The sequence below is a fragment of the Pyxidicoccus xibeiensis genome (genome assembly GCF_024198175.1).
GTDB lineage: Bacteria > Myxococcota > Myxococcia > Myxococcales > Myxococcaceae > Myxococcus > Myxococcus xibeiensis.
On the sequence record NZ_JAJVKV010000006.1, the window covers coordinates 286,302 to 401,644 of the forward strand.

Genomic DNA, 115,343 nt, shown 5'->3' on the forward strand with positions numbered 1-115,343 from the left:
CGCGCTCCATCTCCGCCGCCGCGCCGCGCAAATCCTGCAAGAGGTGCGCGAGCTCCTCGGCCATGGCCGCGAAGCTGCGGGCCACGTCGGCAATCTCGTCCCCGCCCCGGGTGTCGATCTCCTGGCGCAGGTTGCCCGCGGCGATGCCCGCCGCCGCGCGCGCCAGCCGCTCCAGCGGGACGATGAGCAGCCCCGACATCAGCCAGGACGCCAGCAGGCAGCCCGCCAGGATGAGCACGCCCAGCACCGCGGTGAAGCGGGTGGTGCCGCTCAGCGCGTCGGCCAGCGCCTCCTCGTGGAGCGCCACCTGCACCGAGCCCAGCCGCTGGGGCGCGGCGCCCTGCGCGGTGGTGGTGGAGAAGATGGGCGTCGTCACCTCCACCACGCCCAGGCCATTGAGGCGGAGCCGGCGGTCGGTGATTTCGTCCCCCTCGGGCGCCACCTGGTCCTCACCGGCGAAGCGCTCCGCGGCGACCTCGGCCACCAGGTCGCCCTTCGCGTCGCGCACCAGCACGTAGGCCACGTCCGGCACGTGGCGCAGCACGCCGTGCGCCGCCGCCTGGAGCTTGCCCGGGTCTCCCCTCGCGGCCAGCATGGGCGTCAGCGTCTTCGCCAGCTCCGTGCTCACCGAGCGCGAGCGCCGCGACAGGTCCTCGCGCTGCGCGGCGCCCATCTGCAGCCAGAAGGCGAGGATGAGGATGCCGGCCACCAGCGCGCCCGTCACACCGGTGACGGCGAGGATCTTGGTCCTCAGGCTGAGCCGTCCCACGGCGCCCTGCCCCGTCGGTGTCAGCTTGGTCCCCTTGACGTCCACGTTGCCTCCCACCTACGCAAACTCACGCGCGCGGCTCAGCGCGCACCCTGCCATCCGGCCTGCGGCCTCGGCACCAGGGCCTGCCGCAGGCCACCAGCGGTCATCGCTTCCACCCCACGCAGGGGGTGTTCGTCATCCAGCCCGTCCAGCGCGCGCAGGGCGTTCTGCCGCGCCCGCTCCGCGTCCTCGCGACGGTCCATCCGGCCGTAGAGCGCCACCAGCGTGGCGTGCCCGAGCGCCAGCTGCGGCTCCAGGTACAGCGCCTTGCGCACCGCCTCCACCGCCCCGTTCAGGTCTCCCCGCCCCTCCGCCACCATGGCCAGCAGCAGGTACGCCTCCGGCACCAGCCCCTTCGCAGCCTCGCGCGCCAGCGCCTCCGCCTCCTCGAAGCGGCCCGAGCGGGCCGCCTCCAGCGCCCGCCGCAGCGACTCGGGCGTGGCCGGTGCGCGCTCCAGCAAGGACAGCGGCTCCGCGCGCGGAGGGGCCGGGGGCGCCACCACGACATTGGGCGCAGCCGGGGCCACGGGGGCGCTCCGGCGCGGCGGCGGCGCGGGGCGGGGGCGCTCCGGAGGGCGGGCGGCGGCCGGGGCCGCGGGCCGCGTCCACTCCGGATGCGGCAGGCGCAGCGCGACGCTGCCCTCGGCGTCCACCGTCTCCAGCCCCAGGCCGTTGGTGAGCGGCACCTCGGCGGGTGACACGAAGAGCAGCCCGCCCGGGGCGAGCGACGCGATGAAGCGCGCCAGCACCTCGCGCACCACCTCCTGCGGGAAGTAGATGAGGACGTTGCGGCAGAAGATGGCGGCCAGGCCCCCGGCGGGCGGCGGGTCCATCACCAGGTTGTGCCGCCGGAAGTCCACGGTGCGCCGCACCTGCGGCACCACGGAGAGCTGGTCCCCGCGCGCGGCGAGGAAGCGCTTCTCCAGCTCCGGCTCGATGCGGCGCATGGACCAGGGGCCGTAGGCGCCGTCACGCGCCCGCTGGAGCGCCCGGCCGGACACGTCCGTGGCCAGCACACGGAAGCGCCCCTCGGGCACGCCCGCCGCCAGCAGTGCCATGGAGATGCTGTAGGGCTCCTCGCCGCTGGCGCAGCCCGCGCTCCAGACGTGGAAGAAGGGCCCCTCGTGCGCCGTGGCCAGCCGCGCCAGCGTGCGCAGGTGCTCCGGGTGGCGGAAGAAGTACGTCTCGCCGATGACGGCGTGGTCGATGAAGCCCTCCACCGCCGTGGACTCGCGCAGCAGCAGCTGGCGCAGGAACACGGCCGGCTCCAGTCCCTGCTCCTCGGCGGCCCGGGCCAGCGCCGTCTCCAGCGAGCGCCGCAGGCTGTGCGCGAGCGTCAGGCCACAGGCGGCACGGAGCACTTCCTCGACGCGGACGAGCGTCGCATCGTCGAGCACCGCCTCACTCACGACCCCTCCGGCCCCACCAGCACCGCCGAGGTCCGCAGCAACGGACGCACGCCCTCGGGCGTGCGGCACAGCCCCGCCATCAGCCCCGACGCGTCCCAGGGCAGCGGCTCCGAGCCGTCGGGCGTGCCATCCACCAGCACCGGCGTCTCCACCAGGTCGCGCACGCGGTCCACCAGTACGGCCACCGTGCGGGCGCCCTTGCAGATGACCAGGTGCGCGTCCATGTCCGGCACGCGCTTGACGCCCAGCAGCACCGCCAGGTCCACCACCACCGCCGGGCTGCCCCGGTAGATGAAGGTCCCCGCCACGTGCGGCGGCGCGCCCTGCAGCGGCTCCAGCTCCACCAGCCGCACCACCTCCTGCACCGTGTCCGCCGCCAGCAGCGCGCTGGTGCCCGCCGCGTCCAGCGTGAGGTACATGCCCGGCAGGCGCAGCTCGCCCGCCAGCGACGCCAGCTCACGACGCAGGCGGACCTGCTCGGCCTCGAGCTCGCTCAGCCGCTCCTGCACGGAGACACGCCGCTGGGGAGCGTTCACGGAATTGTTGGGGGTGTCGGACATCGGCGCGGCCCCGCCTGCTTCGGTCCTGAAGCGCGGGACACCACACGCTAGTCCGGCGGGCGAAGAAGCGTCAAAGGCGGCCCGCCCCTTCATCCGCCCACACCGCCCTCCCGCGTAGCGCCGGCAACGGAAGCAACCAGACGTGCTGGATCAAACAGCCCATGGGTGCGTCGTGACGGGAATTTGTGGTTTGATGCCGAGTCGCCACACTCCGGGAGAATCCATGTTGCTTGCTGTCAGGGGCTACGAATGATCAACGGCGACCCGTCGAACCCCGAGGCATCCGCTGCTGGAACCGGCGCTGATCCACTCATCGGACGGACCCTGAACGGCCGCTTCAGCATCCTGGAGCCGCTCGGCGTCGGAGGCATGGGCAAGGTGTACCGCGCCCTGCAGGCCCCGCTGGAGCGCATGGTGGCGCTGAAGGTGCTCAACCCCACCTTCCAGAGCAGCAAGGACCCGGGCTTCCAGAAGCGCTTCCTGCGCGAGGCGTCGCTGACGTCCAAGCTGCGCCACCCGAACACCGTCACCGTCATCGACTACGGGCAGACGGACGACGGCATCTACTACATCGCCATGGAGTACCTGGAGGGCCGCACGCTGGCCCAGGTGCTCGGGCAGGTGGGGCCGCTGGCCTGGGCGCGCTCGGTCTCCATCGCCCAGCAGATCTGCCGCTCGCTGCGCGAGGCGCACAGCCTGGGCATCGTCCACCGCGACCTGAAGCCGGCCAACATCATGCTCCTCAACGAGCAGGATCAGGACCTGGTGAAGGTGCTGGACTTCGGCCTGGTGAAGTCCGTGGCCGCGCCCCAGGAGGGGCAGATCTCCCCGGAGATCACCCAGAACGGCACGTTCCTCGGCTCGCCGCAGTACATGGCGCCCGAGCAGGCGCGCAACGTCACCGACGCGCGCAGCGACGTGTACTCGCTGGGCATCGTCATGTTCCAGATGCTGATGGGGCGCCCGCCGTTCATCGCCCGGGACCACATCGAGCTCATCTTCGCCCACTACAAGGAAGCCCCGCCCACCTTCCAGCAGGTGCGTCCGGACATCGCGGTGCCGCCGGAAATCGAGGCAGTGGTGCGCCGCTGCCTGGAGAAGGACCCGGCCCGGCGCTTCCAGACGATGGACGAGGTGCTGGACGGCCTGCGCGAGGCCAGCATGTCCGCGGGCGGCAACAGCGGCATCTTCAAGCGGCCCGGCGGCGCGACGACGACGGGGCCCTACCCCTCGCCGGCGCTCTTCGCCAGCTCGGGCCACAGCAACGAGTCCGCCGGTGACACGCTGGCGGTGGACATCAGCGTGGAGGTCCCCAAGGACGTCAAGCGCGCCCGGCAGCGCACGCTGCTGACGGGTGGGCTGGGTGGCCTCGTCGTCGCGGGCCTCATCGCCGGCGGCGCGGTGGTCTTCATGATGAAGGGCAAGGGCGAGGAGGCGCCGAAGCAGGAGGCGGCGCCCCAGGCCCCCGTCGCGGCCGCGCCCGCGGCGCCCGTGGAGCCCGCGGCGGCCCCCAGCAACCAGAAGGTGCGCTTCAAGCTGATGAGCCAGCCGAGCGGCGCGCGCGTCTTCTACCGGGGCAAGGAGCGAGGCACCACGCCCTTCACCCTGGAGATTCCCCCGGGCCAGGACGGCTCCGTCACGGTGGAGCTGACCTTCGCGATGGAGGGCTACCAGATGGAGACCGTCGTCGCGGGCGGCTCCGGCGAGGTGGTGCTCTCCCAGAAGCTGCAGAAGCGCCGGGGTGGCGGCGGTGGCCGCAACATCGAAGTCGCATCGGCGGCCACGGACGAGGTGGACGCCGCCGAGCCGGTGGCCACGCCCGGCGGCATGTCCGCGCCGGTGCTGCTGGCGCCCACGCAGGCCCCGGCGCCCGAGCCGGCCACGGCGGGCGCGGTGGGCGCCGCCGCGGCGACTCCGGCCAAGGGTGTGTCCGGCGGCCTGGCGGTGCCGGTGCTGCCCACCGCGGCGCTGGCGTCCGCGCGCGGCGACGTGCTGCCCTACAACGAGGACATGCCGCGCCCGGAGATGCTCGACCAGACCAAGGACATCATCTACACGCGCGAGGCCATGGCCTCGAAGTCCGAGGGTGTGATGCTCGTCAAGTGCGTCATCACCTCCAAGGGCCGCGTGGAGCGCTGCCGCGTCATCAAGTCGGTGGCGCACATGGAGAAGGCCGTGCTGGACGCGCTGCAGTCGCGCACCTACAAGCCCATCATGTACCAGGGCCACCCGGTCAACGTGGACTACACCTTCAGCATGCGGCTGGTGGCTCCGCGGCGCTGAGGCAGGACGCAGCCTCCCGCCGGGCCCGGCGTCAGGGCCCGGTGGACGGCACCACCGGCGGCGCGGGAGGCGCCGAGGGAGCGCCGCCCCCTTCGGGCACGCCCCAGCTCACCACCGGCCAGCCCCGCCTGCGGGCCTCGCGCTTCAGCCGGTGGTCCGGGTGCACGGCCACCGGCCGCCCCACCACCTCCATCACCGGCAGGTCCGAGTACGAGTCCGTGTAGAAGGCGCACTCCGACAGCGCCACGCCGGCCTCGCGCGCGTAGGCCTCCGCATGGGTGCGCTTGCCGGCGCCGAAGCAGATGGCGCCCAGCGGCCGGCCGGTGTGCCGGCCCTCGGCGTCCACCTCGAAGCGGTTGCACAGCACCGCGTCCAGCCGCAGCTCCTCCGCCACCAGCTCCGACAGGTAGCCCGACGAGGACGTGAGCAGCACCAGCCGGTCTCCCGCGCGGCGGTGCTCCTCCAGCGCCGCCCGCGCCCCCGGCCGGTAGAGGTGGCGCACCAGCTCCTCGTAGAAGCGCGCGGTGCGCTCCTGGATGGGCCGCGCGGGCGAGCCCGCCAGCAGGGCGATGGCACGCGCCACCGCGTCCTGCATGGAGACGAAGCCCAGGTGGTAGCGCGCAATCCACAGGCTGGCGTGCAGCGCCTGCATGCGGGTGATGTGCCCCAGCTCCAGCTCGCGGCGGACCCACAGCGAGCCGGAGTTGGCGGCAATCAGCGTCTTGTCGAGGTCGAAGAAGGCGACGGCCACGCCTGGACCTCTAATCCCGCCGGCCGGGCGCCGCAGCGCGCGCCGGACGTCTGCCTGCCCGCCGACAGCTCCTCGCGAGCGCCAGCGAGGCCAGCACCGCCGCCAGCGCCAGCGGCCCCGGCGCCGCCGCGCAGCCCGTGCCGCGGCCCTCCGCCTCCACCGCCAGGCCCGCGCCCACGCGCACGGCGCACTGGTTGGGCGGCAGTCCGCGCGGGTAGATGGCGCAGAAGCCCGCGGCCGTGCCCGGGTCGATGACGCGCTTGCGCGTCTCGCCCGGCGGCGCGGTGGCCTCCATGGTGGCCCCGGCGACGCTCACGTGGTCCAGCCCCACCACGTGGCCAATCTCGTGCGTCATGGTGTTCTCCAGGTCCGTGGCCACGCAGTCGGTGGACGGCGGGCCCTCGCACACCGGCGAGTCCACGGTGGTGAAGAGGAAGCCCACGCTGCCGCCCGGCATGGAGGCATTCAGCTCGATGTCCGAGTCCAGCACGCGCCCGTCCCGGAAGCTGAACGTGGACGTGGTGAGGCCAATCGTCGCGTCGCCGTGCTCCCAGCACCGGTAGGTGTTGCCACACGTCTCCTCGTCCCAGCACGCGTCCTCGACGGGCACCACGTCCAGGCACGACTGCTCGCGGAAGGTGACGACGTTGTAGTTGTTGTAGGGCAGCTCCTGGTCGTAGCCGATGGCCACGGGCAGGCTCCAGTCCTCGCCCCGGAGGAAGCGGTAGTCGCTGCACGTGCCGGACAGGGCGCGCCAGGAATTGAACGACGCCTCGATGGCGGCCACCTCGGAGTCGCCCGGCGTGCGCGAGCTGCCCGCCGCGTCCAGGTGGTAGACGAAGTCGCGCACCGGCCACGTGAGGCACCACGGCCGCCCGGGCACCCCGGTGCGCCGGTAGGGCTGGGGCTCCTCCTCCTGGGCCCGCGCGGGGGCGGCCGCGAGCAGCGCGGCCACGAGGACCAGGGCGGGCTTCACTCGCGGCCCTCCTCACGGCGGCGGCGGCGCGCGAGCCACAGCGCCCAGGCGCCCAGCGCGGGCAGCACCGCGGCGGTGCCTCCGGCCGCGCAGCCTCCGGCCTTGGCGTGCGCCGGCAGCTCGTCCGTCATCACCGGGTGCAGGCACGCCTGGCTGGCGCGGCCCCGCGGGTACACCGCGCAGACGAAGTCGCGCGAGCCCGTGTCGATGCTGCGCTTGGACACCTCGCCGGGCGGGGCGCTGGGGTTCATGGTGGAGCCCTGCGCGCGCGTGTGGTCCAGGCCGATGAAGTGGCCAATCTCGTGCGTGGCCGTGTTCTGCACGTCGGTGGCCACGCAGTTGGTCGTCACCGGCGGGAAGCAGGTGCCGCCATCCGCCGTGGTGAAGGCGAAGCGCGCCGCGTTGAAGGAGATGTCCGAGTCGTAGATGATGCCCGAGCGCTCGTCGTACGTGGTGAGGGTGATGGCGATGGTGTTGTCGTCATCCTCCCAGCAGTCGTACTCGTTGGCGCAGGTGTCCTCGTCCCAGCACGCGTCCTCCGCGGGCACCACCACGGAGCAGTCCCGGTCGCGGAAGAGCACCAGGTTGCGGTTGTCTCCCTCGCGCCGGTAGCCCACCTCGCGCTCGTTGACGAGCGGCCCCTCCACCAGCGCGAGGTTGCCGCACCCGGCGAAGATGTCCTGCCAGCTCTGGAACGAGCGGCGCATGGCCTCGAGCTCGGAGTCGCCGGGCGTCTCCGGGTTGCCGTAGGTGCTCTGGTGCCAGGTGACGCGCTCGGTGGTCCAGTAGAGGCACTGGGTCCGCGTGTCGCCCGAGTCGACGCGGCTGCGCACGTACGGGTCCGTCGGCTGGGCCAGCGCCAGGGCCACCACGAAGGGGGCGAGCGACATCACGGCGTCTGCCCCTTGGGCGCGGCCCCGAGCGCGGCGCGCACGGCGGCCTTCAGCTCCACCAGCGACATCGGCTGCCGGGCGCTCTGGCTCGGCTTGCGGGTGACAGGGTCCAGCAGCAGCGCCTCCGAGGCCTCCGGCACCGCCAGCGCGGCCTTCCCGTCCTCGTCACGCCGCACCTGGTACTTGCCCTGGGCCATGGCGTGCACGCGGAAGGCGCGCGCGCCGCGCTTCTCCAGGAACACCACCACCTCCTCGCCCGGGGTGAAGGCCGCCAGGCCGTGCACCACCTGACCCACGTCCCCCACGCGCCCACCGGGCTGGGTGACGAGCACCGTGCCGCCCGGCTGGCCCTTGAGGGACTCGGTCACCTGGATTTCGACGTCGGTGACGATGCGCATCTTGTCGCCGCTCCAGCGGCTCTCCACCCGGCGCACGACGCCATGCACGACGGCGTCCGAGCCACGGGCCAGCCCGGACAGGTCCACCGCGAGCTGGGTGGTGGCGACCGCCGGCATTCCCCCCAGGAGGGCCGCCAGCAACAGCGTGCGAACTACCTGACGAATCGACATACGCGTTCTCCCTGGCGTCAGCTTACCCCAGCGGCCCAGTCCGTGGCCTACCGTGCCACGAATGCCCGTCCCGCGTTGACCCCCTACCCTCTCCCTGCTAATCCGCGCGCCCGTATGCCTCCTGTCCCTCGCGTCCGCTTCGCTCCCTCGCCCACCGGCTACCTCCACATCGGCGGGGCTCGCACCGCGCTGATGAACTTCCTCCAGGCCCGGCGCCAGGGAGGCACCTTCATCCTGCGGATGGAGGACACGGACCAGAAGCGCTCCACGCCCGAGTCGGTGCAGGCCATCCTGGACGCCCTCAACTGGCTGGACATCGACTGGGACGAGGGCCCCGGCAAGGAGGGCCCCCACGCGCCCTACTTCCAGACGCAGCGGCTGCATACCTACCGGGAGCACGCGGACCGGCTGCTCGCCGAGGGCCACGCCTACCGCTGCTACTGCACCCGCGAGGAGCTGGGCGAGCAGCGCACGGCCGCCAAGGCCGAGGAGGGCGGCTTCAAGTACCCGGGCACCTGCCGCGAGCTGAAGGGGCCGCCCCCGGGCAAGCGCGCCGAGGACGCCGTCATCCGCTTCAAGATGCCCTCGGGCGAGGGCACCGCCTCGTTCGACGACAAGGCGCTGGGCACCATCAGCAAGCCGTACTCGGACCTGGATGACTGGGTGATGCTGCGCGCGGACGGCATCCCCCTCTACAACTTCGGCTGCGTCATCGACGACCACCTGATGGACATCACCCTGGTCGCGCGCGGCCAGGAGCACGTCAACTCCACCTTCCCGCAGCTCATGCTCTACAAGGCGCTGGGCTGGCAGCCGCCGGACTTCGCCCACCTGCCGCTCATCCTCGCGCCGGACCGCAAGAAGCTCTCCAAGCGGCTGCACCCCGAGGCGGACGTGATGCGGCACAAGGCCGACGGCATCCTCCCGGAGGCGCTGCTCAACTACATCATCCGGCTGGGCTGGAGCCACGGCAACGACGAGGTCATCTCCCGCCAGCAGATGCTGGAGTGGTTCGACTTCACCGGCGTGGGCTCCACCTCCGGCATCTGGGACAAGACCAAGCTGCTGTGGCTCAACCAGCAGTGGATGAAGCTCTTGCCGGAGGCCACCATCGTCGAGCGGCTGCTCCCGTTCCTGGAGGCCAAGGGCGTCCAGGCCAAGGGGGACGCGCGCCTGGAGCCGCTGGTGCGCGCGCTGCGCGAGCGCTCCAACACGCTGGAGGAGATGGCCGCCACCGCGGCCAACGTCTACTTCCGCTCCGGCATCACCCTGGACGAGAAGGCCGCCGCCAAGCACCTCACCGGGGACTCCCTCAAGGTGCTGCGCCAGGCGCGCGAGGCGCTCGCCGCCCTCCCCGACTGGACGGTGGAGGTGCTGGACGGCGTGGTGAAGACGGTGAGCGAGGCCGCCAGCGTGGGCATGGGCAAGGTGGCCCAGCCCATCCGCGTGGCCGTCACCGGCAACACCACCAGCCCCGGCATCGGCGAGACGCTGCTGCTGGTGGGCCGCGACGAGGCCCTGCGCCGCATCGACGCGGCGCTCGCCCGCGGTTGAACGTCAGGCCGAGGAAGCGGTGGACGTCAGAGGATGCGGAACCTATCTTGCGGACCCATGATGCCTGCCCTTGACACCCTGAAAGCCCATTTCTATAAGGCGCGCCCGCTCGGGGCGGTGCTGGTGGCCCTCTGGGTGTCGGTGGCGGGCGCCGAGGTGGTCAGCGGCGCGCAGCTCCCGGACGGCTCGCAGAAGGTCGGCGAGAACCGCTACCGGGCGCCACGCGACTTCGAGGCGACGCTCGAGTACTACCGGGCGGTGTATTCGACGTCGAACTTCCCTCGCCGGCAGATCGTCAACCAGCCGGGCGTCAAGGCAGTCCACATCGTCAATCCCTCGGGGAAGAACTTCGCGGGCTTGAACATTTACGAGGCGAACGACGAGGTTCGTATCTACATCGTCCCGACCCAGCAGGCTGCCAAGCCCGCCAAGAAGCCGGAGACGACGAAGCCCGGTAGGAAGAAGTAGACAGGGCGCGAAGTTGTTGCAGTCCCAGAGCAGTGTTGGTAGAGAAGCGCCGCAGTTCTTGGGGAATCGTCTAACGGCAGGACAGCAGACTCTGACTCTGCTTATCTAGGTTCGAATCCTAGTTCCCCAGCTCGCAGCAACCGGCGGTCCGAAGCAACCAGCTGTTGAATAGAGGGTTGACGAGGGCGGACGGAAAATGTAGGAAGCACCGGCAGTTAGCAGCGGTTGAAACAACGACTGGCCCTGTCGTCTAGTGGTTAGGACGGAGCCCTCTCACGGCTCAAACTCGGGTTCGAATCCCGGCAGGGTCACTCTGAGACGCCCACCTTCTGAAAAGAAGGTGGGCGTTTCGCTTTGCGGGCCACGGGCGGCGAGCCACGCGCCTGCCCCTGTCTGGCCATGGCGCGCGGCCGCTCAGGCGTGGCGCGTGGGGATGCTCTGACGGAAGGCGGAGAGCGCGGCGGCGAGCCGGTCCTGCGCCCGCTCGACGCCCCGGCGGAGCAGCAGCATGCGCACCTTCTCCGGCAGCGCGCTGGCGCCCTGGGTGCTGCCGAAGCCCACCAGGTCCATGCGCAGCGTAATCGCCTCCAGCAGGTCTCCCAGGTCCGCCTGGGGGCTGGCCAGCAGCAGCACGTCCGGAGGCCGGCGCTGGAGCCGCTCGGCCAGGGTGCGCCACTGCGGGTCTCCCGTCTCGACGATGACGACGTCCACGCCCTCGAGCTCCGTGGCGTAGGGCGCCAGCTCCAGCGTCTCGAAGCCGTGCTCGCGCAGCACCGCGACGGCTTCCGCGCTGCCCACCACCGCCACCCGGCCATTGAGGCCCAGGCGCACGGCCTCCTCGTAGACGCGCAGCTCCACTTCCAGCGCCTCGTGGGCGGGCTCGGGGGCGTCCAGGCCGGAGGCCAGCAGCTCGGCCGCCTCGCGGGCCACCTCTCGGGACTGCTGGCGCGTGCGCACGCCCGACTCGCGGCGCTCCAGCGCGGCGCGCACCTTGGCGCGCAGCACGCGCAGGTCATCGAAGGGCTTGAGGATGTAGTCGCTGGCGCCGGCCGCGAAGGCCGCGACGACGGACTCGGAGCTGGCGTAGGCGGTAATCATCACCGCCTCCAGCGAGGGCTGCAGCCGCCGGGCCTCGGCGATGAGCTCCACGCCGCCGATGCCGGGCAGGTTCTTGTCCGTCACCAGGACGTCGAAGCGCTGCTCGGCCAGCAGCGGCAGCGCCTCCTCGGCGCTCTGGGCCAGCGTCACCGCCAGGTCGGGCTCGCGCTCCAGCAGGCGGGCGCAGATGTCCAGGACGACGGGCTCGTCATCCACCACCAGCACCGTCGAGGCGAGCGTTCCCCCCTCCCCACCGTCGCCATCCCCGGTCTCGAACGGGAGATCCATGCCGCCCAGATTCGCACAGCTTCTGTCCGACTTCGAGGCTCGCCTGCCGGGGCCGCTATGCTACCGGCCGTGGCGAGCTTCGAGGACGCACTCCAAGACAACCGGGTCCCCGGGCGGCTGGGCGACGTGAGGCTGCGGTACGACGGCGGCCGCCTGGTGGGCGAGTCCCTGCCGCCGCCCTGGGGCCCGCGGATGGTGCCGGGGCTGTGCGTGGGAGTAGCACTGGGCTGTGCGGCGGGCGCGGCCGTGCTGGTGGGCCTGGAGGGCGGCACGGTGCCGGCCACCGCCACGGCGCTCGTGGTGGTGGGGGCGTTCCTGGTGGGCATGGCCCTGTGGCTGGAGTCGCGGCTGGGGCGCCGGCGCTTCGTGCTGCACTTCCGCTCGGAGTCGCTGCGGCTGGAGCGGCTGGCCTGGGCGCCCGGCGCCACCCGGGCGGAGCTGGTGCCCTTCAACGCGGTGCGCGCCGTGCACATGGTGGAGCGCCCCGGCCCGCGCTACGCGCTGGTGGTGGAGTATGCGCGGGAGGAGCAGGCGCAGGCCCTGCAGCGCGCCGTGCTGGTGGAGGGCGTGCGTCCCTCCGAGACACAGACGCTGCACCGCGTGTGGCGCATGCTGAGCAACGCCTTCGGGCTCAGGGGTGCTGGGCTCGCCGGAGGGTGATTTCGATTTCGGTGCCCTCGCCCGGCGTGGAGGACAGGCGCAGGTTGCCGCCCGCCTGCGTCACCAGTTCCTTGCAGATGGACAGCCCCAGCCCCGTGCCGATGCCCACCGGCTTGGTGGTGAAGAGCGGCTGGAAGACGCGCTCCTGCAGCTCCAGGGGGATGCCGCAGCCGTTGTCCGCCACGGTGAGCACCACGTCCTCGGGACGCACGGACCAGCGCACCTCGATGCGGCCGGGCCGGCCCGTGCCACCCATGGCCTGCGACGCGTTGACGATGAGGTTGAGCACCACCTGGCACAGCTTCACCGGTCCGAAGGTGACGCGCACCGGGTCGCCGTTGCTCGTCAGCCGCGCCCTGTCGCGCACCTCGGCGCGCGCCAGCTTCACCGCGAAGGATACGACTTCCGCCACGTCCGCCGTGGCCTCGTGGTCCTCGCCACGCGCCTGCGCGCGCAGGCCCAGCGCCACCTGCCGCAGGTGCTCGGCGCCGTCTGACAGGTCCTTGATGAGCGCGGGCAGGTCCTCCACCGTCTCCGCCACCTCGGAGTTCGGGTCCGCCGGCAGGTGCCGCGACACGTACTGGATGACGCTGGCGAGGTCTCGCTGCAGCGACACCACGTTCTGCGAGAGGTAGCCCACCGGCCCCATCAGCTCGTGGGCGATGCCCGCCGTCACCTGCCCCAGCGTGGCCAGACGCTCGGACTTGAGCATCCGTCCTTCCACCTCGCGGATGCGCAGCTCCAGCCGCGCAATCTTCAGCGCGTCGTCCAGCGCCGCCTGCAGCTCCGAGCGGTCCCACGGCTTGACGAAGTACCGCGTCACCTGGCCGCGGTTGACGGCGTCGATGACCGCCTGCATGTCCGCGTACGCCGTGACGAGCATGCGCTTGGCGTCGGGAGCAATCGAGCGCGCACGCTCCAGCAGCTCCACGCCCGTCATCCCCGGCATGCGCTGGTCGGAGAGGATGACGCCAATCTCCCCCTTGCGCTGCTCCAGCAGCGCCAGCGCCTCGCTCGGAGAGGAGCTGCGGAAGATGCGGAAGCGCTGCCCGAAGTTCGCGTCGAAGACCCGCAGGTTCAGGGCGTCGTCATCGACGTAGAGCACCGCGGGGAGTTCAGACGGGTTCATGACGCTCCTCCTGGCCGGGGTGTCCCGATGGGGGCCAGGCTGGTAGGGCCTAGGATAGCGCCTCCTCCCACTTGCGTTCTGCTGGGTGCGGCGCGCACCACCAGCATACGGGCAGAGCCTGACGCGTCGCATCCCCCCCACCCTCCTCAACGAGGGGGATTCCCGAGGAAAACCTGCAGTGACAGTGAAGACAGTGGTTCTCGCTGGGATTGCGAGGCTGTCAGTGCCGCGTGTGTGAGTCGCGACGGGACAGGGTCAGCGCGGGGGCGGCTGCGCGGCGGGGAGGTCTTCGCCGGACAGGCTTCCCTCGAGCGCCACGGCCACGGCGTCCACGGAGGCGAAGTGGCCGCGCGGCAGGGAGCTCAGCAGCGAGAGCACGAGCCGGGGGGCTTCATTCTCCCGGGCCACCCACGTCAGCTCTTCCGCGGTGAGGGGAAACACCGCGCCGAGGAGGGCCTCGTGCAGCGATTGCGCAAGTGGCAGCGGCTGGCCCACGCGTGACTCCAACTCCGACACACCCAGGGCAAGCCGTTCGCGTGTCATGTCGTCGTTCATTGAGACGAAGTTAAGCAGCGAACCCGACGGGCTGCCGGCCTTTTTTGCATGGCTGCCCTGCAGGCGGGGGTACGAGCCCTCCTGCCTGCTCCTCACGGGTGTTCAACCCAGGGGAGGCGTCCCACCGTTACCGCCACGAAGTCCGCTGGAGCCATTTCGACGAGGGAGGACAGCGCCATGGCGAAGAAGGACAAGGTGGAGCAGGACAAGCGTAGCGCGAGCGATGAGAAGGGCTACGCGGAGCACATCGAGCATGTGCAGGCCACGCGGCCGGACCCGTGGCCCGGAATCGAGGGCCGCTCCCAGGACGACGAGCACGACCTGCCGACGGGGACGCCTCGCGAGAAGCAGGCCCGCGTGACGGACGCGCAGCGTCAGCTCGAGAAGGACATGAAGGGCTCCGACGAGCCGACGCGGGAGTAGGCCCCCTTCCCCGCCCCGCCTCCGCGCGCCCGAAACAGGTGGGGCACGGAGGCGGGAGGGATGCGGGGACTAGAACAGCAGCCGCGTGGGGTGCTCCAGGAGGCCGCGCAGCTCGCGCAGGAACTCCGCGCCGATGGCGCCGTCGATGACGCGGTGGTCACACGACAGCGTGGCCGTCATCATCTTGCGCACCGCGAGCTGCCCGTTGATGACCACCGCCTTGTCCGCCACCGCGCCCACCGCGAGGATGGACGCCTGCGGCGGGTTGATGACGGCGACGAACTGGTCGATGCCGTACATGCCCAGGTTGCTGACGGTGATGGAGCCGCCCGTGTACTCGTCCGGCTTGAGGGCCCGCTTGCGCGCGCGCTCGGCCAGCTCGCGCACCTCGGTGGAGATGGCCTGCAGCCCCTTCTGGTCCGCGTCGCGGAGGATGGGCGTGATGAGCCCCTCCTCCAGCGCCACGGCGATGCCCACGTCCACGCTGGCGAACTGGACGACGTGGTCGCCCTGCAGCGAGACGTTGATCTTCGGGTAGCGGCGCACCGCCATGGCCACGGCCTTCACGATGAGGTCGTTGACGGAGACCTTGAGCTCCATCGCCTTCGCCTCTTCGCGGACCTTCACCGCGGCGTCCATGTCCACCTCGATGGTGAGGTAGAAGTGCGGGACGCCGGGCTTCACCTCGGTCATCCGCTGCGCGATGACCTTGCGCATGGACGAGAGCGGCACCACCTGCGGCTCGGGCCGCACGCCCGCGGCGGGACGCGCACCGGGTGCCGGGGCCTTCTTCGCCGCCGCCGGAGCCGGAGCCGCCACGCCCTTCGCCAGCGCCTCCTCGATGTCGCGCTTCACCACGCGCCCGGAGGGACCGGAGCCACGCACCTGGGTGATGTCCAGGCCGCGCTCGCGGGCAATCTTCTTCGCCAGCGGGCTGGCCCGCAGCCGCCTCCCGCCTGCCTGGGGCGCTGCCTCCTCGCGGCGCGGCGCGGACGGAGCCGCGGTGGCGGCCGGCGCGGGAGCCGCGGCGGGCGCCTGCTGGGCGGCAGGCCTGGGCGCCGCAGCGGCAGGAGCCGCCTTCGCGCCCTTGGCGGCGAGGTACGCGATGGGCGCGCCCACGGCGGCCATCTGGTTCTCGCCGACGACGATCTCCACCAGCGTGCCGTCGTCGTAGGCCTCGATCTCCAGGTTGGACTTGTCCGTCTCCAGCTCGGCGATGGCGTCGCCGGAGGAGACCTTGTCGCCCACCTTCTTGAGCCACTTGACGATCTTCCCCTCCTTCATCGTCGGGGAGAGCGAGGGCATCGCCACTTCGATGCGAGCCCCTCCACCGCCCGCGGCAGGAGCGGGCGCCGCGGGCGCCGGAGGCGCGGCCTGGGGGGCCGGGGGCCTGGCGGCGGCGGGAGGCTCGGCGGGCTTCTGCGCGGCGGGAGCCGGCGCGGCGGCCGCCTTGCCGGCGTCCACCTTCTCGCCCTTGGCGCCGATGAAGGCGATGGGGGCGCCGACAGCGGCCGTCTGGTCTTCACCGACGACGATCTGCAGCAGGAAGCCGTCGTCGTAGGCTTCGATTTCCAGGTTGGACTTGTCCGTCTCCACCTCGGCGACGGCCTCGCCGGAGGACACCTTGTCCCCCACCTTCTTCAGCCACTTGACGATCTTCCCCTCCTTCATGGTCGGGGAAAGGCTGGGCATCTGGATGGGAATGGCCATACGCGTTCAGGCTCCCTCGCGGTACAGCACCTTCTTCACCGCGTCGATGATCTTGGGCGCGTCCGGCTGGGTCGCGTTCTCCAGGTTCGCCGCGTAGGACATGTTCACGTCGAGGCCCGTCACGCGCGCCACCGGCGCGTCCAGGTCGTCGAACGCCTTCGACTGGATGATGTCCACCACGGAGGCACCGACGCCAGCGAGGGCCCAGCCCTCCTCCACGATGACCACGCGGTTCGTCTTGCGCACGCTGGCGAGGATGGCCTCCTCGTCCAGGGGGCGCAGCGTGCGCAGGTCCAGCACCTCCGCGGAGATGCCCTCCTTCGCCAGCTCCTCGGCCGCCTGCATGCAGAAGTAGTACATGCGGCTCCAGGTGATGATGGTGACGTCCGTGCCCTCGCGCTTCACGTCCGCCTTGCCCAGCGGCACCACGTGCTCGCCCTCGGGGACCTCACCCTTGATGGCGTAGAGGCGCTCGCCCTCGAACATGATGACGGGGTTCTCGTCCCGGATGGCCGCCTTGAGCATGCCCTTGGCGTCCGCGGGCGTGGCCGGGGCAATCACCTTCAGGCCCGGGAAGTGCGCGTAGTTGGCCTCGAGCGCCTGGCTGTGCTGGCTGGACAGCCGGCCGCCCGCGCCGCCCGGGCCGCGGAAGACGATGGGGCAGCGCAGCTGGCCGCCCGACATGTGCCGCAGCTTGGCCGCGTTGTTGACGATCTGGTCCATCGCGAGAATCGCGAAGTTCCAGGTCATCATCTCCACCACGGGACGCAGGCCCACCATGGCCGCGCCCACGCTCATGCCGGTGAAGCCCAGCTCGGAGATGGGCGCGTCGATGATGCGCGCGCTCCCGAACTTGTCCAGCAGGCCCTGCGACACCTTGAAGGCGCCGTTGTAGCGGCCGACCTCCTCGCCAATCAGGAAGACGTTGGCGTCGCGCTCCATCTCCTCGGCGAGCGCCTGGTTCAGGGCCTCGCGGTACATCAACTCGGGCATCGTCAGCTCCGAAGGAATCGAAAAAAGGTTGGGTTCCAGGGTGGCGGTGAGCGGCGCGGGTCAGCGGCTCAGGCCCGCCTTCTTGTCGGCCGCCTCGGCCTGCTCGCGCGGCTCGAGGTCCCACGTCACCTTCAGCTCCTGGCCGCTCGGGTACTTCGGCCAGTTAGTCACCTTGACGCCCAGCACGCGCTCGCGCGGGCGCACGTCCTGCTCGCCCTCCTCCACGATGGTGTCCCGCCACAGCTCCTCGAGCGAGGGCTCCGGGGACTCGTCCGCGAACTTCACCGCCGCGTCCACCTGCGCCTTGACCTCTTCCTCGATGGCCTCGAAGTCGGAGTCCTGCCCGAGCTTGTTCTTGAGGGCGTGGTCGCGCAGCTTGGGGATGGGGTCGTTCTTGCGCTCCTCCTCCACCTCCGTCTTGCTGCGGTAGGTGGCGGGGTCCGCCATGGAGTGGCCGCGGAAGCGGTACGTGTTCGCCTCCAGCAGCACCGGGCCCTTGCCGGCGCGGCAGTACGCGGCGGCGTCCTTCACCGCCTCGTACATCTTCAGGCAGTCCATGCCGTCCACGGGCTCGCCGCGCATGCCGTAGGCGGCCGCGCGCTTGTGGATTTCAGGCACCGCGGACGTGCGGGCGATGGCCGTGCCCATGCCGTAGCGGTTGTTCTCGCAGATGTAGATGACGGGCAGCTTCCACTTGGCCGCCATGTTGAAGGTCTCGTGGAACGAGCCCTGGTTGGCCGCCGCGTCGCCGAAGTAGCAGACCGTGACGCGGTCCTCGTTGCGGTAGCGGCTGGCGAAGGCCATGCCCGCGGCCAGCGGAATCTGGCCACCGACGATGCCGTAGCCGCCGTAGAAGTGGTGCTCGATGTCGAAGATGTGCATCGAGCCGCCCTTGCCCTTGCTGTAGCCGGTGCCGCGGCCGAACAGCTCCGCCATCACCATGCCCGCGTCGCTTCCACGCGCCAGCGGCTGGCCGTGGTCGCGGTACGCGCTCAGCATGTAGTCATCCGGACGGATGGCCTCGATGGGGCCCACCGCGACGGCTTCCTGGCCGATGTAGAGGTGGCAGAAGCCGGCAATCTTCCCCAGCGTGTACTGCTGACCCGCGCGCTCCTCGAAGCGACGGATGAGGTACATCTTCCGGTACATCGTCAACAACTGTTCCTTCGAGTACGGGCTTGCCACCGGGGGATGCCTCCATGCTGGCCGCCCCATGTCCATACCCCGGGGGCGGCGACGCCGTGCGCCTCATAGCGCGCGGCTGTGGGACTTCAAAGCCCTTCAAACCAATCCGGGCCGCGACTGTCTTTCAGGCGCGGTGCGTCAGGACTCGAGCGCGAAGTGCGGGACGGAGATGACGCCGTCCAGCAGCTCCACCGGCCGGCCCGAGTGGTCCGTGGCCAGGTGGATGACGGTGGCCTCGGGGAACTTCCGCCGGTAGTCGTTGGCGTGGGTGGGCTCGTTGTCGAAGGCGGCCACCACGGTGCCCAGCCGGCCCAGCTGCGCATGGGCCTCGCGCTTGTAGGCGTCATCGTCCTCCTGGAGCGTGGGCTTCATCAGAAGGTGGACCCGCTGCCCGTCCGGGAGCACCAGCCCGTGGCGTCGCATGCAGGACACGGAGCCCTCGCGCATGGCCTCGTGCCGGCCCGTCACGTAGGCGAGCTGGGCGCCGGTGGCCACCACGGCGTGGGTGAAGGCGGCCGCGCCGTCAATCGCCACGTCGTCCACGCAGTAGTCGCTGGTGAAGAAGCGCTCCACCCAGAAGCGGCGGGCCTCCGGGAAGTGGGCCTCGATCTGGCCGTCCTCCAGGCCACACGCCCGCATGGCCTCCTTCATGTCCCAGCCCGTCACCCAGTGGCGGGGCTCGCAGGTGGCCAGGGCCGCCAGGGCGCGTGCGGCGCCGAACTCCCGGAGGATGCGGGCCTGGCGGGGGCGGTTGTCGAAGAGCGTGGAGTCCAGGTCGAACGCCAGCACGGCCCGGGGGCTGAGCGAGCGGGCCCTCGTCAGGATGCCGCGCAGGGTGTCCCGCCAGTCGTCACGGATGCGCTTCTTGAAGTCGTCGTAGGCCATGAGCGCGGGGGAGATTACCCGCGCCCGCGCCAGGGCGCCGCCGAAACCGTCCTGCTCAGGCGGCTGAACGCCAGGGCACGGAGCCAGGGGGCGCGCCCGGGGGCGGCTCGATGTAGCGCTGCATGCGCTGGATTCCGTTACGGTCCAGCATCAGCCGGACGAACTCGCGCGTCTCCTGGCGCCGGTCCGTCTCCTCCTCCACCACGGTGAAGCGGAACACCATGTCCACCGGGTAGCGCTTGGCGCCGCGGATGTGCCCCACCGACAGGTCCGCCAGGTCCACGTACTCCAGCGCCAGCTCCGGCTCGTCCATGTCGCGCAGGAAGCGCTCCACGTTGAGCCGGAGGATGTCGGTGACGCCCGACAGCCCCCGCTCGGTGCGCGGCAAGAGCCGCGCGTCCAGGATGATCTGCTTGCGGTAGCGGATGACCGCCTCCGACACCTCGCCCTGGGACGCGGTGAAGAAGTCGTCGCGCTGGCGCAGCGCGGACACGGCCTCGGGGACCTTCAGCGACGGCCCGTAGTCCACCCGCTCCTCGCACGTCCCGATGGAGCGCCCGGTGACGGGGTCCACCAGGTCCGTGGTGCGGTCCGCCAGGTGCGTGGCCGCCACCCGGCTGAGCATCCGGCGCAGGCCCTCCTTGATGCGGTCCTTCACCATGTAGCCCACGACGAGGATGAGGAAGAAGTTGAGGCTCGCCTGCGCGTAGCGCTCCTGCGCCCAGAAGGCCACCGCCGTGGCGAACGTCATCGCCACGCCCGCCGCCAGCGCGAAGAGCATCTCCTCCCAGCCCTGCCGCTTCTGCCTGCGCTTCGAGGACAGGAAGAGCACGTTCATGCAGAACTTCTTCAGGAAGCCCAGCCGCTGGATGTACTCCTCGTTGTCCCCGGTGGGGCTCAGCACGCTGCGCAGCCGGTGCTCCTTGCGGTACGCCTCCTCTCGCAGCACCGCCGCCATCAGCCCCTTGCGCAGCCCATGCCACGGCTCCCCGGCCGGCAGCGCCTTCATGTCCGCCACCGAGCGCCGGAAGCCGCCCTCCACCAGGAGGCTGACGTACTCGTCCACCAGCCGCAGCGACGCGCGCGAGCGCTCCTGCAGCCGCAGCTCCCCCACCGCCCGCAGCCAGAGGCGGAAGCGCTCCAGCACGCGCGTGACGCCCGCCTGCATCGCCACCACGTCCGACTCCAGCGTCTTGCACGCCTCCGACTGGGAGCTGGTGGGCCCCTCACACCGCGACTCCACCCCGATGGCGAACCGGCGCAGCGCCCCGCGCAGCACGCACGACAGGAGCTTCGCCTGGTAGACGACGTCCGCCTCCGAACCCATCCCCGTGCGCAGCCACGCCTCCAGCCGCAGCAGCGGCGAGGCGTCCGAGGACAACAGCTCCTCCACCGCCATCACCGGCGTCTTGAAGCGCACGTAGTTGTGGATGTCCGCGTAGAAGTCCGCCCGCGGGTACGTCTCCGCGTCGATGTTCAGACTGCCTGGCAGGAAGAGGTACGCCTCCACGAGGTAGCGCGTCTCATCCGCCCCGGAGGGCTGGTACTCGAGCTTTATCTCGAACTGCTTCCGGTCATGGACCTCGAAGCGGCTGTGCAGCGCGGCGGGTGACTGGGACACACCCGCACTCTACGTTACCTCCCTGTCACGCGGGAGTGACCCCCGCGTGACACGTCCTTGGGGCCACAACGACATCAGCCTCCGGTACCAGTCCGGGAGGCCGGGGCGGCCGGCGGAACCGGGAGGGTGGCCGGCACCGGCGTCGACTTCGGCTGGGGCTTCGCGTTCCACACCCGGGTGGCCAGCAGCAGCCCCAGGAAGGACAGGGGCAGCATGGCCAGCGGCCAGTTGCTCCAGTTCATCGCGTTCTTCGCCAGGTCGCCCGCGGGCAGGATGGAGCCCAGCAGGATGGACTGGAGGGCGGTGCCCGCGTACACGGCGCCGTCGATGATGCCCACGGCGAGGCCCGCGTTCTTCTTGCCGCCGAAGTCCATGCTGGCCGTGCCGGACAGCATGCCGTGCACGCCGATGACGCACAGGGACATGAAGATGACCGTCCACCCCAGCGCGGGGGTGCCCAGCAGGAACACCGTGGCCACCGCGCCCAGGGACATGCCCGCGTAGAGCACGAAGGAGACGGGGCCCCGGCGCGAGTCGAAGACGCGGTCGCTGATGAGCCCGGCGAACATGCCACCGGTGATGCCGGCCACGCACAACAGCATGCCCCAGTTGGCCGCCACGAAGGTCTCCGCGATGCCGGTGGACTTCGCGAACTTGGGGTACCACTGCATGATGGCGTTGCGCATGAAGCCGCTGCAGAACTCGATGCAGAGGATGACGATGATGGTCCGGTTGCTGATCATCCGCTTGAACACCGGCCACACGCCCAGCGGCGCCCCGGTGTCCCCGGACGAGGCATCCGCGGTGTCGAAGTCCGGGTGGCCCGTCTGGCCCGGCGTGTCGCGGATGACGAAGAAGTCCAGCACCAGGAAGGCCGCGAGGATGGCGGCGGGCACGAAGAACGCCCAGTACGTGGGCGCCGCCTTCACGATGAGCCGGCTCCAGTCGTAGGCGAAGTAGACGCCCAGCGAGATGAGGATGCCGAAGACGCCGCCCAGCTGGCCGCGCTCGCGCACGTGGAACCAGGACGCGTTCACCTTGACGATGGAGACCGCGCCGAAGCTCTGGAAGTACATGTTGACGGCGTAGAGGAACGACAGCGTCGCCACCAGGCCTCCGGGCGGCTGCCAGTCCTGCCTCAGCACCCCGTACACCACCGCGCCCATCAGCACGTTGGCCACCGACGAGCCGGCGGCCGAGATGAGGATGGTCTTCCGCCCGCCGAGCCGGTCCGTCAGCGGCCCGTTGAGGAGGAAGGAGAAGCCGTAGACCAGCGTGCCCCAGAAGAAGATGGTGCCGAAGTCCGCGTTGGAGGTGCGGTCCCCCATGGCGCTGGTGGCCACGTTGACGTTGTAGCGCCCCATGTAGAGGAACGCGTACGTCATCCCCAGCGGGAACCAGTTGAAGAAGCGCCGGCGGCGGAACGCGTCCGTGTGACCCAGCTCCACCTTGGGCAGGCGTGCGAGGACCAGGGCGATGGCCCCCAGCAGGATGAGGATGGGCAGGAACTGAGCCAGCCAGGGGGGCAGCGACGACATGCAGCGACCTCGGCAGTGGAGTGCGTGAGTGCGCGCACCCTACCCCGGCACGCGGCCTGGCGGAAACCCACGCCGCGCGTCGCCACCCTTTCGCCACGCGCCCCTTGGAATGGGACGGGACGTCGAGCGTCAGGCCTGCCGGGCGAGCAGGCGGGTGAGGGCCACCTCCGTCTTCGCATCCGGGATGTCCCCGCGCCTGCACGCCTCCAGCACCTCCGGGAGCGGCCGCCAGTGCAGCTGCGTGCCCTCCTCCAGCGGCGTGCCGTCACCCTCCGGCTCCACGGGCTCCAGCCCCGTGACGTCCACCGCCGCGGGGAACACCTTCTCCGAGAGGATGCCCGGCGCGAGGAAGAAGGAGCCGCCCAGCAGCTGGATGTCCTCCGGCTTCACCGCGTAGCCCGCCTCCTCCCGCACCTCCTCCGCCGCGCGCCGCTTGAGGCCGTCCTCGCCCTTGTCCTCCGGCTCCAGCAGCCCCGCGACGATTTCCTCCACGCGCAGGTAGCCCGCCGCCGGGTCCGGCACCGTCATGGCCCCCCGGTTGTCCTTCCGGAAGTACGCCGCCGGCCGCAGGTTCATGCGTGTCAGGACTTCCAGACTACCCGACGCGCCGCGTCGGAAGACGAGCACGGCGACGGCGTCCAGCCGGGGCCGGTCCACCACGTCCACCCGGTACGCGGGAGAGGACGTCCCGTCCGAGCGCCGGTTGCGGCAGCGCAGCCTGCGCACCCGCAGGAAGCCCTCGTCACACCGGGCCGTGGCGGAGAAATCCTCGATGATCTCGATATCAGTCACACTGGAATGGCTCTGCTTCATGTCCGCCTGCTCTCCTGGGGAGTAGGAACGCAATCTCTTCGGAGTAGGAATGCCAGGGCCGGGTTGCTTGCCGGACAGGGTCCAATCCCGTACGGTGCGCCGGCTTTACTGTTGTCCTCCCCCTGAAACACGGAATCCCTTGATGCGTCGCGTCCTGCTCGGCCTCTCCTGCGCCCTGGCTACTGCTTCGTGTATGCCGGTGATGGAAGGCCAGGATTACAACCTGGAGGGGCAGGAGGTCCGCCTCACCTTCCTCCATACCTCTGACATCCACTCGCGCCTCATCCCTTATGACTTCGCCCCGCTGCGAACGGACCAGGACCTGGGACTCATCCCCGAGGCCGGCCCCTTCGGCGGTGCGACGCGCATGGGCGCGCTGCTGAAGCGGGAGCGTGAGCGCGGCGAGCGGGTGATGCACCTGGACTCGGGCGACTGCTTCCAGGGCGCCCCCATCTTCAACCTCAACACGGGTGAGGTGGAGTTCCGCTTCCTGTCGCAGGCCCGCCTGGACGCGGCGGTGGTGGGCAACCACGAGTTCGACGCCGGCGCGCTCAACTTCACGCAGCGCGCGCGCGAGTCCGCCACCTTCCCCCTGCTGGCCGCCAACTACCAGTGGAGCGACTGGCGCCAGGTGGGCAGCAACCAGACGGCGCTGGAGACGCAGCCGTACACCATCCGCAACATCAAGGGTGTGCGGGTGGGCGTCATCGGCATGGCCAACATCTCCTCGCTCAACTCCATCGTCGAGGGCGGCAACAGCCTGCAGGCCACGCCGCTGGAGCAGAACGAGGTGGTGCGCGCCTACGTGGACCTGCTGCGCCCGGTGACGGACCTCATCGTCATCGTCAGCCACCTGGGCCTCACCGAGGACCAGGACGTCATCCAGGGCTACGAGGCCTATTACGAGTACGGCCGCGTGAAGGACTTCATCTCGCGCGCGAAGGAGCCCTGGCAGGTGCTGGAGTGGTTCGGCCCCGAGGGCGACGCGAAGTCCGTGGTGCGCCTGCTCATCCCCGGCGTGTCCGGCGTGGACGTGGTGTTCGGCGGCCACCTGCACGTGGTGCTCAACCCGCCGCAGCTGCTCACCGACCCGAGCGGCCGCAAGGTGGTGCTCACCCACTCGGGCGCCTTCGCCAAGTACGTCGGCCGGCTGGACCTGGTGGTGAAGATGCCGGACCAGCTCGGCAAGGGTGAGGGCGGCGAGGTCCTCAGCCAGGACTACCGCGTCTTCCCGCTGGACGCCCTGTGGTGCGACGACGCCATGCGCCGCTACCGCAATGACCCCAACGTCTTCTGGGAGCCGGGCCAGTTCCTCAATGCCCCGGGCGTGCGCGACATGATCAAGACCTGCCGTGACCAGGAGGACCGGCAGACCACGCAGCTGCTCCAGCCCTACATCATCGGCATGGACTTCAAGCTGCAGCTGACCAACATCTTCTCCTACGCGCCGCGCGACGTGCAGCGCCGCAACAACTCCTCCGGCGGTGACTCGCCGCTGGGCAACATCGCCGCGGACTCCATGCGCAAGCGCCGCCGCGTCGAGGCGGAGATGGCCCTCACCAACTCGCTGGGCATCCGCGACAACCTGTATGCCGGCGTCATCTCCCAGGAGTCGATGTTCAACGTGTTCCCCTTCGAGAACACCATCAACATCATGTACCTCTCCGGCAAGGAGATGCAGGAGATGTTCAACTTCGTGGCGGAGCGCTCCTCCGAGCGAGGCTGCGTCAGCCAGGCGCAGATCTCCGGCGGGCGCTTCACCATGGACTGCGCCCAGGTGCAGCTCAACGACCTGCGCATCACCTGCGAGACGGCGAAGCGCGGCGAGGACTGCCCCAAGGAGAACCGCGAGGGCCACGCCCCCTGGCAGTGCGTGGAGGACGAGTCCTCCGCCGCCGGCGAGGGCCGCTGCTACGCCAACCCGGGCACGGACATCGAAATCAACGGCAAGCCGCTGGACCCCAACGGCACGTACAAGATTGCCGTCAACGACTACATCGCCAAGGGCGGCTCGGGCTTCAGCGTGCTGAAGCGCAACACCACCCGCATCGAGACGGGCATCTCCCTGCGCGACTCGCTCATCGGCTACATGCAGAGCTTCTGCACCTGCGAGGACGTCCTCGCGGGGAAGGAGACGTCGAAGACGGGCACCCGCTGCGGCACCCTCGTCAACGGCAAGTGGACGGTGAGCGACCAGATTGTCGGCTACTGCCTCTCGGCGAAGTCCTTCAAGGCGGAGCTGACGGCGGAGATCGGCAGCTGCAAGTGCGGGGACCTCCTCAGCCGGGGCTTCGACCCCACGGGCTGCAACGCGGGAGACGACGTCACCACACCCCAAGCGGCCCAGGATGCCTGCATCGCCGCGAAGCGGGTCGACGACGAGAATTGCACCTGCCAGGACCTCAACCCGGATACGGGCACCTTCCCCGCGACGTGCAAGGTGCCGCCCGAGCTCGACACACCCGCCGCGGCGCGGGCGTACTGCGCGCCGGCATCCGGTCCCTTCACCGGCCGGTGCAGCTGCCGCGACGTCCTCGCGGGCAGCAACCCCGTGTGCGGCACGGTCACGCCGCAGCTGCGTTCGTTCTGTGAGAACCCCACTGCCACGTCCATCGCCGATGCGGTGGAGGACGGCCGTATCGGCCGGAGGGTGAAGTAATGAAGCGACTGATGCTCCTGTCGGCCCTCGCCATGGCCGGCTGCTATACCGAGGAAACCTCGCAGCCCCAGGGCATTGCCTCCTTCAAGGTGGAGGTGACGGGTCTCACCAACGCCCAGGGCGCGCCGCTGCCGGTCGTCACCGCCTGCGCCGTGCAATATGGCTCGCAGGCGGCCGTGCCCGCGGAGGTGCGGGGCACCGAGGAGTGCCGCTACATCGTCCCGCTCGTGGCGTCGGACATCGCCCTGGACATCACCGCGCTGGACCAGAAGGGCCAGCCGCTGGAGTCCTTCAACGGCCCGGTGTCCTTCCGCGTCGTGCCCGGCAATCTCAGCCGGGGTGAGTACGAGTACCGCTGGACGACGCTCACCGACGGCCGGGGCACCGGCACCGTCCGTGCCGGTCAGCTCTACGGCAAGGTGAACGTGTGGGTCCAGGACGAGGCACCCGAGGTGGACTACCAGAATGGCGTGGTGGTCCCCGGCAAGCTCCCGACGGAGCCCGCCACGCGGACGCTGGCCACCGGCCTGTCCAAGCCCCTCATGTTCGAGGAGCCCACCATCGCCCTGGTGCAGACGCCGCAGCGAGGCAATGACCCCACCCTGACGTCGAGCCAGAAGCAGCTCAGTGCCTACAACGGCACCTTCATGTCCATCGGCCGGGCCCCCGAGTCCGGGGCGGTGCTGCGGCAGAACTGCGTGGATGGCGACCCCAACGCCAATGCGCTCATGACGCTGCTGGTGACGGGCATCGACCCGGGCGGCTTCTTCGTGACGGACGTGACGGCCTGCCGGGTGAGGGAGAACGGCGTGCCTGGCGCCAACACCCAGACGGCGGAGCCGGACGGCTACTTCCCGGGCCGCTTCAACTCCATCTACATCTACAACTACTCCTTCCCGGAGGCGCTGGACCCGGGCGACCTGCTGTGGGGCGTGACGGGCTCGGTGCAGGAGTTCACCTCCACCACGCAGCTCACCTTCCCGTCGTGGATCGTCCGCGAGCACGTCCGCCTGCTTCCGCAGACCGAGTGGGACAAGTACCTGAAGCTCGTCCAGCCCGTGGAAATCAACAACCGGCTGTGCGGGTACGGCAGATCGCCTTACATCGCGGATCCGCTGTGCGGCCTCAGCTACATCAACTACAAGCTGGAGAGCCTGGAGTCGTCGCTGGTCAAGGTCCGCCGGGTGACGTTCCCCCGCGTCTTCCACAACTGCGACACCAACGGTGACGGCCAGGTGCCCATCTTCTGCCAGACGCTCGCCGGCACGTGGGGAGGCTGCGGCGACGAGGACTCGCCCAACCTGGATGTCACCGAGCGCCAGTGCAACATCGACTGCGCGGTGGGCACCGGCCCGTTCACCGGCCAGCTGTGCACCGAGCGCAACACCTTCGAGACCTTCGGCCAGTTCTCGGTGGCGATGAACCCCACCGGCGCGGCCGAGGCCAGCCTGGACGCCTCCGTGCCCGGCCGCATCTCCCGCGTCACCGCGGAGGTGACGTGGAAGGAGTCCAGCGGGTTCGAGCCCGGCCAGGAGGTGCACGTCTGGTGTGACAAGGCCGCGAACCTGCGCTTCGGTGGCATCACCCTGCCCGAGACGGACAACGTGCCGCTGGCCGCGAGGACCCTGTACGCGCACACCCTGCGCGCCTCCGAGGCCTTCGTGTGGGTGTCGCCGCAGACGCCGGCCAACGGCGCCGTCACCTGCCAGGTGGCCATGAACGCGCGCACCCGCATCAACGTGGTGACGAAGGACGCGGCACCGGACCTGGTGGTGGACTGCCGCGAGGACGACCCGGACGCGGAGCGCGCCCGGCAGTGCCGCTTCCTGCGCGGTGCCACGTTCGACATCACCGGCCACCTGCGGCAGGTCAGCGCCGCCCGGCCGCGGTGGATGGTGCTCCCCCGCGACCAGGACGACCTCTGCTGCCACCCGGGGCCGGGCCTGGAGTGCCCGCGTCCCATCAAGCCGTGCGCCAACCCGTAGTCTGAATGAAGCAGTTCGTGCCCCGGTGAGAGCCGGGGTGCGAGGAGGAGCGGCTCCCCCCGGGCCGCTTCGTGGAGAGGGACATTGAAAACGCTTCAGACGCTGGCCCTGACCGGGCTGCTTTCCATGAGTGTGCCCGCCTGGGCCGGTGATTTCGTTGACACGCGCCTGTCGTTCGTCTTCGCGGACGACAACGTGCTTGCGGGCGCGGGCGAGACGACGCCCAACAGCCCCAATGCGCGCTTTGGCGCTGGCAACCAGAACACCCAGTTCTACGACAACTTCAACACGCGCTTCTCCGGCTTCGAGTCGCTGTCGAACGTGGTGCTCTACAAGCGCGCGCCCGCGTTCTTCGAGGGGCTCACCACCGAGGCGGCGCTGACGCTGCTGGTGCTGGAGCGGCCCAACGGCGGCGTGGATATCCGCGACAACTCCAGCTACATCCGCCTCAACTACCAGCCGCCGGGCTGGAGCGAGAAGGAGGGCATCTCCCTCGTCGGCTTCCCGGTGTCCGCGGACCGCTTCCGCCTGGGCTACGCGTACCGCATCTCCTGGGGCGGCAGCGGCGTCTTCACCACCCGCTCCGCCGCCAACGGCGTGCCGGGCGTGAAGCTGCAGATTACGCGCGACAAGTGGTACGCGTACGCGGGCGCCAAGACGGCGCTGGTGCAGAACGAGCTCATCCTCGAGGAGGAGACGCTCTACGGCGCCATGGCCGGCGCCGGCTGGGACATCCTGGAGACGCTGCGCGTGGAAGGCGGCGTGGGCTACTTCCAGAAGGGCCTGGTCCCCGGCCTGGCGACGCTCGGCGTGGAGGCCCCGGTGAATGCCGCGGGCGCGTCCGCGCAGGTCGTCTACCACGTGGGTGTCCCGGTGGGCACCAGCGTGGACTTCCGGCTCTACAAGAACGACCCGGAAATCTACCAGCGCTTCTTCGCCCCCGAGTCGTACCCGGGCGGCCTGTCCTACTCCGTGTCGCTCGAGGGCAGCTACCTGTCGCAGACGCTGGAGAAGCCGGACGAGTTCGGCGCCACGGAGCCGCAGGGCGCCACCGCCTTCGCCCTCCAGGCGCGCGCGAAGTGGAACCTGCTGCGCGTCAGCCTCCTGGGCCTGGTCCGCAGCCTCTCGTACATCCAGTTCGACGTGCCGGGCTTCCCCCCGTTCCAGGACTTCCCCGAGGGCACGGAGCTGAACCCGGAGATGTTCCTGGCGGTGGGCGCGGACTACCACTTCCCCTCGCTGCACTTCACGCCGGGCTTCATCCTCGGCGTGCAGCAGCCGGCGTCGTTCCGCAGCCCCACCCCGGTGCTGGGCGGCAACAACCCGCCGGAGAGCCTCATCGGCACGCGCACCGTCGTGGTGCGTGACGTGAACCAGCTGAGCATCCTCCCGGAGCGGTGCGCAGGCGCCATCTGCGAGGCGGAGCCCATCTTCTCCGCCAAGGCGACGTTCCGCTGGGACCTGTCCGAGTCCGTCGCGGCCGTCGGCGAGGTCTACTACACGTACGACAACAACCGGACCACGTTCCGGGACGACATCACCGGCGTGGCGCAGCCCACGTTCGAGGACCCGCACGCGCTGGGCTTCAACACGCTGCTGCAGGCGCGCTTCTAGGCGCACCGCCTCCCGTAGAAACACCGCGGCCCGGTTCCCCGAGGAAGGGAGCCGGGCCGTCGTGTCTTCCGGGGGGTGGCTGCCGCCGTCGCTCAGGCGGACGTCATCCGCACCACCTCGTCGAAGGCGGTGAGGCCCTGGGCCAGCTTGCGCGCGGCGGCCTCGCGCAGGGTGCGCATGCCGGAGCGGCGGGCCGCGTCCACCAGCCTGTCGTAGGGCGCCTCGCGGGCGATGAGGTCTCGCAGCTCGCCGCCGGAGGTGACGATTTCGAAGACGCCGGTGCGGCCCACGTAGCCGGTGCCGCGGCAGCGCACGCAGCCGGCGCCCTTGAGGATGCGCACCCCTCCGGGCAGCAGCGGCAGCGGCGCCTGGAGCGCCAGCAGCTGGTCCGGGGTGAGCGTCGTCTCCTCCGCGCAGTGGCTGCACACCCGCCGCAGCAGGCGCTGGGCCATGACGCCCAGCAGGCTCTGCGCCAGGAGGAAGGACGGCACGCCCAGGTCCCGCATGCGCGCCACCGCGCCCAGCGCGTCGTTGGTGTGCAGCGTGGACAGCACGAGGTGGCCGGTGAGCGCGGCCTGGATGGCGTTCTCCGCCGTCTCCGGGTCTCGAATCTCGCCCACCATGATGACGTCCGGGTCCTGGCGGAGGATGTGGCGCAGCGCGCCCGCGAAGTCGAGCCCCGCCTTGGGCTGCACCTGCACCTGGTTGAAGGCGTCCCACACCATCTCGATGGGGTCTTCAATCGTGGTGACGTTGACGTCCGGGCCCGCCAGCGCCTTGAGGGCGGAGTAGAGCGTCGTCGTCTTGCCGCTGCCGGTGGGGCCGGTGACGAGGATGAGGCCGTGGGGCCTGTCTATCCACGACTCGAAGGCGCCCTTCTCGTCCTGCTCGAAGCCGAGCTGGGCGATGTCCTGCACCAGCGTCTCCGGGTCGAAGATGCGGATGACGACCTTCTCGCCGAAGGCCGTGGGCAGCGTGGAGACGCGCAGCTCCACCTCGCGCCCGTCGCGCTCCGTCTTGATGCGGCCGTCCTGGGGCCGGCGCTTCTCGGAGATGTCGATGCGCGCCAGCATCTTCACGCGCGAGACGATGGGCGCATGCACCTGCGCCGGCAGCGTGTACACCGGGTGCAGCACCCCGTCGATGCGCAGCCGCACCATGCTCGTGCCGCGCTTGGGCTCCAGGTGGATGTCCGAGGCGCGGTTGTCGAACGCGTAGCGCAAGAGGTAGTCCACCGCCTGCACCACCGGCTTGTCGGAGGCCTCCAGCTCCTGGGTGCCGCTGAGCGAGACGAGCTGCTCGAAGTTGGAGACCTGGGCCCCGGCGGTGGCGCCGCCGAAGTCGTCCGCCGCGCGCGCCAGCGTCTTGTTGAAGCCGTAGATGTGGGCGATGGAGCGGAGGATGTCCGCCTTGGCGCTCAGCACCGGCTCCACGGGCACCCCGGTGAGCCGGTGGAAGTTGTCGAACAGCTCCCGGTCGAACGGGTTGGCCACCGCCACCTGCAGCCGCCCCTGCTCGGTGCGCTCCAGCGGCAGCAGCACGTGCTTCTGCGCGTAGGGCCTGGACACCGTGCGCGTGGCCAGCGCCATGTCCAGCTTCAGCGGGTCTATCTTCCGGTAGGTGATGCCCGCGGCGCGCGCGGCGGCCTCGGTGACGCGGTCCTCGTCCAGCACGCCCCGGCCGTTGGGCAGGGCCACCTGGAAGGCGGCCACCACCTCCACCGGCGACACGTCATAGCGCGCCGCCTCCTTGCCACCGGTGGCCCCCTGCGCCTTGAGGACGCGGGCGCGCGCGGCGGGCTCGCGGGCGAGCACCTCCTGCGCCTGCTGTGGCGTCAGCAGGCCCTGGCCGACGAGCGCCTCCAGCACGAACAGCGTGGTGAAGTCGTCCCGGCTCCTCGAGGGGACACCGCCCGAGCCGCTCACTGCCTGTGCCACACCCGTCTCCTTCCCGCGAACAGCAGCACCACCACCAGCGCACCGAGGAACGCCGCCGCGGACACCGGGGCGCCCTGGCAACCACAGCCTCCCGGCCCGCCCACGCTGCCCTCACCCGGGCCGGCGTCCACGGGCGGAGGAGGCGGAGGCCCCGCGTCGCCGCAGAGCGTGCACGTGCCCGCGTCCGGGCGCGCCTTTGGATCGTAACAGGCGCCCCCGCCGCAGAGCATGTTGGGCGGGCAGTCCTGGGCGGACCGGCAGGCGGGCAGGCAGGCCGCGCTGTTGCTCTCCACGGCGCTGCACTGCAGGGGGGCCACGCACGAGCCCTGCGAGCAGTCGCGCATGCACGCCCGCTCGCCCGTGCCGTCCACCACGCGGCAGGTGGTGCCACCGGGGCAGGCGCAGGCCTGCAGCGCGCACGGCTGCGCGCACACGCCCTGCGAGTTGCCGTTGAGCTTCAGGCAGTACTGGTTGGTGCCGCACTGGGTGTCCGCCGAGCACGGGTCCCCCACCTGCCCGCCGGAGGCCTGGCGCGTCACGCAGACGCGGTCGCAGAGGCGGCAGGACGAGGCGCTTCCCGAGCAGTCCACGTCGCCGTAGCAGCCGGGGACACACACGTCGCCCTCGGGCCTGGGCGCGCACGCGTAGCCCGGGCGGCAGTCGCCCGTCCCGGAGCCGCAGCGCTTCAGGCACATCCGGCCCTGGCCCTCCACGTCCGAGCACTCCGAGCCGCTGGGGCAGGTGCCGGGGCCGCTGCACGACTCGGTGCAGTACCCGTCGTCCCACCGGTCGAACCCGCTGGGCGTGGTGCCACCCGAAGGCAGGGGCGTGGGAGGGATGCAGCGCCCGGCCGCGCTGGTGCCGCAGCTGCCCGAGCTCCCGTCGCAGGCCTGGCCCACCGGGGTGAGGGAGTCCGGCAGCGCCGGCAGGCACGCCCGCGTGAAGCCCGAGACGGCGCTGGACGCGCGGCAGACATACGGGGCCGGACACTCGCCTTCCGTGGTGCCCGTGCAGCCCCTCGCGCACACCTGGAGGGTGACGTCCTTGTTGGTGGTCGACGGCGCCGACACACACGTCAGCCCGCCGGAGCACGTCCCATTGTTGCCGCACGGTGAGCCCACCGCGCCCGCCTGCGGATAGAAGCGGCAGAGCGCGTCCCGGTCATACCGTGCGAGCTGGCGCTTGCTCACCCCAGCCGCGAGCTCGAAGTACATCACCGGCGACTCGTCGTAGATGTCGTAGATGTCGCCCAGGCCGAGGCAGTGGCCAATCTCCCGCATCAGGATGCTCTGCAGGTCCATGGCGCCCGCGGGCGTCACCGTCGCGGTGGACCAGCGGTGGTCCACCGCGTTGAGGTAGATGTCGCACTGGTAGACGTAGCCGCCGAAGGTCACCGGCTTCGCCGCGCCCACGCGCGTGCCCGCGTTGAGCGTGTCGTCGTAGCGGGGGTCTCCGCGGCTCGTCACCCAGTTGGGCACGACGGTGAAGCGGTCCGCCGGGTCGCTGACGTCGGGAGTCGGCGAGCCGTTGGTGGCGCGGCCGGCGAAGTCGAAGTCGGGCCAGGCGCAGCTCACGTCCTCCCAGGCCTGGAAGGCGGCTCGTGTCGCGGCCTCCACTCCGGCCACGTCGAGGCCCACGGGCAGGGGCACCCGGGCATCCACCCAGTAGCGCAGCGGGTCCTGGTTGCTATTGAGCACCCGGTAGCCCAGGTCACTGTACCCAGCCGGCTGTGCCACCGCCGTCGCGGACAGCATGCACAGCCCGAGGGCGCACACGCCCCGCAGCAGACCCCGCTTCATCACTCGACTCCTCCACGTCGGACCGCGTGCCGACGGGCGGGGAGTCTAGCCGCGAACCGCCCGGACCGCGGCATCCACCAGCGCCTCGGATGTGGGGCGCTCCGCGACGCTGGCCGCGGGCAGCCCCAACCGCTCCAGCGCCGCGGCCGTGGTGGGACCGATGGCCACCACCCGCGCGGGGCCCAGCCGCTCGCGGCCCACGGCCTCCAGGAAGGCCTCCGCCGTGCGCGGCGAGGCGAAGAGCGCCACGTGCGGCGGCGAGGACGCCAGCAGCTCCAGCGCCTCGGGCGGCAGCGGCGCGGGCGTGGAGCGGTAGGCCGTCACGCGGGTGACGAGCACGCCCTGCTCGCGCAGCGCGTCCTCCAGCTCACGGCGCCCCTCCTCGGCGGCGGGCAGCAGCACCTCATCGCCGGACTGGAGCGTGTCGCGGATGGCGTGGAAGAGCGCCAGGCCGGTGCCCTCCTCGGGCTCCGCGGAGACGGACAGGCCGAAGGACTCCGCCGTGCGCGCGGTGCGGGGGCCCACCGCGGCCACCTTCACCCTGTTCAAGAGGTGTACCGTGCCCGCCTCGCGCACCGCCTCCATCAGCGCCTCCACCGCGGAGGGGCTGGCGAACACCACCCAGCGGTAGCGGTGGATGTGCTCGGCGGCGGAGGCCAGCGGACGCGGGTCCTCCGGCGGCCGCAGCTCCAGGAGGGGGACGCTGAGCACCTCCGCGCCCTCGTCCTCCAGGAGGAAGCACAGCTCTTCGGCCCGCTCACGCGGGCGCGTCACCAAGACTCGGATGCCTTCCAGTCGCCGTTCCACGCGGGCGGCACTCTAGGACTCCCGGGCCTCCGCGCGGCGAGCGAAATCACGCAGGATGTCCGCCGCCCCACGCGACAGCAGGTCGTCCGCCAGCGCCTCGCCCAGCTCCGGGGCGCGCTCGACGGGCCCTCGCACCTCGCCGGAGATGACGCGGGTGCCGTCCGGCCGGCCCACCAGCCCGCGCAGGTGCACGGTGCCTCCGGACACGGTGGCATGGCCCGCCAGGGGCACGGTGCAGCCGCCCTCCAGCTTCGCCAGCAGCGCCCGCTCGGCCGAGACGGCGATGCGGGTCGTGGCGTCCTCCAGCGGCGCCAGCAGGCGGCGGACCTCTGTGTCGGCGGTGCGGCACTGAATCGCCAGCACGCCCTGCCCCACCGCCGGCAGGCTGACGTCCGTGGACAGCACCTGGGTGATGACGCCCTCCAGGCCCAGCCGCTTGAGGCCCGCGTACGCCAGCAGCGCGCCGGCCAGCCCCAGCTCCCGCGTCTTCTGCAGGCGCGTCTGCACGTTGCCGCGCAGGCTGACGATTTCCACGTCCGGCCGCCGCGAGCGGAGGATGCAACTGCGGCGCAGGGAGGACGTCCCGACGCGCGCGCCCTGGGGCAGCGTGTCCAGCGTCACCCCGTCCAGGCCGCAGAAGGCATCGCGCGGGTCCTCGCGCGTGGGCACCGCCGCGAGCATGAGCCCCTCCGGCAGCACGGACGTCATGTCCTTGAGGCTGTGCACGGCGAGGTCCGCGCGGCCGTCGAGCAGCGCCTGCTCGATTTCCTTCACGAACAGGCCCTTGCCCCCCACCGCGGACAGCGGCGCGGACAGGAAGCGGTCTCCCTCGGTGGACAGCTCCACCAGGGCCACCTCCAGGCCAGGGTGGGCCGCGCTCAGCAGCGCGCCCACGTGACGCGCCTGCCAGAGCGCCAGCGGGCTCTGCCGGGTGGCGATGCGCACGGCCTTCATCGCTTCGCCCCCGTGGCGACCTGCGGGGCGGCCATCACCTGCGTCACCGTGTTCGAGGAGCCATGCGAGCCCCCCGAGGCGGCGGACGGGTCCGCGGCCTCGTCCTCCAGCAGGCCGAACAGCTCCGCGGCGGCGCCGGCCAGCCGGTTGCCCTCGCCCTCCGGGCCCACGGCGCGCAGGCGCGAGGTCGGCTCGTGCAGCAGCTTGTTGACGATGGCGCGCCCCATGGCCTCGATGCTCTTGCGCTGCTTGTCGTTGAGCCCGTCGCCCAGGGTGCCCAGCGTGCGCTCCACCTCGGCGCGGGCAATGGCCTCCGCGCGCTGCCGCAGGCGGGCCAGCACCGGCGTGCCCTCGCGCAGCGCGCGCTCCTTGACGAAGCGGGCCACCTCCTGCGCCACCAGCACCCCCGCCTTCTGGGCCTCTTCGGCGCGCGCCGCGGCATTGTCCGCGACGAACTTCTGGATGTCGTCCACATCGTAGGCGTGCACCCAGTCCAGCGTGCCCACGCCCGGGTCGATGTCGCGCGGCACCGCCAGGTCCACCATGAACAGCGGCCGGCCACGGCGCGCCCGGCCCACCGCGCCGACGTTCTCCTTCGTGAAGATGGGCACCGGCGACGCGGTGCTGCACACCACCACGTCCGCGGCGGCCAGCAGCGCGAACAGCTCCTCGAAGGGCCGCGCCGTGCCGCCCACGTCGGCTGCCAGCGCCTCCGCGCGGGCCAGGGTGCGGTTGGTGACGAACAGCTTCGTGGCGCCCGCCTGCTTCAGGTGGCGCGCCGCCAGCTCGCCCATCTCCCCGGCGCCCACCACCAGCACCGTCTTGCCGCCCAGCCCGTCGAAGACCTTGCTGGCCAGCTGCACCGCCGCGGCCGCCATGGACGTGGACGCGCGGCCGATGGCCGTCTCCGTGCGCACGCGCTTGGCGCAGCTGAAGGCCGCCGCGCACGCGCGCGTCAGCTCGCCGCGCACCGCGCCCGCGCCCTGGCCCCGCTCGAAGGCGTCCTTCACCTGGCCGAGAATCTGCGCCTCGCCCAGCACCATGGAGTCCAGGCTGCCCGCCACGCGGAACAGGTGCACCAGCGCGGCCTCGCCCTGGTGCTCGTACAGGTGCTCCAGCGCCTCGGGCCCGCCCAGCCCCTGCAGCTCCGCCACCACGCGCTCGCGCGCCACGCGCAGGTCGGGCGCGGACAGGTACACCTCCACGCGGTTGCAGGTGGAGACCCAGAGCGCCTCCACCGGGGACTGCGCCAGCCGCTGGAGCACCTCCACCTGCCGCGGCTCGGACAGGGCCAGGCGCTCACGCACCGTCAGGGGCGCCGTCCGGTGGGACAGGCCAATGCAGATGAGCTCCATGCTCACGGCAACCTCATGGCCGCGGCCGTCGGCGACGCCACGTCGTAGGAGGACAGGAAGGACACCAGCATCAGGCAGAAGCCCGCCATGGTGAGGAACGCCACCCGGCGCCCCCGCCACCCGGCGAAGATGCGCGCATTCACGAGCGCGGCGAAGACGGCCCAGGCCACCAGCGTGGCCACCGTCTTCCCGTCCGGCGTCCACGGGCCCGGCGTGGTGCTGACGAAGAAGGCGCCCGTCGTCACCGTGACGGACAGCGCGATGAAGCCCCACACCACCAGCCGCCGGTTGAGCGTGTCCAGGAACTCCAGCGAGGGCAGCCGCGAGAAGAGCAGCCCGAAGCGCTTGGCCTTCACCTGCCGCTCCATGAGGACGTACATGACGCCCACCCCCGCGGCGACGGCGAACGCCGCCAGCCCCAGCAGCGCAAGGGTGATGTGCAGCGGCAGCAGCGGCTGGCGCACCCCCGGCGGCAGCGGCGACTGGCCCCCGTTCATCAGCAGGCCCGGCAGCAGCACCGTCACCGCCAGCGGCGTGAGGAACGCGCCGATGACGGGCCGGCGGTAGCGCACGTCCAGCGCGAGGAAGATGGCCAGCAGCAGGAAGGCCAGCGCGGAGAAGCCCTGGGCCAGCCCCACGGGCCGTCCGCCCTGGGCTCCGAGCAGCTCGAAGAGGGCCACGCCGTGCAGCACCAGGCCGCCGCCCACCAGCACGCGTCCGGCCGTGGCCAGCGCGTCGGACTGGCGCACGAGGTAGGTGAGGTACAGCACGGCGGCGATGCCGTAGGCGTGGCAGGCGAGCGAGACGAGCGTATGGCTCATGGGCACGGGCTCTTAACCACTCGTAACGGGCGAATCAGCCCGGCGTGTTGAGGCGACGGGCCGTGAATCAGCCCATCTTGTTGAGGATGAAAGCGGCCAGCAGATCCGCCTCGGAGTCAGGCTTCTTCTCCCCTCCCTCCGGCCGGGGCGCGGAGGCCACCTCCGTTACATACCCCGGGACGACCTCGTAGGCGTTGTCCCCCACCAGCACCGAGTCGGCCATCTGCTCGGCGCCCAGGCGGGCGAGCTGCTCCTCGGTCTTCACCCGGGCCACCAGCCCCTGGGCGTCCTCGCCCGACACGAGCTGGATGAAGTGCACCGCCGGGGTGAGGGGGAAGGTCGTACCTCCCTCCGCCATGACCACCAGCTTGCCCTCGCGCAGGTCTGCTTTGTCCGCCAGCGCCCACTCCTCGAGCTGGGTCTGGGGCAGGAAGAGCTTCGTCACGCCCGCCAGCTTACACCAGCCTCCCCCGGGAGGGGGACGCTTCGGGGAAATGGTTGAAACAGCCCCCTTCCGTCCGCATCTGTGCGGCCAGAGGGCCTGATGCCCGGCCGACCTTGCAGGGTCACCGGGCGCGTACTAGACGACGCGCCGGTTGGCCGGAAGCGGGCCTGAAGGAGACACCATGGCAGGCGAGAACGTGACGAACATCGGGGATGGAGACTTCGCGCAGCAGGTGCTGCAATCGCAGGAGCCCGTGCTGGTGGACTTCTGGGCCACGTGGTGCGCGCCCTGCCGGGCCATCGCTCCGGCGCTCGACGCCCTGGCCACCCAGTACAAGGGCCAGGTGAAGTTCACCAAGCTCAACATCGACGACAACCAGGACACGCCGCAGCAGTACGGCATCCGCTCCATCCCCACCCTGCTCATCTTCAAGGGCGGCCAGGTCGTGGAGCAGATTGTCGGCGCGGTGCCCAAGGCCCGCATCGAGGCGGCGCTCCAGAAGCTGACGCAGTAGTCCGCCGTCCCGGAAGTCCAGCGCGCGGGCGAGCCTCGAAGCCCTCCCGCGCGCCAGGCCCGTCCCACCCTGGCAGCCTCACGCCAGCAGCTCGGCGCACCGGCGAAGCACCTCGAGCCGTGAGTAGCGCTTGTCGTTTCCCGGCACCACGTGCCACGGCGCGTCCGGGCGGTGCGTGCGGTCCAGCATCTCCTGGATGGCGCCCTCGTACTTCCTCCACCTCTCGCGGTTGCGCCAGTCCTCGGGCCCCAGCTTGTATTGCTTGAGAGGATCTTTTTCCCTCGCGCGAAACCGTTGGAGCTGCGTCTTCTTGTCGATGTGGATGAAGAACTTCGCCATCCGCACGCCGTCGTCCGTGAGCATCCGCTCGAAGGCATTGATTTCATCGTAGGCGCGCCGCCACTCGGCCGGCCGGGCGAAGCCCTCCACCCGCTCCACCAGCACCCGGCCGTACCAGCTGCGGTCGAAGATGCACAGCTCCCCCGTCCCCGGCGTCTTGCGCCAGAAGCGCCAGAGGTAGTGGTGACGCCGCTCCTCCTCTGAGGGCGCGGCGATGGGCCACACCTTGTAGCCCCGGGGGTCCATCAAGGAGGTGAGCCGCCGGATGGCACCTCCCTTCCCGGACGCGTCCCAGCCCTCGAAGACGAGCACCGCCTTGCGCCCCGCCAGGTACGTGTCGATCTGCAGGCGGAAGACACGCTCCTGGAGCGCTTTTACCTCTTTCTCATACGCGTCCTGGTCCCCCACCGTGGCGCCCAGGTCCACCCCAGCCAGCGACACTGTTCCTGGCGGACTGACGGGAAACACGTATCCCTTTGCAGTCTTGTCATCAATTTTTTGAGAACGTTTACGAGTCATGACAGACCCTCCAAGGTTGTATTGACAGCGATGACTTCACCCGCCAAATAGGCACATAGCAGTGTCTGTCTTCACCAGCTGTTTTCACACGGAGTACTCATGGCACGTCCACGCAAAGAATTGTCCCCCTCCTCGCTGACGCCAGCCATGGCCAACTGGGCGGAGGCGCTGGGAGACGCCATTGGCCGCGGCATGCTGCGCGCGCTCAACACCGGCATGCCCTCACTGGGGAGCCATGGCTCGGGTAACGGGGCCGTCACGGCGGGACGCCGCCGGGGCCGTCCGCCCAAGGTGCTGGCGACCAGCTCCATGGTTCCCTCGGACCGCCGCTGCACGGTGGATGGCTGCACGCGTGAGCAGCGCTCGAAGGGTCTGTGCTCGGCGCACTACCAGGCCGAGCGCCGCCGGCAGCTCGCGGGTGGCAAGCCGGCCTGATTCACCGACGCTCTCGGCTCCGCCCACGGCCCTGGGCGAAGCGTACACCCCTCGTGGCGACTAGCCGCCCTGCCAGGGATCCGCGGCGGAGGTGGTGGCCTTGAGCAGCTCCCACGCGGCGAGCACGTCCACCACGCGCTCCAGCTCGTTGGGCAGGGAGCGGGCCCGCTGCGACTTGAGATATTCCTCCGCGAAGGCGCGCAGGCGCATGCCGACGAACAGGCGTGCCAGCGCCACCTCCGTCTGCCCGCTGAAGTCGATGAAGCGGATGCCGAACCCGCTGCGCCCTTCCGGCCCGTTGGAGCGCTCCTCGCGCACGATTTCCGCGCGCGCCTGCACGGGCGTGGCGCCGGGCTCCAGCGAGAAGCGCACCCCCAGCACCGTGCCCAGCGGCAGGTAGAAGGTGCTCTCCAGGAAGGCGCCGCTGACGCTGACGTTGACGGAGGTGAAGCTCGCCGCGAAGCGCCGCGTGCCGCCCTCCCCGTCCACCCACACCTCGAAGCGCGTGGCGAGCTGCGCCCGGGGGAACTGCCGGTGCTCGGGCTCCCCCTGGTTCATCTCGATGAGGGGCGAGAGCGACGCCCGGGGGACCGCCGGATTCCGGACCTCCACCGCCCCGGCCCGCGCCACGGGCGCCTCCAACACCCCCGCACGCACCGTCCCACTCCCCTTCTGGGCAACCTTCCTCTGCATGGCTCGACCTCCACCTGCCGGGGACGCTACCGCCTTCCCACCCGGAATGGTGGGGTGATTCATACACCACCCCTCCCGTGAATCAGGCCCCGGGCCGACCTCCTGCGTCAGGAGGTCCGGAAAGCTCGAAACAGAGGGTGAACCCGGCTCAGAACATGTGTCGTCGCATGCTGATGTTCACCAGCAGGCCAATGCTGAGCATGACGGAGAGCATGGATGAGCCGCCGTAGCTCATCAGCGGCAGGGTGATACCCGTCACGGGGAGCAGGCCGATGACCATGCCGATGTTCTCGAACACCTGCCAGAAGAGCATGGCCACGACGCCCACCGCGACGAAGGCGCCGAACCTGTCCCGGGCACTGAAGCCCACCCCCAGTCCGAAGATGAAGATGGCGCCATAGAGCACCAGCAGCACCACGCACATGATGAAGCCGTGCTCCTCGGCCCACACGGAGAAGATGAAGTCCGTGTGCTGCTCCGGGAGGAAGCGCAGGCCCGTCTGGGTGCCCTCGCGCCAGCCCTTGCCGGAGACGCCGCCGCTGCCCACGGCAATCTTCGACTGCGCGGCGTGGTAGCCGCTGCCGCGCAGGTCCGCCTCCGGGTCCAGCCAGCCGGAGATGCGCTGGCTCTGGTGCTTCTTCAGGTGGTGGCGGACGATGGTGGGCCGGGGCTCGGGCACGTCGCGCACGTAGTCGTTCCAGATGACGATGCCCGCGGCGAGCACGCCCGCCACCAGCGTGGCCACCAGGTACCAGCGCACCTTGCCGAACAGGATGACGGTGAGCGACGACAGGCCAATCATCAGCGCGGTGCCCAGGTCCGGCTGCACCAGCACCAGCGCGAAGGGCACGAACACGACGAGCACCGGCTTCCACAGCCGCGCCAGGCCATAGGACGGCTCGTTGGGCCGGAAGTCGTCGTGGTAGACCTTGGCCAGCATCAGCACGACGCCAATCTTCATGAACTCCGCGGGCTGCAGGCGGAACGGGCCAATGACGAACCAGCTCTCCGCGCCCTTGGCGGTGTGGCCGAAGACGCGCAGCGCGAGCAGCGCCACGATGTTGGCGACGTAGATGGGCAGCGCCATGCGCTGAATCCACCGGTAGTCCACCAGGCACACCACCAGCACGGCCACCATGCCCACGCCCAGGTACAGGGCCTGGCTGGTCCACACGGGCGCGAGCGGCGGACGCGAGGCCGAGGCCAAGTTCCAGATGCCCAGGCCGCAGACCCCCAGCACACAGATGATGAGGCCCCAGGGAACGTGGGGCACCATGCGCCGCTCAATCCGCAGTTGCACGCGTCTCGTCCTCTTCGTCTCCCGGCAGCTGCGCCGGAGGCAGCACGCCCCGCGTGAGCGCCGCTTCGTCCTGCGTCGGCGCGCGCGTCAGGGACGGCGTATAGGGCTGGTTGGGACGCGGCGGCGGCGCCGTGGCGTCCAGCTTCTTCAAGTCGAAGTACTTCTGGAAGACGGCCATGGCGGTGGGCGCCGCGTCGGCGCCGCCGTGGCCACCGTGCTCGTTGAGCACGACGATGGCGAGCTCCGGCTTGTCCGCCGGGGCGAAGCCCGCGAACCACGCGTGGTCGCGCTCGAAGAAGCTCATCTGGTGCGTCTTCAGGCGCACCGTGCCCAGGCGGGCCACCTGCGCGGTGCCCGTCTTGCCCGCGACCAGGACGTCCTTGTTGCTCATGCCATTCATGCGCGCGCGGTAGGCGGTGCCGCCCGGCTCCTCGGCCACCTTCACCAGGCCGTCAATCACCGCCTTGAGGTGCGCGGGGGGAATCTCCACCTTGCGCACCACCTCGGGCTTGAACTCCTCGACGACGTGGCCGTCCAGGTTCTCCAGCCGCTGCACCATCTGGGGCTTGTACAGGGTACCGCCGTTGGCGATGGCCGCGTACACCAGCGCCAGCTGCAGCGGCGTCACGTTGTTGTCGCCCTGGCCGATGGCGCTGTTGAGCGCCATGCCCTTGGTGTAGCCGCCCGGCGAGGCTTTGTCGTGGTACGTGCTGGTCGGCATGATGCCGGGCACCTCGGCCACCACGTTGATGCCGGTGGGGCTGCCCAGGCCCAGCGCCTTGCCCATCTCGCCAATCGGGTCCAGGCCGATGGTGTCCGCCACCTTGTAGAACCAGGTGTCGCACGAGCTCTTCATGGCGGTGTAGCCGTCCACGTGCCCGTGGCCGGAGTCCTTGTGGCAGCGCCAGGTGCGCGCGCCCAGCCGGTAGCCGCCGGGGCAGTTGACGCCCGTCTCCGGACGGAAGGCGCCCGACTTGAAGGCGGCCAGCGCGGTGACGACCTTGAACGTGGAGCCCGGGCTGTAGTGCTCCGCGGCCACGCGGTTGATCATCGGCTCGAGAGGGTCTCTCGAGAGCAGCGCCATCTGCGCGGGCGTCACGCGGCCGGTGAGCAGGTTGGGGTCGAACCCCGGCCGGGACACCAGCGCCCGGATGAAGCCCGTCCGCACGTCGATGGCCACCACCGCGCCCGTCACGCCCGGGAAGGCGCGCTCCGCCTCCTCCTGCAGCCGCATGTCGATGGAGAGCACCAGGTTGCTGCCCGCCTTGGGCTGCACCACGGCGTTGTCGCCCAGCTTGACGTTGAGCTCGTCAATCGTCTGGCCGCGCGCGTTCACCACTTCCTTGCGCACGCCGTCCTGGCCGCGCAGCCGCTGCTCGAAGTAGCGCTCCAGGCCGCGCCGGCCGATGTAGTCGCCCAGGGCGTACTTCGAGCCGTCGGCGGTGAGCCGCTCCAGCTCCTCCTGGGTGATTTCGTTCATGTAGCCCAGCACGTGCGACAGCACGGTGTTGGTGCGGTAGTGGCGGTGCGGCACCGGCGCCACCTCGACACCGTCCAGGATGTCGCGCCGGGCGGCGAGCCGGTCGTACTCGTCACGCGTGAGGTCCACGCGCACCGGCACCGGCTGGAAGGGCGCGTTGCGCCGCCCCATGCGCACCATGTCCTCCACCTTCTTGCGCTGGTCGGCGTCCCACTGGAGCAGCTCCGCCAGCCGGGGGATGACCTGCTCGAAGCAGTTGGTGCAGAAGGCCGGGGTGACGACGGCGTCGAAGGAGGGCCGGCTGTCCACCAGGATGGTGCCGCGCGCGTCCTTGATGACGCCGCGGTCGGCGCGCAGGCGCACCTCCTTCACGAAGTTCGCCACGCTCTTGGCGGCGTACTCCTCGTGCCGGATGATCTGCAGCCGGTAGAGCTGGATGGCAATCATGCCCAGGCCCAGCGACATGGCGAGGCCCAGCCACAGGAAGCGCCGCTTCAGCTCGCGGCCCGGCGTCGTGTTGCCCAGCGTGGGAGGCGTCACCGCAGCAACCCCGCCTGGCGTTCCTGGCTCGCCTCGAAGCGCCGCAGCAGCGGGAAGAGCGCCAGCGCGGCGGCGCCCGTGAGGACCACCTGCAGCGGCATGCCCGCCAGCTGCGAGCCCATGCTGCCGTCCTTCACCGTCAGCCAGGTGAAGAAGGACGCCAGGAGCCCGTGCCCCAGGTCCGCGCCCATGGCGAACAGGGCGAAGGACAGCGCGCCGCGCACGTCCACGAAGGTGGCGACCAGCCGCCCCACCAGGAAGGTGAAGACGGCCAGGAAGGTGAACAGCCCCGTGGGCTGGCCACTCATGAGGTCCAGCAGGTAGCCCACCGCGAAGGCGGAGAAGGCACCTTCCAGCAGCGTGGCGCGCAGGGCCAGGAACGCCACCAGGACCACGGTGACGTCAATGCGGCCGAGCACCAGGCCGGCCTGCTTCACGACGACGGACTCCAGCGTGAGCAGCGCCAGCGCGAGGCCCACGGTCACCAGGAACTTCATTTAGACGCGCCCTCCGCGGTGCTGCCCGGCGCCATGGCGCTGTAGGGATTGCCCACCACCAACACCTCTTCCAGCTTGCTCGTATCCACCGCCGGCACGATGTCCGCACCCTGGAACATGCCGTGCTCCTTCTTCTCTAGATTCGTCACCCGGCCCACCACCATGCCGGGCGGGTAGATGCCGTCCGTGCCCGCGGTGATGATGAGGTCTCCGTCCTCGATGTCCTCGGTGCGCAGCATGTTCTCCAGCTTGAGCGGCCCGGCCCCCGTCCCCGCCGCGGTGCCGCGCGCCCGCGAGCGCTGCACCCGCACCGCCACCCGGCTCTGCTGGTCCGTCACCAGCGCCACGTCCGCGTAGCCGCCCGTCGCGCGGATGACCTGCCCCACGATTCCGTCCGGCGTCACCACGGACATGCCGCGGAACACGCCGTCCTTCTCACCACTGCTGATGCGCACCGACAGGAGCTTCGCCACCGGATTGACTCCCACCACCCGCGCCGGAATCTCCGGCCCCGCCGCCGTCTCCGCGTAGCCCAAGAGCTTGCGCAGCCGCTCGTTCTCCGTGCGCGACTCGCCCAGCGACTGCACCGCCGCGCGCAGCTGGAGGTTCTCCAAGCGCAGCGCGTCATTCTCCTGCCTCACCCCGCGCAGGTCCATATAGCCGCGCACGGCGGCCACCGAGCCCTCAATCGTCGTGGTGAGCGCCTGCTGGACGGGCGAGGACACGGCGATGACGGCCCGGTCCAAGGGGTTGGGGTCTCTGCCCTTGCGGCCGCTGAGCAGGAAGGCGAGCAGCGGGTAGAGCAGCAGGACGCCCACGATGAGGGGGCGGCGGTACCGCTTGAGGAGCGACAGCAAGGGGCGTGGGTCCCGGGGTGGAAGGGGGGAGGAGCGGGCGGGGAGGGAGCGGCTAAGGTCTCTGAATCGCTTGCATTTTCCGGTGCGTTGTCCTAGGCAGTCAAGGCCCTGCGTCGGTGGTGGACGAAGCTCCACCACCCACCGGCCGGGCTACCAACAACACCGCGTCGCGAGTCCTTCCGCACGGCTTTCTCGGCGCGTTTGCCCTCGAAGTGACGACAATGGACGGTCTGAATCCCCGGAAGGTCTTCTCCCTGCTGTTCATCATCGCCATCGCGGTGGTGTTCACGCTGTCGTTCGGGCCGGGCAGCAGCGGCTTCAGCGGCACGGGCACGGCGGTGACGGCACCTGGCTCGGTGGCCACGGTCAACGGCAAGGAAATCCCGCTGCGTGACTTCGCCACCGCATGGGCCCGGCAGATGAACTTCCTGCGCTCGCAGGGAAGCCCCATCCCCGAGTCCATCGCCCGGCAGTTCGGCATGCACAACCAGGTGCTCGACCGCCTGGTCAACACCGAGCTGCTCGCCCAGGCGGCCGAGCGCCACGGCATCACCGCCTCGGACGAGGAGCTGCGCAAGCTCATCCACCAGAACCCGGACTTCCACAACAAGGAAGGCCAGTTCGACCTGGAGCGCTACAAGCAGGTGCTGCGCGACTTCTACCGGAAGACGCCGCCGGACTTCGAGCAGGAGCTGCGCCGCCAGCTGGCCGCCCAGAAGATGCTGGACGTGGTGCGCGCCAATGCCGTGGTGTCGGATGACGAGGTGAAGGCCCGGTACGAGAAGCAGGGCAACCAGGCCAAGGTCGTCTTCGCGCGCTTTCTGCCCACCATGTACGCGGACAAGGTGCCGGCGCCCACCGCCGCCCAGCTCGCGGAGTGGAAGAAGGCGCACGAGAAGGAGATCAAGGACTACTTCGAGGCCAACCGCTTCGTGTACCAGCAGCCCGAGCGCATCCGCGCGAAGCAGGTGCTGGTGAAGCTGGCCCCGGACGCCACCGCCGAGCAGAAGGCCGAGGCGAAGAAGAAGGCCGAGGCGCTGCGCAAGGAGATTGAAGGCGGCAAGGACTTCGCCGCCGTGGCGCGCGAGAGCAGCGAGGACCCGGGCAGCAAGGCGCGCGGTGGCGACCTGGGCTGGGTGGAGCGCGGCAGCTGGGAGCCGGTGCTGGCGGACGCGGCCTTCGCCCTCAAGGCGGGCGAGCTGACGCAGCCGGTGGAGACGAAGTTCGGCGTGCACCTGGTGAAGGTGGAGGAGAAGCAGGCCGCCCAGGACAAGAAGCTGGAGGACGTCTCGGACGAGATTGCCACCACGCTCTACAAGCAGGAGCGCGCCAAGGAGCTGGCGAAGGCCGAGGCCGACAAGGCGCTGGCGTCCGTGAAGGGCGGCAAGGGCCTGAAGGAGCTGTTCCCCGCGGAGAAGGAGCAGCCGGCGCTGCTGCGCTTCGAGACGGAGACGCGGCCGGAGGCGGTGGAGACGGACAGCTTCACGGCCGAGGGTGAGGCGGTGCCGCACCTGGGCCCCGCGCCCGCGGTGGTGAAGGCGGCCTTCGCGGCCAACGGCCCGCAGGTGCTGGACCAGGCCTTCCCGGTGGGCGAGGGCTTCGTGGTGGCGCAGGTGGTGGAGCGCCAGAAGCCGGACGACGCGGGCTTCGAGAAGCGCAAGGACGAGCTGCGCGGCCAGGCCAGCCAGGCCAAGCAGATTGAGCTGACGGAGTCCTTCCTCAAGGCGCTCAAGGAGCAGGGCAGCGTGGTGACCAACACCGAGGCCATCGACTCCGTGGTGGGCACCGGGTGATTCCGCGCTGACACGCGGGTTGCCCCACGAGGGCCGGGCCGAGGGTGCTCCCCTCCCCGGCCCTTCGCTTTTTTCAGCCTCAGCGCGCGGGGAAGTCGGAGGAGCCGGTGTCCGGCGTGGTGGGCACGGCGATGCTGACGCCGTCCCGGCCGCGGGCCTTGGCCGCGTACATGGCGAAGTCCGCGGCGCGGATGAGGTCCAGCGCGGACATGGCGTGATCCGGGAAGGTGGCCACGCCGACGCTGGCGGTGAGGCGCGCGTCCAGGCCGTGCTCCTGCAGGAAGCTGCGCCCGCGGAAGGACTCACAGATGCGCTGGCCGATGACGGTGGCCCCCTCCAGGTCCGTCTCCACCAGCAGCATGGCGAACTCGTCACCGCCATAGCGGAAGACGGCGTCCAGGTTCTGCCGCCCCAGGGCGATGAGGACGTCCCCCACCTCCTTCAGGGCGGCGCTGCCCATCAGGTGCCCGTGGGTGTCGTTGATGCTCTTGAAGTGGTCCAGGTCCAGGAAGACGAGCGACAGCGGGTGGCTGAAGCGCGCCGCGCGCTTCACCTCGTGGTCCAGCAGCGCGCGCAGGTGCCGGGCGTTGTAGCAGCCGGTGTGCTCGTCGGTAATCGTGAGCTCCTGCACCCGGCGGAAGTTGCGCGCGTTCTCAATCGCAATGGCCGCGTAGTCCGCGATGGCGGTGAGGGTGGTGAGGTCCTCGTTGGTGAAGGGCGGGTCCGCGGGGCCGTTGACCAGCTCGATGATGCCCAGCACCCGGCCCCGGGCCAGCAGGGGCACCGCGAGGATGGAGCGGGTGTGGAAGGCGGAGGCCTCGTCGAAGCGCGGGGAGAAGCTGGGGTCTCCCCCCACGTCATGGACGAGCCGGGCGACGCCGGAGGTGAAGACGGCGCCGGCGATGCCCTCGCCGGGGTTGAGCTGGAGCCCCTTGAGGACCTCCGCCCCGTCGCCCACCGCGATTTCGAAGTAGAGCTTCCCGGTGCGCTCGTCCTGGAGGATGAGCGACCAGTTGCGGGGCAGCAGCAGGCTGCTGACCTTCTGCATCACCAGCGCCAGCACCTCGCGCAGCTCCAGCGTCGAGGTCAGCGCCTTGGCCATCTCGTTGTAAGCGGCCAGCTGCTGCACCGTCCGCTTCATGGCCGACAGGAGGTCTGCGGGCTTCATCCGTAGAGTCCACTCCGAGGCGCAAGTCTGCTAAGGCCGCACCGAGCCGTCACATGCACACCCTATCGGAAGAAACGCCGCTCGTCCTGGCTTCCGCGTCGCCCCGGCGCAGGGAGTTGCTCTCACAGCTGGGTCTCACTTTCACAGTCTCCGCGGCGGACATCGACGAGACGCCCCACCCGGGGGAGCTCCCGGAGGCGTACGTCCTGAGGCTCGCCCGCCAGAAGGCCCGTGCGGTGGCGGCCCGCCATCCGGCCGCCTGGGTGCTCGCCGCGGACACCACCGTGGTGCTGGGCCCGGAGCTGCTCGGCAAGCCCCGGGACGCCGAGGAGGCCAGGGCCATGCTCTCCCGCCTGTCCGGCCGCACGCACGAGGTCCACACCGGCGTGGCACTGGCCGGCCGCCATGACGAGGCGCTGGTGGTGCGCACCCGCGTGACTTTCAGGAACCTGAGCCCGGGCGAGATTGCCTGGTACGCGGGCACCGGCGAGCCCCTCGACAAGGCCGGCGCCTACGCAGTCCAGGGCCGCGGTGGTTTTCTCGTGGCGGCGGTGGACGGCAGCCCCACCAATGTCATCGGCCTGCCGCTGGGCGAGACGCTGGCGTTGCTCGAGCGCGCCGGGGTGCCGCTGCCGTGGAGGGCGTCATGAGCGTGGCGGAGCGGCTGGCGGCGGTGCGGGAGCGGGTGGCGGCGGCGTGCGCGCGCGCCGGGCGGCCGGTGGAGTCGGTGACGCTGGTGGCGGTGTCGAAGCTGAAGCCGGCGGCGCTGATCCGCGAGGCGTACGCCGCGGGCCAGCGCGACTTCGGGGAGAACTACGCGCAGGAGCTGCGGGACAAGGCCGCGGAGCTGGCGGACCTGGAGGGCCTGCGCTGGCATGCCATCGGCGCGCTGCAGACGAACAAGGTGAAGTACGTGGCGCGCGTGGCCGGCGCCTTCCATGCGCTGGACAGGCTGGAGGTGGCCCGCGAGCTGTCGAAGCGGCGCGAGGGCGCGGCCCCCCTGCCCTGCTACGTCGAGGTCAACGTGGGCGGCGAGGCCACCAAGAGCGGCCTGGAGCCCTCGGCGCTCGGGGCCTTCCTGGAGGCGGCGCGCGCCCTGCCCAACCTCCAGCTGGTGGGGCTCATGTCGCTGCCGCCCCCCACGGAGGACGAGGCGCGCGCGCGCGGCGACTTCCAGACGCTGCGCGAGCTGGCGCGGGCGCACGGCCTGCCCGCGCTGTCCATGGGCACCACGCACGACTTCGAGCTGGCCATCCAGGAAGGGGCCACCGTCATCCGCGTGGGCACCGCCATCTTCGGCGAGCGCACGTGAGCCCGGGCGCGGGGCGCTACACCTCCTTGAACTTCACCCGGCCCTCCATGCTGATGGAGACCTTGAACTCCGTGCCGCAGTAGTGGCAGCGAATCTCCTCGCCGTGGGCAGGGGACTCGTGCAGCGGGTTGTTGGCGTTGCAGGACGGACAGTCGAAGTCCTTGAGGGCCTTGCCGCCCCCGCCCTTGGACTCCTTCTCCGAGTCATCGTCGAAATCGTAGCTGCTGCCGGACATGGGAACCTCCGGGCGCGAAGGCTACCAGCCATGTCGGCGGCTGGACACCTCGGGGCGCATGGAGGGCAGCCGGGCGTGGCGGGGGGAGGCGCGCGCTGTCGGCCGGGCGTGCGAAAGTGTGTCCCCCGCGACACCCACGAGGCCCCTCGTGGAGGGAGCAGGTAGGCTTTGAATGCCTGCTGTCCAGGCGCGTCCATGGAAATGCAGGACGGCGGGAATGGTTCGGGGCGGGGCCTGGCGAGAAGCGTCCAGGCTCCTTAACTTCCAAGCGAGGGAGCTCACTCGATGCATGCGCAGTCCAAGTGGCGGTTCGCGGCGGTGCTGGCGGGCCTGGTGTGGTCGGCAACGGCCATGGCCCAGGCACCTTCGGCCAATGCGGCGTTCGGCCCCGGTGAGCAGACCCAGTATCGCGTGAAGTACCTCGGCGTGACGGCGGGCACCGCGCAGGTGACGGTGGGCGCGCCCATGAAGCAGTGGGGCCAGGACGTGTGGCCCATCGTCGCGCTGGCGCGCTCGCAGGACACCCTGGGCGTGTGGCCCATCAAGAGCAAGTTCGTGTCCTACTGGCAGACCGACGGCCAGCGGGTGATGGGAAGTGACTTGCACTCGGACGAGAACGGCAAGCGCCGCCGCCAGCGCATCAAGCTGCAGCCGGATGGCAAGAGCGTCCTGGTGGTGAAGCAGAAGGAGAACGAGGCGCCGCGCGAGTCCACGCGCGAGCTGCCCGAGGGGACGCTGGACGTGACGGGCGCGACGTTCGCCCTGCGCAACCGCGACCTCGCGGTGGGCGGCGAGTACTCCTATCCGGTCTTCACCGGCAGCAAGCAGTTCATGATGAACGCGAAGGTGGAAGCGCGCGAGCTGATGAACACGGAGCTGGGGCCCAAGGAGGTCTACAAGCTGCGGGTGAAGGCGGAGTTCGGCGGCAGCCTGGCGTCGAAGCGGGACATGTTCGTGTACCTCACCACGGACCCCAACCACGTGCTGGTGCGCGTGGAGGCGGAGTTCGCGATGGGGACCATCGTGGCGGAAATCACCGACTACAAGCCGGGCCGCATCATGGAGCTGGCCCGCGCGGACAGCGGCGGGTAGCACCGCGACCGAGAGCGGCGGGGAGGACCCGCCAGGGAGTGCAGGGGGCGGATGGGCGTGGGATGGGCGTGGGCAGTGGTGGCGGCGATGGCCGCCACTCCAGGGCCGAAGGTCGTGTCGCCCCTGGTGAAGGTGCGTCCGGGTGAAGCGGTGGAAGGTCGCCGCGACGCCCGGCTCAGCGTGGCGCGCGGAGAGTGTGAAGCCACGCAGGTGGTGCTGCCCGGGCGCGTGGAGCGCGTGCGGGTGGAGCCCCTGGCACTGAAGGGCCCGGGCGCCGCGCTGCGGGCCTCGGTGTGGCGGCAGGCCTTCATCGACGTGAAGACGCCGTCCAACGGGGAAGGCCGCAAGGGCCCCTGGCCGGACGCGCTGGTGCCCGTGGAGGCGCCCGTCGCCGACGCGAAGCTGCCCGCCGTCCTCTACGTGGAGGTGTGCGCGCCGGAGAAGCAGGCGCCGGGCACGTACAAGGGCGCGCTGCAGGTGAAGGCCGGTGACGCGGCGGCCCTGCCAGTGCCCTTCACGGTGGAGGTGCAGCCCTTCGCGCTGCCGGCCACGGCCTCCCTGCCCACCAGCTTCGGCGTGTCGCTGTACAGCATCGCCAAGGGGCACGGGCTGTCCCCGGAGTCCCCCGAGGCGCAGGAGCTCTTGCGCGCGTACGGGCGCACCCTGCTGGAGCACCGGGTGAGCGCCCACGGCATGAGCATGTCGCCGCCGCCGGTGCGCTTCGAGGGCGGCCGCGCGGTGGTGGACTGGCGCGCGTACGACGCGGAGATGGGCCCCTTCCTCGACGGGAGCCTGCTGCCTTCGGGCGCGCGCTTCACCTCGGCGGAGGTGCGCGACAGCCGCCAGGCGAGCACGGACGCGGAGAAGACGGCGTACTACCGCGCCTTCGCCGAGCACTTCCGGAAGAAGGGCTGGCCGGCGCAGCTGTTCTTCTATGCCAAGGACGAGCCCAAGCCGGAGGACGTGCCCCTCGTGAAGGCGCAGTCCAAGCGGGTGCGCGCCGCCGGGGGCATCCCCGTGCTCGTCACCAGCCCGCTGGATGACGCGCTGCGCGGCTCGGCGGACATCCTCACGCCCACCCTCAACTGCTTCTACCCGCGCCCCGGGCCCCAGACGTGCCGCAACGTGGTGACGACGGGGACGCTGCGCGGCCAGCTGCCGCGCGGGGCGAAGGTGTGGTGGTACCAGAGCTGCAACTCGCACGGCTGCAACGGCGGGCCCCCGGAGGACGCGGCGGTGGACGCGGCCTACAGCGGGTGGGCGTCATACATGGTGGACCACCCCGCCCCGCTCAACCGGGCCATGGGCGTGCTGGCCTTCACCGCCGGAGTGGACGGCGAGCTCTATTTCGACACCGTCTTCGCCTACAACACGAAGAAGGACCCCTGGGCCGACGTCTTCGAGTTCGGCGGCAACGGCGACGGCACCCTCTTCTACCCGGGCACCCCGGCCCGCCTGGGCGCCGCGCGTCACGCACCGGTGGTCAGTTTGCGCCTCAAGCACCTGCGTGACGGCCTGGAGGACTACGAGTACCTGCGGCTGCTGGCGGAGCTGGGGGATGTGTCCTTTGCCCAGGCGGCCGCGCGACGGCTGGCCCGGTCGGGTTGGGACATCACCCGGGATGCGGGAGAATGGGAAGCGGTCCGCCAGGAAGTCACCGCGCGGCTCCGCCAGCGATGGGAAGCCTCCGAATATGCGAAGCGTCCGGGCCGTCAGACGCCCAACAGCACCCCGTAGTCTCATGTGTGGAAGGAACAGGATGAGCTCCATGCGCACCCTCCTCGCGGCCTGGTTGACGCTGTCCACCGGCGCCGCCTGGGCCCAGCTGCCGGACACCGACGCGGACAAGCCCGAGACGGCGGAGGCGGAGAAGGCGGAAGCGGCGAAGAAGGCGCCCCTCACCGTGGCGCCGTGCGCGCAGGCGCTGCCGTCCTTACGCACGCCCATGGCCTTCATGCCCGGCGAGGTGCTCGAGTTCGACCTGGACGCCATGGGCGCGCAGGCGGGCAAGATGACCATGCGCGTGCAGAAGCAGAAGGACGGGCACCTGCCGGTGGAGGTGGAGGCGCAGACCAACACCTTCTTCTCCAAGGTCCGCCGGGTGAAGGGCAGCGCCACCACGTACCTGCACCCGCGCACGCTGCGCCCCAAGCGCTACATCGAAGACACCATGGAGAACGAGCAGCGCCGCAAGGTGGAGGTCGCCTTCGGCCCCAAGGACCGCTCCGTCAAGGTGGACTACCAGATTGGCCAGCGCCCCAAGGGCCAGCTCAACTACACCTACGACAAGGACGGCCTGGACGTGGCCGGCTCCATCTACCTGCTGCGCCAGCTGCCGCTGCAGGAGAACATGCAGGTGTGCTTCGACGTGTACGGCGTGCGCCGGCTGTGGCGCATGCAGGGCGCGGTGGTGAAGCGCGAGCAGGTCACCACCCCGCTGGGCCAGTTCCACGCCTGGCACATGCAGGGCACCGCCATCCGCCTGGACCGGCCCACGCAGAAGCGCGAGGTCCACGTCTGGATTTCCGACGACGCCCGCCGCCTGCCCCTGGCCGCCGTGGGCACCCTGGACCTCGGCGCCGTGCGCGCCACCCTCACCTCCGTCTCCCGCCCCGGCGAGAAGCGCCAGGAGGCCGGTGGCGAGGAGGACATGAAGTGGTGAGGCGCTGACGGCCTCCCTGCCCTGACGTCGCACCCGAGGCCCGCGGCCCCCACGCCGCGGGCCTCTCGTTTGTCCAGATGCTGAGAACGGTTTGCAATTTCAAAATCGGCCGCGTAGCTTGCGCGCGCTCCGATGACTCTCTTCGCGTTCCGCCCGCTGTCCCTGCTGCCGTGCCTTCCCCTGCTGTTCGCCGCCGTCCCCGCGTGGGCCTCCGAGGAGGCCGATGTGGCGAAGGAAGCAGCGAAGGACGAAGCGAAGGAGGAGGCGAAGCGGCCGAAGCTGGAGGTGGAGCTGGGCGGCTACGCGGACCTGCAGTTCGCGTACCTCAACCACGGGGAGAACCAGAACCGGGCGCGCGGCGCGCAGCGCGACTCGCGGCTGGTGTTCGACACCACGCGGCTTGTGCTGGAGCTGGAGGCGGGCCTGCCCGAGTACGGGCTGGAGACCGAGGTGGAGGTCGAGTTCGAGCACGGCGGCACCGGCTCGGCGGTGGAGCTCGAGTACGAGGAGTTCGGCGAGTACGAGCAGGAGGTGGAGAAGGGCGGCGAGGTGCTGGTGGAGGAGCTGTACCTGGCCAAGAAGCTGGGGCGGCACGTGTCCGTCTCCGTGGGCCGCTTCTACGTCGCGGTGGGCACGCTGAGCGAGTTCTACCGGCCCACGGACTACCTGGGCACGGTGCGCGCCGAATCGGAGACGCTCGTCATCCCCAACACCTGGGACGAGATGGGCGCGCAGGTGAAGTGGCAGGTGCCGTGGGGCCTGCGCCTCACCGGGCAGGTGGTCAACGGGCTGGACTCCACGGGCTTCAGCTCGCAGGGCTGGGTGGTGGGCGGACACCAGCGGCGCTTCGAGGTGGTGCGCGCCACGGACCTGGCGCTGGTGCTGCGCGCGGACGTCACCCGCTTCGACGGGCTGTCGTTCGGCGCGTCCGGCTACTACGGCGACACCACGCGCAACCGCCCCAAGCCGGACCTCGTCCAGCAGTGCGAGGCGGCGAACGAGAATGAAGTGGCGCCGTGCGGCTACGTGTCCGCGCCGCTGCTCATCCTCGATGCGCACCTGTCGGTGAAGAAGGGCCCCTGGCGCGCGAAGGCGCTGGTGCTGTGGGGCCACCTGGACAACGCGGAGCAGGTGTCCCAGCGCAACGCGCGCCTGTCCAACCTGCTGGGCGTGCTGCGCACCCCGGTGTCCGACAACGCGCTGGCCGTCTGGGGCGAGGTCGGCTTCGACGTGGCGCCGGCCCTGGGGCTGGGTGACGCGCACGAGGTCATTCCCTACGTCCGCGTGGACTACGCGGACACGCAGTTCAACCCGCGCTCCGCGCTCTTCGACAACCCCCGGTTCCGCCGCACCGTCTACACGGTGGGCGCGGCGTACACGCTTTCGGAGGTGGCCTTCGCGAAGCTCGACTTCAGCCACCGCCGTCTCGGTTCCGCAACGTTCCGGCCGGAGAACACGCTGCGGCTCTCAACGGGCTTCTCCTACTGAAGCCCGTCGCAAGGAAGGTGCATCATGGCTCGTTTCTCCCTGTCCGTTCGTCTCGCACTGGCGCCAGTGCTCGTCTCCGGCGCGCTGCTCGTCGGGGGTTGTTCCAACGAAGACTGCTGTGACATGCCCGAGGTCACCCTGAAGCAGGACCTGGTGACCAACTTCGCGGACCGCGTGGTGGTGCCCACGTACCGGGACCTGGCCCATGAGCTGACGGCGCTGGACACGGCGGTGCTGCTGCTGCGGACCGAGCCGACGGCGGCGCGGCTGACGGCGGCGCGCGAGGCCTGGTTCGCCGCGCGCGTGCCGTGGGAGCAGAGCGAGGGGTTCCTGTTCGGCCCGGTGGACAGCTTCGGGTATGACCCGGCGCTGGACAGCTGGCCGGTGAACCGGACGGACCTGGACGCGGTGCTCTCCAGCAGCGACCCCCTCACGGCCGAGTACGTGCGCAACCTGCAGGAGACGCAGAAGGGCTTCCACACGGTGGAGTACCTGCTCTTCGGCGAGGGTGGCACGAAGAAGGTGGAGGACTTCACCCCGCGCCAGTTCGAGTACCTCACCGCCATTACCACCGAGCTGCAGACCGTGGGCAACGCGCTGCTGGCGGCGTGGACGGAGACCACCGACGGCCGGCCGCCCTACCGCGACACGCTGGCCACCGCGGGGCAGTCCGGCAACACCGCGTACCCGTCCGTGCAGGCCGCGGCGCAGGAGATGGTGGGCGGCATCATCAACATCCTCGACGAGGTCGCCAACGGGAAGATTGCCGACCCGTACGACGCGAAGGACCCGGACCTGGTGGAGAGCCAGTTCGCCTACAACTCGCTGAGCGACTTCACCAACAACATCCGCAGCGTGGAGAACGTCTACCTGGGCCGGGCCACGGACATGACGGCGCAGGGGCAGACGCTGCGTGACGTGGTGGGCGTCAACACGGACCTGGACGCGCGCATCCGCGGCGAGATTTCCCAGGCCATCACCGCGCTCGGCAACATCCCGGAGCCGTTCCGCGACGCCATCCGCGACCCGGCCTCCAAGGATGAAATCGAGGCCGCGCAGGAAGCCATCCGCAAGCTCCAGGACACGTTCGAGAAGAACGTGCTGCCGTTCGTCACCCAGTAGGCACAGCCGGTATCGGGGGGGAAGGCCATGCGACGTCCGTTGATGATGGGAGCCGTGCTGCTGCTGGCCACCGCCTGCGGTGAGGACACGCCGGGAGCTCCGGCGGCCCCGCCGCGCGCGGGTGGCGCGACGACCATCGACGACCGGACCTCGCTGGCCTTCGCCCAGCCCGCGCCCAACCTGTCCCTCGAGGCGCAGGAGCGACACCGGGTGGGCGACGCGGCCTTCGCGGCGGTGTTCGTCCCGGCCCCGGCGCCCGTCAATCCGGGGCTGGGACCCGTGTACAACAACACCTCCTGCAACGGCTGCCACCTGCGCAACGGGCGCGGCATGCCGGTGATGGGCTCGGGCCCGCAGCGGACGCAGCTGCTGGTCCGGGTCAGCATGACGGGCGGCTCGCCGGAGCACCCGAATGGCGCGGTCCCCGTGCCGGGCTTCGGCCTCCAGGTGCAGGACCAGGCCAACTATGGCGTGAAGCCCGAGGCCGCCGTCGCGCTCGAGTGGGTGGAGACGCAGGGGCAGTACGCAGATGGCTCGCCGTATTCGCTGCGCTCGCCACGGGTGCGCATCACCCCGAAGGATGGCTCGGTGCCGCCCGCGGGCATGTTGACGTCGCTGCGCCTGCCGCCGCCCGTCTTCGGACTGGGGCTGCTGGAGGCGGTGGAGCTGTCCACGCTCCAGGCGCTGGCGGACCCGGATGACCGGGATGGCGACGGCGTCTCCGGACGACTGAACGAGGTCTGGGACGTGGCGGCCCGCGCGCTGGCGCCGGGGCGCTTCGGCTGGAAGGCGAACAGCCCGCACCTCGCGCAGCAGTCCGCCGAGGCGTACGTCAACGACATGGGGGTGACCAATCCCCTCTTCCCCGAAGTGGACGGCACGCACGAGCTGTCCCGCGACACGCTGGAGGCGGCGGTCTTCTACGCGCAGTCCCTCGGCGTGCCGGCGCGCACGGCGCTGGACGGCGCGGAGGTGCGGCGCGGCGAGGGCCTGTTCCGGGCACGGGGCTGCGAGCACTGCCACCGCGAGGTGCTGGAGACGGGCCCGTACCCGGTGGCGGAGCTGGCGCACCAGCGCATCCACCCATACACGGACCTGCTGCTGCATGACCTGGGGCCCGGGCTCGCGGACGGGCGGCCGGATGGCGCCGCCACGGGGGCGGAGTGGCGCACGCCCGCGCTGTGGGGCCTGGGGCTGACACAGACGGTGCTGCCGTACGCGGCGTACCTCCATGATGGACGGGCCCGCACGCTGGAGGAGGCCATCCTCTGGCACGGCGGCGAGGCCGAGGCGGCGAAGGAAGGCTTCCGCCAGTCATCGACCGAAGATCGCGCGGCGCTGGTGGCGTTCCTGCGCTCGCTCTGAGTCCGGGCCGGAAAATTGACGGGGTGCTACCGGCCTGTAGCGTCATGGGCATGCCCCCTCCGGCCCTCGCACTCGCCGCCCCCGCGCACCTGCGCCGCGCCGACCCGGTCCGCGTGGCCATGGAGCGCCTGGCCCACTCGCTGCCGGCGCGCACCGACGCGGCCGTGCTGATGGACCTGCTCGAGGATGACCTGCGCGAGGGGCTCGATGCGCTCGGAGACGTGGAGGCCCACTTCACGGACCTGCTGGACACACTCCGGACCGAGGACCTGTCTCCGGTGGAGCTGCTCGACGCCGGCGAGGACACGCGCGTCCTCCAGCGGCTGGACTACCTCCACCACGTCATCGTCCAGCTGCGCAGGCGACTGGCCCAGGCCGCGGCGATGAAGCGCCAGGGGCACCCCACCCCGCGCGGTCGCTGAGCCAGCGCCCGGGGAGCGCCTGCCGCGCCCCGGCGTCGAAGCCCGACACGGCCAGGGAGAGTCCTCCCGTCACCCCTCCGTCGAACCCCGGCACTGGCCAGGTCGCCTCCTCCCGTCACCCCTCCGTCGGAGTCCGGCCCGGGCCAGGGAGATTCCTCCCGTCACCCCTCCGTCGGAGTCCGGCCCGGGCCAGGGAGACTCCTCCCGTCACCCCTCCGTCGGAGTCCGGCCCGGGCCAGGGAGATTCCTCCCGTCACCCCTCCGTCAGATGGACGGCGCCACCCCCGTGCCCCCGGGTGAGGTCACCGGCGCTGCGGGCGCCGTCGTTGCCGGTGTCCCCGTCGCGGACGGTGCCGGTGCGGCAGTGCCCGTTCCCGGCGACACGTTGGCCGGAGAGGGCGTGGCCGGAAGCGCGAGGGCCGGGCCTGCAGTGAGTGGCGCCGGAGTGCCCAGCAGCGGCGGGGCCTGACCGGCGTTGAGCGGCCCGGGCGAGCCCAGCAGCGCGGGTGGCGGAGTCGCAGGATCCGAGTTCAGCGGCGGCGCCGTCGCGATGATGCCCGGGCTCACCTGCGCCGTCCCCAGGAAGGCGTCGAAGCCACCGGGCGCCACCGACGGCACGGAGAAGCCGCCCGAGGTGGCCAGGCTGGGCGGCGTGGCGAAGGGCCGCGTCGCCGGCCCGAAGCCCGAGGGACTGCCCGGAGGCGCCGCACCCGGTGTCACCGCCCCGTCCGCGGCTGCTTCAGAGCCCGGCGCGGGCGTGCCCGGCAGGGAGCCGGAGATGTTCACCGGTGGATTGGGCGCCCCCGTGACGGGGAACGTCCCGCTCGTCACGTCCGGCGTCACCGGCAGGCCCGGCACCACGGAGCCCGGCTGCGCCGGCCCCACCGCCGAGCCCGGCGGCACCACGAGCGCACCACCCGCCACGCCCGCGACCGACGGCAGCCCCGTCCCCCCCAGCGCCCCCGAGCCATCCGCGGGCACCGGTGTCGTCGCCGTCACCGGCCCTCCCACCACACCCAGGTCCGAGGCCGGCAGGGGCGCCCCGGTGGTCGTCTGGCCGCCCGAAGTCGAGCCCGCCACGGCTCCGGCGCCCAACCCCGTCCCGAACGAACCGCCCGTCCCGGTGCCAGCCCCCGCTCCCGTCCCGAACGAACCTCCCGTCCCAGTGCCAACTCCTGTCCCGGTATCAGCCCCCGTCCCTGCCCCGAACGAGGTGCCCGTCCCGGTGGCCGCACCCGTCCCGGTGCCGGACCCGCCCACCGAAACGATGCCGCCCCCTTCCGTCGCGACGATGTCCCGGCCTCCGCCGACCACGCCGAACTCGTTCGTGCTCCCGGGCGTCGTCTCCGGCGTGCCGCCCGGCGCGGTGGCCAGGCCGAGAGTGGTGCCCGTACCGGCGGTGCCGCTGCCTCCGGTGCCAGTGCCCGCGCCGAGCGGCTCCTGCGAGCCGGTGGGCGGTGTCCCGAGAATCGCCGTCGGGGGCACGGGCGTCAGCGTGCTCCAGCTCACCGGCGGGTTCCCCGCGTTCTCCACCACGGCCACGGAGCGCACGGGCACGTCATCCACGCTGATGGCCACGTCTTCGAAAGCGAACTGGAGGAAGCCCCGCGGCTCCACATTCGCGGGCAGGTTCCACACCAGCACCACCAGCTCCGTGTCGCCGTAGCGGGCCTGCCGCAGCAGCCGGTGCGTGTCGTCATCCGCGAACGCCCCCGCCGCCAGCGCCGCCGCATGGACGAAGGCCGTGTCGGTGATGAGCTGTCCGTTGCGCCACACGCTGCCCACGCCCCAGACGGCCGCCGCCGCATGGGTGCGCGTCATGGCCGACCAGCCCAGGCCACTGTCGCCGTAGAGCGGCACGTCCAGCCACACCCCGCCCTGGATGGCATGAGGCGGCGGCCGGGGAAGCGGGCCCGAGGCGGCCTGCCCGCGCACCTGCGCGGGCGGAAAGCCAGCCTGGGTCAGTTCGACCCGGTACTCCACCACGCCCAGCCGGAAGGAGGCAGTGAGGCGTCCCCGGTCGCCGTACGTGGCGCCAGGCAGGGACACCCTGTCCTCCACGTCGAGCGAGGCGCTGCCCAGGCCTCTCTCCGAGAGGTCGCTGAAGGGCAGTGGGCCGTGGGTGAAGAAGCCGTCCGGTTGCTCGGTCCTCGCGCTGGCCTCTCGGCCCTCGAACGTGAACCCGCCTGGCGCCTGGGCCAGAAGACCGGTGAGTAGGAGCGAGGTGAAGGGTCCCGCCATCGACGCTGCCTCCTTGTCTCACAAGGTAGGCAGCGGAGCGGGGAACGGCAGTCCCCTCTCCTCGAAGACTAGATGAGACCCCGGGCGCGACGAATCTGCTCGACCGTCTTGTTGTACTCGATGTCGAAGGCGCTGGTGCCCTCCTGCAGGTGCTTCAGGCGGGAGCGGGCCTCCTTGTCGATTTCGTCGTCCACGTCGAGGTGCCGCTTCATCACGGCGAAGATCTTCTGACGCAGCACGTTGTCGGCGGCGTACACCTCTTCGACGTTCCGGCTGATGAGGAGGAACTCGATCATCTGGTTGATGACGTACTCGATGCCCTCGTCCCCCATCTTGAAGCCGCGAACGTCCGCCATCTCGCGCTTCACCTGGTTGAACTTGGAGTAGTCATATCCGCGACGCTCCAGGGCCTCGCGCGTCGCCTGGTTCACACGCTCCTCGTTCGCGAGGTACTCGCGCATGATGGCCGACAGGTCCATCTCGGCGTCGGCCACGCGCATCGGCTCCACCTCGATGTCCCCGTCCTGCATGAGCTGCTGAATTCCCTCGCGCGAGATGATCGGGATCACCTTCGGATACAGCCTCATGTCGGTCCCTCGCCCTCTGTAAAACATGCTCGGAATCGTCAACCGCTATAAATCAGCGCCGAGCAAAGTCGCAATGAAAAACCCCGGGAACTTCGCGGTTCCAGCGCGCTTTCCCCCACGGTCTGAGGCGGAAATTAATCACGCTGCTCCGGGTGGCGACCCTCCCTGCGTTTTTTCGTTCATCGGTTCGCTCGCATCGTCCAGTGACGCCTGACGTACGGGGTCCTCCGCATCCTCCTCGGGGTGGCCATGGAGGCCGGCGTGGACCCGCTCGGCCACCGCCGGCCCCACCACCTCCGCCAATTCCTCGATGGAGGCCTCTCCCACCCGCTTGAGAGAGCCGAAGTGGCGCAGCAGCAGCTTCCGCCGCGCCTCGCCGATTCCGGGAATGTCCTCCAGGGCCGAGTGAATCCGACTCTTGCGCAGCACCTGCTTCTGGAAGGTGATGGCAAAGCGGTGCGCCTCGTCCCGCATCCGCGTGAGCATGAACAGCTCCGCGGAGTTCTGCTGCAGGACAATGGGGTCTTTCCGCCCCACCACGAAGACGCGCTCGGGGCTCCTGGCGCTCTCGGCATCCCGGTCGAACACCTCCAGGTCGCGGCTCTTGGCCAGACCCACCACGTCCACCGAGTCCACGCCCGCGTCCTTCAGGGCGGCGTGGGCGCTGGCGAGCTGGCCCTTGCCTCCGTCGATGACGAGCAGGTCCGGCAGGTCGTTGTCCTCCAGCCCGCGCTTGAGCCGGCGCGTGACGACTTCGTACATGCTGGCGAAGTCGTCCTGTTTCTCCAGTGTCTTGATTTTGTACTTCCGGTAGCGCGACTTGTCGGTGTCGCCGTCCGTGACGGCCACCTGCGAGGCGACGATGGCCGAGCCCTGGAAGTGGGAGATGTCGAAGCACTCCATGCGGCGCGGGAAGTTGCGCAGGCCCAGCCGCTGCTGGAGGCGGGACAGCACCGCGTCCGTCTCGTCCTTGGTGCGGCGGCGCTCCAGGAAGGCCTGCTCCGCGTTCTTCACGGCCATCTGCACCAGGTCGTGCTTCTCGCCGCGCTTGGGGACGAGCACCCGCACGCGCTCGCCCTTGCGCTCGCTGAACAGGGCCTCCAGGCCCTCGGTGCCGTCGTCGGGCTCCACCGGCAGCAGCACCTCCTCCGGCACGAAGCTGCCCTGGTCGTAGTAGAGGTTCACGAAGGACGAGAGCAGCTCCCCGTCGGGGAACTCCTGGCTGCCGAAGGGGAAGGCCTGCCCGCCGTTGAGGCGGCCCTGACGCACCCAGAGGACGTAGAACAGGATGCGGTCGCCCTCGCGGTGGAAGGCGAAGACGTCCTGGTCCTTGAAGTCCGTGGTGGCGACCTTCTGGCGCTCCAGGCTGCGCTCAATTGCGTTGAGCTGATCTCTCAGGCGCGCGGCCTCCTCGAACTTCAGCTCCCGCGCGGCGCTCTTCATGCGCAGGCGCAGCCCCTCCACCAGCTCGCTGGCCTTGCCCTCCAGGAACATCGTCACTTCATCCACGCTGCGGCGGTAGTCCTGCTCCGGCACGGGGTGGACGCACGGCGCGGGGCAGCGGCCGATTTGAAAGAGCAGACAGGGCCGCTTGCGGTTGGCCAGCACGTGGTCCGTGCAGGTGCGCAGGTGGAAGTAGCGGTTGATGATGCGCAGCGTCTCGCGGATGGCGCCCGCGCTGGAGTACGGCCCGAAGTAGCGCGCGCCGTCCTTCTCGTACTTCCGGACGACCTCCAGGCGCGGGTACGTCTGCGTCCTGTCCAGCCTCAAGGAGATGAACTGCTTGTCATCCTTGAGCATGACGTTGAAGCGCGGCTTGTGCTTCTTGATGAGCTCGTTCTCGAGGAGCAGGGCCTCCTTCTCGTTGTTGACGAGCACCGTCTCCAGGTCGCCCAGCATCTGGTCCAGCAGCGACACGAAGACGCGGGTGTCACCCGTGCGGGTGAAGTACGAGCGCACCCGGTTGCGCAGGTTGATGGCCTTGCCGACGTAGATGACCTGGCCCCGGCGGTCCTTCATCAGGTACACGCCGGGCTCGGTGGGCAGCGCGTCCAGCTTCTCCTGGAGCTTCACGTCCATGGCTGGAGCCTCCGGCTACCTGCGACCCCGCGCGCCGCCCCGTGCTCCCGCGCCGCGCCCCCGGCCCTTGCCGCGCCCCTTCTGGGAGTCGGCGTCCTCCGCCTTCGCCGGCGCCTTGAGCAGCGCGCGCGACGGCGGCTTGAGGCCCAGGTCCATGTCCTTGAGCAGCTGCACCCTGTCCCTGCACTCGGCGGCCTTCTCGAACTGCATCTCGTCGGCCGCGGCGAGCATGTCCTTGGTGAACTCCGCGATGAGGCGTTTGATCTCCTTGGGCTGGAGCAGGTCGTCCTCGCCCTCGGCGGCCATGGGAAGGGCGCCGGCCTCCGCGTCATAGACGTGCTCGGACAGGTCGGTGATGTTGCTCTTCACCGAGCGCGGGGTGATGCCATGCGCCTCGTTGTGCTTCTTCTGGATTTCGCGGCGGCGGGCCGTCTCGTCCAGGGCCTTCTTCATGGAGTCGGTGATGCTGTCCGAGTACATGATGACGCGGCCACTCAGGTTTCGCGCCGCGCGGCCGATGGTCTGGATGAGGGACACGTGGCTGCGCAGGAAGCCCTCCTTGTCCGCGTCGAGGATGGCCACCAGCGACACCTCGGGGATGTCCAGGCCCTCGCGCAGCAGGTTGATGCCCACCAGCACGTCGAACTCACCCTTGCGCAAGTCCCGGATGATGGCGGTGCGCTCGATGGCGTCGATGTCCGAGTGCAGGTAGCGCACGCGCACGCCCACGTCGGAGTAGTACTCGGTGAGGTCCTCCGCCATGCGCTTGGTGAGCGTCGTCACCAGGACGCGCTCCTTGCGCGCGACGCGCAGGCGCACCTCCTCGAGCAGGTCGTCCACCTGGTTGCCCACGGGGCGCGTCTCCACCTCCGGGTCCGTCAGGCCGGTGGGGCGGATGATCTGCTCCACCACCACGCCCTTGGACTTCTGCAGCTCGTACTCGGACGGGGTGGCGGAGACGAAGACGAGCTGGGGCACCAGCTCCTCGAACTCGCCGAACTTCAGCGGCCGGTTGTCCAGGGCGCTGGGCATGCGGAAGCCGAAGTTGACCAGCGTCTCCTTGCGCGCGCGGTCTCCCCGGTACATGGCGCCAATCTGCGGAATCGTCTGGTGGCTCTCGTCGACGAGGACCAGCAGGTTGCGCGGGAAGTAGTCGATGAGGCACGGAGGCGGCTCCCCCGGCGCGCGGCCGGAGAAGTGGCGCGAGTAGTTCTCGATGCCGCTGCAGTAGCCGACCTGTTCAATCATCTCGAGGTCGAACATGGTGCGCTGCTCCAGCCGCTGTGCCTCCAGCAGCTTGCCCTCCTTCTTGAAGAGCTGGAGCTGCTCGGTCAGCTCGTCGCGGATGGTCCGCAGGGCGGACTTGCGCGTGTCCTCGCCGGCCACGTAGTGGCTCGCGGGGAAGATGACGATCTTGTCCAGCGAGCCCAGGGTGACGCCGCGCAGCGGGTCGAACTCGGTGATCTTCTCCACCTCGTCGCCGAAGAAGGACACGCGCACGGCGCGCTCCTCCTCGTACGCGGGGAAGACCTCGACGGTGTCACCGCGCGCGCGGAAGGTGCCGCGGCTGAAGTCCAGGTCGTTGCGCTCGTACTGGGCTTCCACCAGCCGCCGCATGAAGCCGTCGCGGCCCAGGCCCATCTCCATGCCTACGTCCACGCGCACGGCCAGGTCCACATAGCTGCGGGCCGCGCCGAGGCCGTAGATGCAGGACACGCTGGCGACGATGATGACGTCGTCCCGGGTGCGCAGCGAGTGGGTGGCCGAGTGGCGCATCCGCTCGATGTTGTCGTTGATGGACGAGTCCTTCTCGATGAAGGTGTCCGTCGACGGGACGTAGGCCTCGGGCTGGTAGTAGTCGTAGTACGAGACGAAGTACTCGACGGCGTTGTTCGGGAAGAGCGCCTTGAACTCGCCGTAGAGCTGGGCGGCCAGCGTCTTGTTGTGGGCGATGACCAGCGTGGGCCGCTGCACGTTGGCGATGACGTTCGCCATGGTGAACGTCTTGCCCGAACCCGTGACGCCCAGGAGGGTCTGGTAGCGGTCGCCCCGCTGCACGCCCTCCGTGAGCTCGCCAATGGCCCTCGGCTGGTCGCCCTCGGGCTGGTGGTCGCTGACGATCTGGAAGTCCGGCATATCCGTGAGGTTTAACACCTCAAGGCCGGGAAGACCGTCGGTTCGTGCATGCCCGTCGAGCGGCGGACGGAGCGTGTGACTACTTCGAAGCGCCCTCCGAAGAGCGCGGCGGACGGGGCGATTTCAGGGCCCGCAGGGACTCCAGGCGGGCGGCCTCGAACTCGTCGCCCTTGTTCCAGCGCGGCAGCTCCGGCGTGCGGGCCACGTGGGCGCCCAGCAGGAAGAACAGCCGGACGTCCTCCACCGCGCCGGACAGCTCCCACTCCGGCCGCAGCTCGTCGGACGGCTGGTGGTAGTGCTTCGCCTCCCACGCCTCGCGCTGCTGCTTGCCCCAGCCTTCCGGGCGGCCCACGAAGTCCATGCCGCTGCCGAAGTAGGCGGCGGGGATGCCCTGCTTGGCGAAGTTGAACTGGTCCGAGCGGTAGAAGAAGCCCCGGTCGGACAGCTGGTCCGCCTTCACCACCCGGCCCTGCGTCTTCGCCAGGGCGACGATGATGGCGTCCAGGCTGGACTTGCCCAGGCCGATGACGGTGAGGTCCTTCGTGCGGCCGTGGATGTTGGCGCCGTCGATGTTGATGTTGGCGGCGACGCGGCCGGCGGGAACCGGCGGGTGCTCGGCGAGGTACTGCGAGCCCAGCAGGCCCTGCTCCTCCGCGGCCACGGCGGCGAACAGGATGGAGCGGCGCGGGGGCTGGGGCATGGCCCGGAAGGCCTTCGCCGTCGCGAGCATCGCCGCCACGCCCGCGGCGTTGTCCAGCGCGCCGTTGTAGATGGTGTCCTCGTCCGGCCTGCCGCCTTCCTTCTTGCCCAGGTGGTCATGGTGCGCGCTGTAGAGCACCACCTCCTGGGACAGCCTCGCGTCACTGCCCGGCAGCAGGGCGAGCACGTTGGCGGTGGGCCGGCGGCGCACCTCGCTGGCGAAGCGCGTGGACACCTTCACCCCGAGCGGCACCGGCTGGAAGTCGCGCTTCTGCGCGGAGGCCCGGAGCGACTCCAAATCCCGGCCCGCGAGCTCGAGCACGCGGCGCGTGGCGGCCTCGGTGGTCCACGCCTTCACCTGCACGCGGGGGACCTCCTCGCTGGCGGGCAGCTCGAACTGCTCCCCCGTCCACGACGTCTGCACCACCTGCCACGGGTAGCCCGCGCTGGGGGTGGTGTGGATGATGATGGCGCCGGCCGCGCCCACCTTCGCCGCCTGCTCGTACTTGTAATCCCAGCGGCCGTACCACAGCCGCGTGCGGCCCCCGAAGAGGCGCGGGTCGTCCTCCGGGTCGCTGTTGAGGATGAGCAGCGTCTTGCCGCGCAGGTCCATCCCCTTGAAGTCGTCCCACTCGTACTCGGGCGCCTGGATGCCGTAGCCCACGAAGACGAGCTCCGACGCGTCCAGCTTCGCCTCGGGCGCCTGCACTCCGGACACGGCGATGAAGTCCTCGTGGAACTTCAGCTCCTCGGTGCCCAGGGGCGCGCGGAACGTCATGCCCTTCGGCTGGCTGGTGATGCCCACCAGGTCGAACGGCTGGAGGAACGAGCCGTCCGTCCCCGCGGGCTTCAGCCCGAGCGCCTCGAACTGCGAGGCGATGTACGCCTGGGCCAGTGCATCCCCGCGCGTGCCGGGGCCGCGGCCCTCCAGCAAGTCACTGGCGAGGAAGCGCACGTGGGCGCGCAGCACCTCCGGGACGATGGCCCCGGCGGCGGACTTCTCCACGGGGGTGACGAGCGGGGCGCGCTGCGCGAGCGCGGGGACGGCACAGAGGGCGACGAGCAGGGACACCAGGTGCTTCATGGTGCCCGGAGCCCTAACACGAAGCTCCGGGCCCATGCAGCCCCCGCGTCACCCGTGCGCCGGGGCCACCTTCCACGTCGTGCCAGCAGGCGTGTCCATGATTTCCACGCCCTGGTCCTTCAGCGCGCCGCGCACCCGGTCCGCCGCGGCGAAGTCCTTCGCGGCCCGAGCGGCGGCCCGCTCACCGAGCAGCCGCTCCACCTCCGCCACGTCGATGCCGCGCTCGCGCACGGCCCGCTCGCGGCGGCGCAGCAGCCAGGGGCCCGCTTCGTCCTCGAAGATGCCCAGGATGCCGGAGGCGCGGCGCACGTCCTCACGCAGCGCCTGGAGCGTGCGGCCGACCAGGGCCTTGTCCTTCACCGGCGGCTTGTCCACCAGCTCGTTCATCAGGACGAAGAGGCCGGACAGCGCGCCCAGGGCGCCGGCGGTGTTGAAGTCGTCGTCCATGGCGGCTTCGAACTCGGTGAAGTAGCGGTGCGGCTCGCCGTGGAGCGGGCCCTTGCCGAAGTCCTTGCCCGCCACGCGCTCGTCCACCTTGCGCAGCGTCTCGTAGAAGTACTCCAGGCGCGCCTCCGCGTCCGCCAGCGCCTTGTCGGCGAAGTGGAGCGGGTGGCGGTAGTGCGTGGACAGGAAGAAGAAGCGCAGGGCCTCCGGGTCCACCTTGGCCAGCGCGTCGCGCAGGCGCACCACGTTGCCCAGCGACTTGGACATCTTCGCGCCTTCCAGGTCCAGGAAGCCGCAGTGCATCCAGTACTTGGCGAACGGCTTGCCGCTGGCGGACTCGCTCTGGGCAATCTCGTTCTCGTGGTGGGGGAAGATGAGGTCCAGCGCGCCGCCGTGGATGTCGAACGTCTCACCCAGGTACTTCGCGCTCATGGCCGAGCACTCGATGTGCCAGCCCGGCCGGCCCGGCCCCCAGGGGCTCTCCCAGGCGGGCTCGCCCGGCTTGGCGCCCTTCCACAGCGCGAAGTCGAGCGGCTCGCGCTTCTGCTCTCCCGGCTGCACGCGCTCACCGACGCACAGGTCGTCCAGGTTGCGCTTGGACAGCTTCGCGTAGTCCGGGTCGCTGCTGACGGAGAAGTACACGTCGCCCTGCGACGCGTAGGCGTGCCCGTTGTCCACCAGCTTCTGGATGATGCCGATGATTTCGGGGATGTGGTCGCTCACCTTGGGCGAGTGGTCCGGCTCCAGCAGGTGCAGCGCCCGCGCGTCCTCGCGGAAGATCTCCACGTAGCGCGCCGACAGCGCCACCGGGGCCTCGCCCGTCTCGGCGGCGGCCTTGATGATCTTGTCGTCCACGTCCGTGTAGTTGCGCACGTACCGGACCTTCATGCCGCGGTGCCGGAGGTAGCGGACCACCACGTCGAAGGAGGTGAAGGTGCGCGCGTTGCCGATGTGGATGTAGCTATAGGTCGTAGGTCCACAGACATAGACACCCACCTCGCCGGGGACGGCGGTCTCCAGCAGCTCCTTCTGCATGGTCATCGTGTTGAAGAGCCGGATGGATGGCGGGGTCACGTGCGACAATCCTCCTGTGTCCGTGGAGTTGGGTGTGGCCGTCACTCTAGGATCCCGGTCCCCACACAGGCCAGCACTAGCCTGGGAATCTCGGCGTCTGGTGGCACTTGAGCACTACCGTTCACTGGCGCCGGGGAACTTCGGACGCCAGTGACGGACGACCTGCCGGACGTCCGTCAATCAGGGAGAATGGCCGCATGGCTCCACCGAACCCCAAGCGCCCGCCCCGCCCTCCCCGCCCGCCGGGTACGCAGGCGCCGAAGGACTCCGATGTGGAGCTGCCCTTCGATGATGACGAGGTGGACCCCCTCCGGGCTGACGACCCGCGCCCGCAGCGGGTGCCCCAGTTCCCGGCCGGCTCGCGGCGGAGCAAGCGCCAGGGCGGCGAGCGCGGCACCCGGGACCACGAGCTGTCCCCCCGGTTCGACTGGAGCCACGAGTACTCGGACCCGGGGTTCGCGCCTGCCTTCCTGTACGTCGAGCGGGGGCCCGGCGTCGGCCAGCTGGTCCCGGTGAAGCAGGGGCCGCTGGTGATGGGGCGCTCGTCGTCGTCCGACCTGCGGCTGCAGCACCCGTCCATCAGCCGCCGCCACGCGCAGCTGGTCCGGCGCGGGGACCGCTTCGTCCTGAAGGACCTGAGCAGCCAGAACGGCACCTTCCTCAACCGGGCCCGGGTCACCTCGGAGGTGGAGGTGATGCCGGGTGACGAGATTTCCCTGGGCAACGCGCTGCTGCGCCTGCGCGGCCCCGGGAGCACGCCCGCGGTGGGAGAAGCCGTCGCCGTCGCCACCGTCAAGCAGGGCCGGCGCCGCAAGGGCGTGGGCACCCTGGGCGTGGCGCTCATCGCCGCGGCCGTGGGCTCCGCCGTGGCGGCGCTGCTCACGGTCATCGCGGTGAGTGTGGGCGGTGACGAAGCAGGGGCGTCCGTGCCTCCGCCGCCCGCAACCGAGCAGGGCCCCGCGGCGCCCCTGAAGCGGCTGTCGTCCGGGGAGACCGGCCCCTCGGAGGTGGAACCCCAGGCTCCCACTGGCAGCGCGCCGGAAGCTCCGGCTTCGGGCGCCTCCGCTGGCGAGGCCAAGGGCATGGCCACCGCTCCTGGCGAGGCTGGAACGGAGCCCTCGGCGCCAGGGACCAGCAGCGCTCAGGAGGACGGAGCGGCAGGGAGCCCTCCCCGGCTGGCCGCCGGTCCCAGCGCACTGGAGGTGGCACGAGGCGCACTGGGGGCTCCGACGCGGCGGCAGGAGCCGTCGCGCGAGCCTTCGTCCGGCATGGCGCGGCCGGAGCGCTCCGGCCCCCCCTCCCCCACGGCGCGCGACATCGCCGAGCCCTCATCGCCCGGCGCCCGTGACGTGGCGGCCGGAGGCACGCGCCAGGCGCGCTCCGAGACGGGTGACGCAGTGGCCGCGGACGCGCGGCCCCGGAGCGGGAAGGACGGAGCGACGGAGGCGGACGTGCTGCGGCACTACGAGGCGGGAGACGTCGCCGGGGCGCGGGAGCAGGCCAAGGCCGCGAAGCTCACCTCGCTCCACGCACAGCTCGCCCGCTACGAGTCCGCCGAGGCCGAGGCTCACAAGGCGCAGGAGCGGGGCGACCTGCCGCGCGCCATCTCCCAGCTCACCGTCGCCGTGTCCGAGGACCAGGCGCTGGCCCAGGGCTGGAGCAAGCACGGCGTCTCACTCCGCAAGCGGCTGGCGGCGCTGCACCTGCAGCAGGGCATCGCGCACGCCCAGGCCGGCGAGGTGGCCGCGGCCCGAGGCGCCTTCGAGAAGGCCTTGGAGCACGACGCCGGCAATCGCGAAGCCCGCGAGCGGCTCGGCCGCCTCAGCGCCGCCGCAGCCCCTTGACCAGCAGCACCGCGTTGAACGCGATGAAGGCGAGCAGCGCCAGGGCCACCAGCACCAGGCCCCGGTCCGCGCCCGGCTGCTCTCCCTCGATGAGCAGCCACAGCTTCCCTGCGTGGGGCTGGACCTCGCCCAGGCTCCTCAGCAGGGCCAGCCCGTCGCGGTAGCGCGGCGCATCCTCCTCCGCCAGCAGCCGCCCGCGCACGGCGAAGGGACGCTGGTCCGGCTGGGGCGGCGGTCGCCCCGGCGTCCACTCCTCCCCGGACAGCGCGCCCCGGCGCACCACGAAGGGTGACTCGCGCAGCCCCACCAGCACGTACAGGGTGCCATCGCTGCGCTCATAGCCTCCCCGCGCCGTGGGGACACCGTGCACCTGCGCGTAGCGGTTGGAGACGAGCGCGTCGTACCGGTACGCCCCCTCCGCGCCCAGCGTCAGCGGCGTCCGCGAGGAGAAGAAGTACGCCAGCTCCCGGCGCTGCATGCCCAGCAGCGCCAGGGCCACGGCGATGGCCATCAGGGCCGCCAGGGGCTTCACGCCCACGCGGCGGCGCGCGGCCCGCGCCTCCAGCTCGGCGATGCGGCGGTCGCGCTCCTCCTGCGCGGATGTCGTCGGCAGCGGCTCGCTCATGAGCGGGGCACGGCGTGGCGTGGAAAGACGAAGCCCCGAGCTCCCTGCAAGGGAACCCGGGGCGGGGAGTCTCGGGCCAAAGGCCCGTCGACTCAGGCGAGGTTGAAGATCTTCTTCAGGTCCGACTCGATCTCTTCCTCGGAGCAGTCCTTCGCCAGCGACAGCTCCTTGATCAGCAGCGAGCGCGCGGTATCGAGCATCTTGCGCTCACCGAAAGACAGGTCCTTGTCACCCTTGAGGAGGTAGAGGTCGCGCAGCACTTCGGCGATCTCGAAGACGGAGCCCGTCTTGATCTTCTCCATGTACTCCCGGTAGCGACGGTTCCACGTCGTGGAGTCGACCGAGATGTCCTTCTCCTTGAGGATGGAGTAGACCTGCTTGACGTCCTCCTCGCTGATGATCTCGCGGAGGCCGACCGACCCGACCTTGTTGATCGGGATCATGATCCGCATCCCGTTCTCGAGGATGCGCAGCACGTAGAAGGACTGGCGCTGCCCGGCCACCTCGGTGTGCTCGATACCCATCACCTCACCGACGCCCTGGCCCGGATAAACCGCCTTGTCACCAGTCTTTAAGCTGGTCTGCACTAACTGCCTCCTTTAAAGACTCGATCCCGGCCTTTCAGCCGAGCACTACTACCACAAACCACATCCACGGTCAACGATATCGACTTGACCACCCGGGACGCGCCCGACTACGTTGTCGGTTTTCGTACGCGGTGTCGCCAAGGGTGCGAGCCGGCGTGACGTGAGGCGGCGGGTGGGGGTGGGGCGGTGGATCGTCATGCGTGGCGCGACCTGGGCTCGCGTCCCCTGTTCTTTCCCGCGCTGAGCGTCACGCTCGGCGCACTCTGCGCACCAGCAACAACCCTGGAAGCAGAGCCATTTCTCCTTTGTGCGGCGCTCCTTGGAGCACTCGGGCTGGCGCTTGCTCGCCTGCCTCGGACTCCGGTGCCGGGAGCCCACCTGGTGGTGCTCCTGGCGCTCGGAATGATGGGGGCGGGGCTGGCGTGCTGGGAGGCCCGCGTGGAGGTGCCCCCGGGGCTGGCGGCGGGAGGGCCGGCCGTCCTGGAGGGCGAGGCCGAGCGCGTGGAGCGCTTCGACGGCGCCACCCGGGTGCGGCTGGCGGTGGCACTCGCTGGAGCTCCCACGGCGGCCCTGGAGCCGGCGCGCTTCCGGGTGAGCCTGTCGCTGCGTGGCGAGCCCGTGGCGCTGCTGCCCGGCCAGCGCGTGCGCGTGGAGGCGAAGCTGGCGCCAGCCGCACCTCCCTCCAATCCCGGGGAGAAGGACTTCGGAGCGGCGCGGCGGCGGCAGGGCGTGGTGTTCACCGCCGGGGCCCACGCGGGACGTGTCCTGGTGCTCTCCCCCGCCCCGGCGTGGGTGCGGGAGCTGGAGGAGACGCGCATGCGGCTGGCGGTGGCCGTCCATGCGGTGGCGCCCTCGCGCGACGCGGCGGCCCTGTTCCTCACGCTGGCGGCCGGGCAGCGCGCGGAGCTGGACGATTCCTGGGAGGAGGCCTTCTCCCGCGCGGGGCTGGCGCACGTGCTGAGCGTCAGCGGGCTGCACGTGGCGGCGCTGGCGTTGATGACGCTGGCGCTGCTGCGGCGGGGGCTGGTGCGCGCGGGCAGCCGCTGGCGGATGCTGGACGCGCGCCAGGTGGCGGCGCCCGCGGCGGTGCCCTTCGTCTGGGCATACGTGGTCTTCACGGGCAACCAGCCGCCGGCGGTGCGCTCGGCCGTCATGGCCACGGTGGCGCTGCTGGGGCTGGCGCTGTGGCGGCGCTCGGATGCGCTCAACGCGCTGGCCACCGCCGCGGCGGTGCTGGTGGCCTGGGCGCCCTCCAGCGTGGTGGACCTGTCGCTGCGGCTGTCATTCCTCGCGGTGCTGGGGCTGGTGCTGCTGGTGCCCGCGCTGCGGCAAGCCCTGCCCCTGGCGGCGCCGGATCCGCGGGAGCCACGCAGGCTGTGGCGGCTGTGGGGCCAGGCGCGCGAGTCGGTGGCCCAGACGCTGAGCGCCAGCGCCGCCGCCACGCTGGCGGGACTGCCCGTGGTGGCCGCGGCCTTCGGGCGCGTGAGCCTGGCGGGGCTCGTCTCCAACATCGTCGCCCTGCCCCTGTGCGGCCTGCTCACGGGGCTGGCGGCGGGTGGGGCCGCGCTCTTCGTGGTGTCTCCCCTGCTCGCCACGCCGGTGCTGTGGGCCGGTGCCTGGGCGTCGGAGCTGCTGCTGGCCCTCACCCGCTTCTTCGCGGCGGTGCCCCTGGCGGCTGTCGAGGTGCCCGAGCTGGGCGGGCTGGCGGCGGCGCTCTATGCGGCGGGACTGCTGCTCTGGGCGCTCGGCTCGGGGCGGTGGAGGCAGGGCGGCTGGCTGGCGCCCCTGGCCGTCGTGGGGGCCATGCTGGCGCCGTGGCTCATGCCGGAGCCGGGCCTGCGCGTCACGTTCCTCGCCGTGGGCCAGGGGGACGCGGTGGTGCTCAGCTCGGAAGGCCACCACGCGCTGGTGGACGGAGGCGGCGTGCCCGGCGGCGCGGACCCGGGGGAGCGCTTCGTGCTCCCCTACCTCCGGCACGCGGGCATCTCCCGGCTGGACCTGGCCGTGCTGTCCCATCCCCATCCGGACCATGCGCTGGGACTGGCGACGGCGCTGGCGCAGGTGCCCACCGAGCGCCTGTGGATGCCCGCGGGTGACGGTGACGGCCCCCTGTCGAGGCAGGTGGTGGCCGCGGCGCGCGAGGCCCGCGTGGAGGAGGTCCAGGCCGGACATCCTCCGCTGCGCCTGGGCGAGGCCACGCTGGAGGTGCTGGGACCGCCCGGGGCCGAGGACCGGGAGCTGCTCGAGGGCGTGAATGACCGGAGCGTGGTGCTGCGCGTCCGTCACGGCGCCGTCACCGTGCTGCTCACGGGCGACGTGGAGGAGGCCGGCGAGGAGGCGCTGCTGGCGCAGGTGGACGAGGTGACGGTGATGAAGGCTCCGCACCATGGCTCGCGCACCTCCTCCACCGAGGCGCTGCTGGCACGCACGCGCCCCCGGCACGTCGTGTTCTGCGTCGGTCGGCGCAACCGCTACGGCTTCCCCCATCCCGAGGTGGAGGCGCGCTACCGGGCCCTGGGCAGTGAGTGCTGGCGGACGGACGTGGGGGGCGCCATCACCGTGGAGAGTGATGGCCGGGACGTCCGGTTGGTCTCCTTCCTGCCACCCGAGGCTTCGCCGACAGACGCCCGGGTTGCCGACGGGGAAGGTCATCCGCACCCTAGGGGCGATGATTTCCGAGGATCTCGATCTCCAGCAGTTGACCGCCGACCTGAAGCGCACGCTCGGCCCCGGTGAACCCATAGGCTACCTGCGCGGCAAGGCGCTGATGCGTGACGTGCTCGTCAGCACCAAGGGCTTCTCGGAGCTGGAGGCCGAGGAGCTCATCGATACCCTCGAGCTCCGAGGCTTCCTCCGCTTCCTGGGCGACCCCTCCGAGCGTTCGGTGGCCGACGCCCACTGGGACATCTCCCCGCACGCGTAGGCGTGGAGAGGCCTCCCGTCACCGCGTTACTGGAAGACGAGCCAGGCGAAGCGCGGCAGCGCATGGAAGTCGCCCACGAAGAGGGGTGAGAAGGCCTGCCCCTCCACGTTGCGACGGTTGGGGTGCTCCAGCCTGTAAAGGTTGAAGCGCCAGCGGTCGCCCTTCTGGGGCGGCACGTGGGGCACCTCGGCCAGCCGCGCGAAGGGAATCTGCAGCTCCACCGTCCAGCCCGTGTCGCGGTCCGTCGCGTCATCCAGCGTGCCGCGGACCTTCAGCGCCGTCTTCATCCCTGAGTCCCAGCTCTTGTCCATGCCCTGCCGGCGAGCGGGGAAGTACGCGTCGAAGATGACGCCGTGCGGGGACACCTGCAGCTCGTTGTACGTGCGCCCGTCCGCGTTGGCGTCGAGGAAGACCTCCACCACCTCCTGCTCGTAGATGGGGTCATCGCGGTTCTTCAGCGTGCCCCAGACGTCCGGGTCCTCGGTGTCGAAGGCCACGTACAGGTGGGCATCGTCGTAGACGAGGCGCGCCTCGGTGCGCAGCTGGGCGGGGCGCCCGTCGAAGCTGCCGACCAGCACCACCGGCCGGGCCTGCTTCCACGCCGCGTCGTCGAGGACTCCATCGAGCGTGGGCGCCTTGCTCGCGCGGGTGACGGCGTACTCGGGTAGCTCCGGAGCGCTGTCGCCGAGCACCGGGCCCAGCATCCGCTGGGAGCCGTCATGGGCGCGGGCGTCATCCACGGGCAGGCGCCCGCTGTCGTTCCAGAAGCCGAGCATCACGCGCGCGGGGACGCTCGGCATGGGCACGGAGTGGACGTCCTCGATGACCTTGCCCACGGGCCAGGATGCGAGCGGCGCGGCGCCGTCCTGAATCTCGTGGTCGGCGTTGACGAGCATGCCCCCGCTGGCGGCCTCCACGACGTGGACGAAGAAGCCGTAGCCCCTGGGCGGCGGGCGCTGCGCCTGGAAGTAGTGGGACAGCCGCACCTGCTCTCCGGGCGCGGCCTTCGCCGGAGTCACCTTCGAGCCCAGGTACACCACCGCGCCGCCAGCGAACGTGGCGCCGCTGCGGAACGTGAGGTCCTGGGGCGCGGCGTCCAGGGTGCGCGTCTGCGCGGGCGCGGGCAGGCGGGGCGCGCGCTGGGGTGGACCGGCCTGTTCGTCCCGGCAGGCGGTGACGAGGCAGGTGAGCGTCAGCAGCGGCAGGAGGACACGGGAGTGAAGGCGCATCGGGGCCGCGCATCCTAGCCCGCCACCCCGGCGGCGTGGGCGACCCGAACGGAATGGAACGTCCGTTCCGCTGGCTGGAGGTGCGGCGGCCCGAATGGAACGGAACGTCCGTTCCGCGAGCCCGGGTTCCGGGGTGGCCGCCCGGAACGGAACCTCCATTCCGCCACCCTGGGGCGCGACCGGCCCGCCCGGAACCGAACCTCCATTCCGCCCCCGGCGGGGCGGCGGCCCGAACGGAAGGGAACCTCCATTCCATGAATCTGGCGGCGCGGGCAGCCCGGCCCGTTGGACTCCGGGACGGCGCGCGCGTTACGAGTAGCGCATGCGTCCCTTCCTGACGGCCACGTGGCGGTACCTCGTCATGCTCAACTACGAGGTGGACCCGGAGGTGCTGCGCCCCCTGGTGCCTCGCGGGACGGAGCTGGACACCTGGAACGGAAGGGCCTTCGTCAGCATGGTGGGCTTCCGCTTCCTGGACACGCGCGTGCGCGGTCTGGCCGTGCCCTTCCACCAGAACTTCGACGAGGTGAACCTGCGCTACTACGTGCGCCACCTGGGCCCCGAGGGCTGGCGGCGCGGCGTGGCGTTCGTGAAGGAAATCGTCCCCCGCCTGGCCATCGCCACCGTGGCGCGCGTCCTCTACAACGAGCCGTACGTCGCGCTGCCCATGCGGCACACGGTGGAGATGCGCGACGCCGAGCAGGGCACCCCGGGCCGGCTCGAATATGCCTGGAAGGCCGGAGGACGCTGGCAGCACCTGTCCGCGCGGACGCGGGGCCTGCCGCAGGCCAGCACGCCGGGCTCGGAAGAGGAGTTCATCACCGAGCACTACTGGGGCTACACGCCGCAGCGGGACGGCGGGTGCATGGAGTACCGGGTGGAGCACCCCCGCTGGTCCGTGTGGCAGGCGGATGCGACGGAGCTCGAGTGTGACGTGAGCGGGCTGTATGGCTCGCGCTTCGAGGCGTGCCTCCGCTCGAAGCCCAGCTCCGCCTTCGTCGCGGATGGCTCAGAGGTGGCCGTGTACCCGGGCGCGCGGCTGGCATCTGGCGTCGGCACCGCTGCCTGAGGCGCATCCTCGAAGGAGGCGGTCCCAGGACACGGACGGCCCTCGTCCCCTCCGGATGCCGCGGCCCGGCAACTCCGCGGAACCAGGGGCGTCACGGCGGTCCACGGGTTGCTTCCCCGCCGGGCCATGCGCTTCGAATTCGAGCACCTGGGCACGACGACTCCCTTCGAGCTCTCCGAAGGACAGCACCTGCTGGGAGGAGACGCCGCGGACGACATCCGCCTGGAGGGACTGCCACCCCGGCTGCTGTCCCTGCGCATCGAAGCGCGCCGGCTCATGGTGGAGGCGGCCCGGACGTTCTCGGTGAATGGCGTTCTCACCCCTCCGGGGGTGCCCCGGCTGGTGCTGCCCGGAGAGGTGCTCGGCCTGCCGGAGGAGATGTGCCTGCGAGTGCTCCAGGAGTCCGTGGGTGAGCGCGGCCTGGGCACCGTGGCCGTGCTCAAGGGCCTGCTGACAGGCGCGGAGGCGCTGGCCCCATCCCGAGCAGCCACCCTCACCTGCCTCACCGGCCTGGACGTGGGTCGCACGCATGCCCTCGCGGAGCCGTGCACGGAGCTCGGACGGGGCAGCGAGGCGACCCTCCGGCTGAGAGACCGCGCCGTGTCCCGCACCCATGCACGCATCCTCCAGGACGAGGCCGGGTTCACCCTGGAGGACCTGCACAGCCCCAACGGCGTCTTCCTCAACGGCCAGCGCGTTCGAGGAAGCACGCCGCTCGCCGATGGGGACGTCATCGAGTTGGGCCGCTCGCTGCTGCGCTTCCAGGCCGCCGTGGAGGAACCGCCGCCCCCTCCCGAGCCAGCGCCGCCTCCGGAGCCAGTCACCCCGTTGGAGGCGCCCCCGGGGGACGGCCCGCCACCGGAGTCCACCGCCCTCCCGGAGGCGCCGGCTCCCGTGTCCGAAGCACCGGACGCGAAGCCCCCGCTGCCCAGGGCTCGCGGCGAGTGGTGGTTGATTGGCGTGGGCGCGGCGGCGGCGCTCGCCGGCCTCGTCGTCACCTATGCGCTGGCGACCAGCGGCTGAAGCGCCCGCCCTACCCGGGTGTCGGCGCCAGCCCGGCCCGCTCCACCAGAATGCGGGCGAGTCGCTGGTGATGCTGGAAGAAGCTGGTGAAGTGCACGAAGCCCCACTGGCCCCGGATGGCGTAGACCGTCACGGGCCCGGGGAGCACGTCCAGCTTGCGGATGTCCGCGAACGAGAAGCGCCGGGTGCGGACCATGCCCCGGTAGGTGATGCCGCGCGCGTCCACCACGATGAGCGTGCGCGCGTAGTACGCGACCGAGACACCGAAGAAGAGGACGAAGAAGCCCGCCGACAGGAAGGTCTTCAGCGGTACCTCGTCGAAGCGGAACAGGTACAGCAGCACCGCCACCCAGAGCAGACCCGCCACGGCCATGGCCGCCGCGAAGACCCTACGGGGTCTGAAGATCTGCCCTCCGTCCACGTTCGCGTCGCGCCCGGTCATGCCTCGAAACTAATGCTTCGGCCTGACACGGTCCACCTGCCCCCCTGCCCCCCTGGCAGGCGCTCAGCGCAGCTTCGCGGCCTTCTGTCGGGATTCCTCCTGTAGCTGTGCCCTGACGTCTGTGGCGGACGAGGCGGCATAGCGCTCGTAGAGGCTGCGTGCCTCTTCGTTGCGCCCCAGCGCCCGGTAGGACTCGGCCAGCCCGTACAGGGGTGACGCCGAGCCGGGCTCCAGCTCCATGGCGTACTGGTAGTCCGACGCGGCCTCGGCATAGCGCCGCAGGCCGATGTTCGCGCTGCCTCGCGCGGTGTAGGCCACCGCCAGCATCGGCTCCAGCTGGATGGCCTGGGTGAGGCTGGTCAGCGCGCCGCCGTAGTCCCGGGTGCCGATGCGCTGCACGCCCTGCTCATACGCGCGGCGGGCCTGGGCCCGCGTCGTGTCCGCCACCGGCCCGGAGCCCGGAGGCTGCTGGGCCGCCTGGGGTGAGGCTCCCGCCTGCGCCATCTTCGCCCGCGCCCGGGTGACGTTGTCCTGAGCGCTCTGGCGGATGGTGGCGTCCTGGGTGAGCCGCGCCGCCCGCTCCCACTTCTCCACCGCCTGCCCGTAGTAGCCCAGCACCGCGAGCGCATTGCCCAGCTTGAACAGGGCCTCCACGTGGCCCGGGTCCGCGTGGGATGCATCCAGGAAGGCGAAGGCCGCCTCGCGGTAGCGGCGCTCCTTCATCAGCGCGTCCCCGTCCCGGATGCGGCTCGCCGCGAGCGCGGAGTTCGGCGTGCGCTCCGGCTCGGCCGTCGCCGCGGCGACGGCCGTCCGCGACTCCGAGACGGCCGCCGGCGCCGAAGCCTGAGCCTGGGCTGGAGCCGCCACGGACGCGCTGGCCGGCACGGGCTGAGGCTGGGCGCCCATGGCCGTCAGGTGCTCCCGCGCCTTGCGCACCCAGACCTGCTCGCCGGGGCGCTTCTCCCGGGCGATGTACGCCTGGTACGCGGGAATCGCCTTCTCCTTCTGGCCGAGCTGCCGGTAGCTCTCCCCCAGCCCGTAGTAGCCGTCCGCGTCGTTCGGCTCGAGCTGCGTGTAGCGCTCATAAGCCTGCGCCGCGGTGGCCGCATCGCCCGCCTTGCGCGCGGCATAGCCCAGGTTGAAGAACGCCATCTTGAGGGTGGCGTCCGCCTCGGTGGCCTCGCGGAAGCGGGCGATGGCCTCAGTCACCTGCCCCTTGCGGAAGAGCACGCTGCCCAGCCCGTTGAGCGCGGCGGCGTACCCCGGCGTGTCCTTCAGCGCCTCGCGGTAGGCGGAGGCCGCCTCGTCCAGCCTGCCGGACGACAGCGCCGCCTCCCCGCGCTCGAACGCGGCCCGAGCCGGAGCGGACGGGGCCGCGGCGCCGAGCAGCAGCGTCGCGGACATGGCGAGGACCCACTTGCGCATGACGACCATGACGTCTCCCTGGGTGACGATGTAGGAGCCGTAGCAGAAACCCGACGCCGCGTCAGCCCACCTTCCGGTCGACGAAGGGGCGCTCAGCTGCGGAACGGGTTCTGGAGCAGCACCGTCTCGCCACGGTCCGCGCCCACGGAGACGCACACCACGGGCACGCCGCTGACCTCTTCCACGCGGCGCACGTAGCGCTTGGCGTTCTCCGGCAGCTCGTCGAAGGTGCGCACGCCGGCAATCTGCTCGTCCCAGCCCTGCAGCGTCTCGTAGATGGGCTTGACGCGGGCCAGGTCCTCGTAGTCGCCGGGCAGCTCCGTCACCTTCTGGCCGTCCAGCTCGTAGGCGTTGCAGATCTGCAGCGTCTTGAGGCCGCTGAGCACGTCCAGCTTGGTGAGCGCCATGCCCCACAGGCCGTTGACGCGCGCGGCGTAGCGCAGCACCACGCCGTCCAGCCAGCCGCAGCGGCGGGGACGGCCGGTGGTGGCGCCGTACTCGTCGCCAATCTTCCGGAGCTGCTCGCCGATGGGGTCATTCAGCTCGGTGGGGAACGGGCCGCCGCCCACGCGGGTGGTGTAGGCCTTGCTGATGCCCATCACCTTGTCGATGGCCGTGGGCCCCAGGCCCGAGCCCACCGCGGCGTTGCCCGCCACGCAGTTGGACGAGGTGACGAAGGGATAGGTGCCGTGGTCCACATCCAGCAGCGTGCCCTGCGCGCCCTCGAAGAGGATGCGCGCGCCGCGGCGCACCTGCCCGGAGAGGAAGAGCGAGGCGTCGTGCACGTAGGGCTTGAGCCGCTCGCCCAGGGCGGAGAACTCGGCCAGCACCTGCGGCACTTCCAGCTGCGGCACCGGGTCTCCGGCCTGCGCGCACAGGTCCTTCAGCTCCTCGAGCGCCTGCGGCAGCCGCTCCTCGATGCGCTTGCGCAGCCGGTCCGCGTTGAGCAGGTCCCTCACGCGGATGCCGCGGCGGGCGACCTTGTCCTCATAGGCGGGGCCGATGCCACGGCCGGTGGTGCCGATGGCGCTGCCGCCGCGGGCCTTCTCGCGGAAGCTGTCCAGCAGCTTGTGCCACGGGAAGATGACGTGGGCGTTGTCGGAGATGAGCAGCTGCGCGTCGTCCTTGAGGAAGTTGCGCGCCTTGAGCGCGTCAATCTCTCCGACGAGCACCGCGGGGTCCACGACCACCCCATTGCCAATCACACACGTCTTGCCTGGATGGAGGATGCCCGAGGGAATCAGATGGAGGACGGTCTTCTGACCGCCCACCACGAGCGTATGGCCCGCGTTGTTCCCGCCCTGGAAGCGGACGACCACCTGGGCATGCTCGGTGAGCAGGTCAACGACCTTGCCCTTACCTTCATCTCCCCACTGCGCTCCGATGACGACGACGTTCGGCATGGTGCCCGCCGCTTAGCACGCGCGGGGGGCCGGGTGACAGTGTTCCGAGAAGCCACAATGCAGGGCCTGGCAGGTCGCCCTCTCCCGCCCGGGCCATTCGCCCCGTACCTCCCCCCGTGCCAGGGCCCTGACGGCGTCCGCGAGCCTCCCAGCCGCCTCCTCCAGCCCTCGGGCCCCGGACAGCCACTCTGGCTCGGGCCGGGGCTCACCCAGGAAGACCACCCCCACCCGCACCGGCACCCCTTCGCGCACCATCCGCCGCGCCGCCAGCTCCAGCGCCGCCAGCTCGTGGGTGTACGCCGCCGGGCCCAGGGGATGTCGGCCGCCCGACTTGAAGGCCACCACCACCGCCTCGCCCTCGGGTGATTCCCAGAGGAGGTCCACCTCGCCCTCCAGGGCAGCCCCATCGTCCAGTGTCAGGACGAAGGCCAGCCCGCGGTGGACGGCCTGCGCCGGGGACGCGGCCATCCGCTTCGCGAGCGCCGTGTCCAGGAAGCGCTCCACCGTGCCCAGCACCTCCTCCATGCCCTCGTCGTCCGGGAGCACGCCCGCGTCCCGCAGCAGCGAGTCCAGGTGCGCGCGCCGCTCGGAGCGCCCGGTGTCCGGGGCCGCGGCGAGCCGCAGGTCCACCTCGCGAAGCAGGCGCAGGGTGAGCCCCTCCGGGCTCTGCGCGGGCAGCCACCCGTCGGGCTCCACCAGCGGCGCAGTCCCCCGGGGCGGCGCCTCCCACGGCCACGAGGCCCCGCGCAGCCCCAGGCGGTGCACGTAGTGGAAGCGCCGGGGACACGCGAGGAAGTCCTGCACCGAGCCTACAGATGCCACCGCGTTGCCCGGAGCCGCGCCGTCCTCCAGCCGTCCTCCGCGCACTCGCAATAGCGCGGCCTCCACACGGGCCCCCGCGCGCTCCATCGCCTCCGGGCCCGGCGGCTCCGGGTCCGCGGGCGGAGGGAGCGAGTCCACGTCCAGGTCGTTCACGAGCGCGCGCAGGTCCGACTCGGCCTCGAGCTGTGCGTCCACGAGGTGCCACCACGTGTCCTTGCCCGCGCGCGGCTCCTCGCCGCCGGACAGCACCAGCATGTCGCGGGCGCGCGTGAGGGCCACGTAGAGGAGGCGGCGGTACTCGGCGTCCTCGCGCGCCTTCAGCTCCGCGCGCACCGCATCGAAGCGCTTGGAGGTGTAGCCATCCAGCGAGTCCGGCACCCAGGGGCGCAGGGAGATGCCATGCGTGCGCTCGAAGTGCGCGCGGCCGGAGGTGGTGCGCCGCCGTCCGCCCAGGGCCGGCACCACCACCACGGGCCACTCCAGGCCCTTGGCGCGGTGGATGGTGAGCAGCTGCACCGCGCGCGGGTCGCCCGCGTCCAGCAGGTCCGCCTGCGCCTCGGTGGGGTCGTTCTCCGCCAGCATGCGCAGCTCGCGCGCGAAGGCCACGCACCCGCCGGTGCCCCGCTCGTCCCGCCGCGACGCCAGCGCCAGCAGCTTCTCCACGTTGGCGCTCGCCTGCTCCGCGTAGGGCGAGCCCGCCAGCGCCTCGCGGTAGCCCGTCACGTCCAGCGCCGACAGCAGCAGCTCCCGCACGCCCAGCCGGTCCCGCTCGCGCCGCAGCCCCGGCAGCGCGCCGAGGAAGCGCTCCAGCCGCACCCGCTCCCGCGCGGGGAGCAGGTCCAGCACCGCGGCGTCCACCAGTCGCGGCGACGTCAGCGACAGCGGCGCATCTCCCGCCAGGAGGAACAGCGACGCGTCCGACAGGCCCACCAGCGGCGAGCGCAGCACCGCGGCGAAGCCGAGCGCGTCCTCCGGGTCCGCCAGCAGCGCCAGCAGCGAGGCCAGGTCCAGCACCTCCTGCGCGCCGTAGAAGCCGCGCCCGCGCAGCACCCGGTGCGGCACGCCGTGGCGGATGAGCGCCTGCCGGTACACCTCCAGGTGCGTGAACGTCCGGAACAGCATGGCCACGTCGCCGCCGCGCGCCGGGCGCAGCCCCTCGCCGTCCTCGCGCTCCACGGCGGGCGGAGCCCCGGGCGCCAGCAGACACCGCAGCCGCCGCGCCACCGCGTCCGCGTCCAGCCAGCGCAGGTCCGCCGCCGTGTCCGCTTCCTCCAGCTTCAGCCGCTCCACCACCGGGGCCTCGGTGAGCGAGGCCCGCACCGCGGACAGGTCGTCCTCCTTGGGGACGTAGACGACCTCGAACGGGCGCGGCGCCTGGGCGTCGGCGGCGACGAGCACCCCGGCGAAGGTGCGGTTGAAGAAGGACAGCAGCCCCGGCACCGAGCGGCGGTTGTGCTGGAGGAAGCCCCGCGCGCCGCCCTCGTCCTCGATCTTCTTCGCCAGCACGGAGAAGACGGAGACGTCCGCGCCGCGGAACTCGTAGATGGACTGCTTGCGGTCACCCACCGCGCAGAGGAAGGCGGGCTCCAGCGGCAGCGTCGCGGCCACGTCCGCGTCCGGCGCCAGCTCGCGCGGCCCGTCCTCGCGCCGCTCGGCCAAGAGCAGCACGAGTTCCAGCTGGAGGCGGTTGGTGTCCTGGAACTCGTCCACCAGCAGCGCACCGATGCGCTCCTGCACCTGGCGGCGGAACTCCGGGTGGTCTCGCAGCAGGTCCCGCGACTTCACCAGCAGCGACGTGAAGTCGAACACGTTGCGCCGCGACAGCTCCGTGTCGTGGCGCTCTTCCACCCGGCCCAGCAGCTCGCGGAAGGTGACCTCGAAGGGGGCGGTGCGCCACGCGGCCCACGCGTCGTCCAGCCGGGGGATGGAGCCGTCGCTCTTGCCGAAGACGCGCCAGTACAGCTCGCGCACGGGAGACGCGGCGCCCTTGCTGAGCCGCGCGAAGTTGCGCCCGTCCGCCTTGAAGCAGGCCCGCAGCCACGGGAAGCGCTCGCCCGTGCCGAAGTTCTCCGGCGTCATCCCGTTGAGCGCGCGCTCCAGCCCGCCCAGCAGCCGGCTCCACTCGCCCTTCGGGTCCAGACCCCGCGCCTCGCCGCACAGCCGCAGGCAGTCGGTGATGGAGTCCTCCAGCTCCGCGCGGGCCTCCGCCGCGTTGCCCACGGCGGCGGTGGCGGCGCGCAGCCCCTCCTCGCGCAGCTTGCGGTAGACGGCCACCAGCGCGGCCACCAGCCCGTCGGAGAAGCCCGAGCCGGAGAAGCCCAGCTCCTGGCACAGCTCGCGCACCTGCGCGTCGCCGTCCTCCAGCGCGTCCAGCACCACGCGCTCGCAGACGTCCTGCACCAGGCCCGTGGCCTCCAGCTCGTCCAGCACCTCGAAGTTCGGGTCGATGCCCACCGCCGGAGGCGCACGGCGCAGCATCTGCCCGCAGAGCGAGTGGAACGTGCCCACGGTGGCGGCGCCCAGCTCCTCGCGAAGCTGCCGCCATGCATCCGGCAGCGGGAAGGGCTTGTCCAGTCGCGCCAGCGACGCGCGCAGGTCCACCTCCTGGTCCTGCCGCGTCTCGCCCTGCGCCAGCCCGTCCAGCCGCTGGCGCACGCGCGAGCGCATCTCCGCGGCGGCCTTGTCCGTGAAGGTGAGCATGCACAGCCGCGAGGGGCGCACGGCCGGAGCGGCCTCGCGCGCGCCCGCCAGCAGGTGCAGCGTCATGGTGACCAGGCTGTACGTCTTGCCCGCGCCGGCGCCCGCCATCAGGGCGAGGTTGCGCTCCAGCGCGAGGAGGGACGGCTCACCGCTCATCCGCCCTCCTCCGTCATCCGGCGCTCGGTGATGCGGCACACTGCGCGGTAGCCGCACGTGCCGCAGTCCTGGGGCCGCGCGGCGAACTGGCCGGCGCGCAGCGTGCCCACCAGCGACTCCACCGCGTTGGGCAGGTTGAGGCCCTGCTTCTCCGCCACCTTCGCGCGCACCTCCGGGTCCGTGGACAGCAGCTCGTCCAGCTCCTGCGCGGAGACGACGTCGGTGAGGTGGATGGTGGCCCCGGTGCGCAGCGAGAACCACGCCGCCTTCTTCGCGTCCCGGTGGCCGCTCTCCCGCGCCGCATAGAGGTACAGCGGCAGCTGGAAGTCGGAGGTGAGCAGCTTCTCCTTCAGCGCGCGCTTGTCCAGCCGGCCGGACTTGTAGTCGATGACGCCCACGTCACCGCCCGCCATGTCCAGACGGTCAATCGTGCCCTCGAACCAGACGGGCTCGTCACCCGCCTGAAGGACGACCTTGCTCCATTTGTCATCCTTCGCGCCGGGACCGAACTTGAGCTCGAAGCCCTCCGGCAGCAGCTTCTCGAAGGGCAGCCCGCGGCTCTCGTCCACCAGGATGCGACGGGCCATGGCGCGGGCGCGCTCGTGCGCCAGCTTCCACAGCTGGGGATGGCCCACGTGGTGGAACTTCTCGAAGTGCTTGATGGCGGCCTTGAGCGCCGCCTCCAGCACCTCTTCCGGCACCTCCTCCGGCGCCTTGCCCAAAAGGCCGTGCTCCTTCAGCGCCTGGAACACCTCCTCCACCACCCGGTGCCAGAAGGTGCCACGCCCGCGCGCGTCGAACTCCTCGCCCGGCAGGTCCGGCTCGGCCACCTTGAGGCCGTACGCCAGGAAGCCCTGGAAGCCGCAGTTGCCGAAGCGCGCCAGCGCCGACGCGGACAGCGGGCGGGTGATGTCGAAGCGGAACGTCTCCCGCAGCGACGTGCGCAGCGTGTTCGCGTCCACCGAGCCCGTGTAGGGCCCGGGCTGCCGGTTCGGGTCGCCGAAGAAGAACAGGCGCTCCATCTCCACCAGCGACAGCTCGCGCGCACCCGCGTACCAGAGCTCCTTGTCGAACTGGCGCCGGAGCAGCGGGGCCGCCGGGTCCGGCTCGGTGACGCGCAGCTTCGGCTGTGCCAGCGCCTCCAGCGCCACGCAGCGGCGCAGCTCGGCCTCGGTGAGCACCTCGTCCAGCGGAGGGATGGGCGGCAGCGAGCGCGGCGTCCACTTCAGCGCGGTGAGCCGGCGCACCTCCTCCAGGAAGGCGGACGGCACCTGCTCCTGCCCGCCCGCGGCCTCCATGGCGAAGGACAGGCTCATCGTCTCCTCCGCCGCCGCCAGCGCGCTGGCGAACAGCAGCCGGTCCTCGGTGAGGCGCCACGCCGCGCGGTCCTCGAACTCGCCGCCGGTGAGGCGGAACACGTCGCGGCCCAGGTGCTTGTTGAGGGCGGAGCGCTCCGCGTCGCCGAGCAGCGGAGACGGCGCATCCCGGCCCGGGAAGCGCCCCTCCGTCAGGCCCGCGAGGAAGAGGTGGCGGAACGAGCGGCCCGGCACCTCGGCCACGTCCAGCAGCTCCACCGCGGCGCTACGCGGTCCGCGCGGCGGCAGGTGCGCGTCCGCCATGGCGTCCCGCAGCCACCGGCCAAAGGTGCGCCGCCGCAGCTTCGGCCCGCCGCCCACCGCGCTCATCGTCCGCAGCAGCCCCTGCACGCGCTGGCGCAGCGCCTCGCGCGCCGCCTCGTCCCGCGCCCGGGCATCCACCGCCCGCGCCGCCAGGCCGCCCTCCTCGCGTGCCTCCAGCGGGCCCTCCGAGTCCACCAGCCCCAGCCGCTCCACCACGTGCCACCACGCGGCAAGCAGCTCGGAGAGGGTGCCCTCCTCGGGGATGCGGCGGCAGAAGTCCACCAGCAGCATGCAGCGCTCGCGCAGCACCTTCACGGCGTGGACGCGGGTGCCGTCCTCCTTCTTCTGCGCCCCGTAGAGCGCCAGCAGTCGCCGGGACAGGCCATCCAGCCGCACGTCGTACGCGCCGCGCCCGCGCACCGCGCCCAGCTTGTCGTCGCGCACGGCGGCGAGCGCGAAGAGGCTCGCGGGCGCATCCGGCCCCCCGCGTGACAGCGTGGGGGCGTAGCGGCTGCCCACCAGCTCCGCCACGCGCTCGGCGGGGAAGCCGTCCTCCACCAGCAGCGGCAGGTCCAACGCCAGCCGCACCGGGCCCGCCAGGGCCAGCGGCTCGCCCCAGGGCAGGCGCACCGGCACGCCCAGCTCACCCAGCGACTCCGCGAGCCACCCGGCCTCCGGGCCCAGCTCGCGCAGCGCGATGGCGATGTCTCCGGGCGCGGTGCCCTCGGCGATGAGCCGCCGCACGTCCCGGGCCACCAGGCGGGCCTCGTCGCGCGCCGTGGCCGCGCTCCACACGCGCAGCGCGGGCACCGCGTCCTTCAGCACGTCCCGCTGCGCGCGCGGTGAGAAGAGGTGCCGGCCGAGCTCGATGAAGGGCCGGCCCTCGAAGGTGACGTCCGCCTTGAAGAGGTCCACGTGCGGCATCGTCTCGCCGCGGTTCTCGAAGGCGCGGAAGAGGGCCGCCAGCGCCGCGTCCGCCGCGGGCGAGCCACCCACCGGCGTCTCCACCCGCAGCGTCACCCGCCGCGACTCACACGCCGCCGCCAGCGCCAGCAGCAGCTCCAGGCCCGAGGACCTGACGTCGTAGATGCCATGCAGGACGAGCGTCCCCACGCCCACCCAGGTCGCCGGCCAGGCCCCCCGCCCCAGGGCCTCGCGTGCGCCGCGCATCACGTCCTCGCGGTCCGCCAGCCCCAGCTCCGCCATCTTCTGCTCGTACAGGTGGTACAGGCGGGCGAGCACCCGCCCCCTCGCCTGCCGCTCCGTGGGGAGCACGTCCACCGCGTCCTGCAGCTCGCGCGGGGTGAGGCGGCCGGCCTTCAGGTCCAGCACCACGTCCAGCGCGGCGCGCGCGAAGGCGGGCTCGCGGACGTACTCGCCGAAGGGCGTGCGGCCCAGGCCCTGCGCCTGAGAAGCCACCACGGCCCGCGCGGCCACGGCCGGGCACGGGCGCCGGTTCAGCTCGCGCGCCCCGCCCAGGGCCTGGAGCAGCTCGTCCCAGGTGAGCAGGTGGGCGCCTACCGTCAGGCCGCTCGCATCCCCCATGGCCCGCAGCGCCGCCTGGCGCCGGCCGGCGTCGGGAAACACATGGAGGGTGCGGCCGGGACGGGAGGACATTCGCGAGCGGATTGTAGAACGACCGGGCGGGTGGCTTTCATGCTCGATTCGGGGCCCGCTGCCCAGGGTTTCTCACCGCACGCCTGCCTGCCCTCCCATGAGGGCGGCCGCTAGTACACGCTGTCGATGAACTGCGCGGCCACGCCCGTCGCCAGCGTCGTGAGGGCGGCATGAATCTGGTAGCTCTTGTTCGAGCGCTCGATGAGGTCCTCGTCGTAGTTCGCGACCTCGTACTTCACGCGGTTGGTGAGGTTCACGTCCTGCGTGAAGAAGCCGAACATCTGGGTGATGGCCGAGTCCAGGTTCGCCAGGGCCTTCCGGTCATGCACGGTGATGCCCACCTCGAAGTGCGCGGGCTTCAGGGCCAGCGAGTGGGAGCCATCGAAGTGGACCTCCACCGAGATGGCCGCCGCGCCCAGAGCCTTCAGCGCCTGGATGTGCGCATACCGCACCTTGCTCTGCACCGCGAAACTCGAACCCGCCATCGTCGTTGCTCCCTGGATTTGCCGGACCGGGCACACAATGACAGCAACATGCCGCGACGCGGAAGGGTCCCCCCTTTGGAGAGACGCGGCCGCGTCGCACCCGGACTCACGTGGCGCTGGGGGCCGAGGCGTCCACGTAGAACAGCATCCGCGTGACGAACCGGAAGCCGACACGCTCGTACAGCCGGCCCGCCTCCTCCGAGATGACGCTCAGGTACAGCACCTCCACGCCCTGCGTGAAGGCCTCACCGGCTGCCCGGGACACCAGGGCCGCGCCGATGCCGCGCCCCCGCCACTCCTGGAGCGTGGCCACACCGGCGAGCTCGGAGGTGCCGTCGTGGGGCGGAGAGAAGAGCGCGCCCGCCACCGGCCGCCCGTCCATCCTCACCAGGAAGGCCCTGCCGTCCTTGAGGTCGGCGAGCGTCTTCGTGACTTCCTCGTCGCTCACCACCGGCGTCTCTCCGGGGTGGAAGCCCTGGCGCGTGGTGACGCAGAAGTCGCGCATCTCCTCGCGAGGCGAGCCAGGCGACAGCACGGAGAAGGTGAGTCCTTCCGGTGACTGCATGGGCACGTAGGTGTCGCGCGTGCACACCATCAGCCGGGCCTCGGCCTCCTGCTTGTAGCCGGCATCGCGCAGCATGCCGGCCAGCTCGGGGGCGAGCGCGTCCACATACTCGAAGCGGGGCACGCGCTGCCGGGCCTCGAACTCCGCCCGGAGCCGGCGCAGCGACTCGCGCGTGTCGCCCGTCACCGGCCCGTCCGGGATGGCGTAGTTCATGTACACCATCGCGTCGAATGGGTGGAAATAGGCCGTGAAGGGCGGGACGGGGACGACTGTGTACCGCTCCCTCGCGGACTGACGCATCGATTCCTGCAGGCGCTCGACCAGAGTCATGGCGGCGCACCGTAGCAGGTGCCGCGGAGTGTCGGGGCTACCGCGCGAGCCTGGACGTGCGCGCTGGAGGTGCGGCGACGCTATCGAGTGAGGGGATGGGCGAGCTCGAGCTGGGAGAGCGCCGGATACGTGAAGCCCGCGCCGAGGAAGAAGCGGTCGCACAGGCCCTCGGGGACGACGGCGCCCACCGACAGCGGCTTGCCGGGCCAGGCCGCGGCCAGCGCTCGGAGCAGCCTGCGCCCGGCGCCCTGGCCTCGCGCGGACGGCTCCACGACGAAGGACCGCAGCGCGAGCGTGGGCGCGGAGACATCCGCAATCACAGCCACCGCGGGCCCCAGGCGGAAGGCGCGGGCGGGCAGCGCCAGACCCGCCACGGTGGCGGGAGCCAGCTGCCAGGGCAGCCCCGTGGGGAGCAATCGCGCGCACTCCGCCGGGTCCACTTCTTCCAGCATGGCCTGCTCCGGCATGGACGTGCCCACGAAGCCCACCAGCCGGCGGAGGCGCTGGAAGCCCAGGTTCTCGTACAGCTTCAGCGCCGGCACGTTCTGCTCGATGACCTCCAGCACCATCCGCGTGTCGCCGCGCGCGCGGGCTTCGTCCATCACCGGAAGCAGCATGGCGCCGCCCAGCTTGCGGCCGCGGTGCGAGGGCACGATGCCCATTCCCGCCACGCGGCTCACCCTCCCCCGCCGGGCCATCAGCACCAGCCCCACCGGCTCACCGTCCACCCGCGCGACGCGGCTCTCCGCCAGGGAGATGTGCTCGCTTCGCACGCGCGCGTCGAACAGCGCGGGCGCGTCTGGAATGGTGACGAAGTAGCCCTCGAAGCAGCGGGCGAAGAGCGTGGACAGCGGGCGGAGCGACAGCTCGGAGGCGGACGTGAGTTCCATGGGGGCAGTCCGGGTAGAGGGCAGCGGCTCTCTAGCAAATCCCCGGGCCCGCGGCCTTCGTCACGTGCCGGCCCGCTTCGCGGGAAGCCGCTCCCAGGGCGGCGTGCCCGCATAGCGCTCCGCGAGGAAGGACACGAAGGCCCTCACCTTCGACGGCACCAGCCGTCCCGGAGGGTGGACCGCGAAGATGCCGGTGTCTGCCACCGACCAGCCGTCGAGCACCTTCACGAGCCGCCCGGCGCGCAGGTCCTCCGCCACCAGGAACGTGGCCAGCACGGTGACGCCACAGCCTCCCAGCGCCGCCTGTCGCAGGGCCTCCGCGTTGTCCGCGACCAGCACCGGCCGGCCCCGCGCCGCCACGCGCTCGTTCCCCCGCTGGAGGTTCCACGTCTGTCCTTCCGCGAGGAGGCTGAAGTAGAGGCAGGCATGCTGCGCCAGGTCCTCGGGCCGGGTGAGCGGCCGGCGGCCCTTGAGGTAGCCCGGAGCCGCGCAGAGGATGCGGTGGTTGGTCGCCAGCCGGCGCACCACGAGGCTGGAGTCCGCCAGGGTGCCGATGCGGATGGCGACGTCGAAGCCCTCCTGGACGAGGTCCACGTAGCGGTCCATGAACGAGAACTCCAGGTCGATGCGCGGGTAGCGGCGCATGAAGTCCGGCAGCAGCGGCGCGACCTGGAGCTGACCGAAGAGGTTGGGCACCGCCACGCGCAGCCGGCCCCGAGGCTCTCCCGCCAATCCGGAGACCAGGGCCTCGGCATCCTCGACGCGGGTGAGCACGTCCGTGCAGCGCTCGAGGTACAGCGTCCCTGCCTCCGTGAGGGACACGTGGCGCGTGGTGCGCCGCAGGAGCGCGGTGCCCAGCGCGCCCTCCAGCCGGGAGATGCGCCGGCTCAGCGCCGATGCGCTGATGCCCAGCTCGCGCGCCGCGTCCGCGAAGCTCAGCGCCCGCGCCACTGCCGTGAAGCTGAGCATGTCCTCCAGCCGGTCCCTCAGCGCCGCGCGCTCCATGAGGCCTCCTCCGCCCGATTGCTGCACGGGACGCAAGAGTCTAATGCAGCGCTCTCCGGTGACGGCGGAAGTCTCGCGGGCTACTCGTGTTCCGCACGCACGGAAGCGCAGAGGCCCCTCGGGGCTCACGCCTCCCGTGCCCTGACGGGAGCGCAACATCATGACGGATTCCAGGTCGTTCCAGGGGAAGGTGGTCATCGTCACAGGGGCGGGCAGCGGCATGGGCCGGGCAGCGGCGGTGGCCTTCGGACGTGAGGGGGCCACGGTCGTCCTGGCGGGTCGGCGGCGCGCGGAGCTCGACGCGGTGGCGGCGGAGGTCGAGTCCAGTGGCGGCCGGGCGCTCGCCGTCTCCACGGATGTCGCGCGGGAGGAGGACGTGAAGCGGCTCGTGCAGACCACGGTGGAGCGGTTCGACCGGCTGGACGCGGCCTTCAACAACGCGGGGGTGGAGGGAGCCTTCAATCCCATCCACACGCTGAAGGCGGAGGACTTCGACCACACGTTCAGCATCAACGTGCGCGGGGTGTGGTTGAGCATGAAGTACGAGGTGGAGGCGATGCTGCGCTCGGGCCGTGGCGGGGCCATCGTCAACAACTCGTCGTGGCTGGCACACGGCGCCCTGCCAGGGACTTCCATCTACTCGGCGAGCAAGGCGGCGCTCGACGGGATGATTCGCGCAGTGGCGCTGGAAGGCGCGGACCGGGGCGTGCGCGTCAACAACGTCAATCCGGGCATCATCGACACGCCGATGCTCCGCCGGCTCTCGACAGCGGAGACACAGCGGCCCTTCGTCGCGAACACGCCTGCGCGGAGGCTGGGAACGTCCGAGGAGGTGGCGGACGTGGTGCTCTGGCTGTGCTCGGACGGGGCGCGCTTCGTCACGGGCCAGAACATCCTGGTCGACGGCGGGTACGCCATCTCCGGCCACCGGCCCTGGGTGCCCGTCGCGGAGTCGCGAGTCTCCACGGAGACGGGCCGATGAGCCGCCCGCGCGTTTCAGGAGTCCTCGCGGCGAGCCTGCTCGCCCTGTCGTCGGCGGGCTTCGCGGCGGAGGTGGCACCGGCCGCCACCGCCAACGCCACGGCGCGCGGTGAGCGCCTTCGCCTGCCGGAGGGCTTCATGTATCCGAATGGCATCGCCCACGCGGCGGACGGGACGCTCTTCGTCGGCTCGGTCGCGAATGGCAGCGTGGTGCGGCGGGCCCCAGGTGGTGCGTGGACGGTGCTGTTCCCGGGTTCGGAGGAGGTCTTCTCGGCGACGAGCCTGCGGTTGGATGCGCCTCGGGGGCTTCTCTGGGGCACGTCGCCCGACGCCATGGGCCTGCTGCGTCCGGGTGGCGCGCTGGGCCGGCGGACGGCGCGGCTCTTCGCGCTCGACGCACGGACCGGTGAGGTGCGGCGGGTCATCCCGCTGCCGGAGGGCGTGCTGGGCAATGACCTGACGGTCGCACCGGATGGTGGGCTGTACGTGACGGACAGCTCTCGTGCGGCGGTGCTCTACCTTGCGCCAGAGAGCCAGCAGTTGGAGACCTACGTGAAGGACCCGCGCTTCGAGGCGAAGGGCAAGGGCATGGGCACGGTGGGGCCGGCGGGAATCGCGCTGGCGCCGGATGGGCGCACGCTGGCCATCAACACCTTCGGGCCCGGACGCCTCTTCCTGGTCCGCCCTGGCGAGAAGGGCGCGGCGCCGGTCGTCACGGAGGTGGAGCTGCCGCGCCGGCTGGAGAACCCTGACGGAATGCGCTTCGCGCGTGACGGCCAGCTCCTCGTGCTGGAGGGAGCCATCGACAGCGGTGACGGACGGGTGGTCCGCATCGACGTGCTCGGGAAGGCGCCGGGGCCGAGGCCGCTGGAGGTGCTCGCCTCCGGGCTGGAGTCTCCCGTCAACCTCACGGTGACTGAGGACGGCCGGGTCTGGGTCACCGAGGCGCGCCTGCGCGACCGACTCCTGCGAGGCGCGGCGGCGAAGGAACCCGACGGGTTCTGGGTGACGGTCCTGCGCTTATCGAAGTAGGCGGCGCGAAGTGGAACCCCGAGGCGGGAGGCTCCTATGCTCCGGCCGTGCGCACTTCCGCTCCCGCCGTTGCGATTGCCCTCCTGCTGGCCCTCGCCCCGCTGTCCTCCGCCGTGGCCCAGACGGGCTCGGATGAGCCGAGGCAGCTCCACGAGCTGCGCTTCAGCTGGGCCCGGGATGCCACCCTCACCGGCGCGGCCGGCGTGCTGTGGATCTCCAGCGAGGCCTTCTTCAAGGACGACCTCGCCCCAGCCCGGTGCCGCTGGTGTGACCGCGCCCCCGACGGCACCGACACCCTCAACCGCCTGGACCGCTGGGGCCGGGGCCTCGCCGGAGAGACGAAGGAGTCCCGCGACCGCGCCAACACCTGGAGCAACATCCTCGGCTTCGCCGTCGTCCCCGCCGGAGTCCTCGGCCTCCAGTACGCCGTGGGCCAGGGCTCCGACAGCCCGAACCAGTTCTTCGCCCAGGACGCCACCATCATCCTCCAGAGCGCCCTGTTCTCCTCCGTCGCCAACCAGACCGTGAAGTTCATCGTCGGCCGCGAGCGCCCCTTCGTCCACCAGCTCCCCGAGGACCAGAAGGGCCTCGTCGACCACGCCACCGACAACAACCTCTCCTTCTACAGCGGCCACACCAACCTCATGTTCTCCATGGTGTTCTCCGCCGGCACCGTCGCCGCCCTGCGCGGCTATGACGACCAGGCGTGGATCTGGGCCGTGGGCCTGCCCCTCGCCACCTCCGTCGGCCTGCTGCGCATGGGCGCCGACAAGCACTACCTCACCGACGTCGCCACCGGCGCCGTGCTCGGCGCCGCCTTCGGCGTGGCCGTGCCCCTGCTGTTGCACGGCCGCACCGGCACCGTGGAGCAGACGAACCGCCCGGGCGGCGTGCGGCTGATGCCCATGGCCGGCTCGCAGTTGGCAGGCCTCTCCGGCACCTTCTGAAGGCGGCCCTCAGCGCACGGGCTCAGTACCCGACCGGAGCGCCCTCGCCGTCACCGTCCGTGGGCCGATGCGCCGGCAGCGAGGACATGTCCCAGCGCTGCCCGGCCTCCCACGCCACGGCGCCCGACGTGCCCCAGCCCGTGCGCACCGCCTCGCGGCCCTCGAACTCCAGCCAGAAGACGGACTCCTGCGGCCGCGCCGCCTGGTCCAGGCAGGCAATGCGCGTGGCCGGCCGCCCCGGCCCCTCCAGCGTCACCGCGAAGGCCATGTGCGAGTGGCCGCACAGCAGCCACTTGGGCTGCACCGCGTCCACCAGCCGCCGCGTCACCGGGTTGCCAATCCAGTACGAGGGCAGCGGCCGCGGCGGGGACGGGTTCTCCTCGCGCGCCCGCTGGACGATGCCTCGCGGCCACTCGTGCACCAGCATCAGGTCCACGTCCCGCAGCCCCGTCAGCCGCTCCACCTCCGCGGTGCGGAAGTAGCCCGCCTGCTTCACCGTATCCACCGTGGTGGGCCGCTTCAGCGGCTGCTCGATGAAGCGCGGTGCGTGGATGCCCGACAGGTACGCCACCTTCAGCCCGCGCAGCTCCCGCTCCCCCGCGCGGCCCAGGTACGTCACGTCCGGCGCCAGCTCGCCGCCCGCCTGCAAGTCGTGCAGGGCCTCGAAGTCCTCGTTGTTGCCGCCAATGAAGAAGAAGGGCCGCTTCACCCGGCGCAGCCCGTCCGCGTACTCCGCGAACTCCGCCGGCATGGTCCGCTTCGCCGCCTTGCGCCGGTGGTCGTTCGGCCGGCGGAAGGCCTCCACGTCCCCCACCGCCAGCACCAGGTCCACGCGGCGGCCACGCGCCTGCTCCAGCGCGTCCAGCCACGTCTCCACGCGGTGGAAGCGCCCGTGGATGTCTCCCACGGCGGCGACGAGTAGGGGTTCCGGCATCTCACCCGGAAGGCTGCACGCCCCTCCCCCGCCGTGTCGAGCCATCTTTATCCCTGACAAGCCAATGCTTGACAGATGTCAGGCTTCAGCCCGCCGCCCGCCCCCGCAAAACCGAAGGGGGCGCCCCGCCTCGCGGCGAGCACGCCCCCGGGTGAGTCCCCTCCCCGCTCAGGTCAGTTGCAGCCCAGCGGGTAGGTCACCTCCACCATGGAGCCGGGCGAGGGCGCCGAGGCCCGGTCGAAGAGGATGGAGTTGGTCCCCGCGTCGTACTCCCAGCCGGACGTCACCGGCACGCCGTCCACCGCGACGACAATCCGCGTGGTGTCCGCGGGCTCCTCGGACAGCGGGAACTTGCGGTTGGGGCCGAAGGCGCTGTTGGACAGCTTCTCCAGGGACGCGGCCCAGTTGGGCGTGCAGATGCTCTCCACCGAGCCGCCCGTGGACTGGGCCAGCTGGATGTAGCGGTTGCCGGAGCTGCTGGACGTGGGGCAGGTGCCCAGGTCCGCGGGCCCGACGATGGCGTTGATGCTCAGCTTGGACTTGTCGTTGCCCTTGAGCGCCAGGAAGTACGTCTCGTAGAAGGACACCGGCTGCGAGCTGAAGTCCTCCTCGTCCGACAGGAAGATGATGGCCAGCTTCGCCTCCTCGCGCAGGAAGCCGCCGTTGCCGTCGCTGGCCTGCGGGGTGCGCGGGTCATCCACGTTGTAGAGCAGCGGGTCGGACAGCGCGCGGTGGGCCGCGTCCAGGCCCTGCTCGTTCCAGTGGCACACGCCCACCCGGGTGTTGCTGGCGAAGACGCTCGCCGCGTTGGGCGTGGCCGGGGTGATGATGCGCGGCCGGGAGCCGTCCACCGGGAACAGGCGCCCATTCTCTCCGCCCTGCGAGCCGCCCGGGCACTCGGACCAGCCGCCCGGAGACGGGTCCAGGCCCGTGGTGGTGACGCCGATGCGGTAGTCCACCGACGCCTGGTTGGCCGCGCTCAGGAAGGCCGCGAAGTTCTGCCCCAGGCTCTGCTGCTCCTCCATCATGGAGCCCGAGTTGTCCACCACGAACAGCACGTCCACCTTGGCCTCGGACTCCTGGAAGAAGCGGTCCGTCTGCTCCGCCTTCGTCACGCCCCGGCCCACCAGGCCCGCCGTGTACTCGGAGCCGTCCGCCAGCGTGAAGCGCAGCGCCGCCGCGTCGTCCCCGTCGTCCACCGGCGTGTAGCTGGCGGACAGCCGCACCTTGGAGCCCGGCAGGATTGCCACCGGGAACGCGTCCGAGCTGGTGACGGCGAACTCCGTGTCCTCCTGCTCCAGCGCCATGCCGGACACCGTCACCGGGCCCACGCAGTCGTTGACGGCGATGAGCTCCCGCGTGCGGGGGCCGCACGACAGCTTGGCGATGCCGAAGTCCACCGTGGTGGGCTGCACCGCGAAGCAGCCCTTCACGCCCTCACCCGACACGGACACCAGCGGGTGGCCCGCGGTGGGGTGGTTCACCCAGGCCTCGGCCAGGCCCGAGTGCGCGCCCTCCAGCTCCGGCTTGAAGCTCACCACCAGCGTCGCCTTCTTCCCGGGCTCCAGCACCGCGTTGGGCACCGGGGTGGCCGAGAAGGCCGCGTCCGAGGCGGGCGACAGCTGCATGGAGGCCAGGTAGCACGCCTCCGTGCCCACGTTGCGCACCGACACGCCCAGCGCCACCGAGGCGCCCACCGGCACCTTCCCGAAGGACAGCTGCGGCGGCACCAGGTACTGGCAGGGCTTGAAGGCGCGGCCCTCGCCCGACAGCACCACGCCTTCCGTCGAGGTCGCCCCGCCGGCGCGCACCGTCACCGCGAGCTGCCCGGCGCTCGAGTCCTTCAGGCCGACGCGCGGGCTGAAGGTGACGCCGATGAAGGCGGACTGCCCCGCCGGCACCGTCACGCTCGCGGGCGCCTGCGCCAGGGTGAAGTAGCCGCCGGCCAGCGTGTCCAGCTGCAGGTTGTTCACCAGCACCGCGTCCCGGCAGCGGTTGAGCACCTGCACCTGGCGCGTGCCCGTCATGCCCTCCGCCACCACGCCGAAGTCCAGCTTCTTCGGGAGCACCGTGACACACGAGGTGCCGCCCTCACCGGCCAGCGACACCTTGGGGCCGGGCGCCGTCGTGCCCTGCTCGCGCACGCCCAGCTCCACCCGGCCGTCCCGCGCGCGGCCCAGCACCGCCGGCGTGAAGGCCACGCGCAGCTCCACCGCCGCGCCCGCCGCCAGCACGCCATTCGCCATCGTCGGCGCGCTCACCACCTTGTAGACGCCGCCCGGGTTGTCCAGCAGCTGCGCCCCCGACCAGGCCAGCGGCTCCGTGCCCTGGTTGCGCACGGTGATGGACTGCTCCGCGGTGGCCCCCAGCGCCACGCGCCCGAAGTCCACGCGCAGCGGGGTGATTTCCAGCTTCGACGCCACGCCCATGCCGTGCAGCGGAATCACCACCGGCTCGCAGCCGTCGCAGCGCACCAGGTGCAGCGCGGCCTCGGCCGAGCCCAGGCGCTTGGGCCCGTAGGCCACCGGCACCACCCGCTCCTCGCCCGGCGCCAGCGTGGAGGACTGGCCCACCCCCGCGGTGAACTGGTCCGCGTCCGTGCCATGGAGCGACATCACCAGCGGGCTCTCCACGTCGGACGGGTTGCGCACCGTCACCTCGCGCATCTCCACCAGGCCCATGGGCACGTTGCCGAAGTCGAGCGCCGTCTCCGGCACCTCGACGAAGGCCTTCACGCCCCGGCCGGACACGGGCACCTCGCCGCTCGACTCCGAGTCGGTGAGGATCTCCACCATGCCCTGCACCACGCCCTCCACCTGGGGCGTGAAGTGGACTTCAATCTCCTGCTCGCCACCCGCCGACAGGGTGAAGGGCTCGAAGGGGGGAATCTCCACGTTGGGCACGCTGGAGACGGCGCCCTCCACGCGGTACGACGCGCGGCCGCCGTTGGCGAGCTTCAGCTTGAACGTCTTGGTGCGTCCCAGCGCCGCGGGGCCGAACTCAATCACTTCCGGGCGGACCAGGAAGGCGCTGTTCGCCTTCTGGGACGACGGCCGCTCGCACCCCACCGCCACCACCACCGCCGCCGCCACCCACGCCACCCACAGAGCCCTTCGCATAACGTCCTCCCCACCACGCCCTGGGACCACGAATTCCGCGCCGCAGTGATCCGCGGCTCCGGCGGGGGGCCCACTGCAACCCGGGTGCCCACGCTGCTCAGGGGGAAGACGTCGGCAGGCCGACGTGGCAAACCTCTGGCCTCCATGGGAATTGCCCCCCACAGCGCGTGGAAGAACATTTCCCATCCGGGCTGAACGACTGGAATTTCTTCAGGAAGCGCCGGTACTACACGGAGGCCCTGGACGGCTGGGTGGGGCAGGCGGGTTCCACGCCCTGTCCGAAGCCGCTTCAGGCCGCCGGGCGCGACTCGGGGGCCAACAGCCGCCCCACCACGCCGGTGCCCCACAGCACGCCGGCCACGCACACCAGCGCGCCGGTGACGGCCAGCGGTGACACGGCCTCGCCCAGCAGCAGCGCGCCCATCAGCCACGAGAAGGCCGGCGTCAGCTGCGTGGCCACGCCGCCCGCCACGGCGGTGACGTAGCCGAAGGCATAGGTGAACGTCATCTGCGCCACCACCGACGTGAGCCCCACGCCCAGGAGCGGCAGCACCACGTCCCACCCCAGGGGCCGCCAGTCCTGCAGCGCGAAGGGCAGGCTGAACAGGAGGCCGAAGAGACAGAAGGAGAAGAAGACGGTGGCCGAGTCCGTGTCGTGCCGCAGCGCGCGCACCACCACCACCGCCGCGCCGCCCAGCACCGCGGAGCCCATGCCCGCCCACGCGCCCAGGCCCAGCGTCAGCGAGGCGCCGCTGCCCTGCATCGTGCTCCACATCACCAGGCCCGCGCCCAGCGTGGTGAGCACCAGCCCGGCCAGCAGCGGCCCCGTCACGCGCTCCTTGAGGAACAGCCAGCCGATGATGGCCGAGTAGATGGGCCAGCACGCGTTGAGCAGCACCGCCGGCCCCACCGTCATCCGGTCGATGGCGATGAAGTACAGGTAGACGGCCGCGCCGCCGAAGATGCCGCGCAGCGCCCACAGCGAGAAGCGCCCGTAGCGCGGCTTGCGCCCCAGCAGCGGGTAGTAGGCCGCCAGGAAGAGCAGGCCGATGACGAAGCGGCCGGACGCCACCTGCCCGGGAGACAGGCGCCCGGACAGCAGCCGGGTGCACAGCGCCATCACCGCGAAGAGGAAGCTCGAGAAGACCAGCAGCGGGACGCCGCGGTAGCGCTCGGGGAGGACCCAGCCATTCATGGAGGGCCGCACCCTACCGGAAAACCCGCGGGGCCCCAGCGCCTCCGCGCCCGCCCGCCTGCTTGGCGGCCAATGTGGGATTCGCGGCGCAACCCGGTGCGTTCCCTTTCATCTCCTCCGACGGTCTCAGTTTCCTCGCACCGGAACACCCATTCAGTGTAGATCGCCCGCCATGTCCGAGCCCGACGTCATCTCCCTCCGAGGCGCCAAGGAGCACAACCTCAAGAACGTCTCCCTGGACATCCCCAAGAAGAAGCTCGTCGTCTTCACCGGCGTGTCCGGCTCCGGCAAGAGCTCGCTCGCCTTCGACACGCTCTACGCGGAGGGTCAGCGCCGCTACGTGGAGAGCCTCTCCGCCTACGCCCGGCAGTTCCTGGGGCAGATGGAGAAGCCGAAGTACGACACCATTCGAGGGCTGTCCCCCACCATCTCCATCGAGCAGAAGGCGGCCAGCAACAACCCGCGCTCGACGGTGGGCACCGTCACCGAGGTGCACGACTACCTGCGCGTGCTCTACGCCTCCATCGGCGTGCAGCACTGCCCCAACTGCGGCGTGAAGGTGGGCAAGCAGAGCGCGCAGCAGATTGTCGACGAAATCCTCAAGGCCCCCGCGGGCACCAAGCTCCAGGTGCTGGCGCCGCTGGTCACCAACCGCAAGGGCGAGCACAAGGACTTGCTGGCCGAGGCGCAGAAGCGCGGCTTCTCCCGCGCGCGCATCGACGGCGTGCTCAAGAGCCTGGAGGAGCGCATCGAGCTGGACAAGAAGTCCAAGCATGACATCGCGCTCGTCATCGACCGGCTGGTGCTCAAGCCGGATTTGAAGACGCGCCTCACCGACTCCGTGGAGACGGCGCTGCGCGAGGGCAAGGGCACCCTCATCGTCACCGACGAGAAGGGCACCCCCGCCTCGGACCGCGTGATGTCCGAGCTGAATGCCTGCGCCAAGTGCGGTCTGTCCTTCGGCGAGCTGACGCCCGCGTCCTTCTCCTTCAACAACCCGCTGGGCATGTGCACGGACTGCAACGGCCTGGGCACCAAGCCGGAGATGGACCCGGACCTCATCGTCCCGGACAAGTCCCGCACCATCCGCGACGGCGCAATCGAGCCATGGGCCAGCGGGATGAACCGCGGCGAGGGCTGGACGGCGGACTTCGTGGAGAGCCTGGCCAAGGCGTTCAAGATTGATTTGGACGTGCCCTACGCGAAGCTGTCCAAGCGCGAGCAGCAGACGCTGATGCACGGCTCGAGCGGCAAGAGCTTCACCGTCGAGTGGGGCGAGGGCGGCCAGTACAAGATGGAGTGGGAGGGCCTGGTCGAGCGGCTGATGCGCAACTTCAAGACCACGACGTCCGAGGCGCGCCGGGCCGAGCTGCAGAAGTACTTCAGCGACAAGCCCTGCCCCGCGTGCAAGGGCGAGCGCCTGAAGCCGGAGAGCCGCGCGGTGAAGGTGCACGGGAAGACCATCGTCGACCTGAGCCGGCTGACCATCTCCGACGCGCTGGGCTTTTTGGGCGCCATGGGGCTGTCGGCGCACGAGCGGAAGATTGCCACCGAGCTCCTGAAGGAGATTCGCAGCCGCCTGTCCTTCCTGGTGGACGTGGGGCTGGGCTACCTGATGCTGGACCGCACCGCGTCCACGCTGTCCGGCGGCGAGAGCCAGCGCATCCGCCTGGCGTCGCAGATGGGCAGCGAGCTGACGGGCGTCATCTACATCCTGGACGAGCCCTCCATCGGCCTGCACCAGCGCGACAACGGCAAGCTGCTGGCCACGCTCAAGCGCCTGAGGGATTTGGGCAACTCCGTCATCGTCGTGGAGCACGACGAGGAGACGATGGAGGAGGCGGACTGGCTGGTGGACTTCGGGCCGGGCGCGGGCGAGCTGGGCGGCCAGGTGGTGGCCCAGGGCACGCCGGCGCAGGTGATGGCCAACGAGGCGAGCCAGACGGGCGCGTACCTCTCCGGGCGCAAGGAAATCGAGGTGCCCGAGCAGCGCCGCAAGCCGGACCCCAAGCGCAAGCTGGTCATCCAGGGCGCGCAGGAGAACAACCTGAAGAACGTGGACGCGGAGATTCCCCTGGGAGTCTTCAGCGCGATTACGGGCGTGTCCGGCGCGGGCAAGTCCACGCTCATCAACGAAATCCTCTACCCCGCCCTGGCGCGGCACCTCTACGAGAGCCGCGAGTCGCCCGGCAAGCACAAGTCCATCCAGGGCTTCGAGCACCTGGACAAGGTCATCGACATCGACCAGCGCCCCATCGGCCGCACCCCGCGCAGCAACCCGGCCACGTACACCAAGCTGTTCGACAACATCCGGGACGTGTTCGCCATGACGCCCGAGGCGCGCGCCTTCGGCTACGGGCCGGGCCGCTTCAGCTTCAACATCAAGGGCGGCCGCTGCGAGTCATGCGAGGGCGACGGCGTGAAGCTGGTGGAGATGCACTTCCTGGCGGACGTGTACGTGCCCTGCGAGGTGTGCAACGGCAAGCGCTTCAACGAGGCCACGCTGCGGGTGCGCTACAAGGGGAAGAACATCGCCGAGGTGCTCGACATGAGCGTGCGCGAGGCGATGGAGCACTTCGGCGCGCACCGCGACATCATGCGCGTGCTGCAGACGCTGCATGACGTGGGCCTGAGCTACATCCGCCTGGGCCAGCCCTCCCCCACCCTGTCCGGCGGCGAGGCCCAGCGCATCAAGCTGGCGCGCGAACTGGCCCGGGTGGCCACCGGCCGCACCCTCTACATCCTCGACGAGCCCACCACCGGCCTGCACTTCGAGGACATCCGCAAGCTCTTGTCCGTGCTCAACCGGCTGGTGGAGGCGGGCAACAGCGTGCTCGTCATCGAGCACAACCTGGACGTCATCAAGAGCGCGGACTGGCTCATCGACCTGGGGCCCGAGGGCGGCGCCAATGGCGGCCGGATTCTCGCCACCGGCACGCCCGAGGAGGTCGCCCAGGTGGAGGGCAGCCACACCGCGCGCTACCTCGCACACGTGCTGAGCAAGTCGCGGCGCGCCCGCGTGGGCAAGCGCGTGGACGGCCCGACACCGGTGCTCCAGGGCGCGGTGGGCTGACGCAGTCGCTCCAGGCCGCGCGAGCCGGCCCGTGACATGGAGCGGGGGGCGGGGGTGCCTTCATTCACCCCCAACCCCCCGTCCACCTTGGAGGAAAGGCGTCACGGGAGGGGTGTGGTTCGCGAAGTGAGCCGGTACCGCACGAGCCATGATAGGGATGTGACAATCCCTGTCAAACCTGTGCTCACTGATTAAATTGTATCATCAAAGAGCGCTCCCACCGGAATGCCGTGCCCAGGCGGGCCGGACAATTCCGGTGCAGGTGCGTTGGGCGGAGCAGCGCCCGGGTGAGTCGCTGGAAGGCTGGGGACCGGCGCGCGGCGCCCGCGAAGGCGGAGGGACGGGTGGAGTCCGGCCGGGGCGTTGGGTAGGGTTCCGATTCCTGTTTTCTTGGAGCCCCCACCTTTCGCCACGAGGGAGCACCCCGTCGCATGGCAACCAGCGTCCCGGCGCAGAGCAACAAGTTCCCGCCGCAAATCCCCTTCATCATCGGAAACGAGGCGTGTGAGCGCTTCAGCTTCTACGGGATGCGGAACATCCTCACGGTGTTCCTCATCGACTACCTGCTGCGCACCTCGGTGCCGGAGACGGGGCTGCGGGAGTCGGAAGCCAAGAGCCTGATGCACACCTTCATGGCGGGGGTGTACTTCTTCCCGCTCATCGGTGGGTACCTGGCGGACCGCTTCTTCGGGAAGTACCGCATCATCCTCGGGCTGAGCCTCATCTACTGCCTGGGCCACGCGTGCCTGGCCGTCTTCGAGGACAACGTCACCGGGTTCTTCACGGGGCTGACGCTCATCGCCATTGGCAGCGGCGGAATCAAGCCGTGCGTGTCAGCCATGGTGGGGGACCAGTTCAACGAGTCCAACAGCCACCTGGTGAAGAAGGTCTTCGCCATCTTCTACTGGACCATCAACTTCGGCTCGTTCTTCGCGTCGCTGAGCATCCCCCTCATCCTGAAGCACTACGGCCCGGCGTGGGCCTTCGGAATCCCCGGCGTCCTGATGTTCATCGCGACCGTCATCTTCTGGGCGGGCCGCAACAAGTACGTCCGGGTGCCGCCCACGGGCGCCAACCCGCACTCGTTCTTCCGCGTGGTGGGCAGCGCGCTGCGCAACCGGGGCCAGGGCGGCCACTGGCTGGAGGGCGCGAAGCGGGAGCACCCGGCGGAGGCGGTGGAGGGCGTGAAGGCGGTGCTGCGCGTCGGCGGCCTGCTGCTGCCCTTCGTGCCGTTCTTCTGGATGCTCTTCGACCAGAAGGCGTCCACGTGGGTGGTGCAGGCGCGCGCCATGGACCCGCAGGTGGGCCCATTCACCTTCCAGCCCAGCCAGATGCAGTTCGTCAACCCGATGCTGGTGATGCTGCTCATCCCCCTGCTGACGGCCGTCGTCTACCCGGCCTTCCAGCGCGGGGGCTGGGAGCTGACGCCGCTGCGGCGCATGCCGCTGGGGCTGGCCATCGGCGCGGTGTCGTTCATCATCGCCGGCATCTTCCAGGTGCGGATGGAGGGCGGCACGACGATGAACATCGCCTGGCAGCTCTTGCCGTACGTCGTGCTGACGCTGGCGGAGATTCTCGTGTCCACCACGGGCCTGGAGTTCGCGTACACGCAGGCGCCCCGGGAGATGAAGGGCACCCTCCAGAGCCTGTGGCTCTTGACGACGACGCTGGCGAACGTGGCGGTGGCCATCGCCTCCAAGCTCAACGTCTTCTCCGGCTCCGGGCAGTTCTTCTTCTACGCCGGCTTCGCGCTGGTGGCCGCCGTGGGCATGGCGCTGGTGGCCCGCCGCTACGTGGTGCGCGACTACTTCCAGACGTCCGCCCCCATCCCCACCGAGGAGCGCACCGCGGCCGGGGTGGCAACGAAGACGGCCTGAGCCGGTAGCGCCCCCACTCTTCGGGCAAAGAAAAACGCCGGAGCTCCCAGACGGGGGCTCCGGCGTTCTCGTTTCAGGCGAAGTCTTCGCCGCGACTCAGGCCGCGGCGACCGAGCTGCCCTGCGCCGTGCTGGGCGGCGCGGCGGGCTTCACCTCGTCGGTGCCGTGCATCATCTTCTTCAGGACGGGGGCGATGATGAGCAGCAGCACGCCGGCCGCGCCCGTGCCGATGGTGATGTACATGAACACGTTGAACTCGCCGAGCCGCTCCGAGTAGCCGCCGAAGACGCCGGCCAGCTTGTTGGCGGCCGCGTTCGCCAGGAACCACACGCCCATCATCGCGGAGACGATGCGCGCGGGGGCCACCTTGGTCACCATGGAGAGGCCCACCGGCGACAGGCACAGCTCGCCCATGGTGTGGAAGAGGTACGCCATGATGACCCACCAGGCCGCCGCCTTGCCCGCCGCCGCGCTCTCGTTGGAGGCGCCCAGCATGAAGAGGAAGCCGATGGACAGGAAGAGCAGGCCCAGGCCCATCTTCACCGGGATGCTCGGGTCCTTGCCGCGCGCGGACAGCCAGCCCCACAGGCCCGCGAACACCGGCGCCAGCAGCACGATGAACGCCGAGTTGAAGTTCTGGAACCACGTCGTCGGCACTTCCCAGCCGAGCATGGCGCGGTCCACCTTCTGGTCCGTGTAGAGGTTCATCAGGCCGCCGGCCTGCTCGAAGCCCGTCCAGAACGCGACGACGAAGAGGGCGATGATGAAGATGACCACGATGCGGTCGATTTCGTCCCGGCCGAAGCCCTTCTTCTCCCCGCCCTGCGCGGCCGACACGGCGCCGGGCTCCGGCTTCACGGGCGCCAGGCCCACCTGCCCGAGCAGCTTCTTCTGCATGGCCAGGAAGGCCACGAGGCCCAGGAACATGCCGACGCCCGCGGCGCCGAAGCCGTAGTGCCAGCCCACCCGCTCACCCAGGGTGCCGCAGATGAAGTTGCCCAGCACCGCGCCCAGGTTGATGCCCATGTAGAAGATGGTGAAGGCGCCGTCGCGGCGGCCGTCACCGGGCGCGTACAGCCCGCCCACCATGGTGGAGATGTTCGGCTTGAAGAAGCCGTTGCCGATGATGAGGAAGCCCAGGCCCGCGTAGAACATCGACACGCTGGGAAGCGCCAGCACCAGGTGGCCTATCATCATCAACGTGCCGCCCAGCACCACCGCCTTGCGCTGGCCGATGAACCGGTCCGCGATGTAGCCGCCGACGATGGGCGTCAGGTACACGAGGCCCGTATAGGTGCCGTACAGGCTGAGCGCGTCACCCGTGGACCAGCCAAAGCCTCCGTTGACCTTGCTCGTGAGGAAGAGCACCAGCAGGCCACGCATGCCGTAATAGGACATGCGTTCCCACATCTCGGTGAAGAACAGGAGGTAGAGCCCTCGCGGGTGCCCCTTGCGGGCATCGCCCGCGGCTACGGTGCCTTGCATGCCGTGGTTTCCTTGAAAGGAGGGGTGTGACGGAAAAGAGGCGTAACTGTAGCAGACACGCCGGCCGTGCCCAGGAGGACACCTGGGAACGTGAACAATTCCCTACCTGCTGGAGGGGGCCCCCACTCCCAGTCCCTGGGGACCCGGACGGGGCTTCAGGCCAGGCGGCCGACGCGAGGCTCGGGGGCCGACTCCGGCAGGCCGCCGGGGGCCGGGAGCGAGGGAGGGCGCAGGGGCAGGCGGACCTCCACCCGCGTTCCCTCGCCGGGGGTGCTGTCGAGGGTGATGGTGCCTCCGTGATGGAGGATGATGCGGCGGCTGAGCGCCAGGCCCAGCCCCGTCCCCTCCCCCGCCGCCCGGGTGGAGAAGAAGGGCTGGAACAGCCGCTCCATGTCCTCCTTGCGGATGCCCACGCCGTTGTCGCTGATGGTGACGATGGCCTCGTCGGAGGTGCACGCGGTGGCGACCTTCACGACGCCCTTGTCGCCCACGGCCCGCAGGGCGTTGTCCAGCAGGTTGAGCCACACCTGGTTGAGGGTGCCCGGGTCTCCCAGCACCGGCTCGCCGCACTGGTAGGCCCGCTCCACCGTCACGCCCGAGGGCACCTTCCATGCCAGCACGCTGAGCGTGGAGTCCAGCGACGCGTCCAGGGACAGCGCCATGGGCGTGTCGTTGGTGCGGGTGAAGGAGAGCAGGGACTCGGCCAGGTGGCGGATGCGCTGGCCGCACTCCTCCACCACCTCCAGCATGGCCTTGCCCATGGCCGAGTCCTGCGCGGCGCCGGCCCCGCCCGCCATCATGTCCTTGAGCGGCTGCAGCGCGTTCATCAGCCCGTTGAGGGGGTTGCGCACCTCGTGCGCGAAGCCCGAGGTGAGCAGGCCGATGGCCGCCAGCCGCTCGTTCTCCGCGGCGCGCACCGCCGCCTCCCGCAGGCGCAGCTGCGTCTCGATTCGCGCCAACAGCTCGCGCGGGCTGAAGGGCTTGCCCAGGTAGTCGTTGGCCCCGGTGCCCAGGGCCTCCACCTTCGCGGACACCTCCTGCCGCGCGGTGAGCAGGATGATGGGGATGTCCACCGTCCGCGGGTCCGCGCGCAGCGCCGCCAGCATCTGCAGGCCCGACAGCATCGGCATCATGACGTCCGACACGATGAGGTCCGGCCGCTCCGCCAGCGCGCGCTGCCGGCCCGCCTCGCCGTTGACGGCCTCCAGCACGCGGTAGTGCTGCGACAGCAGCCCGGCGATGAAGCCGCGAATCTCCCCGTCGTCCTCCACCACCAGCACGCGGGCGGAGTCCCGCTCCGGCCCCGCATGGTCCTTCGCCGGCATGAAGGTCGTGCCGTCGCCCACCACGCCCGTCTCCAGCGCGGGGAAGGCCCCGGAGGTGCGGCGCTCGCGGCGCACCGGCATCTCCGCCCGGCGCCGCTCGCGCAGGTCCTCGCGGATGTGGGTGGTGCCCTTGGGCAGCCGCACGTGGAAGGTGGAGCCCTTGCCCAGCTCGCTCGTCACGGTGATGCCGCCCGAGTGGAGCTCCAGCGTCTCGCGCACCAGCGCCAGGCCGATGCCCGTGCCGCCGAAGCGCCGGGTGCCGCTGTTGTCCGCCTGGGCGAAGCGGTCGAAGATGACGGACACGTCCTGGGGTGAGATGCCCTGCCCGGTGTCCTCCACCTCCACGTACACGTCCGTGGCGTCCTCGCGCACGCGCACCGTCACCCCGCCCGACTGGGTGAACTTGAGCGCGTTGGACAAGAGGTTCTGGAAGACGATGTCGATGCGCTCGGTGTCCACCTGGACGGGCGTCACCGCCGAGCCCTCCAGCCGCAGCCACACGCCCTGCCGCTCCGCCATGGTGAAGAAGGGCGGCAGCACGGAGCTCAAGAAGGCGTGCAGCTCCAGCGGCTGGTAGCGCAGCCGCGCCTTGCCCGACTCCAGCTGCGCCAGGTCCAGCAGGTTGTTGATGAGGCGCAAGAGCCGCTGGGCGCTGCGCTCCATGGTGGACAGGTGCTGCAGCGCCACGTCGGGCAGCCCCTCGGTGCGCTTCTCCAGCGACTCCAGCGTCAGCAGGATGAGCGTGAGCGGCGTGCGCAGCTCGTGGCTGACGTTGTCGAAGAACTCGCTCTTGAGCCGGTCCATCTCCTGCTGCCGCTGCAGGGACGTCTCCAGCTTGGCGTTGGCCTCGGACAGCGCCTGGGTGCGCTCGGCGACGCGGTCCTCCAACGCCTTGTTGGCGCGGAAGATCTCCTCGTTGCGCCGCTGCAGGTCCTCCAGGGAGGTGCGCAGGCCCTGGTGCTGCTCGGACAACTGCACGTCCTTGCGCAGGAGCGCGACGCGGGTGTCCAGCCACGTGCCCACCGCGAGCCCGGCCAGGCCCAGCGACGAGACGGCGAACACGGGCGGCGCCAGGTCCAGCGTCCCGCACGCCAGGCCGCCCAGGATTCCCACGACGCCGCCGGCGAAGACGCGCCAGGCCAGAGGCGGCAGGTTCTGCCAGTGGCACTCGTACTCGCAGCACGGCGCCCCATCCACCTGGCACTGCACCTCCTTCACGTCGGCGGGAGGCAGGTTCCAGACGGTGGGGAAGGCGGCCAGGTTCGCCTGGCGCGTGCGGCACAGGTTGCGGTTGCTCTCGCGGATGCGGCTCGAGTACTGCACCTTCACCCAGGAGTCGGTGATTTGCAGGATGCGGAAGCCGCCCACGCGGTTGTAGGTGTGGTCCAGCTCCAGCCCGCGCTCGTAGACGCTGCGCGGGGTGGCCAGGGCCCGCATCATGTAGAAGAGGAAGCCCACCGCCTCCGGGCTGGCGATGCGGCGGCCCGCCTTGGTGATGAAGTCCGGGTCCCCGGAGTCCCTGTCGAGCACGTCGAAGAGGCGCTCGGTGAAGTCCAGGGACACGAAGTTGGTCAGCGTCTCCACGTACTCCAGCGACAGCGGGAGCCCCTCGCGCTTCCACACCCGCTGCAGCCGCTCACGCCCGTACGTGCGCTCGTAGTGCAGCAGCAGGGCGCGGAACATCCTGACGCTGATCTCGGGCGTGTCGGGGGCTGGCGGTGCGGGCGCAAGGTCCGCGGGGACGGTCAACGCTTCACTCCTTCAGTGGTCAACACCATCGCATACTTGAGGGTGTCGGCGTCGTCCAGGAGGGCGAGGAAGCGCTGGCAGAACGCGTCATAGGGCCCGGCCCCGCCGAAGAAGCGCTCCGCGAGCGGGCGCAGGGTGCGGAAGCGGATGACCCAGTCCTCGTGCAGGCGCGCGTCCACCGCGCCCGCCGCCACATAGAAGGGGGAGACGTGCACGCGCACGTCCGCGAGCCCCACCTTGCGGAAGTGGTGGAACACCTTGCGGCCGGCGTGCAGGTCGAAGCGGGCCTCGCGCAGGGCGGCCAGCAGCTTCTGGCTCTCCTGCTGGAGGTCCTCCGGGAAGGGCCAGTTCCACAGCCCCACCCCGTCGATGTCGGCCACCACCACCCGCCCGCCCGGGCGGGTGACGCGCACCAGCTCCGCCAGGGCGGGCAGCGGGTCGGCGAGGTACTCGAAGACGTACTGGCACCAGACGTAGTCGAAGGTGTCCGAGGCCAGCTGCGTGTCGGGCAGCGCGCCCCGGCGCAGCTCCACGTTGGGCCGGCCGGCGAGCAGCGCGCGCGCCGCCTCCAGGTGCTCGGCCAGCGGCTCCACGGCCACCACCCGGCCGGCAGGCCCCACCACGTCCAGCATCTCCGCGGTGATGACGCCGGGGCCGCAGCCCGCGTCGAGCGCCACGTGCCCCGGCATGAGGCCCGTCAGCCGCAGCCGGTCCGCGGGGGAGCTGGCGCTGGCCTGGGCCTTCAGCCGGGCCACCTCCTGGTCCGACTGCATCAGGTAGGTCATGCCGCGATGTCCTTGTCGTCCACGCGCGCCGCGGTGGTGCCGCGGGGGTTGGCGGCCAGCCGCTCGAAGACGGCGAGCAGGTAGGCGTTCCAGTCGCGCACCAGCCGGCGGTGGGCGGTGAACTCCATCACCTTGCCGAGGTTGTGGAAGCCCAGCCCCTCCAGCGCGGGCAGGTCCGCGTCGGTGGCCAGCACCTCCGCGGTGGAGCGGCCCCGCCGGGCGGAGTCCGCCACCGCGTGCGTCACCAGGGCATGGCGGACCGCGTCCGCCTCCGCCGCGTCCGCCTCCACCATGACGAGCGAGAAGGCGTTGTACCACTCGGCCCAGAACAGGCCCGGGCTGGAGTCCTCCATGAGGACGAAGCCCTGGGGCCCGTTGCGCCCCTCCACCATGGCGATGGAGCGCGCCCGGCGCAGCCCGGCGTCCGTGTAGCGCCCGCCGAGCGTCCCCAGCGACATCTCGCCCTCCACCAGGTCCGAGCTGCGCAGGCGCACCACGTCCTGCGTCTCGCGCAGGTACTGCTCCAGCCAGCGCAAATCAGACGTGCCGGCGGGCCGCACGCGCAGGTCCGCGCGGGGCGGAGGCAGCGCGGCGTCCACGGGCAGGCGGCACGGGGTGAAGGCGTGCAGACAGCTCAGGCCCGGGCGCTCCAGGCGGCTGGCGATGGCGCCGTAGATGCGCGACGTCCACCGGTTGCGGCAGCGCCAGAGGGCGCGCAGGTACTCGACGTCCTCCAGGCTCTCCGCGTAGTCGGCCGCCAGCGCCACCAGCTCCTGGGAGATGGACTCGTGGCGGTGGTAGCCCGGCCGCACCACCAGGTGCTGCGACAGCCAGGTGCGCGAGTAGATGCGCAGGCCGGAGATGTGGCCGTAGAGGCGGCCGTCGCGCTGGTAGACGATGGTCTTCGACAGGCCGTGCGTGCCGTTGCCCAGCTTCTGGTGGCCGGCCAGGAGCGCGTCGTGGATGCCGTCGTCATGGAAGGGGTAGTCCGGGAAGCGCACCTCCGCGGCGCGGAAGAGGTCCCAGATGTCGGAGAAGGCCAGCTCCGAGCCGTCGCGGGCGTCCGAGCAGCGCGCCTTGATGAAGGCGTCCAGGATGGCGGTGCGGGCCTCGGGGGCCAGCTCCAGGATGCGCACGCCACAGCGGCGCGGGCGGCCCATGCCGGCGCCGTCGTCGGTGAGCTGCCCGGTGTCCTGCACCTGGGCGCGGCAGCGCGAGCGGGTGCCGTCCGGCAGGTGCAGCGTCACCTCGTCCAGCACCAGCCCCGGGGGGAAGACCTCGTGGCCGGCGTCGAAGGGGAAGGCGAAGCCGCCGGTGTGCAGGTCCAGCAGCGGGCGGTAGAGCGCCTCGCCGGTGAAGGGCGAGGAGAAGGACACGGCGAAGGGCCGCTCCGCGGTGGAGCGGAAGCGCAGGCTGTTGCGCCGGTGGTGCAGGCTCAGCGAGCGCGGCAGGGCCACCTCCAGCTGGTGCGGCTCCACGGCCAGCACCGCCGTGGTGCCCACGTGGCACACGCCGCCGAAGTCCAGGCACAGCTGCACCACGTCCCCGGGGTGGAAGAGCGCGCCCGACTGCGACTGCTCGCGCAGCACCAGCCGCGAGGCCTCCGGAAGCACCTCGGCGCTGGCGAAGTCCACCAGCCGGTTGCCCTCGTGGGTGCGCAGGCCGAAGCCCACGCCCGCGCGCACCGCGCGGCGCAGCAGGCCCCGGATGCGCACCGCGTCCTGGAGCAGCGGCGCGGGGGTGGAGCGCCCGTGCTCCGTGGGGCGCTCCAGCGACACGCCCAGGTGGAAGCCATGGCCCTCCTGCGCCCGCAGGGGCCGCACCAGGCGGACCGTCGCATGCCCGGCGCGCAGCACCAGCGCGCCCGCGCGAAAGACCTGCAGCCCCTCCAGCACCGTCCCCGGCGTCAGCCGCTCGATGCGCACGCTGGGCTCCAGCCGCAGGCCCAGGCCGCCCGTGCCCACGTCCAGCAGCTCGGAGCGGAAGGCGGTGCCGTCCGCGGTGAAGCGCGCCTCCAGCAGGCCCTGCGGCGTGCGGCGCTCGGACTCGCGCAGCTCCAGCAGCTCCAGCACGGCGCGGCGCAGCGCGGGGCCCGGCTCGTCCTCCAGGGTGAAGAACATGTGGCCCGCGGCCGCCACGTCCACCAGGCCATGGTGGGTGCGGGGGTTGTCGCGAGGGCACAGCACCGCGCGGATGGCGCGAGGCGCATAGCGCTCCAGGTCCTTCAGCAGCCGGGGAAAGGGCTCCGGATGGGTGAGCACCAGCACGGGGGTCGTCCGGGCCAGGAATTCGACCGCCTCCTGGCGGTTGGCGGCCTCGAGAACCTCATAGCCCGCCAGCACGGCCCGAAGCTGCATACGACGCTCCACTTCCGGGTGCACGACCAGCACTGCGCGCGTCGTCACGGTCATATGTCCTCCTCCACCGGGCGTCAGACCTGTCTGCGGAAGCACGACCTCGCGGGTCGGGGATATGCCGTTGGCACCGCGGCCCCCGCCTGGATCAGCGCGGTGGCCCCACCTCACATCCCCCGTGTTCCGAAGCCCCAGGTCGCACTGGCCAAGGCCCATGCGAAGCGTCCGGCTCAGGCATCCATCTTACCGGACCTGTCAGGGAAGGGAGTGCCGAGCATGAGGACAAGACGGATGTTCGATAAGGCCCGGCAGCCTGAGCGACGACCGCCCGGCCTCGAGACGGTGGGGTAAACCGCACCCTGGCCTGCCCTCGCAGACCCGGTTAAATGTCGGACCCAAGGAGAAGACATGGGCACCGAGGTGGATTACGCGCGGGAAATCCAGGAGTTCAAGCGGTCCATGAACGCGGTCATCCTGGCGCACTACTACCAGGAGAGCGAGGTCCAGGACCTGGCGGACTTCGTGGGGGACAGCCTGGCCCTGGCGCAGGCGGCGGCGGCGACGCAGGCGGACGTCATCGTCTTCTGCGGCGTCCACTTCATGGCGGAGACGGCGAAAATCCTGAACCCGTCCAAGCTGGTGCTGCTGCCAGACTTGAAGGCGGGCTGCTCGCTGTCGGACCGGTGCCCGCCCGGGGCGTTCAAGGCCTTCAAGGACAAGCACCCGGGGGCGTTCGTGGTGAGCTACGTGAACAGCTCGGCCGCGGTGAAGGCGATGAGCGACGTCATCTGTACGTCTTCCAACGCGGTGAAGATCGTCAACCAGGTGCCGAAGGACCGGCAGGTGCTGTTCGCGCCGGACCAGCACCTGGGGCGCTACGTGATGAAGCAGACGGGGCGCGACATGGTGCTGTGGCCGGGCAGCTGCATCGTCCACGAAATCTTCAGCGAGAAGAAGCTGGTGCAGCTGAAGGTGGAGCACCCGGACGCGGAGGTGGTGGCGCATCCGGAGTGCGAGGCGGCGGTGCTGCGGCACGCGGACTTCATCGGGTCCACGAAGGGGCTTTTGGACTACGTGCTGAAGAGCCCGAAGCAGAAGTTCATCGTGGTGACGGAGGCGGGCATCCTCCACCAGATGAAGAAGGGGGCGCCGGACAAGACGTTCATCCCCGCGCCGCCGGACAACGGGTGCGCGTGCAACGAGTGCCCGTACATGCGGCTGAACACGCTGGAGAAGCTGTGGCGCTGCATGAAGGACCGGACGCCGGAGCTGGTGATGCCGGTGGACCTGCGGGAGGCCGCGCGGGCGCCGCTGCAGCGGATGCTGGAGTGGTCCCGGTAGCAGACCGGAAGCACATTTCGCGGCAGCGGACATTTGAGAACTCGCGCCTTGCGCCCGAACGGGCGGGGTGCAATGGAGCAGGCGTGGCCTTCCGATTCCTCGCAGTCCCCGGGCACCGGCTGGTGAACTTTCCTCAGTCGCTGCCGGACGATGAGCGCCTCGAGCCGGAGCTGCCTCCGGTGCATGAGGCCGTGGAGCGTGCCCTGACGGGCGCCGAGTTCCGCGACGTGCGCGCCCGAGACAGGCTGCGCGCCCTGCTGCAGGGGGACCGTCCCCCCACGCTGGGTGCGCCCGAGGCGGGCTACGGCCCCTCGGCCGTCTTCGCGCAGCCGCCCCAGGACCTGCCGGCGCTCCTGCGCCTGGCGGACGAGCTGGAGAACCTCGCCAAGCGCGAGGCCGGCGAGCGGGCCCTCGTGTGGAAGTGCGGCGACTGCGGCGCCCGGTACGCGGTGCCGGTGGCGCTGGTGCGCCAGGTGTCCATCCGCTGCGAGCGGTGCGGCACGCCGGTGGAGCTGTCCTCCACGCGCAGCCTGGGGGAAGAGGCGCTCATCGACCCGTTCCTGGGCGCGGTGAACCACAGCCGGCGCGAGCTGGCGGCCTTCTTCCGCGAGGCCATGGCGCGCGGCTGGCCGGTGCTGGTGGCCGAGGACCGGCGCGTGGCGCGCAACGCCCCGTCCGCCTGACGCCCGCCGTCAGGGACTGGAAAGCGATTCTCGTGGTCAGCCGGGGGCGGTAGCCTTCCCGGCTCCATGCGGCGCGCGCTCATCCCGATATTGAGGTGTCCCCGGTGCCGCCGCGGCGGCCTGCAGCCGGAGGCGGACGCCCCGGTGCTGCTCTTCGGCCCGCTGCGCTGCGCCGGGTGCCGCGCCACCTACCCCGTGGCCGAGGGCGTGGTGGACCTGGTGGTGGAGCACTCCGCCGCCGGCACCGTGCAGCGCGGGCTGGAGCAGCGCTGGGTGGCGCGCTCGTACGAGCGCTACGTGCGGCCCGTCCTGGAGCGCACCCTCACGCGCCAGTCCCTGGACAGGGACAGCGAGTACCTCCTCTACCGCGGACTCATGGGCCGGCCGGAGGGGCCGGTGCTGGACCTGGGCTCCGGCACGGGCCTGCTGGCGCGGCGGCTGGCGCGGGAGCCGGAGCTCCCCCCGGTGGCGGCGCTGGACGTGTCACGCGCCATGCTGGAGGAGGGCGTGCACCAGGCGCGAGAAGCCGGCGCGACGGTGGACTTCCTCCGCGCCGAGGCGCCCTACCTCCCCTTCCAGGACGGCACGCTGGGCGCGGTGCTGATGGCCGGCTCGCTGCACTTCGTGGCGGACCTGGGCCGGCTGATGCTGGAGGTGGCGCGCGTGCTGCGTCCCGGAGGCCGCTGGGTGGCCAGCACGTACCTGCCACCGAGGGCGCCCACGGCGCTGCTCCACCGGAGGCTGGGGCTGCACCCGCGAGACGAGGGCGAGCTGCGCGCGGCGGCCGGCGCGGCGGGGCTCGTGCGCTTCGAGCGCGTCGTCCTCCCGCCGCTGCTGGTGGTGAAGGCGGAGAAGGGCTCGCCGGAAGTCCCCCGCTAGCCCTTGGAGCGCCTCAGATGAAGATGCCCGCGGACGCGTCGTTGCGCGCCTCTTCCAGCTTCAGCTCGGCGGGACGGCCGCGCAGCGCGTCCATCACCTGCCGCTTGGGCTTCTGGCACTTCGAGCAGTCGCACGAGCCCTTCTTGCAGGTGCAGTCCGCCTTGCTGCCGCACTGACACTTGCCGGCCATGAGCGAGTCCAGCGCGTCCAGCGGGCGCTCCACCTCGCCGCGCACCGGCGCCGGCTTCTGCTGCGCGTCACCGGCCGTGTCCGCCGGCTTCGGCTCCGCCTTCTTCGCGTCCGGCGTGCCCGTGTCCGCCTGCTTCGCCTGGGCGGTGGCCGCCTGCTTCTTCGCGGCGTCCGCGTGGGCCTTGCAGGCCTCGGCGGAGCCCGGCGCCAGCAGCAGCCCGCCGGCCATCAGCCCCGCAACCAGCATCGTCGCGATGCGCGTCATGTCCGCTCTCCTTCGGGATACCGGCACGGCACCCACTCTCGCCGTGCGCCTATACCGCAGCCCCTGCCCCCTGCCAAGACGGAAGCCCGTACCTTTGTCTACCTGAAGCGGGCGCTGGCCTGCTCGCACGGGTTGCTCGCCGGGGGCGGGGGTGGCGCGTACAGTCCGCGCCCTCCGTGACGAACCGACCCGACCGACTCGTCTACGCCGCCGCGCTCGTGCTGGGCGCCCTGCCCTTGTGGGCCTCGCGCCACCTGCCCATGGCGGACCTGCCCCAGCACCTGTACCTCATCTCCGTGCTGCACCGGCTGGACGACCCCACCACGGTGTACCCGCAGCTGTTCGCCGCGCGGCACGCGCTGACGCCGTACCTGGGCTACTACTACCTCGTCAGCCTCCTCAACTGGCTGCTCCCCCTGGAGGCCGCCAACCGCGCCTTCCTCTCCGCCTATGTGGTGGGGCTGCCGCTGGCGCTGGGCTTCCTGCTGCGCGGCCTCGGCCGGCCCGCGTGGCCGTCCCTGCTGGCGTTGCCCTTCGCCTACGGGGACAGCTTCGGCTGGGGCTTCGTCAACTACTGCGCGGCGCTGCCGCTGACGCTGCTGTGCTGCGGCCTCTTCGTGCGCGCGCTGGAGGACGTGCCCCGCCG

Annotated in this window: 91 protein-coding genes, 2 tRNA genes and 1 pseudogene (2 of these 94 cut by a window edge); 36 read left to right on the forward strand and 58 right to left on the reverse strand. The window is 71.0% G+C overall.

Features of this window, described 5'->3' with window-relative positions:
- The 3 genes in view from LXT23_RS27955 to LXT23_RS27965 are tightly spaced (at most 35 nt apart) and all read right to left on the reverse strand, a layout consistent with a single transcriptional unit that may run on beyond the window.
- Positions 1–814, reverse strand: the 5' portion of a protein-coding gene (locus LXT23_RS27955; protein ID WP_253983371.1) for a methyl-accepting chemotaxis protein. The gene continues 800 nt to the left of window position 1, outside the view; the window shows 814 of its 1,614 coding nt (coding positions 1–814); it begins with the start codon at positions 812–814; its stop codon lies beyond the left edge, outside the window.
- Between the two features lie 35 nt (positions 815–849).
- Positions 850–2,220 (reverse strand): CheR family methyltransferase, encoded by a 1,371-nt coding sequence (locus LXT23_RS27960; RefSeq protein WP_253983372.1) that lies wholly within the window; start codon positions 2,218–2,220, stop codon positions 850–852.
- On the reverse strand, positions 2,217–2,780 hold the full coding sequence (locus LXT23_RS27965) for a chemotaxis protein CheW (RefSeq protein ID WP_253983373.1): 564 nt from the start codon (positions 2,778–2,780) through the stop codon (positions 2,217–2,219). Before LXT23_RS27965 ends, LXT23_RS27960 begins: the two co-directional genes overlap by 4 nt.
- A gap of 249 nt (positions 2,781–3,029) precedes the next feature.
- On the opposite strand from LXT23_RS27965, the gene LXT23_RS27970 reads away from it, so the two are divergent.
- Positions 3,030–5,063, forward strand: coding sequence for a TonB family protein (locus tag LXT23_RS27970; RefSeq protein ID WP_253983374.1), 2,034 nt, complete (start codon positions 3,030–3,032; stop codon positions 5,061–5,063).
- A gap of 31 nt (positions 5,064–5,094) precedes the next feature.
- On the opposite strand, the gene LXT23_RS27975 is transcribed toward LXT23_RS27970, so the two are convergent.
- Genes LXT23_RS27975 through LXT23_RS27990 form a run of 4 tightly spaced genes read right to left on the reverse strand, consistent with a single transcriptional unit; the run spans position 5,095 to position 8,252 of the window.
- Positions 5,095–5,814, reverse strand: a complete 720-nt coding sequence (locus tag LXT23_RS27975) for an HAD family hydrolase (protein WP_253983375.1) — start codon at positions 5,812–5,814, stop codon at positions 5,095–5,097.
- A gap of 10 nt (positions 5,815–5,824) precedes the next feature.
- The gene (locus tag LXT23_RS27980; protein ID WP_253983376.1) at positions 5,825–6,790 is read right to left on the reverse strand and encodes a myxosortase-dependent metalloprotease, MXAN_2677/MXAN_2678 family; all 966 of its coding nucleotides are present in this window, start codon (positions 6,788–6,790) and stop codon (positions 5,825–5,827) included.
- On the reverse strand, positions 6,787–7,683 hold the full coding sequence (locus LXT23_RS27985) for a myxosortase-dependent metalloprotease, MXAN_2677/MXAN_2678 family (RefSeq protein WP_253983377.1): 897 nt from the start codon (positions 7,681–7,683) through the stop codon (positions 6,787–6,789). The genes LXT23_RS27980 and LXT23_RS27985 overlap by 4 nt, the downstream gene beginning before the upstream one ends.
- A complete protein-coding gene (locus LXT23_RS27990; protein WP_253983378.1) occupies positions 7,680–8,252 on the reverse strand; it encodes a hypothetical protein in 573 nt (190 codons plus the stop codon). The genes LXT23_RS27985 and LXT23_RS27990 overlap by 4 nt, the downstream gene beginning before the upstream one ends.
- A gap of 114 nt (positions 8,253–8,366) precedes the next feature.
- On the opposite strand from LXT23_RS27990, the gene gltX reads away from it, so the two are divergent.
- The 4 genes from gltX to LXT23_RS28010 all read left to right on the forward strand — a co-directional run bounded on the left by gltX (position 8,367) and on the right by LXT23_RS28010 (position 10,585).
- Complete coding sequence (gene gltX, locus LXT23_RS27995) at positions 8,367–9,806, forward strand: glutamate--tRNA ligase (RefSeq protein ID WP_253983379.1); 1,440 nt, start codon at positions 8,367–8,369, stop codon at positions 9,804–9,806.
- 57 nt (positions 9,807–9,863) lie between these two features.
- Complete coding sequence (locus LXT23_RS28000) at positions 9,864–10,274, forward strand: hypothetical protein (protein ID WP_253983380.1); 411 nt, start codon at positions 9,864–9,866, stop codon at positions 10,272–10,274.
- Between the two features lie 59 nt (positions 10,275–10,333).
- A tRNA-Gln gene (locus LXT23_RS28005) sits at positions 10,334–10,404 on the forward strand.
- Between the two features lie 109 nt (positions 10,405–10,513).
- Positions 10,514–10,585: transfer RNA gene (locus tag LXT23_RS28010), tRNA-Glu, on the forward strand.
- A 103-nt stretch (positions 10,586–10,688) separates the two neighbouring features.
- Here the strand turns inward: LXT23_RS28010 and LXT23_RS28015 are convergent.
- Positions 10,689–11,660, reverse strand: coding sequence for a response regulator (locus LXT23_RS28015; RefSeq protein WP_253983381.1), 972 nt, complete (start codon positions 11,658–11,660; stop codon positions 10,689–10,691).
- A 69-nt stretch (positions 11,661–11,729) separates the two neighbouring features.
- On the opposite strand from LXT23_RS28015, the gene LXT23_RS28020 reads away from it, so the two are divergent.
- Positions 11,730–12,320 carry a hypothetical protein gene (locus tag LXT23_RS28020; RefSeq protein ID WP_253983382.1) on the forward strand — a complete coding sequence of 197 codons (591 nt, stop codon included), beginning with the start codon at positions 11,730–11,732 and terminating at the stop codon, positions 12,318–12,320.
- Here LXT23_RS28020 and LXT23_RS28025 read toward each other — a convergent pair.
- Positions 12,292–13,449: a sensor histidine kinase gene (locus LXT23_RS28025; RefSeq protein WP_253983383.1), complete on the reverse strand. Its 1,158-nt coding sequence runs from the start codon at positions 13,447–13,449 to the stop codon at positions 12,292–12,294. The two genes, LXT23_RS28020 and LXT23_RS28025, sit on opposite strands and share 29 nt — an antisense overlap.
- Before the next feature lie 255 nt (positions 13,450–13,704).
- Positions 13,705–13,992: a DUF2795 domain-containing protein gene (locus LXT23_RS28030; RefSeq protein WP_253983384.1), complete on the reverse strand. Its 288-nt coding sequence runs from the start codon at positions 13,990–13,992 to the stop codon at positions 13,705–13,707.
- Positions 13,993–14,181: 189 nt separating this feature from the next.
- On the opposite strand from LXT23_RS28030, the gene LXT23_RS28035 reads away from it, so the two are divergent.
- Positions 14,182–14,427 carry a hypothetical protein gene (locus tag LXT23_RS28035; protein ID WP_253983385.1) on the forward strand — a complete coding sequence of 82 codons (246 nt, stop codon included), beginning with the start codon at positions 14,182–14,184 and terminating at the stop codon, positions 14,425–14,427.
- A 69-nt stretch (positions 14,428–14,496) separates the two neighbouring features.
- Here the strand turns inward: LXT23_RS28035 and LXT23_RS28040 are convergent, their stop codons facing one another.
- The 7 genes from LXT23_RS28040 to LXT23_RS28070 form a co-directional block, all read right to left on the reverse strand.
- Entirely contained in the window at positions 14,497–16,137 is a 1,641-nt protein-coding gene (locus LXT23_RS28040) for a pyruvate dehydrogenase complex dihydrolipoamide acetyltransferase (RefSeq protein WP_253983386.1), read from the reverse strand.
- Between the two features lie 6 nt (positions 16,138–16,143).
- A complete protein-coding gene (locus LXT23_RS28045; protein WP_323379094.1) occupies positions 16,144–17,148 on the reverse strand; it encodes a pyruvate dehydrogenase complex E1 component subunit beta in 1,005 nt (334 codons plus the stop codon).
- A gap of 42 nt (positions 17,149–17,190) precedes the next feature.
- Positions 17,191–18,315 carry a pyruvate dehydrogenase (acetyl-transferring) E1 component subunit alpha gene (pdhA, locus tag LXT23_RS28050; RefSeq protein WP_253983388.1) on the reverse strand — a complete coding sequence of 375 codons (1,125 nt, stop codon included), beginning with the start codon at positions 18,313–18,315 and terminating at the stop codon, positions 17,191–17,193.
- 138 nt (positions 18,316–18,453) lie between these two features.
- Positions 18,454–19,200: an HAD family hydrolase gene (locus LXT23_RS28055; protein WP_253983389.1), complete on the reverse strand. Its 747-nt coding sequence runs from the start codon at positions 19,198–19,200 to the stop codon at positions 18,454–18,456.
- A 55-nt stretch (positions 19,201–19,255) separates the two neighbouring features.
- Positions 19,256–20,821, reverse strand: coding sequence for a hypothetical protein (locus tag LXT23_RS28060; protein WP_253983390.1), 1,566 nt, complete (start codon positions 20,819–20,821; stop codon positions 19,256–19,258).
- A 74-nt stretch (positions 20,822–20,895) separates the two neighbouring features.
- Positions 20,896–22,359, reverse strand: a complete 1,464-nt coding sequence (locus LXT23_RS28065; RefSeq protein ID WP_253983391.1) for an MFS transporter — start codon at positions 22,357–22,359, stop codon at positions 20,896–20,898.
- 129 nt (positions 22,360–22,488) lie between these two features.
- Entirely contained in the window at positions 22,489–23,172 is a 684-nt protein-coding gene (locus LXT23_RS28070) for an NUDIX hydrolase (protein WP_253983392.1), read from the reverse strand.
- Positions 23,173–23,314: 142 nt separating this feature from the next.
- Between LXT23_RS28070 and LXT23_RS28075 the strand changes: the two genes are divergently transcribed.
- The 3 genes from LXT23_RS28075 to LXT23_RS28085 all read left to right on the forward strand — a co-directional run bounded on the left by LXT23_RS28075 (position 23,315) and on the right by LXT23_RS28085 (position 29,430).
- Entirely contained in the window at positions 23,315–25,831 is a 2,517-nt protein-coding gene (locus tag LXT23_RS28075; protein ID WP_407692918.1) for a bifunctional metallophosphatase/5'-nucleotidase, read from the forward strand.
- Positions 25,831–27,816 (forward strand): single stranded DNA-binding domain-containing protein, encoded by a 1,986-nt coding sequence (locus tag LXT23_RS28080; protein ID WP_253983394.1) that lies wholly within the window; start codon positions 25,831–25,833, stop codon positions 27,814–27,816. The genes LXT23_RS28075 and LXT23_RS28080 overlap by 1 nt, the downstream gene beginning before the upstream one ends.
- 84 nt (positions 27,817–27,900) lie before the next feature.
- Positions 27,901–29,430, forward strand: coding sequence for a hypothetical protein (locus LXT23_RS28085; RefSeq protein WP_253983395.1), 1,530 nt, complete (start codon positions 27,901–27,903; stop codon positions 29,428–29,430).
- A 92-nt stretch (positions 29,431–29,522) separates the two neighbouring features.
- Here the strand turns inward: LXT23_RS28085 and LXT23_RS28090 are convergent, their stop codons facing one another.
- The 7 genes from LXT23_RS28090 to LXT23_RS28120 form a co-directional block, all read right to left on the reverse strand.
- Complete coding sequence (locus LXT23_RS28090) at positions 29,523–31,367, reverse strand: GspE/PulE family protein (RefSeq protein WP_253983396.1); 1,845 nt, start codon at positions 31,365–31,367, stop codon at positions 29,523–29,525.
- Positions 31,352–33,166 (reverse strand): zinc metalloprotease, encoded by a 1,815-nt coding sequence (locus LXT23_RS28095; protein WP_253983397.1) that lies wholly within the window; start codon positions 33,164–33,166, stop codon positions 31,352–31,354. Before LXT23_RS28095 ends, LXT23_RS28090 begins: the two co-directional genes overlap by 16 nt.
- 45 nt (positions 33,167–33,211) lie before the next feature.
- Complete coding sequence (locus tag LXT23_RS28100; protein WP_253983398.1) at positions 33,212–33,943, reverse strand: uroporphyrinogen-III synthase; 732 nt, start codon at positions 33,941–33,943, stop codon at positions 33,212–33,214.
- 42 nt (positions 33,944–33,985) lie between these two features.
- Positions 33,986–34,927, reverse strand: coding sequence for a hydroxymethylbilane synthase (gene hemC / locus LXT23_RS28105; RefSeq protein ID WP_253983399.1), 942 nt, complete (start codon positions 34,925–34,927; stop codon positions 33,986–33,988).
- Complete coding sequence (hemA, locus tag LXT23_RS28110; RefSeq protein WP_253983637.1) at positions 34,924–36,282, reverse strand: glutamyl-tRNA reductase; 1,359 nt, start codon at positions 36,280–36,282, stop codon at positions 34,924–34,926. Before hemA ends, hemC begins: the two co-directional genes overlap by 4 nt.
- Before the next feature lie 2 nt (positions 36,283–36,284).
- Complete coding sequence (locus LXT23_RS28115; RefSeq protein ID WP_253983400.1) at positions 36,285–37,103, reverse strand: cytochrome C assembly family protein; 819 nt, start codon at positions 37,101–37,103, stop codon at positions 36,285–36,287.
- Positions 37,104–37,170: 67 nt separating this feature from the next.
- On the reverse strand, positions 37,171–37,548 hold the full coding sequence (locus LXT23_RS28120; RefSeq protein ID WP_253983401.1) for a hypothetical protein: 378 nt from the start codon (positions 37,546–37,548) through the stop codon (positions 37,171–37,173).
- 181 nt (positions 37,549–37,729) lie between these two features.
- Between LXT23_RS28120 and trxA the strand changes: the two genes are divergently transcribed.
- Positions 37,730–38,062, forward strand: a complete 333-nt coding sequence (gene trxA, locus LXT23_RS28125; protein WP_253983402.1) for a thioredoxin — start codon at positions 37,730–37,732, stop codon at positions 38,060–38,062.
- Positions 38,063–38,140: 78 nt separating this feature from the next.
- On the opposite strand, the gene LXT23_RS28130 is transcribed toward trxA, so the two are convergent.
- Entirely contained in the window at positions 38,141–38,842 is a 702-nt protein-coding gene (locus LXT23_RS28130; RefSeq protein WP_253983403.1) for a polyphosphate kinase 2 family protein, read from the reverse strand.
- 177 nt (positions 38,843–39,019) lie between these two features.
- Here LXT23_RS28130 and LXT23_RS28135 point away from each other — a divergent pair, with 177 nt between their 5' ends.
- Complete coding sequence (locus tag LXT23_RS28135) at positions 39,020–39,355, forward strand: hypothetical protein (protein ID WP_253983404.1); 336 nt, start codon at positions 39,020–39,022, stop codon at positions 39,353–39,355.
- 60 nt (positions 39,356–39,415) lie between these two features.
- On the opposite strand, the gene LXT23_RS28140 is transcribed toward LXT23_RS28135, so the two are convergent.
- The 5 genes from LXT23_RS28140 to mreC all read right to left on the reverse strand — a co-directional run bounded on the left by LXT23_RS28140 (position 39,416) and on the right by mreC (position 44,722).
- Complete coding sequence (locus LXT23_RS28140) at positions 39,416–40,048, reverse strand: PilZ domain-containing protein (RefSeq protein WP_253983405.1); 633 nt, start codon at positions 40,046–40,048, stop codon at positions 39,416–39,418.
- A gap of 148 nt (positions 40,049–40,196) precedes the next feature.
- On the reverse strand, positions 40,197–41,324 hold the full coding sequence (gene rodA, locus LXT23_RS28145) for a rod shape-determining protein RodA (RefSeq protein WP_253983638.1): 1,128 nt from the start codon (positions 41,322–41,324) through the stop codon (positions 40,197–40,199).
- 7 nt (positions 41,325–41,331) lie between these two features.
- Positions 41,332–43,368, reverse strand: a complete 2,037-nt coding sequence (mrdA, locus tag LXT23_RS28150; protein WP_253983406.1) for a penicillin-binding protein 2 — start codon at positions 43,366–43,368, stop codon at positions 41,332–41,334.
- A complete protein-coding gene (locus LXT23_RS28155; RefSeq protein WP_253983407.1) occupies positions 43,365–43,865 on the reverse strand; it encodes a hypothetical protein in 501 nt (166 codons plus the stop codon). Before LXT23_RS28155 ends, mrdA begins: the two co-directional genes overlap by 4 nt.
- A complete protein-coding gene (gene mreC, locus LXT23_RS28160) occupies positions 43,862–44,722 on the reverse strand; it encodes a rod shape-determining protein MreC (protein WP_253983408.1) in 861 nt (286 codons plus the stop codon). Before mreC ends, LXT23_RS28155 begins: the two co-directional genes overlap by 4 nt.
- 221 nt (positions 44,723–44,943) lie before the next feature.
- On the opposite strand from mreC, the gene LXT23_RS28165 reads away from it, so the two are divergent.
- Complete coding sequence (locus tag LXT23_RS28165; RefSeq protein ID WP_253983409.1) at positions 44,944–46,515, forward strand: peptidylprolyl isomerase; 1,572 nt, start codon at positions 44,944–44,946, stop codon at positions 46,513–46,515.
- Positions 46,516–46,594: 79 nt separating this feature from the next.
- Here the strand turns inward: LXT23_RS28165 and LXT23_RS28170 are convergent, their stop codons facing one another.
- Positions 46,595–47,683 carry a GGDEF domain-containing protein gene (locus LXT23_RS28170; RefSeq protein WP_253983410.1) on the reverse strand — a complete coding sequence of 363 codons (1,089 nt, stop codon included), beginning with the start codon at positions 47,681–47,683 and terminating at the stop codon, positions 46,595–46,597.
- 53 nt (positions 47,684–47,736) lie between these two features.
- Between LXT23_RS28170 and LXT23_RS28175 the strand changes: the two genes are divergently transcribed.
- Entirely contained in the window at positions 47,737–48,333 is a 597-nt protein-coding gene (locus LXT23_RS28175; RefSeq protein WP_253983411.1) for a Maf family protein, read from the forward strand.
- Positions 48,330–48,995: a YggS family pyridoxal phosphate-dependent enzyme gene (locus LXT23_RS28180; RefSeq protein ID WP_253983412.1), complete on the forward strand. Its 666-nt coding sequence runs from the start codon at positions 48,330–48,332 to the stop codon at positions 48,993–48,995. Before LXT23_RS28175 ends, LXT23_RS28180 begins: the two co-directional genes overlap by 4 nt.
- 16 nt (positions 48,996–49,011) lie before the next feature.
- On the opposite strand, the gene LXT23_RS28185 is transcribed toward LXT23_RS28180, so the two are convergent.
- The gene (locus tag LXT23_RS28185; protein ID WP_253983413.1) at positions 49,012–49,230 is read right to left on the reverse strand and encodes a hypothetical protein; all 219 of its coding nucleotides are present in this window, start codon (positions 49,228–49,230) and stop codon (positions 49,012–49,014) included.
- A gap of 285 nt (positions 49,231–49,515) precedes the next feature.
- On the opposite strand from LXT23_RS28185, the gene LXT23_RS28190 reads away from it, so the two are divergent.
- The 7 genes from LXT23_RS28190 (at position 49,516) to LXT23_RS28220 (ending at position 57,381) form a co-directional block, all read left to right on the forward strand.
- Positions 49,516–50,322 (forward strand): DUF3108 domain-containing protein, encoded by an 807-nt coding sequence (locus LXT23_RS28190; RefSeq protein ID WP_253983414.1) that lies wholly within the window; start codon positions 49,516–49,518, stop codon positions 50,320–50,322.
- A 51-nt stretch (positions 50,323–50,373) separates the two neighbouring features.
- A complete protein-coding gene (locus tag LXT23_RS28195; RefSeq protein ID WP_253983415.1) occupies positions 50,374–52,059 on the forward strand; it encodes a DUF4091 domain-containing protein in 1,686 nt (561 codons plus the stop codon).
- Positions 52,060–52,081: 22 nt separating this feature from the next.
- A complete protein-coding gene (locus LXT23_RS28200; protein WP_253983416.1) occupies positions 52,082–52,984 on the forward strand; it encodes a DUF3108 domain-containing protein in 903 nt (300 codons plus the stop codon).
- 132 nt (positions 52,985–53,116) lie between these two features.
- Entirely contained in the window at positions 53,117–54,472 is a 1,356-nt protein-coding gene (locus LXT23_RS28205) for a hypothetical protein (protein WP_253983417.1), read from the forward strand.
- 24 nt (positions 54,473–54,496) lie between these two features.
- Entirely contained in the window at positions 54,497–55,594 is a 1,098-nt protein-coding gene (locus LXT23_RS28210; protein ID WP_253983418.1) for an imelysin family protein, read from the forward strand.
- Positions 55,595–55,621: 27 nt separating this feature from the next.
- On the forward strand, positions 55,622–56,959 hold the full coding sequence (locus LXT23_RS28215; RefSeq protein WP_253983419.1) for a di-heme oxidoreductase family protein: 1,338 nt from the start codon (positions 55,622–55,624) through the stop codon (positions 56,957–56,959).
- A 50-nt stretch (positions 56,960–57,009) separates the two neighbouring features.
- Positions 57,010–57,381 (forward strand): hypothetical protein, encoded by a 372-nt coding sequence (locus tag LXT23_RS28220; RefSeq protein ID WP_253983420.1) that lies wholly within the window; start codon positions 57,010–57,012, stop codon positions 57,379–57,381.
- A 264-nt stretch (positions 57,382–57,645) separates the two neighbouring features.
- On the opposite strand, the gene LXT23_RS28225 is transcribed toward LXT23_RS28220, so the two are convergent.
- The 6 genes from LXT23_RS28225 to cysS form a co-directional block, all read right to left on the reverse strand.
- Positions 57,646–59,622 carry a hypothetical protein gene (locus LXT23_RS28225; RefSeq protein WP_253983421.1) on the reverse strand — a complete coding sequence of 659 codons (1,977 nt, stop codon included), beginning with the start codon at positions 59,620–59,622 and terminating at the stop codon, positions 57,646–57,648.
- Positions 59,623–59,690: 68 nt separating this feature from the next.
- Positions 59,691–60,209: a DUF507 family protein gene (locus tag LXT23_RS28230; RefSeq protein WP_163996900.1), complete on the reverse strand. Its 519-nt coding sequence runs from the start codon at positions 60,207–60,209 to the stop codon at positions 59,691–59,693.
- Positions 60,210–60,347: 138 nt separating this feature from the next.
- Positions 60,348–62,288 carry an excinuclease ABC subunit UvrC gene (uvrC, locus tag LXT23_RS28235; protein ID WP_253983422.1) on the reverse strand — a complete coding sequence of 647 codons (1,941 nt, stop codon included), beginning with the start codon at positions 62,286–62,288 and terminating at the stop codon, positions 60,348–60,350.
- Between the two features lie 15 nt (positions 62,289–62,303).
- Positions 62,304–64,424, reverse strand: coding sequence for an excinuclease ABC subunit UvrB (gene uvrB / locus LXT23_RS28240; protein ID WP_253983423.1), 2,121 nt, complete (start codon positions 64,422–64,424; stop codon positions 62,304–62,306).
- 79 nt (positions 64,425–64,503) lie between these two features.
- On the reverse strand, positions 64,504–66,207 hold the full coding sequence (locus LXT23_RS28245) for a M28 family metallopeptidase (RefSeq protein ID WP_253983424.1): 1,704 nt from the start codon (positions 66,205–66,207) through the stop codon (positions 64,504–64,506).
- Positions 66,208–66,255: 48 nt separating this feature from the next.
- Complete coding sequence (gene cysS / locus LXT23_RS28250) at positions 66,256–67,725, reverse strand: cysteine--tRNA ligase (protein WP_323379088.1); 1,470 nt, start codon at positions 67,723–67,725, stop codon at positions 66,256–66,258.
- Between the two features lie 197 nt (positions 67,726–67,922).
- Here cysS and LXT23_RS28255 point away from each other — a divergent pair, with 197 nt between their 5' ends.
- Complete coding sequence (locus LXT23_RS28255; RefSeq protein WP_253983425.1) at positions 67,923–69,569, forward strand: FHA domain-containing protein; 1,647 nt, start codon at positions 67,923–67,925, stop codon at positions 69,567–69,569.
- Here the strand turns inward: LXT23_RS28255 and LXT23_RS28260 are convergent.
- The gene (locus LXT23_RS28260) at positions 69,547–70,194 is read right to left on the reverse strand and encodes a hypothetical protein (protein WP_253983426.1); all 648 of its coding nucleotides are present in this window, start codon (positions 70,192–70,194) and stop codon (positions 69,547–69,549) included. The two genes, LXT23_RS28255 and LXT23_RS28260, sit on opposite strands and share 23 nt — an antisense overlap.
- A 92-nt stretch (positions 70,195–70,286) precedes the next feature.
- Positions 70,287–70,781, reverse strand: a complete 495-nt coding sequence (locus tag LXT23_RS28265; protein WP_253983427.1) for a CarD family transcriptional regulator — start codon at positions 70,779–70,781, stop codon at positions 70,287–70,289.
- A gap of 186 nt (positions 70,782–70,967) precedes the next feature.
- On the opposite strand from LXT23_RS28265, the gene LXT23_RS28270 reads away from it, so the two are divergent.
- A complete protein-coding gene (locus LXT23_RS28270; RefSeq protein ID WP_253983428.1) occupies positions 70,968–73,517 on the forward strand; it encodes a DNA internalization-related competence protein ComEC/Rec2 in 2,550 nt (849 codons plus the stop codon).
- Positions 73,450–73,704, forward strand: a complete 255-nt coding sequence (locus LXT23_RS28275; protein WP_253983429.1) for a hypothetical protein — start codon at positions 73,450–73,452, stop codon at positions 73,702–73,704. The genes LXT23_RS28270 and LXT23_RS28275 overlap by 68 nt, the downstream gene beginning before the upstream one ends.
- 26 nt (positions 73,705–73,730) lie before the next feature.
- Here LXT23_RS28275 and LXT23_RS28280 read toward each other — a convergent pair whose 3' ends face one another.
- Positions 73,731–74,933 (reverse strand): carbohydrate-binding family 9-like protein, encoded by a 1,203-nt coding sequence (locus LXT23_RS28280; RefSeq protein ID WP_253983430.1) that lies wholly within the window; start codon positions 74,931–74,933, stop codon positions 73,731–73,733.
- Between the two features lie 322 nt (positions 74,934–75,255).
- Between LXT23_RS28280 and LXT23_RS28285 the strand changes: the two genes are divergently transcribed.
- Positions 75,256–76,002 carry a YqjF family protein gene (locus LXT23_RS28285; RefSeq protein WP_253983431.1) on the forward strand — a complete coding sequence of 249 codons (747 nt, stop codon included), beginning with the start codon at positions 75,256–75,258 and terminating at the stop codon, positions 76,000–76,002.
- Between the two features lie 126 nt (positions 76,003–76,128).
- On the forward strand, positions 76,129–77,025 hold the full coding sequence (locus LXT23_RS28290; RefSeq protein ID WP_253983432.1) for an FHA domain-containing protein: 897 nt from the start codon (positions 76,129–76,131) through the stop codon (positions 77,023–77,025).
- 10 nt (positions 77,026–77,035) lie between these two features.
- On the opposite strand, the gene LXT23_RS28295 is transcribed toward LXT23_RS28290, so the two are convergent.
- From LXT23_RS28295 to LXT23_RS28335, 9 genes are all read right to left on the reverse strand, one after another.
- The gene (locus LXT23_RS28295; RefSeq protein WP_253983433.1) at positions 77,036–77,467 is read right to left on the reverse strand and encodes a PH domain-containing protein; all 432 of its coding nucleotides are present in this window, start codon (positions 77,465–77,467) and stop codon (positions 77,036–77,038) included.
- Between the two features lie 63 nt (positions 77,468–77,530).
- On the reverse strand, positions 77,531–78,901 hold the full coding sequence (locus LXT23_RS28300; RefSeq protein ID WP_253983434.1) for a tetratricopeptide repeat protein: 1,371 nt from the start codon (positions 78,899–78,901) through the stop codon (positions 77,531–77,533).
- Between the two features lie 83 nt (positions 78,902–78,984).
- Positions 78,985–80,295, reverse strand: coding sequence for an adenylosuccinate synthase (locus LXT23_RS28305; RefSeq protein WP_253983435.1), 1,311 nt, complete (start codon positions 80,293–80,295; stop codon positions 78,985–78,987).
- Between the two features lie 12 nt (positions 80,296–80,307).
- Positions 80,308–83,973 carry a UvrD-helicase domain-containing protein gene (locus LXT23_RS28310; protein WP_253983436.1) on the reverse strand — a complete coding sequence of 1,222 codons (3,666 nt, stop codon included), beginning with the start codon at positions 83,971–83,973 and terminating at the stop codon, positions 80,308–80,310.
- Complete coding sequence (locus tag LXT23_RS28315) at positions 83,970–87,209, reverse strand: PD-(D/E)XK nuclease family protein (RefSeq protein ID WP_253983437.1); 3,240 nt, start codon at positions 87,207–87,209, stop codon at positions 83,970–83,972. The genes LXT23_RS28310 and LXT23_RS28315 overlap by 4 nt, the downstream gene beginning before the upstream one ends.
- 110 nt (positions 87,210–87,319) lie before the next feature.
- On the reverse strand, positions 87,320–87,694 hold the full coding sequence (locus LXT23_RS28320) for a hypothetical protein (RefSeq protein ID WP_253983438.1): 375 nt from the start codon (positions 87,692–87,694) through the stop codon (positions 87,320–87,322).
- 106 nt (positions 87,695–87,800) lie between these two features.
- Positions 87,801–88,589, reverse strand: coding sequence for a GNAT family N-acetyltransferase (locus LXT23_RS28325; protein WP_253983439.1), 789 nt, complete (start codon positions 88,587–88,589; stop codon positions 87,801–87,803).
- 80 nt (positions 88,590–88,669) lie between these two features.
- Positions 88,670–89,479 (reverse strand): GNAT family N-acetyltransferase, encoded by an 810-nt coding sequence (locus LXT23_RS28330; protein WP_253983440.1) that lies wholly within the window; start codon positions 89,477–89,479, stop codon positions 88,670–88,672.
- Positions 89,480–89,539: 60 nt separating this feature from the next.
- A complete protein-coding gene (locus tag LXT23_RS28335) occupies positions 89,540–90,484 on the reverse strand; it encodes a LysR family transcriptional regulator (protein ID WP_253983441.1) in 945 nt (314 codons plus the stop codon).
- A 160-nt stretch (positions 90,485–90,644) separates the two neighbouring features.
- Between LXT23_RS28335 and LXT23_RS28340 the strand changes: the two genes are divergently transcribed.
- The 3 genes from LXT23_RS28340 to LXT23_RS28350 are packed head-to-tail and all read left to right on the forward strand — an operon-like array spanning position 90,645 to position 93,444.
- The gene (locus LXT23_RS28340; RefSeq protein WP_253983442.1) at positions 90,645–91,466 is read left to right on the forward strand and encodes an SDR family NAD(P)-dependent oxidoreductase; all 822 of its coding nucleotides are present in this window, start codon (positions 90,645–90,647) and stop codon (positions 91,464–91,466) included.
- Positions 91,463–92,497: a Vgb family protein gene (locus tag LXT23_RS28345; protein WP_253983443.1), complete on the forward strand. Its 1,035-nt coding sequence runs from the start codon at positions 91,463–91,465 to the stop codon at positions 92,495–92,497. The genes LXT23_RS28340 and LXT23_RS28345 overlap by 4 nt, the downstream gene beginning before the upstream one ends.
- 47 nt (positions 92,498–92,544) lie before the next feature.
- On the forward strand, positions 92,545–93,444 hold the full coding sequence (locus LXT23_RS28350) for a phosphatase PAP2 family protein (RefSeq protein ID WP_253983444.1): 900 nt from the start codon (positions 92,545–92,547) through the stop codon (positions 93,442–93,444).
- Between the two features lie 22 nt (positions 93,445–93,466).
- Here LXT23_RS28350 and LXT23_RS28355 read toward each other — a convergent pair whose 3' ends face one another.
- The 3 genes from LXT23_RS28355 to LXT23_RS28365 form a co-directional block, all read right to left on the reverse strand.
- Positions 93,467–94,378 (reverse strand): metallophosphoesterase family protein, encoded by a 912-nt coding sequence (locus LXT23_RS28355; RefSeq protein ID WP_253983445.1) that lies wholly within the window; start codon positions 94,376–94,378, stop codon positions 93,467–93,469.
- A gap of 173 nt (positions 94,379–94,551) precedes the next feature.
- On the reverse strand, positions 94,552–97,497 hold the full coding sequence (locus LXT23_RS28360; protein WP_253983446.1) for a choice-of-anchor D domain-containing protein: 2,946 nt from the start codon (positions 97,495–97,497) through the stop codon (positions 94,552–94,554).
- Between the two features lie 289 nt (positions 97,498–97,786).
- Entirely contained in the window at positions 97,787–98,692 is a 906-nt protein-coding gene (locus LXT23_RS28365; protein ID WP_253983447.1) for a DMT family transporter, read from the reverse strand.
- A 172-nt stretch (positions 98,693–98,864) separates the two neighbouring features.
- Here LXT23_RS28365 and uvrA point away from each other — a divergent pair, with 172 nt between their 5' ends.
- Positions 98,865–101,765, forward strand: a complete 2,901-nt coding sequence (gene uvrA, locus LXT23_RS28370; protein ID WP_253983448.1) for an excinuclease ABC subunit UvrA — start codon at positions 98,865–98,867, stop codon at positions 101,763–101,765.
- A gap of 431 nt (positions 101,766–102,196) precedes the next feature.
- Positions 102,197–103,642, forward strand: a complete 1,446-nt coding sequence (locus tag LXT23_RS28375) for a POT family MFS transporter (RefSeq protein WP_253983449.1) — start codon at positions 102,197–102,199, stop codon at positions 103,640–103,642.
- Positions 103,643–103,738: 96 nt separating this feature from the next.
- Here the strand turns inward: LXT23_RS28375 and LXT23_RS28380 are convergent, their stop codons facing one another.
- The 4 genes from LXT23_RS28380 to LXT23_RS28395 form a co-directional block, all read right to left on the reverse strand.
- On the reverse strand, positions 103,739–105,127 hold the full coding sequence (locus LXT23_RS28380; RefSeq protein ID WP_253983450.1) for a peptide MFS transporter: 1,389 nt from the start codon (positions 105,125–105,127) through the stop codon (positions 103,739–103,741).
- Positions 105,128–105,282: 155 nt separating this feature from the next.
- Positions 105,283–108,201 (reverse strand): ATP-binding protein, encoded by a 2,919-nt coding sequence (locus LXT23_RS28385; RefSeq protein WP_253983451.1) that lies wholly within the window; start codon positions 108,199–108,201, stop codon positions 105,283–105,285.
- On the reverse strand, positions 108,198–108,986 hold the full coding sequence (locus tag LXT23_RS28390) for a methyltransferase domain-containing protein (RefSeq protein WP_253983452.1): 789 nt from the start codon (positions 108,984–108,986) through the stop codon (positions 108,198–108,200). The genes LXT23_RS28385 and LXT23_RS28390 overlap by 4 nt, the downstream gene beginning before the upstream one ends.
- Positions 108,983–111,397 carry a response regulator gene (locus tag LXT23_RS28395; protein WP_267146717.1) on the reverse strand — a complete coding sequence of 805 codons (2,415 nt, stop codon included), beginning with the start codon at positions 111,395–111,397 and terminating at the stop codon, positions 108,983–108,985. Before LXT23_RS28395 ends, LXT23_RS28390 begins: the two co-directional genes overlap by 4 nt.
- 336 nt (positions 111,398–111,733) lie before the next feature.
- On the opposite strand from LXT23_RS28395, the pseudogene nadA reads away from it, so the two are divergent.
- The 3 genes and pseudogenes from nadA to LXT23_RS28410 form a co-directional block, all read left to right on the forward strand.
- Positions 111,734–112,681 (forward strand): annotated as a pseudogene (gene nadA, locus LXT23_RS28400) (quinolinate synthase NadA); the annotation flags it as partial.
- Positions 112,682–112,764: 83 nt separating this feature from the next.
- Positions 112,765–113,364, forward strand: coding sequence for a zinc-ribbon domain-containing protein (locus tag LXT23_RS28405; protein WP_253983455.1), 600 nt, complete (start codon positions 112,765–112,767; stop codon positions 113,362–113,364).
- A gap of 66 nt (positions 113,365–113,430) precedes the next feature.
- Positions 113,431–114,243, forward strand: a complete 813-nt coding sequence (locus LXT23_RS28410; protein ID WP_253983456.1) for a class I SAM-dependent methyltransferase — start codon at positions 113,431–113,433, stop codon at positions 114,241–114,243.
- A 13-nt stretch (positions 114,244–114,256) separates the two neighbouring features.
- Here LXT23_RS28410 and LXT23_RS28415 read toward each other — a convergent pair whose 3' ends face one another.
- Positions 114,257–114,697, reverse strand: coding sequence for a metallothionein (locus LXT23_RS28415; protein WP_253983457.1), 441 nt, complete (start codon positions 114,695–114,697; stop codon positions 114,257–114,259).
- A 176-nt stretch (positions 114,698–114,873) separates the two neighbouring features.
- Here LXT23_RS28415 and LXT23_RS28420 point away from each other — a divergent pair, with 176 nt between their 5' ends.
- Positions 114,874–115,343 carry the beginning of a hypothetical protein gene (locus LXT23_RS28420; protein ID WP_253983458.1) on the forward strand. 1,096 nt of this gene lie beyond the right edge of the window, so 470 of the gene's 1,566 nt are visible here — the first part of the coding sequence; its start codon is at positions 114,874–114,876; its stop codon lies beyond the right edge, outside the window.

Bases quoted from the DNA above. Each gene is read 5' to 3' on its own strand.
- LXT23_RS28200 (WP_253983416.1), top strand. From the start codon at position 52,082: ATGAGCTCCATGCGCACCCTCCTCGCGGCCTGGTTGACGCTGTCCACC.
- LXT23_RS28015 (WP_253983381.1), bottom strand. From the start codon at position 11,660: ATGGATCTCCCGTTCGAGACCGGGGATGGCGACGGTGGGGAGGGGGGA.
- LXT23_RS28255 (WP_253983425.1), top strand. From the start codon at position 67,923: ATGGCTCCACCGAACCCCAAGCGCCCGCCCCGCCCTCCCCGCCCGCCG.
- LXT23_RS28305 (WP_253983435.1), bottom strand. From the start codon at position 80,295: ATGCCGAACGTCGTCGTCATCGGAGCGCAGTGGGGAGATGAAGGTAAG.
- LXT23_RS28275 (WP_253983429.1), top strand. From the start codon at position 73,450: ATGATTTCCGAGGATCTCGATCTCCAGCAGTTGACCGCCGACCTGAAG.
- LXT23_RS28280 (WP_253983430.1), bottom strand. From the start codon at position 74,933: ATGCGCCTTCACTCCCGTGTCCTCCTGCCGCTGCTGACGCTCACCTGC.
- LXT23_RS28155 (WP_253983407.1), bottom strand. From the start codon at position 43,865: ATGAAGTTCCTGGTGACCGTGGGCCTCGCGCTGGCGCTGCTCACGCTG.
- LXT23_RS28300 (WP_253983434.1), bottom strand. From the start codon at position 78,901: ATGGTCGTCATGCGCAAGTGGGTCCTCGCCATGTCCGCGACGCTGCTG.
- LXT23_RS28025 (WP_253983383.1), bottom strand. From the start codon at position 13,449: ATGAACCCGTCTGAACTCCCCGCGGTGCTCTACGTCGATGACGACGCC.
- uvrB (WP_253983423.1), bottom strand. From the start codon at position 64,424: ATGCCGGACTTCCAGATCGTCAGCGACCACCAGCCCGAGGGCGACCAG.
- LXT23_RS28290 (WP_253983432.1), top strand. From the start codon at position 76,129: ATGCGCTTCGAATTCGAGCACCTGGGCACGACGACTCCCTTCGAGCTC.
- LXT23_RS28205 (WP_253983417.1), top strand. From the start codon at position 53,117: ATGACTCTCTTCGCGTTCCGCCCGCTGTCCCTGCTGCCGTGCCTTCCC.
- LXT23_RS28230 (WP_163996900.1), bottom strand. From the start codon at position 60,209: ATGAGGCTGTATCCGAAGGTGATCCCGATCATCTCGCGCGAGGGAATT.
- LXT23_RS28335 (WP_253983441.1), bottom strand. From the start codon at position 90,484: ATGGAGCGCGCGGCGCTGAGGGACCGGCTGGAGGACATGCTCAGCTTC.
- LXT23_RS28365 (WP_253983447.1), bottom strand. From the start codon at position 98,692: ATGAATGGCTGGGTCCTCCCCGAGCGCTACCGCGGCGTCCCGCTGCTG.
- LXT23_RS27990 (WP_253983378.1), bottom strand. From the start codon at position 8,252: ATGTCGATTCGTCAGGTAGTTCGCACGCTGTTGCTGGCGGCCCTCCTG.
- LXT23_RS28080 (WP_253983394.1), top strand. From the start codon at position 25,831: ATGAAGCGACTGATGCTCCTGTCGGCCCTCGCCATGGCCGGCTGCTAT.
- LXT23_RS28115 (WP_253983400.1), bottom strand. From the start codon at position 37,103: ATGAGCCATACGCTCGTCTCGCTCGCCTGCCACGCCTACGGCATCGCC.
- LXT23_RS28410 (WP_253983456.1), top strand. From the start codon at position 113,431: ATGCGGCGCGCGCTCATCCCGATATTGAGGTGTCCCCGGTGCCGCCGC.
- LXT23_RS28030 (WP_253983384.1), bottom strand. From the start codon at position 13,992: ATGACACGCGAACGGCTTGCCCTGGGTGTGTCGGAGTTGGAGTCACGC.
- LXT23_RS28065 (WP_253983391.1), bottom strand. From the start codon at position 22,359: ATGTCGTCGCTGCCCCCCTGGCTGGCTCAGTTCCTGCCCATCCTCATC.
- LXT23_RS28175 (WP_253983411.1), top strand. From the start codon at position 47,737: ATGCACACCCTATCGGAAGAAACGCCGCTCGTCCTGGCTTCCGCGTCG.
- hemA (WP_253983637.1), bottom strand. From the start codon at position 36,282: ATGGAGCTCATCTGCATTGGCCTGTCCCACCGGACGGCGCCCCTGACG.
- LXT23_RS28315 (WP_253983437.1), bottom strand. From the start codon at position 87,209: ATGTCCTCCCGTCCCGGCCGCACCCTCCATGTGTTTCCCGACGCCGGC.
- LXT23_RS28355 (WP_253983445.1), bottom strand. From the start codon at position 94,378: ATGCCGGAACCCCTACTCGTCGCCGCCGTGGGAGACATCCACGGGCGC.
- rodA (WP_253983638.1), bottom strand. From the start codon at position 41,324: ATGGTGCCCCACGTTCCCTGGGGCCTCATCATCTGTGTGCTGGGGGTC.
- LXT23_RS28380 (WP_253983450.1), bottom strand. From the start codon at position 105,127: ATGCAAGGCACCGTAGCCGCGGGCGATGCCCGCAAGGGGCACCCGCGA.
- LXT23_RS28310 (WP_253983436.1), bottom strand. From the start codon at position 83,973: ATGAGCGGTGAGCCGTCCCTCCTCGCGCTGGAGCGCAACCTCGCCCTG.
- LXT23_RS28245 (WP_253983424.1), bottom strand. From the start codon at position 66,207: ATGAAGCACCTGGTGTCCCTGCTCGTCGCCCTCTGTGCCGTCCCCGCG.
- LXT23_RS28190 (WP_253983414.1), top strand. From the start codon at position 49,516: ATGCATGCGCAGTCCAAGTGGCGGTTCGCGGCGGTGCTGGCGGGCCTG.
- LXT23_RS27965 (WP_253983373.1), bottom strand. From the start codon at position 2,780: ATGTCCGACACCCCCAACAATTCCGTGAACGCTCCCCAGCGGCGTGTC.
- LXT23_RS28320 (WP_253983438.1), bottom strand. From the start codon at position 87,694: ATGGCGGGTTCGAGTTTCGCGGTGCAGAGCAAGGTGCGGTATGCGCAC.
- LXT23_RS28210 (WP_253983418.1), top strand. From the start codon at position 54,497: ATGGCTCGTTTCTCCCTGTCCGTTCGTCTCGCACTGGCGCCAGTGCTC.
- LXT23_RS28070 (WP_253983392.1), bottom strand. From the start codon at position 23,172: ATGAAGCAGAGCCATTCCAGTGTGACTGATATCGAGATCATCGAGGAT.
- LXT23_RS28415 (WP_253983457.1), bottom strand. From the start codon at position 114,697: ATGACGCGCATCGCGACGATGCTGGTTGCGGGGCTGATGGCCGGCGGG.
- gltX (WP_253983379.1), top strand. From the start codon at position 8,367: ATGCCTCCTGTCCCTCGCGTCCGCTTCGCTCCCTCGCCCACCGGCTAC.
- hemC (WP_253983399.1), bottom strand. From the start codon at position 34,927: ATGAAGGCCGTGCGCATCGCCACCCGGCAGAGCCCGCTGGCGCTCTGG.
- LXT23_RS28095 (WP_253983397.1), bottom strand. From the start codon at position 33,166: ATGAAGCGGGGTCTGCTGCGGGGCGTGTGCGCCCTCGGGCTGTGCATG.
- LXT23_RS28215 (WP_253983419.1), top strand. From the start codon at position 55,622: ATGCGACGTCCGTTGATGATGGGAGCCGTGCTGCTGCTGGCCACCGCC.
- LXT23_RS28340 (WP_253983442.1), top strand. From the start codon at position 90,645: ATGACGGATTCCAGGTCGTTCCAGGGGAAGGTGGTCATCGTCACAGGG.
- LXT23_RS28260 (WP_253983426.1), bottom strand. From the start codon at position 70,194: ATGAGCGAGCCGCTGCCGACGACATCCGCGCAGGAGGAGCGCGACCGC.
- LXT23_RS28040 (WP_253983386.1), bottom strand. From the start codon at position 16,137: ATGGCCATTCCCATCCAGATGCCCAGCCTTTCCCCGACCATGAAGGAG.
- trxA (WP_253983402.1), top strand. From the start codon at position 37,730: ATGGCAGGCGAGAACGTGACGAACATCGGGGATGGAGACTTCGCGCAG.
- LXT23_RS28325 (WP_253983439.1), bottom strand. From the start codon at position 88,589: ATGACTCTGGTCGAGCGCCTGCAGGAATCGATGCGTCAGTCCGCGAGG.
- LXT23_RS28375 (WP_253983449.1), top strand. From the start codon at position 102,197: ATGGCAACCAGCGTCCCGGCGCAGAGCAACAAGTTCCCGCCGCAAATC.
- LXT23_RS28180 (WP_253983412.1), top strand. From the start codon at position 48,330: ATGAGCGTGGCGGAGCGGCTGGCGGCGGTGCGGGAGCGGGTGGCGGCG.
- LXT23_RS28165 (WP_253983409.1), top strand. From the start codon at position 44,944: ATGGACGGTCTGAATCCCCGGAAGGTCTTCTCCCTGCTGTTCATCATC.
- LXT23_RS28330 (WP_253983440.1), bottom strand. From the start codon at position 89,479: ATGGAACTCACGTCCGCCTCCGAGCTGTCGCTCCGCCCGCTGTCCACG.
- LXT23_RS28185 (WP_253983413.1), bottom strand. From the start codon at position 49,230: ATGTCCGGCAGCAGCTACGATTTCGACGATGACTCGGAGAAGGAGTCC.
- LXT23_RS28170 (WP_253983410.1), bottom strand. From the start codon at position 47,683: ATGAAGCCCGCAGACCTCCTGTCGGCCATGAAGCGGACGGTGCAGCAG.
- LXT23_RS28055 (WP_253983389.1), bottom strand. From the start codon at position 19,200: ATGGCCTACGACGACTTCAAGAAGCGCATCCGTGACGACTGGCGGGAC.
- LXT23_RS28000 (WP_253983380.1), top strand. From the start codon at position 9,864: ATGATGCCTGCCCTTGACACCCTGAAAGCCCATTTCTATAAGGCGCGC.
- uvrC (WP_253983422.1), bottom strand. From the start codon at position 62,288: ATGGACGTGAAGCTCCAGGAGAAGCTGGACGCGCTGCCCACCGAGCCC.
- LXT23_RS28225 (WP_253983421.1), bottom strand. From the start codon at position 59,622: ATGGCGGGACCCTTCACCTCGCTCCTACTCACCGGTCTTCTGGCCCAG.
- uvrA (WP_253983448.1), top strand. From the start codon at position 98,865: ATGTCCGAGCCCGACGTCATCTCCCTCCGAGGCGCCAAGGAGCACAAC.
- LXT23_RS28075 (WP_407692918.1), top strand. From the start codon at position 23,315: ATGCGTCGCGTCCTGCTCGGCCTCTCCTGCGCCCTGGCTACTGCTTCG.
- LXT23_RS28140 (WP_253983405.1), bottom strand. From the start codon at position 40,048: ATGCAGAGGAAGGTTGCCCAGAAGGGGAGTGGGACGGTGCGTGCGGGG.
- LXT23_RS28220 (WP_253983420.1), top strand. From the start codon at position 57,010: ATGCCCCCTCCGGCCCTCGCACTCGCCGCCCCCGCGCACCTGCGCCGC.
- LXT23_RS28195 (WP_253983415.1), top strand. From the start codon at position 50,374: ATGGGCGTGGGATGGGCGTGGGCAGTGGTGGCGGCGATGGCCGCCACT.
- LXT23_RS28395 (WP_267146717.1), bottom strand. From the start codon at position 111,397: ATGACCGTGACGACGCGCGCAGTGCTGGTCGTGCACCCGGAAGTGGAG.
- LXT23_RS28390 (WP_253983452.1), bottom strand. From the start codon at position 108,986: ATGACCTACCTGATGCAGTCGGACCAGGAGGTGGCCCGGCTGAAGGCC.
- LXT23_RS28345 (WP_253983443.1), top strand. From the start codon at position 91,463: ATGAGCCGCCCGCGCGTTTCAGGAGTCCTCGCGGCGAGCCTGCTCGCC.
- LXT23_RS28135 (WP_253983404.1), top strand. From the start codon at position 39,020: ATGGCACGTCCACGCAAAGAATTGTCCCCCTCCTCGCTGACGCCAGCC.
- LXT23_RS28285 (WP_253983431.1), top strand. From the start codon at position 75,256: ATGCGTCCCTTCCTGACGGCCACGTGGCGGTACCTCGTCATGCTCAAC.
- LXT23_RS28295 (WP_253983433.1), bottom strand. From the start codon at position 77,467: ATGACCGGGCGCGACGCGAACGTGGACGGAGGGCAGATCTTCAGACCC.
- LXT23_RS28035 (WP_253983385.1), top strand. From the start codon at position 14,182: ATGGCGAAGAAGGACAAGGTGGAGCAGGACAAGCGTAGCGCGAGCGAT.
- LXT23_RS27970 (WP_253983374.1), top strand. From the start codon at position 3,030: ATGATCAACGGCGACCCGTCGAACCCCGAGGCATCCGCTGCTGGAACC.
- LXT23_RS28360 (WP_253983446.1), bottom strand. From the start codon at position 97,497: ATGCGAAGGGCTCTGTGGGTGGCGTGGGTGGCGGCGGCGGTGGTGGTG.